Source organism: Ensifer sp. YR511 (genome assembly GCF_900103045.1).
In the GTDB taxonomy this organism is placed as follows: domain Bacteria; phylum Pseudomonadota; class Alphaproteobacteria; order Rhizobiales; family Rhizobiaceae; genus Ensifer; species Ensifer adhaerens.
This window is the reverse complement of sequence record NZ_FNGR01000019.1, coordinates 57,672-138,456: the sequence shown is the minus strand read 5'-3', so window position 1 is coordinate 138,456 and position 80,785 is coordinate 57,672. Positions and strand designations below refer to the sequence as shown.

General features: G+C 61.5%; 74 protein-coding genes and 4 pseudogenes (1 of these 78 running past the window's edge). 43 read left to right on the top strand and 35 right to left on the bottom strand.

Annotated features, from left to right (window positions below; all coding sequences use genetic code 11):
* A pseudogene (locus tag BLU15_RS26300) lies at positions 1 to 341 on the top strand (YecA family protein); the annotation flags it as partial.
* Positions 342 to 459: 118 nt separating this feature from the next.
* On the opposite strand, the gene BLU15_RS39615 reads toward BLU15_RS26300, so the two are convergent.
* Complete coding sequence (locus BLU15_RS39615; protein WP_090299457.1) at positions 460 to 621, bottom strand: Thivi_2564 family membrane protein; 162 nt, start codon at positions 619 to 621, stop codon at positions 460 to 462.
* A 384-nt stretch (positions 622 to 1,005) separates the two neighbouring features.
* On the opposite strand from BLU15_RS39615, the gene BLU15_RS26290 reads away from it, so the two are divergent.
* Positions 1,006 to 1,407 carry a pyridoxamine 5'-phosphate oxidase family protein gene (locus tag BLU15_RS26290; protein WP_162741228.1) on the top strand — a complete coding sequence of 134 codons (402 nt, stop codon included), beginning with the start codon at positions 1,006 to 1,008 and terminating at the stop codon, positions 1,405 to 1,407.
* A gap of 121 nt (positions 1,408 to 1,528) precedes the next feature.
* On the top strand, positions 1,529 to 2,413 hold the full coding sequence (locus tag BLU15_RS40135) for an ABC transporter family protein (RefSeq protein WP_244546816.1): 885 nt from the start codon (positions 1,529 to 1,531) through the stop codon (positions 2,411 to 2,413).
* Here the strand turns inward: BLU15_RS40135 and BLU15_RS40775 are convergent, their stop codons facing one another.
* Positions 2,414 to 2,791, bottom strand: a complete 378-nt coding sequence (locus BLU15_RS40775) for a hypothetical protein (protein ID WP_305765356.1) — start codon at positions 2,789 to 2,791, stop codon at positions 2,414 to 2,416.
* 62 nt (positions 2,792 to 2,853) lie between these two features.
* On the opposite strand from BLU15_RS40775, the gene BLU15_RS40125 reads away from it, so the two are divergent.
* Entirely contained in the window at positions 2,854 to 3,432 is a 579-nt protein-coding gene (locus BLU15_RS40125; protein ID WP_305765355.1) for an ATP-binding cassette domain-containing protein, read from the top strand.
* A gap of 148 nt (positions 3,433 to 3,580) precedes the next feature.
* Positions 3,581 to 3,952, top strand: coding sequence for a COG4315 family predicted lipoprotein (locus tag BLU15_RS26280; protein WP_090299452.1), 372 nt, complete (start codon positions 3,581 to 3,583; stop codon positions 3,950 to 3,952).
* Between the two features lie 161 nt (positions 3,953 to 4,113).
* On the opposite strand, the gene BLU15_RS26275 is transcribed toward BLU15_RS26280, so the two are convergent.
* The 3 genes from BLU15_RS26275 to BLU15_RS26265 form a co-directional block, all read right to left on the bottom strand.
* Entirely contained in the window at positions 4,114 to 5,157 is a 1,044-nt protein-coding gene (locus BLU15_RS26275) for a sensor histidine kinase (RefSeq protein WP_090299449.1), read from the bottom strand.
* Positions 5,158 to 5,584: 427 nt separating this feature from the next.
* The gene (locus BLU15_RS26270) at positions 5,585 to 6,466 is read right to left on the bottom strand and encodes an amino acid ABC transporter substrate-binding protein (protein WP_090299446.1); all 882 of its coding nucleotides are present in this window, start codon (positions 6,464 to 6,466) and stop codon (positions 5,585 to 5,587) included.
* Positions 6,467 to 6,773: 307 nt separating this feature from the next.
* Positions 6,774 to 7,460 (bottom strand): carboxylesterase family protein, encoded by a 687-nt coding sequence (locus tag BLU15_RS26265; RefSeq protein WP_244546818.1) that lies wholly within the window; start codon positions 7,458 to 7,460, stop codon positions 6,774 to 6,776.
* A gap of 378 nt (positions 7,461 to 7,838) precedes the next feature.
* On the opposite strand from BLU15_RS26265, the gene BLU15_RS26260 reads away from it, so the two are divergent.
* From BLU15_RS26260 to BLU15_RS26225, 8 genes and pseudogenes are all read left to right on the top strand, one after another.
* Positions 7,839 to 8,810 (top strand): Bug family tripartite tricarboxylate transporter substrate binding protein, encoded by a 972-nt coding sequence (locus BLU15_RS26260; RefSeq protein ID WP_090299441.1) that lies wholly within the window; start codon positions 7,839 to 7,841, stop codon positions 8,808 to 8,810.
* Positions 8,811 to 8,865: 55 nt separating this feature from the next.
* The gene (locus BLU15_RS26255; protein WP_090299438.1) at positions 8,866 to 9,339 is read left to right on the top strand and encodes a tripartite tricarboxylate transporter TctB family protein; all 474 of its coding nucleotides are present in this window, start codon (positions 8,866 to 8,868) and stop codon (positions 9,337 to 9,339) included.
* A gap of 10 nt (positions 9,340 to 9,349) precedes the next feature.
* Positions 9,350 to 10,850: pseudogene (locus tag BLU15_RS26250) on the top strand (tripartite tricarboxylate transporter permease).
* A gap of 83 nt (positions 10,851 to 10,933) precedes the next feature.
* On the top strand, positions 10,934 to 11,818 hold the full coding sequence (locus tag BLU15_RS26245; RefSeq protein ID WP_090299436.1) for a GntR family transcriptional regulator: 885 nt from the start codon (positions 10,934 to 10,936) through the stop codon (positions 11,816 to 11,818).
* A gap of 144 nt (positions 11,819 to 11,962) precedes the next feature.
* Positions 11,963 to 14,581, top strand: coding sequence for an aconitate hydratase AcnA (acnA, locus tag BLU15_RS26240; RefSeq protein ID WP_090299434.1), 2,619 nt, complete (start codon positions 11,963 to 11,965; stop codon positions 14,579 to 14,581).
* A 62-nt stretch (positions 14,582 to 14,643) separates the two neighbouring features.
* The gene (locus tag BLU15_RS26235) at positions 14,644 to 15,030 is read left to right on the top strand and encodes a calcium-binding protein (RefSeq protein ID WP_090299431.1); all 387 of its coding nucleotides are present in this window, start codon (positions 14,644 to 14,646) and stop codon (positions 15,028 to 15,030) included.
* A 115-nt stretch (positions 15,031 to 15,145) separates the two neighbouring features.
* A complete protein-coding gene (locus BLU15_RS26230) occupies positions 15,146 to 15,418 on the top strand; it encodes a helix-turn-helix domain-containing protein (protein ID WP_090299428.1) in 273 nt (90 codons plus the stop codon).
* Positions 15,415 to 16,647 (top strand): type II toxin-antitoxin system HipA family toxin, encoded by a 1,233-nt coding sequence (locus BLU15_RS26225; protein WP_090299424.1) that lies wholly within the window; start codon positions 15,415 to 15,417, stop codon positions 16,645 to 16,647. Before BLU15_RS26230 ends, BLU15_RS26225 begins: the two co-directional genes overlap by 4 nt.
* A gap of 710 nt (positions 16,648 to 17,357) precedes the next feature.
* Here BLU15_RS26225 and BLU15_RS26210 read toward each other — a convergent pair.
* From BLU15_RS26210 to BLU15_RS26170, 8 genes are read right to left on the bottom strand one after another with little or no spacing between them, the layout of a single operon-like run.
* Positions 17,358 to 18,155 carry an ABC transporter ATP-binding protein gene (locus BLU15_RS26210; RefSeq protein WP_090299417.1) on the bottom strand — a complete coding sequence of 266 codons (798 nt, stop codon included), beginning with the start codon at positions 18,153 to 18,155 and terminating at the stop codon, positions 17,358 to 17,360.
* Positions 18,152 to 19,105 carry an ABC transporter ATP-binding protein gene (locus tag BLU15_RS39065; RefSeq protein ID WP_176960360.1) on the bottom strand — a complete coding sequence of 318 codons (954 nt, stop codon included), beginning with the start codon at positions 19,103 to 19,105 and terminating at the stop codon, positions 18,152 to 18,154. The genes BLU15_RS26210 and BLU15_RS39065 overlap by 4 nt, the downstream gene beginning before the upstream one ends.
* A complete protein-coding gene (locus BLU15_RS26195; protein ID WP_060521268.1) occupies positions 19,092 to 19,931 on the bottom strand; it encodes an ABC transporter permease in 840 nt (279 codons plus the stop codon). The genes BLU15_RS39065 and BLU15_RS26195 overlap by 14 nt, the downstream gene beginning before the upstream one ends.
* Entirely contained in the window at positions 19,928 to 20,950 is a 1,023-nt protein-coding gene (locus BLU15_RS26190; protein WP_060604926.1) for an ABC transporter permease, read from the bottom strand. The genes BLU15_RS26195 and BLU15_RS26190 overlap by 4 nt, the downstream gene beginning before the upstream one ends.
* Before the next feature lie 17 nt (positions 20,951 to 20,967).
* Positions 20,968 to 22,533: an ABC transporter substrate-binding protein gene (locus tag BLU15_RS26185; protein WP_090299478.1), complete on the bottom strand. Its 1,566-nt coding sequence runs from the start codon at positions 22,531 to 22,533 to the stop codon at positions 20,968 to 20,970.
* 36 nt (positions 22,534 to 22,569) lie between these two features.
* Positions 22,570 to 23,691 (bottom strand): DUF917 domain-containing protein, encoded by a 1,122-nt coding sequence (locus tag BLU15_RS26180; RefSeq protein ID WP_060604921.1) that lies wholly within the window; start codon positions 23,689 to 23,691, stop codon positions 22,570 to 22,572.
* Complete coding sequence (locus tag BLU15_RS26175) at positions 23,688 to 25,232, bottom strand: hydantoinase/oxoprolinase N-terminal domain-containing protein (RefSeq protein WP_090299415.1); 1,545 nt, start codon at positions 25,230 to 25,232, stop codon at positions 23,688 to 23,690. The genes BLU15_RS26180 and BLU15_RS26175 overlap by 4 nt, the downstream gene beginning before the upstream one ends.
* A gap of 3 nt (positions 25,233 to 25,235) precedes the next feature.
* A complete protein-coding gene (locus tag BLU15_RS26170; RefSeq protein ID WP_162251910.1) occupies positions 25,236 to 25,739 on the bottom strand; it encodes an Lrp/AsnC family transcriptional regulator in 504 nt (167 codons plus the stop codon).
* On the opposite strand from BLU15_RS26170, the gene BLU15_RS39610 reads away from it, so the two are divergent.
* Entirely contained in the window at positions 25,731 to 26,078 is a 348-nt protein-coding gene (locus BLU15_RS39610; RefSeq protein ID WP_176960359.1) for a hypothetical protein, read from the top strand. The genes BLU15_RS26170 and BLU15_RS39610 overlap by 9 nt on opposite strands.
* On the opposite strand, the pseudogene BLU15_RS40120 reads toward BLU15_RS39610, so the two are convergent.
* The 8 genes and pseudogenes from BLU15_RS40120 to BLU15_RS26135 all read right to left on the bottom strand — a co-directional run.
* Positions 26,075 to 26,203 (bottom strand): annotated as a pseudogene (locus BLU15_RS40120) (integrase); the annotation flags it as partial. The gene BLU15_RS39610 and the pseudogene BLU15_RS40120 sit on opposite strands and share 4 nt — an antisense overlap.
* Before the next feature lie 29 nt (positions 26,204 to 26,232).
* Positions 26,233 to 27,531, bottom strand: a complete 1,299-nt coding sequence (locus BLU15_RS26165; protein ID WP_090299412.1) for an NtaA/DmoA family FMN-dependent monooxygenase — start codon at positions 27,529 to 27,531, stop codon at positions 26,233 to 26,235.
* 15 nt (positions 27,532 to 27,546) lie between these two features.
* The gene (locus tag BLU15_RS26160) at positions 27,547 to 28,197 is read right to left on the bottom strand and encodes an NAD(P)-dependent oxidoreductase (protein WP_034791565.1); all 651 of its coding nucleotides are present in this window, start codon (positions 28,195 to 28,197) and stop codon (positions 27,547 to 27,549) included.
* A 19-nt stretch (positions 28,198 to 28,216) separates the two neighbouring features.
* A complete protein-coding gene (locus BLU15_RS26155) occupies positions 28,217 to 29,467 on the bottom strand; it encodes an FAD-dependent oxidoreductase (protein ID WP_090299409.1) in 1,251 nt (416 codons plus the stop codon).
* Positions 29,464 to 30,342, bottom strand: a complete 879-nt coding sequence (locus tag BLU15_RS26150) for an NAD(P)H-binding protein (RefSeq protein ID WP_090299407.1) — start codon at positions 30,340 to 30,342, stop codon at positions 29,464 to 29,466. Before BLU15_RS26150 ends, BLU15_RS26155 begins: the two co-directional genes overlap by 4 nt.
* Positions 30,339 to 31,373, bottom strand: coding sequence for an ABC transporter substrate-binding protein (locus tag BLU15_RS26145; protein WP_090299404.1), 1,035 nt, complete (start codon positions 31,371 to 31,373; stop codon positions 30,339 to 30,341). The genes BLU15_RS26150 and BLU15_RS26145 overlap by 4 nt, the downstream gene beginning before the upstream one ends.
* 10 nt (positions 31,374 to 31,383) lie before the next feature.
* Entirely contained in the window at positions 31,384 to 32,616 is a 1,233-nt protein-coding gene (locus BLU15_RS26140) for an acyl-CoA dehydrogenase family protein (protein ID WP_090299402.1), read from the bottom strand.
* 13 nt (positions 32,617 to 32,629) lie between these two features.
* Positions 32,630 to 33,667 (bottom strand): ABC transporter substrate-binding protein, encoded by a 1,038-nt coding sequence (locus BLU15_RS26135; RefSeq protein WP_090299400.1) that lies wholly within the window; start codon positions 33,665 to 33,667, stop codon positions 32,630 to 32,632.
* A 300-nt stretch (positions 33,668 to 33,967) separates the two neighbouring features.
* Here BLU15_RS26135 and BLU15_RS26130 point away from each other — a divergent pair, with 300 nt between their 5' ends.
* The 5 genes from BLU15_RS26130 to BLU15_RS26110 are packed head-to-tail and all read left to right on the top strand — an operon-like array spanning position 33,968 to position 38,951.
* Complete coding sequence (locus tag BLU15_RS26130; RefSeq protein ID WP_090299397.1) at positions 33,968 to 34,954, top strand: ABC transporter permease; 987 nt, start codon at positions 33,968 to 33,970, stop codon at positions 34,952 to 34,954.
* Positions 34,954 to 35,952, top strand: coding sequence for an ABC transporter permease (locus BLU15_RS26125; protein ID WP_089045360.1), 999 nt, complete (start codon positions 34,954 to 34,956; stop codon positions 35,950 to 35,952). The genes BLU15_RS26130 and BLU15_RS26125 overlap by 1 nt, the downstream gene beginning before the upstream one ends.
* Positions 35,953 to 35,954: 2 nt before the next feature.
* A complete protein-coding gene (locus BLU15_RS26120; protein ID WP_060521254.1) occupies positions 35,955 to 36,953 on the top strand; it encodes an ABC transporter ATP-binding protein in 999 nt (332 codons plus the stop codon).
* Positions 36,931 to 37,875 (top strand): ABC transporter ATP-binding protein, encoded by a 945-nt coding sequence (locus BLU15_RS26115; RefSeq protein ID WP_090299394.1) that lies wholly within the window; start codon positions 36,931 to 36,933, stop codon positions 37,873 to 37,875. Before BLU15_RS26120 ends, BLU15_RS26115 begins: the two co-directional genes overlap by 23 nt.
* A 14-nt stretch (positions 37,876 to 37,889) precedes the next feature.
* On the top strand, positions 37,890 to 38,951 hold the full coding sequence (locus BLU15_RS26110) for an aldo/keto reductase (RefSeq protein ID WP_090299391.1): 1,062 nt from the start codon (positions 37,890 to 37,892) through the stop codon (positions 38,949 to 38,951).
* Between the two features lie 88 nt (positions 38,952 to 39,039).
* On the opposite strand, the gene BLU15_RS26105 is transcribed toward BLU15_RS26110, so the two are convergent.
* Both BLU15_RS26105 and BLU15_RS26100 read right to left on the bottom strand, forming a co-directional pair.
* Entirely contained in the window at positions 39,040 to 39,993 is a 954-nt protein-coding gene (locus BLU15_RS26105; protein ID WP_090299387.1) for an amidohydrolase family protein, read from the bottom strand.
* Complete coding sequence (locus tag BLU15_RS26100; protein WP_090299384.1) at positions 39,990 to 41,090, bottom strand: LLM class flavin-dependent oxidoreductase; 1,101 nt, start codon at positions 41,088 to 41,090, stop codon at positions 39,990 to 39,992. The genes BLU15_RS26105 and BLU15_RS26100 overlap by 4 nt, the downstream gene beginning before the upstream one ends.
* 349 nt (positions 41,091 to 41,439) lie before the next feature.
* Between BLU15_RS26100 and BLU15_RS26095 the strand changes: the two genes are divergently transcribed.
* From BLU15_RS26095 to BLU15_RS26055, 9 genes are all read left to right on the top strand, one after another.
* A complete protein-coding gene (locus tag BLU15_RS26095) occupies positions 41,440 to 43,071 on the top strand; it encodes an ABC transporter substrate-binding protein (protein WP_090299381.1) in 1,632 nt (543 codons plus the stop codon).
* Between the two features lie 91 nt (positions 43,072 to 43,162).
* Positions 43,163 to 44,386: an acyl-CoA dehydrogenase family protein gene (locus BLU15_RS26090; protein ID WP_090299378.1), complete on the top strand. Its 1,224-nt coding sequence runs from the start codon at positions 43,163 to 43,165 to the stop codon at positions 44,384 to 44,386.
* A gap of 219 nt (positions 44,387 to 44,605) precedes the next feature.
* Positions 44,606 to 45,559 carry a sulfonate ABC transporter substrate-binding protein gene (locus BLU15_RS26085; protein ID WP_060521249.1) on the top strand — a complete coding sequence of 318 codons (954 nt, stop codon included), beginning with the start codon at positions 44,606 to 44,608 and terminating at the stop codon, positions 45,557 to 45,559.
* Positions 45,559 to 46,395 carry an ABC transporter permease subunit gene (locus BLU15_RS26080; RefSeq protein ID WP_051659223.1) on the top strand — a complete coding sequence of 279 codons (837 nt, stop codon included), beginning with the start codon at positions 45,559 to 45,561 and terminating at the stop codon, positions 46,393 to 46,395. Before BLU15_RS26085 ends, BLU15_RS26080 begins: the two co-directional genes overlap by 1 nt.
* On the top strand, positions 46,392 to 47,135 hold the full coding sequence (locus tag BLU15_RS26075) for an ABC transporter ATP-binding protein (protein WP_034791872.1): 744 nt from the start codon (positions 46,392 to 46,394) through the stop codon (positions 47,133 to 47,135). Before BLU15_RS26080 ends, BLU15_RS26075 begins: the two co-directional genes overlap by 4 nt.
* A 217-nt stretch (positions 47,136 to 47,352) precedes the next feature.
* Positions 47,353 to 47,640 carry a DUF971 domain-containing protein gene (locus BLU15_RS26070; RefSeq protein WP_034791608.1) on the top strand — a complete coding sequence of 96 codons (288 nt, stop codon included), beginning with the start codon at positions 47,353 to 47,355 and terminating at the stop codon, positions 47,638 to 47,640.
* Positions 47,641 to 47,649: 9 nt separating this feature from the next.
* Complete coding sequence (locus BLU15_RS26065; RefSeq protein WP_090299373.1) at positions 47,650 to 49,386, top strand: fumarate reductase/succinate dehydrogenase flavoprotein subunit; 1,737 nt, start codon at positions 47,650 to 47,652, stop codon at positions 49,384 to 49,386.
* Between the two features lie 12 nt (positions 49,387 to 49,398).
* Positions 49,399 to 49,632, top strand: coding sequence for a 4Fe-4S dicluster domain-containing protein (locus BLU15_RS26060; protein WP_090299370.1), 234 nt, complete (start codon positions 49,399 to 49,401; stop codon positions 49,630 to 49,632).
* A gap of 1 nt (position 49,633) precedes the next feature.
* A complete protein-coding gene (locus tag BLU15_RS26055) occupies positions 49,634 to 50,581 on the top strand; it encodes a HEAT repeat domain-containing protein (protein WP_090299360.1) in 948 nt (315 codons plus the stop codon).
* A gap of 19 nt (positions 50,582 to 50,600) precedes the next feature.
* Here BLU15_RS26055 and BLU15_RS26050 read toward each other — a convergent pair whose 3' ends face one another.
* On the bottom strand, positions 50,601 to 51,404 hold the full coding sequence (locus tag BLU15_RS26050) for a Crp/Fnr family transcriptional regulator (protein ID WP_090299357.1): 804 nt from the start codon (positions 51,402 to 51,404) through the stop codon (positions 50,601 to 50,603).
* Positions 51,405 to 51,848: 444 nt separating this feature from the next.
* Here BLU15_RS26050 and BLU15_RS26045 point away from each other — a divergent pair, with 444 nt between their 5' ends.
* The 8 genes from BLU15_RS26045 to BLU15_RS26010 all read left to right on the top strand — a co-directional run bounded on the left by BLU15_RS26045 (position 51,849) and on the right by BLU15_RS26010 (position 60,462).
* Positions 51,849 to 52,436, top strand: a complete 588-nt coding sequence (locus BLU15_RS26045; RefSeq protein WP_034791617.1) for a thioredoxin family protein — start codon at positions 51,849 to 51,851, stop codon at positions 52,434 to 52,436.
* 64 nt (positions 52,437 to 52,500) lie between these two features.
* Positions 52,501 to 54,129, top strand: coding sequence for an FAD-binding protein (locus BLU15_RS26040; RefSeq protein WP_090299354.1), 1,629 nt, complete (start codon positions 52,501 to 52,503; stop codon positions 54,127 to 54,129).
* Positions 54,130 to 54,132: 3 nt separating this feature from the next.
* Positions 54,133 to 54,462 (top strand): 4Fe-4S dicluster domain-containing protein, encoded by a 330-nt coding sequence (locus BLU15_RS26035; RefSeq protein WP_060582850.1) that lies wholly within the window; start codon positions 54,133 to 54,135, stop codon positions 54,460 to 54,462.
* 13 nt (positions 54,463 to 54,475) lie between these two features.
* Positions 54,476 to 55,312, top strand: a complete 837-nt coding sequence (locus BLU15_RS26030) for an ABC transporter ATP-binding protein (RefSeq protein ID WP_060604870.1) — start codon at positions 54,476 to 54,478, stop codon at positions 55,310 to 55,312.
* A gap of 11 nt (positions 55,313 to 55,323) precedes the next feature.
* On the top strand, positions 55,324 to 56,187 hold the full coding sequence (locus tag BLU15_RS26025; RefSeq protein ID WP_089045352.1) for an ABC transporter permease: 864 nt from the start codon (positions 55,324 to 55,326) through the stop codon (positions 56,185 to 56,187).
* A gap of 48 nt (positions 56,188 to 56,235) precedes the next feature.
* The gene (locus tag BLU15_RS26020) at positions 56,236 to 57,261 is read left to right on the top strand and encodes an aliphatic sulfonate ABC transporter substrate-binding protein (RefSeq protein ID WP_089045351.1); all 1,026 of its coding nucleotides are present in this window, start codon (positions 56,236 to 56,238) and stop codon (positions 57,259 to 57,261) included.
* Between the two features lie 54 nt (positions 57,262 to 57,315).
* On the top strand, positions 57,316 to 58,755 hold the full coding sequence (locus BLU15_RS26015; protein ID WP_090299351.1) for an MFS transporter: 1,440 nt from the start codon (positions 57,316 to 57,318) through the stop codon (positions 58,753 to 58,755).
* A 573-nt stretch (positions 58,756 to 59,328) separates the two neighbouring features.
* On the top strand, positions 59,329 to 60,462 hold the full coding sequence (locus BLU15_RS26010; RefSeq protein WP_244546815.1) for a septal ring lytic transglycosylase RlpA family protein: 1,134 nt from the start codon (positions 59,329 to 59,331) through the stop codon (positions 60,460 to 60,462).
* A 193-nt stretch (positions 60,463 to 60,655) separates the two neighbouring features.
* Here BLU15_RS26010 and BLU15_RS26005 read toward each other — a convergent pair whose 3' ends face one another.
* Positions 60,656 to 60,859, bottom strand: a complete 204-nt coding sequence (locus BLU15_RS26005; protein WP_034791723.1) for a cold-shock protein — start codon at positions 60,857 to 60,859, stop codon at positions 60,656 to 60,658.
* A gap of 235 nt (positions 60,860 to 61,094) precedes the next feature.
* Positions 61,095 to 62,105: a substrate-binding domain-containing protein gene (locus BLU15_RS26000; RefSeq protein WP_034791724.1), complete on the bottom strand. Its 1,011-nt coding sequence runs from the start codon at positions 62,103 to 62,105 to the stop codon at positions 61,095 to 61,097.
* A gap of 136 nt (positions 62,106 to 62,241) precedes the next feature.
* On the opposite strand from BLU15_RS26000, the gene BLU15_RS25995 reads away from it, so the two are divergent.
* From BLU15_RS25995 to BLU15_RS25985, 3 genes are read left to right on the top strand one after another with little or no spacing between them, the layout of a single operon-like run.
* On the top strand, positions 62,242 to 63,609 hold the full coding sequence (locus BLU15_RS25995; RefSeq protein WP_060521238.1) for a uracil-xanthine permease family protein: 1,368 nt from the start codon (positions 62,242 to 62,244) through the stop codon (positions 63,607 to 63,609).
* Complete coding sequence (locus tag BLU15_RS25990; protein ID WP_162728687.1) at positions 63,606 to 65,006, top strand: amidohydrolase; 1,401 nt, start codon at positions 63,606 to 63,608, stop codon at positions 65,004 to 65,006. The genes BLU15_RS25995 and BLU15_RS25990 overlap by 4 nt, the downstream gene beginning before the upstream one ends.
* A complete protein-coding gene (locus BLU15_RS25985; protein ID WP_060521236.1) occupies positions 65,003 to 65,710 on the top strand; it encodes a sulfite exporter TauE/SafE family protein in 708 nt (235 codons plus the stop codon). Before BLU15_RS25990 ends, BLU15_RS25985 begins: the two co-directional genes overlap by 4 nt.
* 42 nt (positions 65,711 to 65,752) lie before the next feature.
* Here the strand turns inward: BLU15_RS25985 and BLU15_RS25980 are convergent, their stop codons facing one another.
* From BLU15_RS25980 to BLU15_RS25940, 9 genes and pseudogenes are all read right to left on the bottom strand, one after another.
* Positions 65,753 to 66,997 (bottom strand): DUF2325 domain-containing protein, encoded by a 1,245-nt coding sequence (locus tag BLU15_RS25980; protein WP_176960358.1) that lies wholly within the window; start codon positions 66,995 to 66,997, stop codon positions 65,753 to 65,755.
* A gap of 333 nt (positions 66,998 to 67,330) precedes the next feature.
* Positions 67,331 to 68,227: a LysR family transcriptional regulator gene (locus BLU15_RS25975; RefSeq protein WP_034791732.1), complete on the bottom strand. Its 897-nt coding sequence runs from the start codon at positions 68,225 to 68,227 to the stop codon at positions 67,331 to 67,333.
* Between the two features lie 57 nt (positions 68,228 to 68,284).
* Positions 68,285 to 69,817 carry an ABC transporter ATP-binding protein gene (locus BLU15_RS25970; protein ID WP_090299474.1) on the bottom strand — a complete coding sequence of 511 codons (1,533 nt, stop codon included), beginning with the start codon at positions 69,815 to 69,817 and terminating at the stop codon, positions 68,285 to 68,287.
* A gap of 5 nt (positions 69,818 to 69,822) precedes the next feature.
* Entirely contained in the window at positions 69,823 to 70,755 is a 933-nt protein-coding gene (locus BLU15_RS25965) for an ABC transporter permease (RefSeq protein WP_090299349.1), read from the bottom strand.
* Between the two features lie 79 nt (positions 70,756 to 70,834).
* A complete protein-coding gene (locus BLU15_RS25960) occupies positions 70,835 to 71,929 on the bottom strand; it encodes an ABC transporter permease (protein ID WP_090299347.1) in 1,095 nt (364 codons plus the stop codon).
* A gap of 67 nt (positions 71,930 to 71,996) precedes the next feature.
* The gene (locus tag BLU15_RS25955) at positions 71,997 to 72,986 is read right to left on the bottom strand and encodes a BMP family protein (RefSeq protein WP_162741232.1); all 990 of its coding nucleotides are present in this window, start codon (positions 72,984 to 72,986) and stop codon (positions 71,997 to 71,999) included.
* 54 nt (positions 72,987 to 73,040) lie between these two features.
* Positions 73,041 to 74,336 carry an amidohydrolase family protein gene (locus tag BLU15_RS25950; protein WP_090299344.1) on the bottom strand — a complete coding sequence of 432 codons (1,296 nt, stop codon included), beginning with the start codon at positions 74,334 to 74,336 and terminating at the stop codon, positions 73,041 to 73,043.
* 223 nt (positions 74,337 to 74,559) lie between these two features.
* A pseudogene (locus BLU15_RS25945) lies at positions 74,560 to 75,352 on the bottom strand (aldolase).
* Positions 75,353 to 75,537: 185 nt separating this feature from the next.
* On the bottom strand, positions 75,538 to 76,434 hold the full coding sequence (locus BLU15_RS25940; RefSeq protein WP_034791737.1) for a LysR family transcriptional regulator: 897 nt from the start codon (positions 76,432 to 76,434) through the stop codon (positions 75,538 to 75,540).
* 164 nt (positions 76,435 to 76,598) lie between these two features.
* Between BLU15_RS25940 and BLU15_RS25935 the strand changes: the two genes are divergently transcribed.
* The 4 genes from BLU15_RS25935 to BLU15_RS25920 form a co-directional block, all read left to right on the top strand.
* Positions 76,599 to 77,990 carry a nucleobase:cation symporter-2 family protein gene (locus BLU15_RS25935; RefSeq protein ID WP_060521231.1) on the top strand — a complete coding sequence of 464 codons (1,392 nt, stop codon included), beginning with the start codon at positions 76,599 to 76,601 and terminating at the stop codon, positions 77,988 to 77,990.
* 61 nt (positions 77,991 to 78,051) lie between these two features.
* Positions 78,052 to 78,915, top strand: coding sequence for an FAD binding domain-containing protein (locus BLU15_RS25930; RefSeq protein WP_034791741.1), 864 nt, complete (start codon positions 78,052 to 78,054; stop codon positions 78,913 to 78,915).
* Positions 78,912 to 79,394: a (2Fe-2S)-binding protein gene (locus tag BLU15_RS25925; protein WP_089045346.1), complete on the top strand. Its 483-nt coding sequence runs from the start codon at positions 78,912 to 78,914 to the stop codon at positions 79,392 to 79,394. Before BLU15_RS25930 ends, BLU15_RS25925 begins: the two co-directional genes overlap by 4 nt.
* Positions 79,391 to 80,785, top strand: partial view of a xanthine dehydrogenase family protein molybdopterin-binding subunit gene (locus tag BLU15_RS25920; RefSeq protein WP_060529470.1) — the 5' portion only. It continues 912 nt past the right edge of the window; the window shows 1,395 of its 2,307 coding nt (coding positions 1-1,395); it begins with the start codon at positions 79,391 to 79,393; its stop codon lies beyond the right edge, outside the window. Before BLU15_RS25925 ends, BLU15_RS25920 begins: the two co-directional genes overlap by 4 nt.

Below are 80,785 nucleotides of genomic sequence, written 5' to 3'. Positions count from 1 at the left end.
AGCATCGGGCCGTGCAAACCATCGTTGCGGAATACAACCGGATATCGGCAAGCCTCGCCGAAACGCCGAAAGACCACCGGCCCAGGTTCACCAGGATCGATGATCAGACCTTTGATCCATTCGATTGGGACCTCTGCTTTCTGCTAGGAACAAGGTACGCGCCCAAGCTTTGGCAGCCCGTCCTTCGAGGTCATGCCGTCACTGGCGATATCGTCGCGCCCATTCGCAAGCTCGGCGAGACAAAACGGAAAGCGACCCGCCAGGATGCTGCTGAGGTCGCCGAAGCACTCGCCAATATACGAACCTATTTTATGCCGAAGCGAGCAAAGCAGAAGTTCTGAGAAAAATCGCTATTGCCGTTCCGTCAACGCCGAAAGCAGTGGGCTGTTCGTCGCGCTCACGATAGGGTCCGCTTCACGTGGATGGCGGCCTCCGCTGCGCCGAGTAGTGGCACTTGCTTCAGATTAGATCCAGATAGTGGAGCAACGCGATAACGCCGACGACGACAACAACGATGTGTGCCATCTGCTTCATTGTCACGTCGATTGGAAGTTTTTGAACGAACCACAGCATCAGGGTAATGACAAGGCCCGTGACTAGGATGCTGATTGCGATGAACATGCCCAGCGTACTTCAAGGAGCGGCTTTTTCGACTGTAAGTATGTCAGAGTCGGATATCGCCTGTGGAAACTTGCTAGTTGTTGCTCGTGGCAAGTCAACGCGAGGGACGAAACGCGAACAGGCCGCTGTCGGGATCTTTATGTCCAGGGATCGCTGTAGATCCAATATCTGCGGCGATCTGATTGGATGTAATTCCGTTGCCACCATATCCCATGGCGGCATGCGCCAATGCGACGTGGTACCCGCGCTTATCGTCCGCTTTCATGTTATCATGAAAACCAGATTGCAAGCATCCACACAAGCGTCGAGTTCGTCTAGCGACACTGAGAATTACAGGGAGCAACGCCAGTGAGATTGCGCGAGATGCTATCCAGCGAATGCAGCATGCTCATCGCCGAGCAGCGCGTCGCCCGGCTTGGGTGTTGTCGCGACAATCAGCCTTATGTTGTGCCAATTTATTATGTCCGCGCAGAGGGCCAAGTTTTCGGGTTTTCGATGCCGGGACGGAAGATTGAATTCATGCGCAGCAATCCGCTCGTGTGCGTTGAGATTGAGCATTGCACTGATCAGCACTGCTGGAAGTGCGTCATCATTGAGGGCAGGTACCACGAATTCCACAAAGAGACGGACAAGAAACACGCTTGGAACATACTGAAGGTTTACAATGATTGGTGGGATCCAGGTGCCCTCAACTGGGGCTCGGATGCCAAGCCACCGGGGTACCTTCCTGTTTTTTTCGCAATCAGTATGGACAATGTGACGGGCCGCGAAGCGACTCTAGTTTAGGTTGATGCAGGCTATCAGTCAGCGACTGCTGCCCCAGCTTTCGCCTGAGCTGAGTTGAGTTGACAACGCCGACACGTGCTCCAAACTCTGCTTTCATGGGTTATGGAGACATGTAGCCGCCATGCGAAGTCACGCTTGGCAGTTTGTCAAACGGTTGCTCGGCCGCGAGGCAGGCAGCCATACCAGTCCTGTTTCGTCGATGCGCAGCTTCTGGGGCCTTATGCGCGCCTATTGGCTTTCCGAACGCTGGCGCGAGGCTTGGGGACTAACATTTGCCATTCTTGTGCTGACGGCATTGACCGCGCAGGCCAGCGTCTGGTTTGCGGTCACCTCGGGCGAGTTGATAAATCGGATCGCCTACTTTCACCATCCAGCCACACCCACCACGCCCATGGCATTGTTGACTACAGCGGCAACGCTTGCCGCAATCGCGATCATGAGGGACGTGTGTTTCACCGCTGTCCGCCACTTCTTCTCGACTACGCTCCACCGCAAATGGCGCGCGTGGCTCGATCGACGCTTCAACGAAGCATTGCTTGACAGCAACCATACGCATTTCCATCTTCTACAAATGGGCTCAGACGCGTCCGGATCCGCTGTCCCAGCCCCGGACAATATCGATCAGCGCGTCCAAGAATCGATCAAAGGCATGACCGGCGGTGCCATCGGGCTGGGGATGGGCATTGCAGGAGTCGTGCTGTCCCTTGGCTTCGTCGGAAGCAAGCTTATTGAGATGTCGAGCGACGTGAGAGGGTTTGAGTTCCTGGGCAGCTATGGAAGCGCCTGCTTGGCGTTCGTGGCGGTCGCGATTTATGTTGCCGCTCAACACCGTCATTGCCGCCAAGCTTGGTGGGGTTCTCCAGCACCTGTCGGTACGCATGCAATGGGCGGAGGGAAGCTACCGCACCGAATTGAACGGACTCCTCCACCGCAGCTTCCATGTCGCCGTCCTCCATGGAGAGAGGGCCCAGAATGTCCTCAACGAGCGCCGGTATCTCGACATTGATCATACTGGGCCAGCCTGAACCGGGTCACTGCCGGCTATATGGGGTTCGAACTTGTCCATAATTTCATTGGCTCGCGGATTGTCGCCTATGTACCCGGCCTGCTCCCCTACATGGACAACAAGGTCAGTCTGCAGCAGTACGTTACGGGCGCTGAACTGGCGACAGCATTGATCAACGAATGCTCGTGGTTCATACACGTCATGCCCGACATTGCGACGCTGAGGGCGAATGCCCGGCGCATGACCGATCTCGCGAAGGCGATCGAAGCCGTTCAGCGGCCTGAGGAGTTTTATGCGCAAACAGGCCTTTACGAATTCCAGTATACGAAGCAGGACCCGGCGCTCGGCCTGACTGTTGAGCAGATCGGCCTCCTGCACGCGGGGACCGAGCTTCCATTTCTGACGGCTGACAGACTTCAGTTCCTGCCCGCGAGTGGACCTTGGTCGTTGGTGATTCAGGGAGCGGTAAGACCTCGCTCATCAAGGCAATTAGTGGTCTTTGGGCGCACGGACGCGGCACTGTCACAACGCCAAGACACGTCAGAACTCTCTATGCCGCCCAAGACGTCAAGCTTCAGGTGGTGTCCTTGAAGGAACTGTTTTGCCTTCCGGACTCTTCGGGCGACTACCCGGATACGCGTGTCGCGTTGGCATTGCACGAGGCGGGTCTGGGCGAATTCATCGACGAACTCCCCAAGGATGGCCGCAACGGCCAGAGCTGGGACCTGCTTCTATCGGGAGGCCAAAAGCAGAAGCTCGTCCTTGCCAAGATCCTTTTGTTACAGCCGGGCCTCCTCTTTCTCGACGAGACCACGAGCGCGCTTGACATTCAGGCAGTTCACGTATTCCACCAGGCGATCCTGGATCATTGCCCGGAGGCGACTGTGATCGCCGTCATGCATGACGTTTCGCCTATCCGATCAGCAAGCGGCGTCGATTTCTTCGACAGTGTGCTAATGATTGAGAGGGGCGTAGCAACGAAAATGCCCATCGCTGCTTGGCGTCAGACGACGACGTGACGGCGGCTAGGGAGATCACCCCATGCCGCTTGGTTTCGGTCGCCCCCATTATGCGTAAAAACCGGGAACCTCTTCTGCGTCCGCTGGTTTTTCCATTGGATCGGGCGCTACCGGCATTCCGCCGGCACCCCCGAACCTGGAGACTGTCATGAGAACGTTGTTAATCGCGATCGGGTTGGCGTCTGTTTTGGGTGGGTCTGCGTTCGCAGCCGAACCCGCCAAGATGGTCGACACCAAGATGGGCAAGGTTTTGGCTGACGCAAAGGGGATGACCCTCTATACTTTCGACAAGGTTGCCAAAGACAAATCGAACTGCGACAAGGATTGCTTGAAGAAATGGCCGGCTTTCCACGCCGCCGCGAACACTAAAGCGGAAGGGAAATGGTCACTGGTCAAGGCAGCAGACGGCAAGGGAATGTGGGCCTATGAAGGCAAGCCGCTGTACACATATGCCGAGGACAAAAAGGCCGGGGACACCAACGGCGATGGCGTTGGAGGTGTTTGGCACCTGGCCAAATAGCGAAATCCTTTGAACGGGCGGTCTTCCGATCGCCCGCTTAAGGCCATGCCCCTAGTGTGATAGCAACAAAGCAGATATGTTCCGCTCTTGGCGTTGAACATCTGAACCTTTTAAAACGGAACCTGCGCCCCCGACACAGCGTCCCAACGGGAGATCTGTGTCTACGCGGCCGCTGGCGGGTTCTTTTCGCGAGCGACGTCTCCCCGATGCCTGATGGTCACGGCAGTGCCGGGATTTGCACCGCTCAACTGGATTTCGCTCTCCAGGGTCCTGGAAAGTGCGTCGACGATGCCGGTACCCAACCCGGGGACAAGTTTGCCGCTCGGCATACCGATGCCGTCGTCGGTGACACGAAGCGTCCACTCGTCGCCTGTCGAACTATAGTCGATGGCAATTGTGCCGCATTCCTGCCCCGGGAAGGCGTGCTTGAGTGCGTTGATCACCAATTCGGTCACAATAAGCCCGAGTCTGACAGAAACATCGGCTTCAACAGCACTCTCATCAACTGTCACCGATATCGAAACCCGCTCGTCGGCGAGCATGGACGCGCCAAGGCTTTCGCAAAGCTGGGTGAAGTAGGTGCGCAGTTCGACGCTGCCGGCGCCGGACGTACAAAGCTGCCGTTGCACGGCCGCAATCGACATGACCCGGTGATGGGCGTTGTGAAGGTGGCCGCGCGCTTCGTCCGACTGAACCCGGCGTGCGCTCTGCATGAGAACGCTGGCAATGATCTGAAGGCTGTTTGCGACCCGGTGCTGGACCTCCTGCACCAGGATGGCCTTCTCGCGGATAAGGTCATCTTTCAGTTTCGCTTCAGCGCGCGCATCCGTCACATCAGTGATGGCCAGCAGCAGCCGGATATGCGCCTTGTCGCCATCGTCGAGGATCTGCGCATTGACGATCAACTGTCGTGTGCTCCGGTTGGGGCGCTGGAGGTCGATTTCGTAGGCCTCGATCCGGGCGCTTCCGGAAGCGGTAGCGTTTAGGAGCGAGGCGCGCTTGGGCATTGCCCATTCGCCATTTCCAAGCGAACCGAGCGGTCGGCCGGGAACGGTCGCCGGATCGATTTCGAAAGTCCGGCAGAACGATGTGCTCGCTGCAATAACCTTCTGGTCTCTAGACAGGAAAAGCAGCGGCTCGTTCGATGAAACCACCACGGCAAGGGTACTCGCCGCTTCGAAATGGACTATCGGTTCGTTCGACATGAAATGGCCCTCAGGGGCCGAAAACTCGCGGGGCACGATCCATCACTCGGCAGGAACGCCGCGACACGGGACTTCGTGCTGACGTTCGAGTATAAGGTATCATGTCGGGTGCGCGGAGACATCACACTTAATTGGCATCGTCGCTGATATGGCGAGCGGAGTGGCGGGCCGCCAGTCCGTTTCCGCTCAAGGCGAGGGATAGCCGGCGTGCTGCCGACTTCCGGTCGTCGAGTGGAGAGTTTGACTTCCAATGATCTGAACGCCCGAGGAGCTCAGGAGCGGACCTTGGCCAGCGTGACCGAGCGTCTCAATTGGGGCCGGAAGCTCACCGTCCGCTGCTATTGCAAAAAGCAGACATCCGAGGCGTCAGAATCAGCCCATGCCCAACGCTCTCGGAATGCTGTGGTGACCGCCCGCCGCACACGACCTATGGCACGTGTTGCATTATGATTTGCGTGTGCAGCATCGGCGCCTCGCTGCCGAAATAGGTCTCCAGCAGCGGCAGGAAATCCTCCGAAAGGTAGAAGTCTGTCAGCGCGCGGTCTGCCAGCAGGCGGAAGTCGGCGTCGTTGCGACGCAACGCGATCGCATAGGGTTCATGCGTGATCAGGCGATCGCCGACCTCGAGCGAGGATGGATCGCGCGCCCGCTTGGCCAGGTTGATGAGCAGCACCTGATCGGCGATGTAGGCATCGATCCTGTGGTCCTCCAGCGCCTTGAGCCCGTCCTCATGCGTGTTGAAATCGGCAAGCTTTGTCTTCGATTCTTGGATTGCGAGTGCCTCGCGAAGCGTCCCTGCCGTCGTCGTGTTTGCGCGCATACCGATGACGTTTGTGGCAACGCGCTCGCTGACGGCGTGAACGGCCGGCCCGTTGAGAAAGAGCGCCTGCAGGTAGCTGGGCGAATCCTTGCGCAGCAGCGCGCTCGCCCCGGTGAGGAAGATCGGTTGTGAGAAATCGACGATTTCCCGCCTCTTCAAATTCACAGTGATGGAACCGCAAAGCAAGTCGATATCTTCATTCTCTACTGCATCGAAGCCGCCGGCGAGCGTCACCTCAACAAATTCTCGTTTTAGTTGCGGAATTTGATCTTCGATCTCGTCGGCAATCTTGCGGCACAGGTCGATGGCATATCCCACCGGTTCGGCCCCTGGCTGGCGGGTGGAAAATGGTGCTTGATCGAAGATGTAACCGATACGCACGGTTCCGCTCTCCATAATGGAGTTTAGCGTTGCGGCGGCGGACGCCAAAGCCGAAAAGCAAAGGGGGGCGAGGCTCACGAACAGAAACCGCCTCATGCGCTTGGCCATACTTGTCTGAGGGGCACCTGCATGATCCCTATCTCCGGAAAACGGTGTCGAACTCAAAGGCGTTGACCCAGCTTATGGGCTGCCCCTCATATGTCAACCAACGACGCATGGCTTCGCTCGGCCGCATTGGCACAATGGCAAGGTCGACCGGCCTCACGTCGGTCTTTTTTGCGCAAACATGCCGCCACGCCCGATCCACCACATATCTGTTATCGGAGATCGGCTAGCGATGCCCAACGGCCGGGATTAAGGCGCCAAGCAGACCCTTATCGTTTCCATTTCGCGGTAGGCGGAAGGGTAGGCATGCCTATTTAGGCGCGACCTCGAGGCGCTGTTTGAGGAGCCAATTCCAAAGCTCCGGATCATTTAAGGCCGCCCACTCAACGCCCGAATGGTCAACGCCTTCCAAGACACTTAAACGAGCATTTCGCTTTAGACCGATAAGTCGTTCGTAAAGCACGACCGAATCCGACAAAGGAATGGTGTCGTCGCTGGTGCCGTGGAACACCCAAAAGGCTGCCTTTTCATTTGTCCTACTCAGGTAGTGACGATTCCCGCCGCCAGCGATTGGAACGAAAGCCGCAAATTTATCGGGAAACTGTTCTGCCATGGCCCAAGTGCCGAAACCGCCGCGGCTGAAGCCCACGACATAGACCCGCGTGCGATCGACACGATACTTCAACATGACCTCCTCAAGAGCTGCCTCCACTTTCTCGATCGGGTAAAGGAGTTCGTCACTTGGATTCTGAGGCGAAAATACCAGGAACGGGAATGTCTTGCCCTCCTCGATCAACTTCGGAATTCCGCTCGATCTAACTTTCTCAATATCAGTCCCACCCTGATCGCCGCCGTGAAGCCACACGACGAGTGGGTACGTTTTGTCGGAAGACGCATAGTCGTCTGGCGTGTACATCAGATAGTTGAGATCATTTTTTATGTTGCTACGCGATGTCGCGGCCAACTGTTCGGCGTGGGTCACTCCCGCGCTGCACATTCCCCATACGGCCGCAAATACCAGCGCTATGTTGTATCGCGTCATTCGATCACCTCCTCCATGATGTTCAACGTGTAGCCAAATCAACATGGAACCGAGGTAGCGAAACTCAAGCTTTGGCTGCCAAAATGTGTTCGCTAAGAGGTTTTACCTCAATGCGATGAAGACGCCTTCCAACGCCCTTGACCAGCGCGACGCATGGCAATCCGTTCGAATGGCACCATTGCTAAAATCCACCCGCACCATCGTCGAGCGGCTCGGCGATGTGGTCTTATCAGTTGAAAAACTTTAGCGCACTCATATTTACTTTTATGATTATATAATGCAAATACTGCGCACGGCTCAGGAGGTGAGCCTTACCAGCAGGAGGAAATCGCTGTGCGCAATTTTTTTAAACTCGGGCTTCTCGCAGCCGTCGTCGGCAGCACATTGGGATTTGGAACGCTGCAGGCTTCTTCGCAGGATCTGGAGCTAACCATCATGGCGCCAGCCGGTGCTGGCGGCGGATGGGATTCGGCGTCCCGCTCGATGCAGGAAGCCATGATGGCCAGCGGCAACGCGAAGAGCGTGCAGGTCATCAACGTCCCCGGCGCAGGTGGCACAGTCGGTCTTGCCCAGTTCATCGGCTCCGCGAAGGGCAATCCCAGCCAGCTTCTCGTCGCAGGCATCACGCTCGTCGGCGCCAGCATCTCCAACCAGTCTTCGGTCGATTTAACCCAGGTCACTCCGATCGCTCGTCTGACCGGCGATCCGCTGGTGATCGTCGTTCCGAAGGATTCGCCGATTCAATCCATGGACGATCTGCTTGCGACAATTAAGAAGGACGTCGCGACGACGATCTGGGTTGGCGGATCGGCTGGCGGTGCCGATCATATCCTCGCAGCGCTCGTTACCAAGGCAGCGGGTGCCGATTCCAGCAAGATCAACTACGTCGCGTATTCCGGCGGCGGCGAGTCGCTTGCAGCCATGCTCGGTGGTCAGGCGACCGCGGGCGTGTCGGGTTACGGCGAATGGGAAGGCCAGATCAAATCCGGCGACCTCAGAGCACTGGCGATCTCCTATCCGGAGCCGATCCAAGGCATCGAAGCAAAGCCGTTGAAAGCGCAGGGTCTTGATATCGAATTGGTAAACTGGCGCGGTATCTTTGCCGGTCCTGGCGTAGAAGGCGCTGATCTCGATGCGCTTAAGTCTGCAGTCGAGAAGACGGTTAAGTCTGCCGAGTGGCAGGCAATCCTGAAGGCTCGCGGCTGGACCGACTACTATGCTCCTTCCGACGAGTTCAAGGCTTTCATCGGTTCGGAAACTGAACGCGTGAAGACCATCCTTACGTCCATCGGTCTCGCAAACTAACCTGACGAGCACGCGGAAGTCGGCAAGCGCCGCTTCCGCGTGCGACGAGGACACCATGACCCAGAAAACTCTTCGCATACCCAACCGTCCAACGGCGGTGATCGCTGTCGTCCTGTTTGCAATCGCCTTCATTACGTACTGGGATGCCAGTCACATGAAGGTGCGGGCAACCTATGGGATGAGCGCGAGCGCGGCATCGTATTTCGTGGCGATGCTATTCGTAGCCCTTGCCATCGGTCACCTTGTCAGCGCTTTCAAGCCATCGGACATCGAAGTCGAGAGCGCCGACTGGTTGGCCGTCGGCTGGATCGGTTTTGCTCTTGCCGGGTTGATCGGATCGATCTGGATGGGGGGTGGCTTTATCCTTGGGTCCACGCTTCTTTTCGCGCTGACTGCACGGGCGTTCGGTCGCAAGGCCATACTTGTCGATCTCTGTCTCGGGGCCGTTATCGGGGTTCTGGTTTTCCTTCTCTTCAATAAGCTCCTGACGCTCGCGCTGCCGCAAGGCCCGCTTGAGCGCCTCTTCTGAGGTCGCCTTGATGGATACTTTTTCCTTTTTGATCGATGGGTTCGCGCTGGCCATTCAGCCTGCGAACCTGATCTACGCCGCCATCGGCGTTCTGATTGGAACGGCCGTCGGTGTTCTGCCAGGTATCGGCCCGGCACTGACGGTGGCACTTCTGCTTCCCGTGACCTTTAAGCTGGATCCTGGCGGTTCGATCATCATGTTCGCCGGAATTTACTACGGCGGCATGTACGGTGGCTCAACAACCGCGATCCTGCTTAATACGCCTGGCGAAAGCGCATCGGTCGTCACCGCGCTCGAGGGCAACAGGATGGCACGGGCAGGACGCGGGGGACCGGCGCTCGCGACCGCGGCTATCGGTTCGTTCGTTGCCGCGCTGATCGCAACAGCCGGGTTGGCCGTCCTCGCACCCTATCTCGTGAAGATCGCCGTCAAGTTCGGTCCCTGGGATTACTTCGGCCTGATGCTGATTGCGTTCGTCACGGTATCGGCAACATTCGGGTCATCGCCGCTGAGGGGCCTGACAAGTCTGGCCTTTGGGCTCTGGCTCGGACTGATGGGCATCGACCAGTTGACGGGACAGGCCCGCCTGACGTTCGGTGTTCCCGAACTGCTGGATGGCGTCGAGGTGACAACGCTTGCCGTTGGTCTGTTTGCGATCGGTGAAGCCTTCTTTGTCGCGTCTCGTCATCTCTACAGGCCCGAAAAGCCTATCCCGGTTAAGGGGTCGATCTGGATGACCAGAGAAGACTGGAAGCGCTCCTGGAAGCCATGGCTTCGCGGAACGGTGACGGGCTTCCCGATCGGCGCACTTCCCGCCGGCGGCGCTGAAATTCCCACTTTCCTGAGCTATACAATCGAGCGCAAGCTGAGCAGGAAGCCGGAAGAATTCGGTCACGGAGCGATCGAAGGCGTTGCTGGTCCCGAGGCTGCAAACAATGCTTCGGCCGCCGGCACGCTGGTTCCGTTGCTGACGCTTGGACTACCGACTTCGGCCACCGCAGCCGTCATGCTTGCGGGCTTCCAGCAATACAACATCCAGCCGGGTCCCTTGCTGTTCACGCAGCACGCCGACCTCGTCTGGGGACTGGTCGCCAGCCTGTTTATCGCCAACGTCATGCTGCTCGTTCTCAACCTGCCTTTGGTCGGGGTTGTGGGTGAAGCTTCTCAAAATTCCCCTTCCGTGGCTCTACGCAGGCATTCTCGTGTTTGCATCGATGGGCACGATTGCGGCGAACCCCTCGGTGACGGAACTTCTGCTGCTGACGGGTTTCGGTGTCGTCGGATTTGCGATGCGCCGCTACGACTATCCCATCGCTCCGGCGGTTGTCGGTCTTATCCTTGGCCCGCTTGCAGACAGTGCCTTGCGTCGCTCTCTGCAGATGAGCCTTGGCGATCCGATGATCCTGCTCCAGCACCCGAGCTCAGCCATCATGATCGGCATTGCCCTTGTTGCCTTGGTCGCTCCGTTCATGTTCAGAGGTCTCTCGAAGTTCCGTCAGGACGAGGATTGATGGCGCAAATCTGTTTGACTGCGCCGGGCGGCGCACATCACTGTGGCAATTCGAACTGAAAGAACAGGACGCACGGAAAAGGTATGGCCAGGAACAGTCTCTCACCCCGGATCAGCACGGACATTATCGAGTTCGTGAAGTCCAACGCGATGCGAAAGGGAGATCATCTGCCTCTACAGATGCTGGCCGACAATTTTCGTGTGTCCCGTGCTCCGATCATGAGCGCTCTTCAAAAGCTGGAAGAGAGGGGCATCGTGCGAGCCGAGCCGAACCGCGGCTATTTTCTCGCGGTGAACGGCGAGGCAATCGACGATCTTGAGCCCGAAAATGGCCAAGCTACCGAAGGTGACGATGCGATCTATCTCAGGATCGCGGACGATCGTCTGTCCGAGAGGTTTGCCGAGCGCGTCAGTGAGAATGAATTGATGCGGATCTACGGGGTGCCAAGAACCAGACTTTTGAAGATCCTTCACCGGATCGCCGACGAAGGATGGATCGAGCGCCTTCCCGGCAACGGTTGGTCGTTCAAGCAGACCCTTATGTCGAGGAAGAGCTACGAGGAAGGATATGTGTTCCGTGCCGTGATAGAGCAGCAGGCGATGCTGCTGCCGACGTTCCAATCGGATGCGGACGGTTTTCGCAGGGCGCGAGAGACACAGACGGAACTTGGAAATGGCGGATACGAACATTGGTCGCGGGCCGAGATCTTCAAAGCCAATAATGACTTTCACGAAATGCTTGTCGCGTGCTCCGGAAACGAATTTTTCCTCGACGCGATAAAGCGCATCAACAGATTGCGACGCCTTCTGGAGTACCAGATCACCATTGATCGCAGCCGCCTGCCGAAACAGACGGCAGAGCATCTGCACATCCTTGATCTTCTCGAGAGTGATCGACGATCAGAAGCGGCCGCCTTCCTTTACACCCACATCATGGGCGCCAGCAGGATCAAGACACCGCAAGTGTAAAAAGAGGGAACTCCAGGCGAGAAACAATGCGGTCACAATGGAATTACATTTTATTATCATAAGATGGAATTTGCTGGATCGACCTCGCTCCATTGAGGCTGAAGTTTTTCGCTCCGAACACAGAAATGCGATGAGAGACTTAGGATGAGCACGATATCAAAACTCACGGTCAACGAAGTTGTATACGACATCATCGACCTGCCAGCAGAGGCTGGGCATCAGCTTCGGTCGCTTCCATACATCCATCGTATCCTATTGGAGAATGTTCTGCGTACAGCAGGCAAAGATGATGCGCGGGCCAAGGCTGCGATCATCAACTGGCTCGCAACGGGTTCGAGCGAGCTGGAGATCCCGTTTCTTCCCAATCGTGTCATGATGCACGATACCACTTGCGGTCCTGCACTCGTGGATATCGCGGGAATGCGTTCGGCTCTTGCGGAGGCGGGACATGATCCGGCGCTTCTCAATCCCGTTGTCCCGGTGGACGTCTCCACGGACCACTCCTTGGCTGTAGATGCCTTTGGTGGCTCTGCGTCGCTTGAACTCAACATGAAACGCGAGTTCGACCGCAATGCCGAACGGTATCGCTTCATGAAGTGGGCGACGAATACGCTGACCGGGTTCCGCGTTCATCCGCCCGGTACCGGCATTATGCACACGCTCAATCTCGAGCGCCTCGCGACGGTCGTCTCGACGATCGAGAAAGACGGTTGTCGCTGGGCCGCGCCCGACACGTTGATCGGTACGGACAGTCATACGCCGATGATCAACGGCATTGGCGTCCTTGCATGGGGTGTCGGCGGCCTGGAAGCAGAAAGCGTCTTCTTTGGGATGCCTGTCTCGCTCCGGGTACCGGATGTGGTTGGGGTCCGGCTGACCGGTCATCTTGGCGATGGGGTGCTTGCGACGGATTTGGCGTTGACGGTGACGCATATCCTTCGAAAGATCGATCTTCAGGACAAATACGTAGAATTCTTCGGCCCCGGCGTGGCGGCACTGACGGCCGGCGATCGGTCTGTGGTCGCCAACATGACACCGGAGTTTGGCGGTAATTCCGGATACTTTCCGATCGACGACCGTACGCTTGATTATCTTCGGACAACTGGTCGAACTTCTGAGCAAGTGGAGCTGGTAGAAGCATATACCAAGCGCGTCGGGCTTTGGTTCAATCCGGACGACAATCCCCGCTACACACACGTCGTCGAGATCGACCTTTCGGCGATCGAACCCAGCCTTGCCGGTCCCACGCGCCCTCAGGACAGGATATCGGTTGGAGAAACGGTTGCCGCGATTTCTTCGATGAAGCGCGGAGCGGTCGCAAGTGCCGACCCCTCAGAACCAAACGATGGGGCGGTTGCCATCGCGGCCATTACAAGCTGTACCAACACATCCGATCCGCGACTCGTGATCGCGGCAGGCTTGCTGGCACGAAAGGCGCGGTCGTTTGGTCTTCATCCGGCGCCTTGGGTGAAGACATCGCTCGCGCCGGGATCGCCTACGGCGGAACGATACCTCCGGCGGTCCGGGTTGTTAGAGGATCTCGAAGCGGTCGGTTTCGGAATCGTCGGTTACGGTTGCACGACCTGTATCGGCAATTCCGGACCATTGACCGAACCGATCGCCGTCGCGATGAAGGATCGAGGAATCCTTCCGGTCGCCATTCTCTCGGGCAATCGGAATTTCCCTGGTCGCGTACACCCGCAGCTTGAGGCAGGCTTCCTCGCGTCTCCTCCACTTGTCGTCGCATTTGCGCTGGCTGGAACCGTCGAGCTGAATATTTTGAGGGATCCGATCGGATACACGGCCGATGGGCGGGCCGTGACACTGTCGATGTTGTGGCCGACGAGCAAGGAGATTGACGAAGCAGTTGCGCTTGCCTCCGATGCGGTTGATTTCAAGCCAGCTTATGACGAAGCGGAGGCCAGCAAGGCTTGGCGCGAACTCGAGGCGCCGGCGACGACATTGTTTCCATGGGACGAGACGTCGACCTACATCCGCAGGCCGCCGTTCGCAGGCTTTGGAAAAGGCAGCTTACTCGGCACGTATGATGCGCATCCGCTGATCGTTGTCGGTGACGACATCACGACGGACCATATCTCGCCAGCCGGGGCGATCCGGGCTCAGAGTGAAACCGGCCGATATCTCATCGAGCGAGGGGAAGTCCCGACCGACCTTAATGTTCATGCTTCGCGGCGGGGCAACTGGGAAGCGATGGTTCGGGGCTTGTATACAAACCGGGCTGTTCAAAATCTTTTGGGCAGCGAGATCCCACCAGGATCGACGATCCATGCGCCCTCAGGTGAAGTCCTCCCGCTCTGGTGCGCCGCAAATCGCTATGCCGAGAGCAGGCAGTCCGTCGTGATTGTCGCTGGCGAGCGTTATGGAATGGGTTCCTCGCGAGATTGGGCAGCCAAGGGAGCATCCCTCCTCGGCGTCCGCGCGGTCTTGGCTGTAAGCTTCGAAAGGATTCACCGTTCCAATCTTATCGGGATGGGCATTCTGCCAATGAGACTGCCGGAGGGTTTGGGACCAGATGATCTCGCTCTAAAGTCAGGTGACCTCATCGAAATAAATGCCATCGCAGGCCTGATCTCGCCGCGTTGTCCGATCGACATTGCCATTAAACGGTACGGGGGCGAGGCTACCACATTCAAAGCGGTCGCGGCGATCGAGACGGCCGCTGAGGTCGATACGTTGAAGGTGGGTGGAATTCTGCCGCTGATGTTGAAGAACTTGGTCGAATCCCAACGCAGTACGATCTAGGGCGCTAGAATCGACATTTGCGTTGTGCGGGCAGGTGTGCGTTGTCGGTTCGGACGTGATTGATGAGCAGACCGACCGCTTTCATAGGCTCGCGGAGCTATCAGCTTTTTGGCGGCGAGGTCGACGATATCCTTTCATGCGGCGATTTCACCGACATCTTAAGTGGCGGAGCCGGCGCAAATACGTTCGTCTGTGCTGGCCAAGCAGCTAACACGCGAGGCGTCGATCGTATCGTCGACTTCGATGTGCAGGGCCGCGACGTCCTCGAATTCACCGGCCATTCTCCGATCGTCGAATACACCTGTTGTTCAACGAGGTTGACGATGCAGGATCAGGAAACCGTCGCTCAAAGAACTTTGCGTATCGGTGTGATCGTTGCGGTCGCGATCCTGCTTGCAGCTTCGCAAGGCCTCTACTCGGCCCTCTCAGAGAAAGGCGCGACTTCATGAAACTTCCCGATCGGGATGATTTTAAGTTTCAGAGGCCGATACTTCCCGATCGGTAAGGATGACGTTGAAATTCCGAAAATCTTCCTGTACGGTAAGCTAGAACTGGAGACACTGGATGTTCAGGTCCGCACGCGATTTCGGCGTTGCCGTCAGGGAAAAACGTAAAGGCCTCGGCTGGACCCAGACCGAACTTGCCAGCCGCTCCGGCACGGGCGAACGTTTCATAGTTGAACTCGAATCGGGCAAACCGAGCTGCCAGCTCGAGAAGGCGCTGATCGTCGCGCGCACGGTCGGCATCGAGATCGGCGATCTGAAGACAGGCCAATCGTCATCAGTCGCGGCCGAAGATGATCTCGGCTTCCTGCCGACGTTCGGTGATGGTCGATGACAACCATCTTCTATGAAGCTTTCCCCGTCGCATGGATGACTTTCGAAAGCGAATGGCGGCTCGACTACGACTCATCCTGGGAAGCGCGCCGCTCGGCCTTCCCAATCTCGCTGACGATGCCGTTGCGTTCAGGGGTGGTCGATGCGGACAGACTGCTGCCGTGGCTCGCCAACCTGCTTCCGGAAACACATCTCGCGGAAATCGGTCAGCGGCTGAAAGTCTCTCCCCAGGACATCGTTGGCCTACTCGGTCACATCGGCCGAGACACGGCCGGAGCCCTGTCGATCGGCGAACCGCGGAGGGCCGGTGTCAACTTAGAGCCCATCCCGGACGAGGGCGCACTGGAGCGCATTCTCAATGAGCTTCCGGCCAAACCATTCCTGGTCGGAGAACGCGGCGTCTCCATGTCGCTGGCAGGCGTACAGGAGAAGCTGCCTGTCTTCGTCGAGGAGAATGGCACTATTTCCATTCCGGTCGACGGCACGCCGTCGACCCATATCATAAAGCCGGATACCAGAAGGTTGGCGGGAAGCGTCGAAAACGAGGTCTTCTGCCTGACACTTGCCCGGGCATGCGGATTGGAGGCGGCCGAAGCTACGATCGGCATAGCCGGCAAACGACGCTATCTGCTGGTGAAGCGCTATGACCGTTTTACAGATGCGGCGGGTGCGATCCGCAGGCTTCACCAGGAAGACCTTTGCCAGCTAACGGGTCATTTTCCGTCACAGAAATACGAGCGGTCCTCGTCGGGCCGCGGCGTGTCACTGAAGATGATGTTTGACGCCATCAGCGATCTCGTTTCACCCGGCGAACGCCTGAAGCTTCTGGATGCGGTGATTTTCAACGTGCTGATCTGTAATGCCGACTCGCACGCCAAAAACTACTCCATCCTGATCGGCGCTGGCGGATCTGCGAAGATAGCACCGCTTTACGATTTGACGTGCGCGGCGGTGTATCGTCAGGTTGACCAGAGCCTGCCGCAGGGCATCGCCGGACGTTTCATCGCGCCTGATTTGAGGCGAGCCGATTGGCAAGCGTTCGCCGAGGAGGTCGGGTTGAGCGGCGCATCGACTGTCAGGCGCGTCCAGAAGCTTGCGGCGGTAGTTGGTGGCGCCTGCGAAGATGTCGCGAAGCAGATCGTCGACACTGCTGGCGATCCGACGAGGGTCCTGGAGCGCATCACCCATAATATTCAGAAGCGATGCAACCGAATAGATAGGCAGCTTTGAGCTCGGGAAATAGCACCATATCCAGAGAGCCGACTGGAGAAGGGGAACTTGATTGTTGTGCTGCAATCGGGTGCATACGGCCTGAGCGCGAGCCCGGTCGGTTTTGTCAGCCAGCCGGCGGCGCTTGAAATCCTGGTCGACTAGACAGCACTGAGCAAGGACAGAAGAAATTGGGCACGGTGTTGGATGGTTAGCAGAGTAGTTCGCGTCGAACGATGTTGAGCATACCCCTCCCTTTCGTCACGGCATTGCTATTGTCGATACTATTGGTCCGCCTGCGACAGACGGGACCTATCGGCAGATCCGCCTTGTTTTTTGTTGGCGCTTGCACTGCACTGGCGATTATTGTGGGGCTGCGCTGGACCTACGACATTCAAGGGATCCGGTTCGTCCTACCGATCGTCGCGTCGTTGCTGTCTGCCAGCGCCTGGCTGTCTTTCGAATAACTTACCGACGACAGGAGGCACCGTCGAAAATGGGCGCATGTGGTGCCGATCGCAACGGTTGCAATTCTCTCAGTCACCTGGACAAGTTGGCACCTGCTGATCGACCTCGTGCTGGCGATCCGTCTCGGCTTCACTCGTCCGTCCGACACATCGGGTCCTTGCGCGTCTTCTCGCTCGCGCATGGCGCTATCTGCGCGGTCGCAACAGAGCCCGCCCGCCGGCGCTCCGAAACAAGATCGACATCAAGGACATTGTTCGCCGCCGTCAGGAGGTCTCGACAAGTCTTTCGCAGCGCCCGAAGGAAAGCAGTTCGCGCGTATAGGGATCGGCCGGGGCCGCGATGACGTCCTTGGTTTTTCCGAACTCGATGACGTCGCCGCGCCGCATGACCAGAAGCGCGTCGGAGACATGTGCGACGACCTTCAGGTTATGGGTGACGAACAGCATCGACAGCCCGCGGCTTTCCTTGAGATCCGAAAGCAGATTGAGGATCTGTGCCTGTACCGAGACGTCGAGCGCCGATGTCGGTTCGTCAAGGATGAGGAGGCTCGGTTCCAGAGCCAGTGCGCGGGCGATCGCCACGCGCTGTGCCTGCCCACCGGAGAGTTCGCCTGCGCGGCGATCGAGAAAATCGGCCGGCAACCCGCAGTCTGACAAAAGGCCCGCGATCTTGTCGCGCATCGCGGCGTCCTGTCGGCCGCCTTGCGCCAGGATTGGCTCGGCCAGGATATCGGCGATCGCCAATCTCGGGCTCAGCGACAGGAACGGGTTCTGCAGCACGACCCCGATCTTCTGGCGTTCCCGGCGCAGAGCGCTGCCCTTCAGCGCCAGCCAGTCCTGTCCTTCAAGCCGGATCTGCCCGCTTTCCACCGGAAGAAGCCGAAGGATGGCGCGCAGGAGGCTTGTCTTGCCGGATCCGCTTTCGCCGACGATCCCGAGGGTCTCGCCTCTGGCCAAACGGAAGCTCGCACCGTTGACCGCGGGTTTTGGCCGTGTCGCGAAGAGGCCGGCGCTGTAGCGGATGACGAGGTTGTCGACGTCGAGTATCGGGGCCGTGGTCATGCAGCGTCCTCCGGCAAATGGCATAGCCAGCGATGTGCGGCCCGGTTGCGCCCCGGCGGTGGCGTGGCTGCGCACTGCTGGAGTGCCTGGGGACAGCGCGAGGCAAAGGCACAGCCGGCTATCGCCGAGCGCGGCGGCGGTATCGAGCCCTCGATGGCCGCCAGCCGTGCGCCAAGCGGCGCGGCGTCCGGAAGTGCGGCGAGCAAGGCACGGGTGTAGGGATGCCCGGGACTTTGCAGCACGGCGTCGACCGGGCCGGTCTCGACCGAGCGACCTGCATAGAGCACGGTGGCGCGATCGCAGGCCTCTGCAATGACGTCCATGTCGTGGGTGATCATCAACACGGTGAGCCCGCGCTCCGTTACCAGCTTGCGTAGCAATGCCAGGACTTGAGCACCGACCGAGACGTCGAGCGCAGTGGTCGGCTCGTCGGCAATGAGGAACTCGGCGCCGGTCGCCAGCGCCTGCGCGATGACCACACGCTGCTGCATGCCGCCCGAAAGCTGGTGTGGATAGCTACGGAGCACTCTCTCCGGGTCAGGCAGCCCGGTTGCGGCCAGAAGTTCGACCGCTTCCGCGTGCCGGCCCCGATGCGGCAGGTCCCGATGGGCGCGGATCACGTCGTCCATCTGCCTGGCGATGCTGAGCACAGGATTGAGGGCGGCAGCGGGATCCTGGGCGATCATGCCGATACGCCGACCACGCAGTTGCGCCGCCCGCTCGCGAAGATCCTCGCCGTCGAAATTGAACCGATCGGCAACGATGCGGGCACCCTTCGGCGCAAGGCCGAGTACGGCCATCCCGGTCATGGTCTTGCCGCAGCCGGACTCGCCGATAACGCCGTGGACCTCGCCGCGCTCGATCTCGAGGCTGACGGCGCGCACCGCGTGAACCTCACCTTCCGACGTCGGGATGCTGACCGAAAGATTGCGGATATCAAGCAGAGGCACGGCCAGTCCCTCCCTTGCGATCACGCAGCGCATCGCCGAGCACGCTGAAGGCGAGCGCGATAGCGAAGATGGTCAGGCCCGGCATCGCAGAATACCACCAGCGCGCGGGGAAGAACTTTCTTCCAGCGTCGACCATCTGGCCCCAGTCGGCAGTCGGCGGCAATACGCCAAGGCCGAGGAAGGAGAGAGCGGCGGCGGTCAGAAGCGCCGGTCCGACATCGAGGGCTGCCTGCACCGTCAGCGGCCTGCCGGTCGCCGGCAGGATGTGGCGCAGGATGATGCGCCAATGCGAGACGCCGGAGAGCTGTGCCGCCTCGACATAGGGCTGGCCACGCAACACCAACACCTCCGCACGGGCGAGTCGCGCATACCAGGGCCACCAGGTGACGGCGACGGCGATGACGCTGTTGAGAAAGCCTGGTCCGAGGGCTGCGGCCATCAGCACCGCCAGCAAGAGCGCCGGGAAGGCGAGAAAGACGTCGGTACCGCGCATCAGCGCTTCATCGATCCACCCGCCGAAGTAGCCGGCGGCAAGACCGATCGGCAGCCCGATCAGCAAGGAGAAGGCGACGATCAGCATGCCGTTCGTCAGGGATACCCGCGTCCCGTAGACGATGCGGCTCAGAATGTCCCGGCCGAGATGATCGGTCCCCAACCAGTAGTCGGCAGAGGGCGGTGAAAGCTTGGCGGCGACATTAGGCCCGCCGGCCCCCTGCAGGGGATAGGGCGCGATCCACGGTGCGAGGAGCGCAACGAGCACGAAGATGAGAATGACAGCCAGTGCGAAGGTGCCAGGCCAGCCGAGGCGTTTGACAAGCTTTTTCATGACAGCGCCACCCGCGGGTCGACAAGGGCCTGAGTGATGTCGATTAAAAGGTTCATCACGACGTAACAGATGGTCACGACCATGGTGACGGCGGCGATGACCGGAAAGTCCTTGGCAAGGATCGCTTCGGATACGTAACGGCCAAGACCCGGCCAGGCGAAGATAATCTCGATGAGCACCGCGCCGGTCAGGGCATAGGCGAAGGAAAGGCCGATCACCGTCAGTGCGGGGCCCATGGCATTCGGCAGCGCGTGACCGAAGAGGATGCGTGGTTCGGAAAGCCCAAGTGCGCGGGCAGCAACGATATGCCGGCGCTCGAGGATTTCGATCATGGCCGAGCGGGTCAATCGCATGGCGACGCCGGCAGGATAGGACGCGAGTGTCAATGCCGGCAGGATGAGGTGCGTCAGTGCGTCGCCGAATGCCTCAAGGCGCCCGGCGATGAGTGCGTCGATCAGGTTGAAGCCGGTCACCATCGGCAGCGGCGCCGAAATCGCGATCTCTCTGGAAAGTCGCCCGGAGAGTGGGAGGATGCCCAGCCATTGCGCAAAGATGAGCTGCAGGATCATCGCCAGGAAAAAGGTCGGCATTGCGACGGCGGCGATCGAGCCGAAACTGCAGAGCCGGTCTGCCCAGCCGCCTTGCCGCGCTGCAGCAATGACGCCGAACGGAATGCCAATCAGGAGCGCAAGGCCGGTCGAAAAGATGGCGAGCTCGAGAGTGGCCGGAAGATAGGCGCGGAGATCCTCCGCGATGAGACGCCTGGACTTGTAGGATATGCCGAAATCGGCGGACGCCATGGCGCCGGCGAACGTCGCGAAACGGGCAGGGAGAGGCGCGTCCAGATTGAGTTCCTGGCGCGCCTTTTCGATTTGCTCGGCCGTGGGACGCGGGCCCGCATAGAGCGATGCGGGGTCCGACGGAACGACCTGTGCCACCACGAAGACCAGGAAGGTCACGCCCACCAACACGAAGGCGGAGAGAAACGTGCGGCGCAGGATGTAGCGTAGAAGTTCCATCAGACCCCCCGCGTGCCCTACCGGCTCAGATCGTTGACGAAGGCGATGTGACCATAGGCCGGATTGTCGGCGTAGCCCTTGATGCCAGCGCGGATGATATGGACGTTCGGCTGGTCGAGCATGAAGATCGCTGCCGCATCCTCGATGATCTTGCGCTGCGCCTCGATAAACAGCGCCTCGGCGCGCGGGCGGTCCGTGCCCGAGAGCTTGGCCGCTTCATCGATCTTGGTGTCCACCTCGGCATTGGAATAGTAGCCGAGATTGAAGTTCGGCTTCTCTTCGCTGTGGAACAGGTTGAAGAGGTAGTCGTAGGGGGTGACGAAGGTCGGCCACCAGAACATGACGAAAATGTCCTGCGCCGCCTCGGGGTTCGATTTGCCGAGCTGCCATTGCGCTTCCCATGCCATCGGCTGGAGTTTCAGGGTGATGCCGAGCGTCTCCAGGTTGGCCTTCCAGAGCTCGCCTGCCACCGCCTCGATCGCCTGGGACGTGGAATAGGTCATGACCAGTTCCAGGCCCGGCTCGATGCCCTCTTCGGCAAGCAATGCCTTGGCTGCTTCCAGATCGGTCTTCGGGATCGGCGCGTTGGCATCGTGGCCCCAGATACCGGCCGGGACGACACCCTTGGCGCGGGTGCCGAAGCCGCTCGTACCCGCCGAGATCACGTCGTCATAGGGAAAGGCGAGCGACAGGGCCTGACGCACCTTGACCTTGTCGAGCGGCGCACGCTCGACGTTGTAGAGGCCGAACAGCGTTTCGAAAGAAGGGTTCACGACCACGTTCAGGTCGGGATTGGACTTCAACGCCTCCAGATTTTCGTAAGGGAGGCTGTAGGTCCAGTCGGCCTGGCCGCTCTCGATCATGTTCTGGGCGAGCGTCGCATCCTCGACGATTTCGAAGGAGATCGTCTGGAAAGCGCCGTCCGGCACCTTGCCCCAATAACCTTCGACGCGGTCGAGGACAGCGCGCTGGCCGGGCTCGTAGCGCGAAATCTTGAACGCCCCGGTCCCTGCATCGTTGCCGGTGTTGAACCAGGACGCTTCCTTGTCGTGCGAGGAAGGCGCGTAGATCCAGGCGGCAAAGCCGGCCGACGCGATGAGGTCGAGTGGCTGCGGCTCGGAGAGCAGGAACACCACCTTTAGTGGCTCCGGTGTTTCGATGGACGCAACCGGCCCCCAGATGAAGGACGCGCCACCACCGATCTTCTTGGTCCGCTCGATCGAGCCCTTGACCGCCTGCGACGTCAGCGGGCTGCCGTCGTGGAACTTCACGCCATCGCGCAGGGTGAACGTCCAGGTCTTGCCGTCTGCGCTCACGTCCCAGGAGGTTGCGAGCAGGGGCTCGATTTTGGCTTCGGCCTTGTCGGTCGCGGGAATGTAGCGCGTCAGCCCTTCGTAGACATTGGCAAGCACCGCGCCGTCGTTGGAAAACGAGGTAGCCGGGTCAAGGTCCGGAAAACTCGTCGGATAGGCGAGCGTGAAGATGCTGCTGGTACCCTCGGCCATCGCAAAATTCCAATGCGATGCGGCGGCTGTGGCGAGAGCGGTGAGGGCGGCGGTTTTCAAGAAATTGCGGCGGTTCATGTCGGGCTCCCAATCGAGTTCTGGAGGGGCGGACGCTTAGGCGTCTTCTTTGTAATGGGGTACGGCAGGCGCATCCGCAGACACGCCCATCGGCACAAAGTCGAAATCGTAACCAAAGGCACGCGGGCCGACGGAGGCGAGCGCGATCTCGCTGCGCAGCAGCACCGGTGCAGGCATGGACAACACGTCGATGCGCAGCCCGTAGCGCAGCTCTTCCGTGCCGATCGCCCGGCCGGTTTCCGAATCCACGATGCAGATCAGGTCCGGCACCATGGTGATGATCTCTTCGCCTTCGCGCGCGATCAGATATTCGTTCTGGATGTCGACGGTGAGTGTCCGGCCTGCGTCGGCATCCAGGCCCGCAACCGTGAGCTTGCCGCGGGTGAAGCCCGCCATGACGCGGCGGCTGATATCGGTCACCTTGCCGCGCATCAGCCGCACACCACCGGACTGCTTCAATATGGCCTCGACCGGGTCCTCCTTGGCCGCGCGCGCGTTCATGACGGCGTCTCCGAGACTCCACGCCTGGCTGGTGGTGTGGGGCACGCCGAAACGGCGGACGAATTCACCGGACATCGGCGCAGTCGTCATCAGCGCGGTGCATCCCATGGCAATGGTGCTGGCGCGTAACAGCTTCTCCAGCATCTTCGGCGTCGTCGCGTCGGTGACGACGAGCACGTTGCCGTCGGCGTCGGCAAGGGCCGCCGGCTGCACCGCCTGGCCGTGGATGAAGAAGGTCGTCATCTGCACTTCGGGGAAGGCCCGGCCCATGCCGTCGGCATCGACGACAGGCAGATCGACCATCGCTGCCGTCAGCATCGGCGCAATGCCGTTGCCGCCACCGACCTCGTCACCGAGCACCGCATCGACCTTGCGGCCGAGATGCCGTTCGAGCGCGTTCAATAGCCGGACGCCCTCGCTGCCTTCCGGGATCTTTTCGATGCCCACCGTCGGGGCGCCGATGCCGCCGATACCCAGGATCTGCGCATCCGGTGCCATGTCGGCGGGGCGCACCATGCGAATGCGCTTGCCTTCGCGCAGGAGCGCCTTGGCGCGCAGAAGGCCATGGTAGGTGCTGCCGCCACCGCCGGTTCCGAGAATCCCGCAGCCGATGGCGATGCGATCGATATCCGCTTCGCTGAGCGTCCAGTACTTCATGCCCGCAACTCCCCTATCACTTTCGCGGCGACGCGAACGGCGTTGCCGGGCAGGTACGCCAGCGGCGTTTCTTCAATTTCGGCAAGGGTGGTCGTCTCGGCGTCGGCGCCGGCCTCGACGGCGCGCGCCCGTGCCTCAGCGACGATGGATTCCAGTGCGCGTTCCCGGGTGGTGCCTTCCAGCGAAACCACGCTGTCCACCTCGCCGGAGACCTGGGCAATTGCCGCGCCGATGGCGTTGGCCGAGCCGAAATGATCCGGCTTCAGCGAAACGGAGGTTCCCTCCAGCAGGCCCTCGACCAGCACTGAGCCGCCGCCGACAAGAATGGCGGGGATCGGATCGGCGCTCGGCTTCATGCGGTCCAGCACCGTTTCGATCCTGGCTTTCATCTGCGCCAGCATCTGCTGGGCAAATTCCGGCGTGATGCGGCTGAGGCGGTCGCGCTCGCCAAGGTCGACAAGGCCGGCAGCAACGGCGACGTCGGTGGCCGTCAGCGTGTCCCCGCCGAAGCAGAGAGCCTTTTCCGGCAGGCGAAATCCGACCGAATCCGGGCCGATCGTCGAAGACGAACCGGGGCGTATGATGCTGCCGCCGCCGAGCCCGAAAGAGTAGACGTCCGGAACACGGAAATTAGTCGGCACGCCGCCGATCTCCGCGCCCTCGCTGCGGGTGCGCGGGAAACCGGCGACCAGCATGCCGATATCCGTGGTGGTGCCGCCGATGTCGATGACCGCTGCGTCGGATAGCCCGGTCAGGAAGGCCGCACCACGCATGGAGTTGGTCGGTCCGGACGCGATCGTGAAGACCGGATAGCGCTCGGCGAACTCGGCCGCCATCAGCGTGCCGTCGTTCTGCGTCAGGTAGAGCGGGCAGGTGAGGCCGAGCGCGGCAAATGCCGCGCGGAAGGCGCCGACCGTCTCGCGTCCGAGCGTATGGAGGCTCGCATTGAGGATGGTGGCATTTTCGCGGGGCAGGAGGCCGGTGCGACCGACGCGGTGCGACAGGCTGATTGCCACGCCGGGCATTTCCTCGGCAACGATTTCCGCCGCGTCGTTTTCCATTTTCGGATCGACCAGGGCAAAGACCGAGCAGATCGCGACGGCGGAGATGCCGCGCGCCCGCCAATCGCGGCATGCCGCGCGGATCGCCACGTCGTCGAGCGGGGCAATCTCGGAACCATCGTAATTGACGCCGCCGCCAACCAGAGCCGCACCCCCGTCAACGACGGGGCGAAGTGTATCCGGCCAGTCGATCATGGGTGGCAGGGAGCGCGTCGCCGCACCGCAAAGGCGCAGAATGCCCACCTTTTCAAGATGCCGACCCTCGACGATCGCATTGAGGAAGTGTGTGGTGCCGATCATTACCGCGTTGACCGCGCCGGCAGCAACGCCTGCTTCGGCCAGAACGGTGCGGATCGCCGCGCTGACGCCCGATGTCACGTCCGCGGTGGTAGAGGATTTCACCGTGGCCAGGACCTCGGCGCCGCGCAGCAGCGCCGCGTCCGTGTTGGTGCCGCCAACATCCACTCCGATACGAAGCATGGTCTATCCCTTTTTCTTGCCGCCGAGGTCCGTACCGCGGCTGATCGCGGTCGTCCTCGTGCCGAATACCTTGTAGAGGCGCAGCACGACCGAGCTCGTGACGCGCCTGATGCCAGGCAGTTTGCCCATTTCCTGATCGATGAATTCAAGCAATGCCGCGTGGTCGGCCACGAAGAGCGAAGCACTGAGGTTCGCCGTGCCGCTCGTGGCGGCGAGGTAGCCGATCTCGTCGTACTCTGCGAGCAGGATGGCGACGTCCTCCTGTTTGCCGGGCTCGACCTCGATCAGAAGTTCGACCTGGACATCGCGTCCGAGCGCGACCGGATCGGGAATAGCGCCGATGACGATCATCTTGGCCTGCAGCAGTCCGGCAATGCGGTTGCGGACTGTGCGCTCCGAGACGCTGCCGATCCGGCCGGCGATCTCGGCCGCCGAAAGGCGCCCGTCTTCGGAGAGATAACGGATAATCTCGCGGTCCAGATCATCGACGAGGTAGCGTTGGGTCATCACCGTTTCCATTTCGGCCTTGATAGGCAAAGTAAATTTCCGAAACGGAATTATGTCAAGAATATTTCAGTCGATACCGTCGAATCGTTTCAAAAATATCCCGATTTAGGCGGTATTCATGCAGATTGTTACCGAATCGGCATCTGCAGTGGATCGCGGGCTTTGTCGGCGGCGACAATTTCAGCCAGCCTTGGCATCGCCTTTTTCCTGGAACGGGCGAGGGATCTGTCGAACCGCAGCTTCGAGCGCCGGCCCGAGCGCGGCGTCCGGTCTATTGGGACAGGCGACTGTTTGGCGCTTGATTGTCTGGCCGACGGTGCTACGGCGGTGCGACACTAGACAAATACACGGGCCGCTCGCCCCTGCTTTCGCTCCGCATCGTTGTAGTAGCGCGCCGCCTGCGTCACCGATTTTTGCAACGACTGCTGCATAGCTTCAGGCAGCGGTATGCCGCGATTGGCCGCCGCCTGAGGCGCATCGGGGCCTGTCTGTACTAGTACGGAAATGGCAATGCATAGCGCTCGCGAATGGTTTGTTCCTCGTAACGGTTACGATAAACACCGCGGTCCTGGAGGATCGGGACGACCTTCTTCACGAATTCTTCGATGTCATCAGGTGCCCGGGGCGGCTGAAGCGTGTAGCCGTCGACGGTGCCGTCCGCCCAAAGGTCGATAAGCGCATCGGCGACCTGTTCCGGCGTCCCGAGCAGCAGGCGGTGGTGCCCTTCCGAGCGGCGCACAGCCTGCCTGGCCGTCAACTTCTCATGTGTCAGCAGATCGGAGAGACCAAGGCCCATTCCGACCGCCTGAAGACGGTTGGGATCCGGAACGAAACGCTCGGCATCCAGAATGGCATCCGGATCGAAATCGTTGGGATCAATACCGTTCTCCCTGACGAAGCGTGCGATCAGGCCGTCCTCCGAGCCCGCGCCGCTGAAGAGTTCGTGTTTTCGCAACGCCTCCTCTTTCGTCTCGCCAAGGATCACCACCACCCCGGGCACGATCTTAATGCCCTTCGGGTCGCGACCGATGGCTGCAGCGCGATCCCTGACCTTCTTGCCGAAGGCCTGGCCAGCAGGGCGGGAGAGGATGTTGCAATAAATGATCTCGCCATGGCGGGCGGCGAGCTCGATACCGCCTTCGGATGCGCCTGCCTGCGCGATCACCGGATGGCCTTGAGGGCCACGCGGCACGTTCAGCGGTCCCTTCACTGCGAAATGATCGCCTTCGTGGTCGATCGCATGCGCACTCGCCGCATCCCAGAACCGTTCGTCGGGCACATGGCCGTCGCGGGCGGGATCCCAGCTTGCCCAGAGTTTCTTGGCAACATCGAGAAATTCGGAAGCTTTAGCGTAGCGCTCGGCTCGTGGGGGCAGCGGCGCCGAGCCGAAGTTGGCTGCCACATTCGGATTGAAGGACGAGACGATGTTGATGATCAGCCGGCCACCGGCCACGATATCCGTCGACTGGGTGCGGCGGGCGAGATTATAGGGCGAATTGTATGTGGACGACATGGTTGCGACGAAGCCGATGTCGGGCACCTGTGCCGCAAGCGCCGTACAGAGGATGAGCGGGTCGATGGTATGGAATGGTCGGCTGTTCGGGTCGGTCATCAAGGCCGGATGATCGGAAAAGAACACGGCGTCGAACAGGCCTTTGCGGGCGAGTTCCGTCAGGCGTCTGTAGTATTGAGGGTCATAGATGTCGTGGCGGCACCCGCTGCGATATTTCCAGGCGGCCGGCAGATAGCCTGTCGTGTTGATGCCGACATTGAGGTTGAGCGTGCGGGGCATGCGAATTGAGGTCCTTCAATAGGCCGCGGTGAAGCGGCGGCGGATGAACTGTCCCTTGTCGAGTTCATCGAGAATGGCGACGGCGAAATCGGCTTCGGAAATCCGGCTTTCGCCCGTATCGTCTCGCAGAAGCGCATCCTCGCCGAGCCTGAAACGGCCGGTTCTTTCGCCGGCCTTGATCGAAAGAGGCGGGGATACATAGGTCCAGTCGAGATCGTGCTCGCCGCGTTTCAGACTGCGCAGGATCTCTCGGTTTCGCAGCGTGTGAGCCTTGTGGTCCGCCGGGTAGAAATCACTGTCGACCACGTCGACGCCGGGGCTTGCCTGGAGGCTTCCGACGCCGCCGACGATGATGATGCGGCGGACGCCGGCGCGCTTGACGCCTTCAAACAGGGAAGCATGTGCATTCTCGATGAGAACCGCGGCATCTTCCGCCGAATGGCGGCGCAGACCGGGACTATAGGCACTGATGACCGCATCGTGGCCGGCGGAGATCTTTGCCACTTCCTCCGGATCGGCAATGTCCGCCTTCAGTGCCGTGAGACGCTCGGCAGGTTCCAGGTTTGAAGAGCGCGTCACGGCTGTCACGCGGTGATTTCGCGAAAGAGCTTCCTTGCGGATGTTGCTGCCGATGTTTCCTGAGGCGCCGAAGACGACAATGGACATGATCGATTTTCCTTAAGGGCTAAAGGGCAGGTATCGCCTTGAGCGGTTGATTGGCGCCGACATTGCGCTGCATGGCGGAAAGCGACGACCGCACGGCCTCGTAGCCGTGTTCGCGCATGGCGTTTTCGTAGTCGTTTAAGGCCGCAAGCAGGGGCTTGCCGTGGCGCCTTGCGGCGACGAGTTCGCGTACGAGCAATCCGGAATCGTAGAGGGCGGTGTTGCCGCCAAGCGCGCGGAAATAGGTCATCGCGTGGATCGCGTCGCCGAGTAACGTCACCGGACCGCTTTGCCATATCGCGCCGGGTGTGGAGCTCTTGACCTTGAGGAAGGCGACCGTCGACGGGTCGCTGTGGCGAATGAGGTTCAGGATGCGCTCGTCCCAGTGACGGATACGGTGAAGCAGCGTTTCGATGAGGGCCGCGCCGTTGAGCCGTTCGAGCAGTTCGTCCGGCCCGAGTTCATCCGTGTCATAGGCCGTGTTCCACCAGGTGTAGCTGGTGGAGTTGTTGAAGTGGAAGCCAGGGATATCGGCATGGCCGGGATCTTCCCTGCCTATGAAATCGTGACGCGCATAGGCAGACGGATCCACCCGATGGCTGGTGATCATCAGACCACGACCGTCGCGCGGGCGGATGTTGGTATTGAACTCGGTCAGCAGCGGTGAAATGCCCTGTCGTTCCGCTTCATCGATCGTGATCTTGCCGGCCAACCGGCGCACCCCAGTGTCGATGCTCTTGAGGTCAGGCAGGAGTTGGCGACGCACCGCCGATCCCGCCCCGTCGGCCCCGACCAGAAGATTGGCGTGTACGGCCGAGCCGTCGGAAAAATGCGCAAGCACGGTTCCGTCGGCAAGCTGCTCATAGCGCTCGAACCGTTTGTCTGTGTGAAAAAGGCCGTCGAGCCCGGACAGGAGGATCTGGCGCAGCGTGATGCGGCTGACCGATTTCTCGATGTGCGTATCTTCGGGTTCGCCTGATCCCTGGCTCGTGTTCTCGAGCCTTTGGAATGTCTCATCGAGAACAAGGTTTTCCGTCGGCGCAAGCCCGAGCGTATCAAGGAAGGCTTGAAAGAGGTGCGCCGGAAGGTTCGCCTGAAGCGCGTCGATGCCCCGTTGCCGGATCCGCATGCGGAAACCCTGCACATAGTCCGACCGGACCTGGTCGCGCTCGAAGACGGCGGTGTCGATGCCGTTCTTCTTGAGGCCTTGCGCGAGGGCGAGCCCACCCGGTCCCCCACCGATGATGGCGACGTCGATGAAGGGTATGGTCATGGCTGGTACTCGGGGACTGCGGTTTCGGCGGTCACTTGTTCGAGGATGAAGTCGGCGGTGGTACGGGGCGAACGGCCAAGCAGTGTTGGAATGACGTCGGTCGTCGTCGCGGCGCGGCCGGAAGCGATCAATCTTACGAATTGCGCAACGGCGCGGTGTTCGAAGTCACCGTCTTTTGGAACCGTCTGGGGCGGCTTCTCGAGGGCAGCAATCGGCCGTTTCAATGCAGCCGTCAGCAGAGCGGCGACCTGTCGGAGCGACACTACGTCCGGGCCGGTGAGGTTGAGCGTGCGCCCCCGGATGCGATCGGCGAGAAGTTGGTGCACCGCGACATCGGCGATGTCGCGCGCGTCGATGTAGCCGATGCCGGCGTCGAGGTTGGCTGCGACGACCTGACTGTTCGTGATCGCGTTCCGGATGGTGTTGGCGAGCGAGACCTGCATCCAGGCATTGGGACGAAGCGAAACAGCCTCGGTCGGAAGGCCATTCAAGTGCCGTTCCACGGCAGCGTGCGCTTCACCGGAGATAGAATTCCCTGGCGGCTCGATCGTCCAGTCGGAGCCCGAGATCTTGACGATGCGGGAAACATTTGCGGCGACGGCAGCATCGGCGACGGCGACCTGGTCCGTGACGAGCCTCGTGCTGATGGGGGATAACAGAAGGAGGCGCCCGACGCCTCGAACGGCCGTGTCGAGCGCGGCGCGGTCGCCGAAATCACCTGCGGCAATCTGCAGAGTTTCACCGAACAGGGCACGTGCCGTCTCCGGCCGTCGGGTAAAGACGCGAACCGGTTGTCCGCGTGCGAGAAGTCGTTCGACGACGAGGCGCCCAAGCTTGCCGGTGGCGCCGGTAACGAGGATCGGCCTCTCACTCATGCGGCGGCCCGCTGCAAGGCGGCCTCTAGCGGTCGGCGATCAATCCAACTGAAGACGTCGAAATCGGCCGGAATGAACTGCCAATCGAGAAGGAAGCGCTTGAAGTGGTCGAACGCGGCGATCTGGTTTTCGTCCAACGCCAGACCGAGATGACGGTGGACGTCCGCGCCGTTCGCCGCCCAGACGGCGTCCTCGCCGACGCCGATCTCGTTGGCGATGAACCGAACTGCTGTGTCCGGGTTCGAGGCCGCCCAATCACCAACACTGGCGACGGTCGACACAAGATCGACGACGAGGTCGAAATGCTCGTCAAGAAAGCGGGCGTCGACTGTCAGCGGCCTTGGCGTGCCATTGTTGATGCGGATCTTTGGATCCGGATGGAAACCGAATTCCGCCACCACAACTGCACCGATCTGATTGGCGAGCACGATGCCTTCTGCACCTTTGACGAAGAAAGCGTCGATCTTGCCCGAGGCCAGGGCCAAGAGTTCCTCGCCATAGGGATATCGGCGCTTCAGGCCCAGGAAGGCGGCGTTGCCCCGTTCGATGAGGTTGCCCTCGTTGGTGTCGAGATAGACGAGTTCGACATCACCGTGATCAAGGCCGTCGAGCGAAAGCGCCGAGACGATGCCTTTCAAGGCGGTGGCCCGCTGAAAGTCGACGACGTCGGAACTGGGCTTGCGTGGTACGCCGATGCGGCGGCCTTTCAAGTCCTTCGCGACAGCGATCCCGGAACCTGGAAGCGCGATAATCGCCTGGAACTCGTCTGTCGTGGTGATGCCGACAACGCGTGTCTCGCGCCCACCGGACCGCGCCCAGATCGGCGGAATGTTGCCGCCCTGTCGGAACGAGTAATCGAGCGCATGGGTAAAGTGGCTCTGGCGGACCGACGGATCCTTGCTGTCGCGGATCGAGCGGACGGCAACGCCGGCGTTTTCAAACTGTCTGTCGACCCAGCCGAGCTGATGGGCGATCGACAATGGTGTCGGGGCGGGGCAGCGCGTGTACCAGACGGAAGAGAGGGAAGACATCAGGGAACTCCTAGCGGCCGCCGACGACGGCAAGACGGGGTTGCTGGGGAGGTCGAACGGGGACCGGCTCGAGCGCAACGGCAGGTGCAGCGGTGTGGCGGTTGATTGCGGCCTTGGCGAGCATCGTCCGGATCAGGTTGTTTTGCGGCGCGTGCGCCTTGCCGGAAAGCGCATCGCGATGATGGCGTTCCAACGGATTGTCGCGACTGATGCCGGGGTTACCGCCCAGTTCGAGCGCAAGGGTCGTCACGGTGATCGCGTTGGCGATGACCGTGTGTTTGACCGCGGCGGCATCGGCGCCGAAGGGGCGCCCCGCATCGAAATCCTCGGCGATCGAGCGCAGGAGCCGGCGGTTGACCGTTAGCAAGACCTCGATCTCGCCAAGGCCATCCTGGATGCGGGGAACGGTGGAAAGCGGTGCACCGAGGCTTGCCGGTGCGCGCGAGGTCGTAAAATCGATCAGCCAGTCGCGTGCGCCGCGGGCAGCACCGTCGTAGATCGCGGGGACGAGTGAGAAATACCAGGCGCCCATGCGCTCGTCACGTTTCAGTCCCTCGCTCGCCGGCGCGATGTCGAGAACATCGGCGAGCGGGATCGCGACGTCGTCGAGGATCAGGTCGTCGCTGTTGGTTGCTCGCATGCCCGTTGCGTTCCAGGTCTTTTCGACGCGAATGCCATCGGCTGATGTCGGAACGAGGAATGAGCCCAGCCTCGGCTCCGGCTCGTCGGTAACGGCAAGCACAGACACCCAGCGCAAGAGCGGGATGCCGGTGGCGTAAGTCTTGTGGCCCGTAATGCGCCACTGATCGCCAACGCGGCGGGCAACCGTTTCGGGCAAGGAACCATGCGATGGCGAACCGACGCGCGGCTCCACCTGTGCCGCGTTGATGAGCGCGACACCCTCGCGATTGGCCCGGGTGACACGCTCGACAAGGTGGGGCGGCCACTTGCCTGAGGTTCGCACCGAAAAGTGCTGATTGTAGTGCATCGAAAGAACGAGAGCAGTCGATGGCTCTCCACGCGCGATTGCCGAGACGGCCGCCAGCGCTTCCGTCAGTCCACCGCCGAGGCCCCCGTGTTCGAGCGCTGTGACCAGGCCAAGGAGCCCCGCCTCGTGCAGCGCGTCGAAATTGGCGAAGGGGAATTCGCCGGTTTCATCATAGTGGCGTGCTGTCAGGGCGAAGCGTTTTCCGAGTTCTTCGGCCTTGGCAATCACCGGTTCGAAACGTGTGGGATCGGTCATCGGCTTTACTCGTTCAGGCGACAGCGCGGGCGTCGAGTTCCGCCCAAGGGCGCTGGTCCACCCATTGGTCGATGTCGAAGTTGCTCTCGAGGAACCCCCATTCATGCAGGAAGTCCTTGTAGTGTCCGATTGCCGCGACGAGTTCCGGTTCGAGGCCGATGCCGAGATGTTTGTGGAGATCCGGACCGTTGGCCGCGGCCACGACCTCTTCTGAGGCGCCGACTTCGCGGGCAACAAAGCGACGCACCTCGTCGGGGTGCTCTTCGGCCCACGAGCCGGCCTGCTTCAAGGTCGAGATCAGCTTGGCGACGAGATCGGGCCGATCTTCAGCGAGCCTTTCGTCGACGGTCAAAACCCGAGGGGAGCCGGAATTGATGCGGATCTTCGGGTCCGGGTGGAAACCGAATTCCGCGACCGTGTGAGCCGCAAAGAGATTGGCGACGGCAATACCGGGCGTGCCTTTGACATAAATCGCGTCCACCTCACCGCGCAGCAGTGCGGCCGCTTCCGGCCCGTAGGCCTGCCGGTTTCTGAGGCCGTGGAGCTGCGGGCCCTCCCTGCCATCAAGAACGCTTTCGGAAAGCGGGATATCGACGATCTCGACATCGGAGGGCGTGAGCCCTTCGAGAGACAGAGCGGAAACCAGGCCCTTCAGCGCCGTTGCTGCCATGAAGTCGACGATACCGGGTGGTCGGCGCGCAATGCCGAAGCGCCGGCCGACAAGATCGCGCGTCGTTTTGATCCCGGTCTCGGGCAACGTGATGATGGCCTGGAATTCGTCGGTCCAGGTGATGCCGGCGAGCCGCGTCGGGTTGCCTTCCGAGCGGGCGCGGATCGGCGGGACGTTGCCGCCATGGCGAAACGAATAATCGAGATGGTGATCGAAGTGGCTGGATCGGACGGAGCGGTCCTTGCTGTCGATGATCGAGTTGAGCGCAATGCCCTCCGCGGCAAACGCCTTGTCGAGCAGGCCGAGCTGGGTGGCGAGCCCCACGGGTGTCGGGACAGGGCGGCGCGTGTACCAGATTTGCGAGATGGCATTTTTTGTCACGAGGTTCTCCGCTGTCTTCGATGGGGTGTGCCGGGAAGCGTTTTTCGTTGGAGTGGCTCTTCCTAGTCGGCCATTGCTATTAGCTGTACTGATTTCGGATTAGATTTCCCAGACTGGCGCCGTTCACGACATATTGTAGGAATGACGTTCCTGCTAATGGTCACTCTCAGGGCGAAATTACTAAAACAGATTTGACAAAGCCTATGTAATTAGTCAACTATAAAAATCATCTGCGGCGACAAGGTCAGGCCGAGGTGAAGGTTCGCTGTTGGCGGACAGCCAAACGGAGAGGCGACATCGATGCCGGTGCTGATCAGAATTGCGCGAACGCTTCGACGAACGCTTCTGCAGGCAGTTCCAACGATCCTTGGAATTGTGATCCTGAACTTTTTCCTTTTGCAGCTGGCTCCCGGCGACGCGGCCGATGTGCTTGCCGGCGAGGCGGGTTCGGCGACCGAAGAAAGCGTTGCGGCACTGAGAGCCCGCTTCGGCCTGGATAGTCCGCTGCTCGAGCAATTGGCCACCTATCTCGGCAACCTCGCGCAATTCAGCCTTGGATTTTCCCCGCGCTACGGCATGCCGGTCGCCGACCTGATTGCGCAGCGCCTGCCCGGAACATTGACGCTGATGGCGGTGGCACTCGTCATCGCGATCGTCCTCGGTGTCATCCTCGGATCGCTGATGGCGACGTTTGCGGGGCGGATCCCCGATCGGCTTTTGTCGATCTTCTCGCTGCTCTTCTATTCGATCCCGAGTTTCTGGATCGGCCTGATGCTGATCGTGCTCTTCTCGGTCAAGCTCGGCTGGTTGCCGACCGGGGGTGCAGGCACGATCGGATCCCAGCTGAAAGGGTTCCCGGCGCTCTTCGACAAGGCCCGCTACATGGTGCTCCCGGCAACGTCGCTCGCGCTTTTCTACGTCGCGATCTATGCGCGGCTGACGCGCGCCGCCATGCTCGAAGTCAAAAACCAGGACTTTGTCCGCACTGCCTATGCCAAGGGGCTGACGCCTTATGGCGTCACCGCGAGGCATATCTTGCGAAACGCGCTGATCCCGATCACGACCATGGCCGGCATGCACATCGGCGGCATGCTCGGCGGCGCCGTGGTGGTGGAAACCGTCTACAGCTGGCCGGGCCTTGGCAGGCTCGCCTTCGAGGCGGTCATGGGCCGGGATTTCACCGTGCTCCTCGGCATCCTGCTTCTGTCCTCACTTCTCGTCATCATTGCCAATGCCACGGTGGACCTTGTCCACGCCTGGCTCGACCCTCGAATTGGAGCGCGCTGATGTCCGCCACTGACTTCGGAGCTTTCCCAGCGGTTACGGGCGGCGCCTATGCCGCTCCTGCCACGAGCGAGCAGGCTACCGCGCCGGAGCGCCCGTCCTGGTCCAACGTAAAGGCGCCCGATGCGCGCTCCCAGCAGAGCACTGCGGTCGCCATTACCAATGGGCGAAGGGCCCTCAAGGTCTTTCTGGCCAACCCCAATGCCCTGTTCGGAACGGCCTTCCTTGCGCTTGTGATCGCCGTCGCGCTGCTGGCTCCAGTGCTTTATCCCGACGACCCGCTGTCGATGGTCGGAAAACCGTTCCTGTGGCCGGGCCAGGATCCGGCTTTCCCGCTCGGCACGGACGCGCTCGGCCGCGACGTGCTCGCTGGCATCCTGCATGGCTCGCGCATTTCCCTGTTCGTGGGGCTGATGGCAACAGCGCTCGGTCTCACCTTCGGCGTGATCGTCGGCGCGATCGCCGGTTACTTCGGCGGCTGGATCGACGATCTCCTGGTGCGGCTGATCGAGATCTTCCAGACCTTGCCGAGCTTCGTGCTGCTCGTCGTTCTGGTCGCGATCGTCCAACCCTCGGCAACAACGGTGACGCTAGCGATCGCGGTCATTTCCTGGCCGACGGTTGCAAGGCTGACCAGGGCCGAGTTTCGTGCGATCCGAGAGAAGGATTTCGTCATGGCCGCCCGCAGTCTCGGCTTTGGCCATGGACGGATCATCTTCCGCGAGATCCTGCCCAACGCGCTGCCCCCGATTATCGTGACGTCATCGGTCATGGTCGCCACCGCAATCCTGATGGAATCCGCACTTTCCTTCATGGGTCTCGGCGACCCCAATGTCGTGAGCTGGGGCTCGATGATCGGTACCGGTCGCGAATTGGTCCGGACCGCCTGGTACCTGACGGCCCTTCCGGGCCTCGCCATCGTCTTTACGGTGCTTGCGCTCAATCTCATCGGCGACGGGCTGAACGATGCCCTTAACCCCCGCTTCACTGGGGATCGTTGACGATGGCGCCGCTGCTCCAGGTCGAAGACCTCACCATCGGCTTTCCGCGTGCCGAGCCAGTCAGAAATCTCTCGTTCGAGGTGGGGGCGGGGGAGACGCTGGCGATCGTCGGCGAGTCCGGTTCGGGCAAATCGTTGACCGCGCTCGCGCTGATGCAGTTGCTGCCGCGCGCAGCACGGGTGACCAGCGGCCGCATCGTCTTTGACGACCGCGATCTTCTGGGGCTCGATGCGCGTGAGATGCGGCAGCTGCGCGGGCGCGACATCGCCATGATCTTTCAGGAGCCGATGACGAGCCTCAATCCGGTCATGTCGATCGGCCGGCAGATCGGCGAAGTGCTGAAGGTGCACGAGAAGCTTTCAGGTCGAGCGGCGCGGGAACGCGCGATCGAACTTTTGAAGCTCGTGCGTATTCCTGCCGCCGAAAAGCGGGTCGACGATTATCCGCATCAGCTGTCGGGCGGTATGCGCCAGCGGGTGATGATTGCAATGGCGGTTGCGTGCCGGCCAAAGTTGCTGATCGCCGACGAACCGACGACGGCGCTCGACGTGACGATCCAGGCGCAGGTGCTCGACCTGCTCGACACGCTCAGGCGCGAGCTTCAGATGGCTGTGGTGTTGATCACCCACGACCTCGGCGTCGTCGCGCAATGGGCCGACAAGGTCGTCGTCATGTATGCCGGCCGCAAGGTCGAGCAGGCCTTGCCCGGAGATCTCTTCAACGATCCGCTGCATCCCTATACGCGCGGGCTGCTTTCGGCCTCGCCACGGCTAAAGAACGACCTTCACTATCTGAGCGGCCGCTTGACCGAGATCCCCGGGTCGATCGTCTCGGCGGCCGGCGAGGCCGGCTGTCCCTTCAGGCCGCGCTGTCGCCAGGCGCGTGCGAGCTGCGGCCATCAGGTGCCGCCGCTGATTGCTCAGACGCCGGAGAGGCTCGTTGCCTGCCCGTTCACCTCGTCCCTCAAGGCCGTGCCCGATGCCGCTCATCTCAGCCTCTGATCTGAAGACACACTACAAGACGCGCGATGGCCTCTTGCGCTCCGTCGATGGCGTCGATCTCGTGGTCGAGCGCGGTGAAACCGTCGGGCTTGTCGGCGAAAGCGGCTGTGGCAAGTCGACGCTTGGCAAGACGCTTTTGCGCCTGGTCGATCCGACCGAGGGGCGGATCGAATTCAAGGGCGAAGACATCACGAGACTTGACCAGGGTCGGCTCAGGAACGTGCGCAAGTCGATCCAGATGATCTTTCAGGATCCCTTCGCGTCGCTCAATCCGCGCCACACGATCGGTGAAATCCTGGAGGCGCCTCTGATCGTGCACAGGGCCGGCAGCCGAGCGGAGCGGCGTGACACCGTTGCCGGCATAATCTCCAAGGTCGGGCTGCCCGCCGATGCCATCAATCGCTATCCGCACGAATTCTCGGGCGGCCAGCGGCAAAGGATCGGCATTGCCCGCGCGCTGCTGCTCAACCCGGACCTGATCGTTTGCGACGAGCCCGTATCGGCGCTCGACCTGTCGATCCAAGCGCAGATCCTGAACCTTTTGGTGGAGATGAAGAAGGAGTTCGGTCTTTCCTATCTTTTCATCAGCCATGACCTGTCTGTGGTGCGTTATTTCTGCGACCGGGTTTTGGTCATGTATCTCGGCCGGATCGTGGAAAGCGCCGACAATGAGACGCTCTGGTCGGACCCGCGCCATCCCTACACGCGCGCTTTGATGGCTGCGGTTCCCGATCCCTCGCGGCCGCGGCAGGCGGCTCCCCTTGGCGGCGATCTGCCGAGCCCGAGCGACATTCCGTCGGGCTGTCGGTTCCACACCCGCTGCCCGCTGGCGACGGACCTTTGCCGCGTCACCGAACCCGAATTCCGCGCCATCAAACCGGGCCATCAGGTGGCCTGTCATGTCGCGGACCAGATCAACTGAAATGGAGAACTTGAATGGTTGAGTATCGCTATCTTGGGCGCAGCGCCCTCAAAGTGTCGCCGCTGACGCTCGGATCCATGATGTTCGGCAACCAGACGCCTGACGACGTTGCCTTCCGCATCATCGACAAGGCGCGCGAGCAGGGCATCAACTTCATCGACACCGCCGACGTCTACCACGACGGCAAGTCGGAAGAGGTGGTCGGGCGCGGCATCAAGGCCAACCGCGACCATTGGGTGGTGGCAACGAAGTTCGTCAATTCGCGTGCGAAGGGGCCGAACCTCGGGGGCTATTCGCGCAAATGGGTCTATCAGACTGTCGAAAACTCGCTGCGCAATCTCGGCACCGACTACATCGACATCCTCTACTTTCATCGCGCCGTCTTCGATGCGCCGCTCGAAGAGCCGGTGCGGGCGATCGCCGACCTGATCAAGGCCGGCAAGCTGCGCTATTTCGGGGTCTCAAACTTCCGGGGATGGCGCATTGCGGAAGTCGCCCATCTCGCCGACCAGCTCGGCATCGACCGGCCGATCGCAAGCCAGCCACTCTATAACATCGTCAACCGCACCGCCGAGGCCGAGCAGCTGCCGGCGGCTGCAGCCTATGGACTGGGTGCTGTGTCCTACAGCCCGCTCGCCCGCGGCGTTCTGACGGGCAAGTACAATCCCGGCGAAGCGCCAGCTGCCGATACCCGCGCCGGACGCGGCGACAAGCGCATGCATGACGTGGAGTTTCGCGAAGAATCGGTGGCGATCGCCAAGGAGATTGCCGCACACGCGAAGGCCAAGGGAATTGCTGCCGCCGATTTCGCGCTCGCCTGGGTGCTGAACAACCGGCTGATCACCTCGACCATCGCAGGGCCCCGCACGGAAGAGCATTGGGATGGCTACATTCGCGCGCTGGACGTCAAGCTCGATGCGGAAGACGAGGCGCTGGTTGATCGCCTGGTCGCGCCCGGTCATCCGTCGACACCGGGCTTCACGGATCCGGGCCACCCGCTCGAAGGCCGTGAGCCGCGGTCCGGCGCGGGCGAAGCCGAGATCATCCCGCTCGCCCGCTCGCGGCGCGTCGCTTGAGAGGGTCCTGGCTGGGTAACTCCCGACCAGTGCCATCCTGTTGCAAAGAGCCCCGGATCATCGATCCGGGGCTTCGTTTTGCGCGTGACTATTCCGCAGCTACGGCCTGCTGGTGCCTGAGGCCGAGAAGGCGCCGCGCGTTGCCGCCAGCAACGAGACGTGCCTCCTGATCGCTTAGCCCCGCATGCTCCAAGCTCTGCCGCAACGCGTCCGCATCGAGCGCAGGAAGAATTGGCCAGTCCGTGCCGGCAAGCACGCGGTCCGCGCCGAAAAAGCCTGTCAGCGTGCGTACGATGTCCGGATCATGCCCCATCGTGTCGAAGTAGATATTGGGCCGTCGCCCCGCTTCCCTGGCAGAGCGAGCATAGATGCCGCCGCGTGCCGCCTGGACAATCGCGCCCAGACCGAGCGTTGCAAAGACCAGATGCAGGTCTGGCAGTTCGTCAAGAAGCGGAGACTGGATGACCGACAGGAAGGCGACGCCGTTCATCAATCCACGCCCGAGCGAGTTGCCGAGATTGCCGGCGCCGTCGATCAGAACGCCGGCGTCCGGGTGGGCAACGGGATGCACGAAAACCGGAACCCTGTGGCGCGCCGCAACTTCGAGCGTGGGGCGGACGGCGGGATCGGCGATGAACTTGCTGGCGCGTGAACTGTCAATCACCAGTCCTGAAAGACCGAGCTCGACGATTGCCCGCTCGGCTTCGCGGGCCGCTTCGTCGCCGGCAAAGGCATCGACGACGGCAAATCCGGTGAGGGTAGAATGCTCGCGCGAAAGCGTCGCAAGCCAGTCGTTGGCCTCCCGGACGGCTTCAAGCGGTATGCTTGCCTGCAATCCGAAGAGGCTTTCGATCGTCGCCGTGACCACAGCGAGCGATACGCCGCCTTGTTCAAGTTCGTCGACCAGCGCCTGAGGCGTCGTGATCTTTCGATGTATCTCCGGCGAAAATGCGCCAGCGGGCTTTTCGTATTTGCCTCCGGGACGCCAGGCTGGCGGCCAGAGATGGGCATGGATGTCGACGATATCGAGCGGAGCGGTCATTCGGCGGCAACCTTTCTCGCTTGGCGTTCAGCAATGCCAGCTTTGACCAGCGGCACGACATCACGCCCATAGGTGACGGTATCTTCTGTCGGGTAGAAGCCACGAACGAGGAAGTTGGAAACGCCCGCGTCGTAATAGTCGAGGATGGCGTCGGCGACCTGTTCGGGTGTCCCGACAAGAGCTGTCGAATTTCCGCCGGCGCCACTCGCTTCTGCGACTTCGGTCCAGAGCCGCTTGTCCAGCACCTTGCCGCGGCTGGCGGCCTGCCGCAGGCGAACAGAACCGACGTTAGATGGCAGCTTCTCGCCGTTGCCGCCGGCCGAGCGCGCGACCTGTGACTTGACCTTCTCGAGGATATCGGCCGCCTTTGCCCAGGCGGCGTCTTCGGTCTCAGCCACGACGGTGCGAAAGGCGAGGGTGAAGCGGATATCGTCTGCCGCGCGACCATTGGCAATCGCCGCTGTGCGTACCTTGCCGATGGTTTCCCGTGCGCCGTCGAGCGGTTCGCCCCAGAGCGCATAGATATCGGCGTGCTTACCGGCAACGGCGATCGCCGCATCGGACGAACCGCCGAAGGAAATCGGGATACGGGGCTTCTGGAACGGCTTTACCTGGCTATAGGCGCCCTTGAACCTGTAGAAGCGCCCCTCGTGATCGAAGGGCTGATCGCTCTCCCAGACTTTCCTCAGCACCTGCAGATACTCGTCGGTGCGGGCATAGCGGGTGTCGTGATCCTCGAAGTCGCCGTCGCGAGCCTGGTCCGTGTCGGATCCGCCGGTGATGATATGCACCCACAAGCGGCCCTCGGAGAACTGATCGAGGGTGGCAAGCTGGCGCGCGCCGAGTGTCGGGGCCATCAGGCCGGGCCGGTGGGCAAGCAGCGCCCCGATCCGGTCGGTCTGGCTGAAGACATAGGCAGCGATCTGGTTGTTGTCGGGCCATTGCGCGAACTGGCCGATCAGCAGACGATCGATGCCGGCGGCCTCCGCGGCCTGCACGTGATTGCGAATATAGGTCTTGTCGATGACCGGACCGGAGGCCGGCACGATGTCGGACCCTTTCCTGTTGGACGTATGGCCGATGAATTCGGGACGCATGGAGAACTCCTTCAGAATGCTGGGCGCGCAGATCGCAATAATCTATTTATCATATGTATTTTGTCGATTGCTTTTTGCCCACCGATCTTGGGATGGATTGTCGTGCGATGGGCCCTTCGGGAACTTTTCCTCCACCAAGGCGGCTTTTGCAGACACTCATCCTGTCTGCGTGCACATCGCCGGTCCGGCAAAGGCTTCGGCCTGAGTAGCTTTTTTCAGAAAAGCCCTGGACTTTAGAATTACACTATCTCGATAAATATAGTAGATTTTATAAAGTCTGGCTAACACCCTGACAGGGGTGCTGGAGAAATCGGCGTTGCCTGTGCTTCGCCTGGCAGGGGATACTCAGATGACAGCAAGACACAACGGGACTTTCAAGCCGACGCGGCGCGCGTTCCTCCTTTCCTCCGTTGCGCTGGCGAGCGCGATTGCCGTTCCATTGCTGCCGGTGCCTTCGCTTGCGGCAGACGAGCCGCCGCGCGGCGGCAGCGTATCGATCAACATCGGCACCGAACCGCCAGTTCTCGTCCTTATCGCCCATAGCGCCGGCGCTGCCTACTACATCAGCGGCAAGGCGACCGAGAGCCTGCTCACCTATGACAAGGACTTCAATCCTCAGCCGCTGCTCGCCACCGAGTGGACGGTCAGCGAAGACGGCCTGCGCTACTGGTTCAAGCTGCGCCAGGGTGTCCGTTGGCACGACGGCAAGGATTTCACGGCCGAAGACGTCGCCTTTTCGATCCTGGCGCTTAAGGAAAACCACCCACGTGGCCGGGCGACCTTTGCGCATGTGAAGGAGGCCAATGTCCTCAATTCGCATGAGGTCGAATTGATCCTTGCCAAGCCGGCTCCTTACCTTTTGACCGCCTTTGCAAGCTTCGAGGCGCCAATCGTCCCGAAGCACCTCTATGAAGGCACAAAGATTGCGGAAAACCCGCACAACGTCGCGCCTGTCGGCACCGGCCCCTACAAGTTCGTCGAATGGGTGCGCGGAAGCCATGCGCTTTTCGTGCGCAACGAGGACTATTGGGGTTCGCCCAAGCCCTACCTTGATCAGATCATCTTCCGCTTCATCATCGATCCGGCGGCAGCCGTCGCCGCGATCGAGACCGGCGAGGTGCAGGTCTCGACGGCCAACCTGCCGCTCACCGACATCGACCGGCTGAAGGCCAACCCGAACCTCGTCGTCGATACCGATCCGGCGCCCTATTCGCCGAGCATCGCCCGCGCCGAGTTCAATCTCGAAAACAAGTATCTTGCCGACATAAAGGTGCGCCATGCGATCGCGCACGCGGTCGACAAGGACTTCATCGTCAATACCGTCTACCTCGGCTATGCAACGCGGCTCGACGGGCCTGTCAGCCCGGATCTCGCGAAGTTCTACACTCCGGACCTTCCAAAATACGAGTTCGACCCGGCCAAGGCCGAAAAGCTCCTCGACGAGGCAGGTTATGCGCGGGGCGCCGACGGTTTCCGCTTCAAGCTGTTCATCGATCCGACCCAGCCTTCCGGTCCTCCCAAGCAGACCGCGGAATACATCGCCCAGGCCCTTGCCAAAGTGGGCATCAAGGTAGAGCTGCGAACCCAGGACTTTGCGACTTTCGTCAAACGCGTCTTCACCGATCGCGACTTCGATATCGCCATTGAAGGCATGAGTAACCTCTACGACCCGACCGTCGGTGTTCAGCGGCTCTACTGGTCGAAGAACTTCAAGCCGGGCGTGCCCTTCACCAACGGCTCCAAGTATTCGAACCCAGACGTCGATCGACTGCTCGAAACGGCCGCCGTCGAGATCGATCCGAAGAAGCGCCTGCAGCTCTTCAACGAGTTCCAGAAACTGGTGGTTCAGGATCTGCCGACGCTCGACATCGTCACCCCGGCTGTCATCACCGTCTACGACAAGCGGGTAAAGAACCTGAAGCTCGGCGTCGAGCATCTCTGGAGCAATGGGGCAGGCATCTATCTCGACGGGCAATCGTAAATGATCTCGACGACGTAGTCGTCGAAGGCGCGAGTGCAGCCGGAGCGGACCCTGGCTGCACTCTCTTTTTCTTCAGTGTCGGAGTTGACGTGTGACGATAACCAAGGTGCTGACCGTTTCCCGCCCAACACGCGCGCAGCTTCTCGCGCGCATTCCCGGCTTCGTGGCCGAAGTCGCCAAGGGCGCGTCCGAACGAGACCTCTCCCGTGAACTTCCCTTCGAAGCCTTCAAGCTTTTCCGCGAGCTGGAACTTGGAACCCTGCGCATCCCGGCGGTGCTCGGCGGGCCGGGCGGTTCTGTTGCCGATTACATCGAGATGATAGCGGCGATCGGTGCTGCCGATTCCAACGTCGCCCACGCGCTCCGGTCCCATTTCAACTATGTCGAAAACGTTATCCTCAGCGAGCCTCGTGAGCGGGATGCCGGTGCGGTCGAGCTTATTCTGAGCGGCAAGCTTTTTGGCGGCGCTCATACAGAGCAAGGCACGGCTCGCCCCGGCCAGGTGACGACGACGATCGTCAGAAAGGGCGACACCTACAGGCTCAACGGCCGCAAATGGTATGCCACGGGAACAGCCTTTGCCGACTTCGCTTCGTTCAGCGCGCTGGACGAGGAGGGGCAGGCCGTTGGTGTTCTCCTGCCGGTCGACCGGCAGGGCATTACCATTCTTGACGATTGGGATGGCATGGGGCAGCGCCTGACCGCCAGCGGCGGCGTCATCCTCGACAATGTCGAGGTGTTTCCGCACGAATTGGCCCGGCGCGCCCTCGACAATCTCGTCGGTCGCCACTGCTCGACGCTGCGCCAGTTGCATCTGGCGGCAAGTGCTGCCGGCGCGGTGCGCAACGTCCTTTCGGACGGCCTTGCCTATGTTCGCAGCCAAGCGCGATCTGCCGCCCACAGCAGCGCCGAAACGGCCAATCAGGATCCGTTCGTGCAGCAGGTGATCGGCGAAATCGCCGCCAATTCCTTCGCGATCGACACGGCGGTTGCCGCCGCCGCGGTTGCGCTCGACCGGACGGTTGCCGCCTTGGGCAGTAGCAACGATGCCGAGATCGAGGACGCCTTGATCGAGAGCGCGCTGACGACAGCGCGAGCGCAGCTTGTTCTTGGCCAGCTCGGATTGCGAAGCGCTGAGCGCATGTTCGAGCTCGGCGGTGGCTCGGCGACTTCGCGCGGCAACAACTTCGATCGGCACTGGCGCAACATCCGCACCGTTCTCAACCACAACCCGCTCCTGCATAAGTCGCGTGTGCTGGGCGACTACCTGCTGAACGGCACGACGACGCATCTGAGGGAAGGAAGGGTGTTTTGACTGCACACACCTGTCTGGCAGCGCCTACGGTCTGGTCGGCTTGCTGACGGTCGCTTCGGCGCTCAACTGAGCCGATGGTTGGAAGCTCTATCGTCGCAAAGTCCCAGGCGTGAGGAGAAAAAACTACGCGCGGCGGTAAGCTTGGAAAGGCGCTCTAGAATGAAGGTTAAATCTATCGATTATATGTGTTAATATACACCTTTCGCACAGGAGAACGTCATGATGATTTCCAGACGCCTTTTCTCGATAGCGCTTGCGGCCCTGTTTACGGTGCCGCTTCTTGAGGTCGCTCCCGCAGCAGCCTCCGACAAAGTGATCCGCATTGGCTACCAGAAATACGGCACGCTTGTACTGCTCAAGGGAAAGGGTCTTCTGGAGAAGAAGCTGGAGAAGATCGGTTACACGGTCACATGGGCAGAATTCCCGGCGGGCCCGCAACTTCTCGAAGCCTTGAATGTCGGCGCAGTCGATTTCGGTACGACGGGAGAAACGCCGCCGATCTTCGCGCAGGCGGCCGGCGCGCCGCTGGTCTATATCGCCCATGAACCGCCGGCGCCGCGCGGCGAGGCGATCCTCGTGCCGAAGGGTAGCCCCATCCAGAAGGTTTCGGATCTCAAGGGTAAGACCGTCGCCCTTAACAAGGGTTCGAACGTGCACTTCCTCCTGGTGAAGGCGCTGGAGGAGGCTGGTCTCAACTATAGCGACATCAAGACCTCCTTCCTTCCGCCCGCCGACGCCCGCGCTGCCTTTGAACAGGGCGCCGTCGATGCCTGGGTGATCTGGGACCCGTTCCAGGCTGCAGCCGAGCTCGCGATCGAGGCACGCGAACTTCGAAACGGCGAAGGGATCGTACCCAACCACCAGTTCTACCTGGGCGCAAAGCCATTCGTGGACGGCCATCCCGAGGCCGTCGATACGGTGATCGAGGCCGTTGCAGAGATCGACGAATGGGCGAAGGCCAATCCGGCCGCCGCGGCCGCCGAACTTTCGCCTTCCGTTGGCATTCCCGCGGACGTGCTGGCCGTCGCGCTGCAGCGACAATCGTACGGCGTGAAGGCTCTCGATGAGGGCATCGTCAAACAGCAACAGACGATCGCCGATACCTTCTTCGAACTCGGCCTGATCCCGAACAAGATCTCGATCGCGGACGTCGTGCGCAAAGGCGGTGCCTGATGGTGGACGTGTCGGTAGCCGGTATTGCTACCGGCGAAGCCCGCAGGCCCAATCTGAAGAACCTGTGGAGCGGGCTGGCTCCATGGGCTCTTCCGCTTGCGCTTCTCGTCGTTTGGGAAATTGCGGCGCGCACGGGTCTCGTCACCGCCCGCCTCATGCCGGCACCGACGACGATTGCTGCGGCCTTCTGGCGGTCGTTGCTTGATGGCTCGCTTCTTTTCCATACGCTCGCCTCCACCCGTCGGGCCTTCATAGGCCTTGCGATCGGCGGCGGGCTCGGCTTCGTCGCCGGCGTCGTTACCGGTCTGTGGAAACCGGCCGAAACCCTCCTCGACAGCACCGTCCAGATGGTGCGCAACATCCCGCATCTTGCCTTGATCCCGCTCGTGATCCTCTGGTTCGGTATCGATGAAACCGCCAAGATCTTTCTGGTTTCGATCGGCGTCTTTTTCCCGATCTACATCAATACCTTCTATGGCGTGCGAACCATCGACCCTCAGATCGTTGAAATGGCGTCCGTCTACGGGCTCGACCGCAGGGCGCTGATCCGCCGCATCATTCTTCCCGGCGCGCTGCCCTCCATCCTGGTCGGCCTGCGCTATGCTCTCGGTTTCATGTGGCTGACGCTGATCGTCGCTGAAACGATTTCATCGACAAACGGCATTGGATACATGACGATGAACGCGCGGGAGTTCCTGCAGACGGACGTCGTCCTGCTCGGCATTATCGTCTATGCGCTTCTCGGAAAATTCGCTGATGTCGTGACCCGTTCGATTGAGAAGCGCGTTCTCGTATGGCATCCGGCCTATCAGTTGAAGCAGGGGGGCCGACAATGAGTGCCCTGCAGGCCCATGTGAGGGAAAGCGACGGCGGTCTCCCGATTTCGCTGTCGCGGGTCGAAAAGTCTTTCGGCCAGCTCAACGTCCTCGACAGTTTCAACCTGGAAGTTCCCGCGGGCCAGTTTCTTGCCGTCGTCGGAAGGTCGGGTGGCGGCAAGTCAACCTTGTTGCGGCTGATCGCCGGTCTTGATGCGGCAACAGCGGGCCGCGTCAGTATCGCCGGACAAAAGGTTGACCGCACCCTTGCGTCCGTGCGCCTGCTTTTCCAGGAGGCGCGCCTTGTTCCCTGGCAGCGGGTCATCGAGAACGTCGGCATCGCCCGCGGCCAGAACTGGCAGGAAACTGCCCGTCGAGCGCTCGCGGACGTGGGGTTGGGGGGACGTGAAAACGATTGGCCGAGTGTACTTTCCGGCGGCCAGCGTCAGCGCGTGGCTCTCGCCCGCGCCCTCGTCAGTGCGCCGCAGATCCTGTTGCTCGACGAACCTTTCGGCGCGCTCGATGCGCTGACGCGCATTGAAATGCATCGCCTGCTCGAGGGGATCTGGACGGGTCGAGGTTTTACCACCGTGCTGATCACCCACGACGTCGCAGAGGCGGTGGCGCTTGCCGACCGTGTGGTGGTGCTGCGGGAAGGGGCAATCGCGCTCGATATCGACATCGATCTCGAGCGCCCGCGGCGGGAGCTGGCTGACCCCCGTGCGGTCGATTTGCAGCGTCAGATACTTGAGGCCGTGTAGCGTTCGATTTGACTGCCGGAGAGCGTTGGGGTTTGCGGCCACGATCGTGGGCGCCGGGTGCGGACGTGCGCTTCGTCGCCCGGCCTTACGGGCGTTGGCGCGCGTTCGTGGGTATCTCGTTCGGCTGCGACAGGATCCCTATCGAAATGCCAAGGCAATTTATTGCGTGTGCGGGGCCCCCACCTTCCTAAAATGGTCGAACCATCAAGGAGCGCCCATGATCGCTATCAGTCTCAAGGTCAATGCTGCACGCAGCAGTCTCGCTGTCACGTGGGACGATGGGGCGGTTTCTCATATCCCGGCGACCGTGCTGCGGGCGCGCAGCCGCGCTGCCAGCCAGGTGCGCGCGGATATCGAAGGGCGCGCTGGTTCCTATGATGCCGTCACCCTCAGCGGTGCAGAGCCAATCGGCACCTACGCGATCCGGCTGGTTTTTTCCGACGGCCATGATCGCGGCATCTACCCCTGGCCCTACCTGCGCGCGATCGCCGACTCTACGTTTTGAGGAAGAAGCATGGACGATTTTATTGACGGCCTGTCGGAAGTTGCCTGCGATGTCCTGGTGATCGGCGGCGGAACCGCCGGTCCGATGGCGGCCTTGAAGGCGAAGCAGAAGAACCCTGCGCTGAACGTCGTGTTGCTGGAAAAAGCCAACGTGAAACGATCCGGCGCAATCTCGATGGGCATGGACGGGCTGAACAACGCCGTCGTGCCGGGCTATGCGACACCGGAGCAGTACACGAAGGAAATCACGATCGCCAACGATGGCATCGTCGATCAGGCGCCGGTCTTCAACTACGCATCACGCTGCTACGACATCATCCAGGAACTGGATCGCTTCGGCATCCGCTTCCAGAGGAATGCCAACGGCGACTACGACCTGAAGAAGGTCCATCACCTCGGCACTTATGTGTTGCCGATGCCGAATGGCGAAACGGTCAAGAAGGCGCTCTATCGCCAGCTGAAACGCGAGCGCATCCTGATTTCCAACCGCTTCATGGCCACCCGGTTGCTGACGGCGAAGGATGGTCGCATCGCCGGTGCCGTCGCCGTCAACACCCGCACTGCGGAATTTCTCGTGCTTCGGGCCAAGGCGGTGATCCTGTGCATGGGAGCGGCCGGTAGGCTCGGCCTGCCGCATTCGGGCTATCTGTTCGGCACCTACGAGAATCCCACGAACTCCGGGGATGGCTATGCCATGGCCTATCATGCCGGGGCGGCGCTCGCGAACCTCGAATGCTACCAGATCAATCCGCTGATCAAGGACTATAACGGTCCCGCCTGCGCTTACGTCGCCGGTCCGTTCGGCGCCTACACCGCCAACAGCGAGGGCAAGCGGTTCATCGAAAGCGATTACTGGTCCGGACAGATGATGCGGGAGTTTTACAATGAGCTGCAATCGGGAAAAGGCCCTGTCTTCCTGAAGCTCAACCATCTCCATCCCGACACGGTCGGTGAGATCGAAGACATCCTGCATCGGGTCGAGCGCCCCTCCCGTGGGCGGTTTCATGCGGCGCGTGGCACCGACTATCGCGACAAGATGATCGAGATGCACATTTCCGAGATCGGTTTCTGCTCCGGCCACAGCGCATCAGGCGTCTTCGTCGACGAATATGCGCGCACGACCGTGCCTGGCCTTTATGCTGCCGGCGACATGGCAAGCGTGCCGCACAACTACATGCTCGGAGCCTTCACAAACGGGGCGGTGGCTGGAGAGCATGCGGCAGAGGTGGCATTGGAAACCGACCTTCCGGACTACGATCCCGACTTCGTGCGGCTCGAGCGCGAGCGCGTTCTGGCGCCGACGCGTCGTGACGACGGAATTCCCCCCAACCAGCTCGAATACAAGGTGCGGCGCCTCGTCAACGACTACCTGCAGCCGCCCAAGGTGACGGCTCGGATGCAGATCGGCCAGCAACGATTGGCCGAGGCCAGGGACGACCTGGAGACAGCCCTCGTCGCGCGCAACGCGCATGAGCTGATGCGGTCATTGGAGGTGTCGTCCATCCTCGATTGCGCGGACATGGCCGCCCATGCATCGCTCTATCGGACCGAAAGCCGCTGGGGCCTTTATCACAACCGGATCGATTATCCCGAAAAGGACGACGAGAACTGGTTCTGCCACACGCTGCTTCGCAAGGTGAATGGCCGCACGAGCTCCGAGAAGCGCGCCATTGAGCCCTACATCGTTCCTATCGAGACCGAAGAGCGGACGGCCTACGAGCGTCTGCGCGTTTCGAACCAAGCCTGATCGAGGAGAGCCATGCCGTTTGCACTTTCCCCCACCACAGTTCCCGTCGTCGTCGACGAAGCGAAATGCATCGCCGACAAGGGCTGCACCGTCTGCGTCGAGGTTTGCCCGCTCGATGTCTTGCGTATCAGCGACCTCACCGGCAAGGCCTACATGAAGTTCGACGAATGCTGGTATTGCATGCCGTGTGAGACGGATTGCCCGACGGGCGCCGTTACCGTCAACATCCCCTACCTGTTGCGCTGACATGGCGACGTTCGATCCATTCGAGGATTTCGGCAATGCCGATGAAATTGTCGGCCGTCTCGCTGATGCGGATCCCGCCGTTCGCCGCCTCGCCGTCATCGATCTTGCCGAGACGGCGATGCCGGACAGTCTCCTGCATCTGCTGGCGATGGTTGGAGACAACGATGCGACCGTGCGCCTTCAGGTGGCGATGGCACTCGGCGATTTCGACACGATCGATGCCGCCAGCGGGCTGGCGAAACTCCTGATTGATCTGGATAGATCGGTGGGTTCTGCTGCGGCGGACAGCCTTGCCGAGTTGAAGGATCCGTCTGCGGTTCCCGCGCTCCTTTCGTTGCCTACACATCCGGACCCTTTTGTGCGCGCGTCCGGTTTTCGCGGAATGAAGGGACTGCGCTCACGCGCAGCGCTTGGTCCCGCACTTAAAGCAATGTCGGACGAAAGTGCTCAGGTGCGGGCCGAGGCGCTGGGAGTGATCGCCTATCTCAAGCTCGAAGAAACGCTGCCATCATTGATCGCAGCCGCCGACGCTTCTGTCCGTGCGGAGGCGGTCAACGCCTTGTCGTTCACAAAACAGGTCGCAGCGGCCACCGCAGTTGCTGCGGCGCTACGGGACGATGTCTGGCAGGTGAGGGCGGCCGCGGCGCAATCGCTCGGGAGGATCGGCCAGGCATTTGCCGTCGGCGGTCTCGTTGCGGGATTGGCGGACGACTACTGGCAGGTCCGCCAGAAGTGTCTTAGCGCGCTCGGGAGCCTGAAGGCGCAATCGGCCGTGGCCGATATAGCGGCGCAGCTTGCGAGCGACCTGCCGTCGCTCCGCAAGGAGGCCGCGGCAGCGCTCGGCGAGATTGCCGATCCATCGGCGCGCGAGCCGCTGGTGGCCCATGCCTCCGACACGGATCCGGATGTGCGAAAAACGGTGCGCTGGGCGCTGACCCGGATTGGTTGATTGCGATCGAAGCGCAATCTCACGCGCCGCGCTTCGACACCATCTCCATCAAGGCATGCGGGCGCTCGATGCGAATGTGGCGCGGCGACACGGATAGAAGTCCGTCCTTCTGGAACCGCTTCATCATCATCGTCACCCATTGGCGGGTCGAACCGACCATGGCTGCGATCTGGTCATGGGTGACCTTCGCGTTGATGATGATGGCTCGCCCGTCCCGCACCCCGTGCAGATCGCCGAGATTGATCAGGAACTGGGCAAGGCGTTCGATGACGGAGCGGGTGCCCAGCATCTGCGCCATAGCCGAATAGCACCGTCCCTTGGCGGCCAGCCCCTGCAGGAGACAGAGCGCGAAATTTGGCATCTCGACGACCAGCTTCTTCAACGCTGGCGCGGGAAGGAAGAGGATACGACAGTCGCTAAGAGCTTCTCCCGACCAGATGTGCACCCCGCCGCCCGTCATTTCCGGGCCGCCGATAAAATGGCCCTTCGTCCAGTAGGCCAATGTGATCTCGCGCCCTGACGGTGCGGTGTAAAAGACCCTGACGTCGCCGGCTTCGATGATGAAAATACCGCCGTGCCCGTCGCCCTGGTTGAAGATTGCTTCACCCGTTCGAAACGAAAGCTGGCGGCCCTGCGCTCTCAGCCTCGTCCATTCGTCGGGGGCGAGGGCATCGAGAAAATGCGCTCCTTCGTCGAGCCCTCCGATACCTTCACTCAAGAAAAGGGCCTGATCGCCGGGAAGAATGGCCGGGGCCGGCAGATCAACCGAGGGGGGTTTCGGGCGTGCATCCTGATTGGCGGTCACGCGGACGTCGAGGCTCACATCGCTCTCCTTCCACAGCGTAGATCGCTTTTAAATTATAGAAAATCTACCAATTAAGAAGAAAAATAATCGCGGTTTCGGAACTGGACTTGGAAGATTTTCGTCGAATCGATGTTTGAAGCGCCAGAGTCAGGAGGCCCTCCTGGGGCGCCGCACGCTCCCCTCTGTGAAGTCGCCACGCGTCTGCTCGTTTTGCGAAATGAGCCTGGCCGGGGGCGTGGTTCGCGCCTGGACCGATTGTTGTCCGCTCATGCGCCGTAGAATTTCGCGAGATCGACCGAGGCGCGCGCTGCCAAAAGACCGCCACTCCGAAACGAGAATCCGAGCCTTGTGTCCTTGCGCAGCAAGATTATCTCCGCGGCCTGCAATCCGGAGAAAATTGATATCTATAAAATCTATGTGTTTTATGAGGTAATATTTCTATTGGCTTGCCAGGAGGATACCATGCCCAAAACCGAATCCAATCCCATTACACTTGGAACCCGCGCGGCGGACTTCACGTTGCCCGATGCCGATGGCAACCTGTTCACGTTGGCCGAGTTCAAGGACAGCCCGGCGCTGCTCGTCGCCTTCATCTCCAACCGCTGCCCCTTCGTGGTGTTGATCCGCGAGGAACTGGCGAAATTTGCGCGCGACTATGCCACGCAGGGGCTTGCCGTCGTCGCGATCAACAGCAACGACGCCAAGACGCATCCGGAAGAAACGCTGGAGCGGATTGGTGTAGAGGCAAAGACTCACGGCTATGGCTTCCCCTATCTGAAGGACGCGTCGCAAAGTGTCGCCAAGGCCTTTGGTGCGGCCTGCACTCCGGACTTCTTTCTCTATGACCGAGATCGCAAGCTTGCCTATCACGGCCAGTTCGACGAAGCCCGGCCCGGCAACGGCAAGGATGTGACGGGCGCGGATCTGCGCGCTGCGGTCGACGCGGTCCTGAAGGGCGAAGCTGTCGGCGCCGGCCAGGTGCCCTCGATCGGCTGCAACATCAAGTGGTCGGCTGGCAACGAACCGTCCTGGTTCTCCACCGCAGCCTGATCCGCAATCGTGAAACGGCCGGCCGTACAGCCGGCCAACGCTTCCTTTTCTACACCGGGACATCATGGCATCGCGTCGCAAGGAACAGCCCACCGAAGACGGGCGCCACATCGAAACGGACGTGCTGGTTGTCGGTGGGGGCCCCGCCGCCGCCTGGGCGGCGCTTTCCGCTGCCGAGACCGGCGCGCGCGTCGTCTTGGCTGACAAGGGTTATCACGGCACGAGCGGTGCCACGGCTCCGTCCAACACGGGAACGTGGTGTGTGCCGCCGGGAGAAGGGCGCGCAGCCTCGGTCGAGCAACGTTTCAAGCGCACTGCCGGCCTTGCCGATCGTCGCTGGATGTTGCGCGCGGCTGACCGCGCCTACGAAAACCTCCTGAAGCTCGTCGAATGGGGCTATCCCTTTCCGAGCGAAGAGGATGGCAACCTCTATATCGCCAACCTGCGCGGTCCTGACTACATGCGCTTCATGCGCCAGCGTGTGCACAAGGCCGGTGTCACGATCCTTGACCACCATCCTATCCTGGAACTGCTTGGCGACGATCATCATGTCGGGGGGGCTGCGGGGCTTTCTCGCCGCAATGGCGCAAGCTTCTCCGTATCGGCCGGTGCCGTCGTGCTTGCCACCGGCGGCTGCGCCTTCTTCGAACGCATCCTCGGTGGCACGGGGCTCACCGGTGATGGCTATCTCTTCGCCGCAGAGGCCGGCGCGTCCCTTTCCGGCATGGAATTCACCGGCAAATACACGCTCGCCCCGCACGGTTCCTCGCTGAACAAGGGTTTGCCTTTTCGCTGGGCGACCTTCTACCGAGAGAACGGCGAGGTGCTGCGCGACGCCCGCGGTGAGCCGGTGACGAACGGTATCGGCGGCGGCGAGCGGCAAGTGGCCGAGGCCCTGCTGTCCGGCCCGGTCTATGCCCGGCTCGATCTTGCCGAACCCGCGATGCAGGACTGGCTGCGTCGTGGCCAGCCGAACTGTTTTCAGCCTTACGACCGGATGGGGATCAATCCCTTCGAGCACCTGTTCCGGGTCGACCTCAAATACGAGGGCACCGTGCGCGGCACCGGCGGTATCCGCATCGTCTCGTCCGAGTGTGGCACCGGCATTACCGGGCTTTACGCCGCCGGCGACGCGGCGAGCCGTGAAAACGTGACGGGTGGGGTTTCCGGTGGCGGCGCCATCAATGCCTCCTGGGCGATTGCCAGCGGCTGGTGGGCCGGTCATGGCGCCGCCCGGCATGCGAGCAGCAGAAAGTCCCGTGATGCCGCGCGCTTGCGGCCGCTCGGCGCGACGGGTTTGCGCGGCGCCGGCGAACGTGAAGACGTCAATCTCGCGGCCGCCGCCCGCGCGGTGCACGAGGAGATCGTGCCGCTCGACAGGAGTTACTGGCGCAAGGCCAGCGCCCTGGAGACAAGTCACCGCATTCTGGAAGGCGTGTGGGCCGGCCTCAACCAGGCAAAGCCCGCGGTCGGCATCGACCGACTTCGCGCACGAGAGGTGGCGTCGGTTACGGCGAGCGCCCGCTGGACGGTCGCGGCTGCGCTCTTGCGCACGGAAAGCCGGGGCGTGCACCGCCGGAGTGACTTTCCGACCGAAGACGACGGGCAGGCGAGCCGCATCATCGTCTCCGGGCTCGATCAGGTGAGCGCCGTGCGTGAAGACCTCGCTTTTGAGACGGTTCGGGAGGGCTGAGCGATGATCGAGGTTATCTCCGCCGACCGCTGCATCCGCTGCGATATCTGCGAACGGATCTGTCCCGCCTTCGTCTTCGATCGCGACGAAACGGGTCTGCCGATCATTGCCCGGCAAGACGACTGCCAAACCTGTTTCCTCTGCGAAATCTATTGTCCGACGGATGCGCTCTATGTCGCCGAGGCGGCGCACGGACCAACAGGCATCGCGGAGGCCGAGGTGCTGGAACGCGACCTTTTTGGCGCCTACGCCCGCTCGCTCGGGTGGAACCGCGGCCGCGCCGGCGGCGCGCAAGATGATCCGACCCGTCACATCCGCGTGGCGCAGGTTTGAAGGGAGTTCGACCATGGAACGCATAGCTGTCAGCGCGCTGCGCAAGACCTTTACGCTCAAACAGGGCCAGACCGTAACGGTGGACGGCGTCGCCTCCAGCCGCATTGCGGTGCTGGATGGCGTCGACCTGACCATCAAACGCGGCGAATTCATCACGCTGGTCGGGCCGTCCGGCAGCGGCAAGTCGGTGCTGCTCGATGTCATTGCCGGATTGACCGAAGCGACCTCGGGCGTCGCCCGCATCGACGGCATCGAGGTCTCCAAACCGCATGCCCGCACCGCCTATGTCTTCCAGCAATATGCGCTTTTTCCCTGGCGAACGGCGCTGCAGAACATCGAATATGCCCTGGAGGTGCGTGGTGTGCCGGCGGCGGAGCGTCGCGAGAAGGCACGTCATTTCCTGCATCTCTTCGGCCTCAAGGGCTTCGAAGACCGCTTCCCCTCGCAGCTTTCCGGCGGCATGCAGCAGCGCGTGGCAATCGCCCGGGCGCTCTCCACCGATCCGCAGGTGCTGCTGATGGACGAGCCCTTCGCGGCTCTTGACGCCCAGACGCGCGACATCCTGCAAAGCGAACTGTTGCGCATTTGGGAACAGATCAAGACGACCGTCGTCTTTGTCACCCATTCGATCGACGAGGCGATCTACCTCGCCGACCGCGTGGTCGTGATGACCGCGCGCCCGGCGAGCGTCAAGGAAATCGTCGAGATTGACCTGCCGCGCCCGCGCGACCTCGATATCCGCAACAGCGCGGCCTTCAATGCCTATCGGGGCCGCGTCTGGGAAAGCTTGCGTGACGAGGTCGTCAAGGCCCAGCGCGATTGGGCGCTCGCATCCAACTATACCAACTAAGGGAGGATCCGATGAGTCTGATCGCCGACCGTAACCTGCCGCTCCGCCGGACATTTTCATCGCGCCGAAAGCGCGCCGCGGAGAAACCGCCGACGGTTCTCGGTGAAGCCTTCTCAACCATTACGCTGGGCCTGCCGGCGCTCGTCGCCTTCGCGCTTCTCTGGGAGATCGCGCCACGCGCCGGCTGGATCAACGCGCTGTTCTTCCCGCCACTCAGCCAGGTGCTCTCGGTCCTGTGGGAGATGATCGCCTCGGGTCAGCTTGCCGACCACATCGGCATCAGCCTGCAGCGCGCCGCGATCGGCTTTTCGCTTGCCGTTGTTGTCGCCGTACCGCTTGGTCTTTTGATGGGGCGCTATCCGCTCTTCGAAAAGGCCTCGGACTTTCTCGTCCAGACCCTGCGCAATACCTCGCAGTTCGCGCTGCTGCCGGTCTTCATCCTTTTGCTCGGCATCGGCGAGGCGTCAAAGATCGCCATCACATTCTACGCGGCCGTCTTCTTCCTGCTGATCAACACCATCGTCGGTGTGAAGTCGGTCGATCCACTGCTGGTGAAGGCAGCGCGTTCCATGGGAACGTCCGACTGGGATCTCTTCAAGAAGGTCATTCTGCCCTCGGCCGTCCCCTCGATTGTCGCGGGCGCTCGGCTTGGTGTGAAGACCTCGCTCTTTTCGGTCATCGCCGCGGAGATGCTCGCGGCCCAATCCGGCATCGGCTACCTCATCCAGAATTCGTCGCTGATGCTGGAAACAGACCGGATGTATGCCGGCATCCTGACGCTGACGATCATCGGCCTCCTGCTGAACTACTTGCTCGTCGCTGGGGAACGACGCGCCACCCGCTGGCGCGGCGACGGCGAAAGCGGCCCGAACTGAGCCCCAGCCTCTCTTCCAACGAACACGCGATTTCGAAAGGATCCATCCATGACATCGAATTCACTCCGCCGCACATTGTTGAAGCTCGCCTTGGCGCTATCGTTCCTGCCGGTGGCGGGTGGCGCGCCGGCCTTTGCCGACGACGCGAAGCCCGAGGTCATCCGCATCGGCTCGACCGCGCCGGGCCACCTGAAATTCATCCTTTATCGCAACAAGAAACTGCTGGAAGACGAGTTCGCCAAGGACGGCATCAAGATCGAGCTGACGACATTCGATGGCGGTTCCGCTGCCACGGTTGCGCTCGGTTCGGGAGCGATCGACTTCACCTATATCGGCAACAACCCGTCGCTTCGTCTGGCGGCGACCGGGGCCGACGTGAAGCTCATCGGCCTTTCGAGCTGGAACCGTTCGAACGAGACGCAGATCGTCGTCAAGCCGGAGTCTGCGATCCAGAAGATTGAGGACCTGAAGGGCAAGAAGGTCGCCTATCTCTCAGGCACGGTGCGTCATTCGACCTTCGCCAAGGCCCTGCAGGCCGCAGGTCTTTCCCTCGCGGACGTGGAAAGCCTGAACCTCGGTATCGACAGTTCCGGCCCGGCGCTGGCCCGTGGTGACGTCGATGCCATCGTGGAAAGCACCGGCCCGGTGCAGACGCTTGTTGAAAAGGGCGGAGCGCGGGTGATCTTCGACGCCGGCGTGTCGGGCAGCCCCGATTGGGCGGTTCCACATCTTCTCAGCGTCAACGGTGAATTCGCCCGCAAGTATCCTGAAATCGTGACACGTCTGCTGGCTGTCGATATCGCGACTGCCCGCTGGGCCGACGCCAACCCGGAAGAGACGACTACGATCTTTGTCAAGGAGACAGGCAGCAGTGACAAGGCAGTCCGCGCCACCTACCCGGATGGAAAGTTCTTCCAGGACCCGGAAATCACGGATGCGGCAGTGAAAGCGCTTCAGGGGGAGGAGGCCTTCATGGCCGAGGCCGGGCTGCTGAAGGGCAAAGTCAATTATGAGAGCTGGATTGACCGCTCCTTCTACGACGCAGCTCTAAAAAGAGTTGCTGCCAGCAATTGATCCTGTAGGTTCGGGCGGCGGCGCACCTGCGTCTCCGCCCTCTCTTCTTCTTGAATGATGTCCTCCATTTCCTCTTCTCCACTTCCGTTTCACCGCACCCGCATCGTCCCGGCCGTCGTGGCCGTGGCCTTTTTCATGCAGATGCTCGACAGCACGATCATCGCAACCTCGCTGCCGGCCATGTCCAAGGCCTTCGCGACGGATGTGGTGGCGCTCAACATTGGCTTCACCGCCTATCTTCTTGCGATGGCCGTGTTTATTCCGCCGGCCGGATGGCTCGTCGAGCGTTTTGGCGCGCGAGAGGTCTTTCTTGCCGCTATCGCGCTGTTCACGCTCGCCTCCGTTGCTTGCGGCTTCTCGGCGTCGCTTGGTCAATTCACCGTGGCTCGGCTCTTCCAAGGTGCGTCCGCAGCGCTGATGACGCCGGTTGGGCGTCAGCTCGTACTGCGCGATGCACCGAAGGCGGAATTGGTGCGGGCAATCGCCACCATCACCTGGCCGGCTCTGATTGCCCCCGTCATCGGGCCTCTGATCGGTGCCTGGATTACAACCCACGCCGGCTGGGAGTGGAACTTCTTCATCAATCTGCCTCTCGGCATATTCGGTGTCGTGCTCGTTGCCTTTTTCGTGCCGCGCGTGCCTGCGGAGGGAGCGCGGCCCTTTGATGTGACCGGCGTCTTGCTGACTGGAGGCGCGCTCGCACTCACCCTTGGCGGTCTGGAGCTTTCCAGTTCATCCTCGGGTGGGACCGCTTCACTTGGCCTTCTGGTGGCCGGTCTTTTCGCCGGCTTTTTTGCAGTCCGCCATCTGCGGCGCGCTGCGCATCCCCTGCTCGACATGACAGTGCTGAAGATCCCGACTTTCGCCTTCGCAACGCTTTCGGCGGGCACCGCCGGGCGGCTTGCCGTCAATGCGACGCCATTTCTGCTGCCGCTGCTCTTCCAGGTTGGTTTGGGTTTCAATGCGGTGGAGACGGGCTCGCTGGTCTTCGTCTACTTTCTCGGCAACCTTTTGATGAAGAGCGTCACCACACCGGCTCTGCGTCTTTTCGGCTTCCGCAGCCTTCTTGTCGTAAATGGCATGATCGCCGCCACGACGATCGGTGCCTTCGCATTCGTCGACGGAGAAACGCCGCGCATTGTCATGTGGGTGCTGCTGATTGCCTGCGGCCTTTCCCGCTCGATGCAGTTTACGGCGCTGACGACGATCGCCTTCGCGGATGTACCGCCTGCTCAGCGAAGCGCGGCGACGACGATTTCGGCGATGCTGCAGCAACTCTCCCAACTGCTTGGCATCGCCGTTGCCGCAGCCGTCATTCGCTTCGCATCCTATCTGGGCGGGGGAGGAGGCGATTATAATATGCTTCCGGATATTCGCGCCGCCTTCCTCTTTATCGCCGCCATAGGCTTCGTGTCGGCGCTTCGCTTTCTCGCACTGTCGTCCGACGCGGGTGCTGAGGTTTCCGGCCACCGTGGTCGCCCTGTCGTCGGATAAGGCGGCGTAACAGAAACCGCGGTTCGCGCAGCCTTTGGAAACGGCCAGCGATCAGACATATGGCGTATTCCTCAAGAGAGCAGACAGGTTTCGGTGCGACCTGCCGGCGGTAACGACCTTGGGCTTCGAAGACAGAGAAGAAGAGCCACTGGCGACTTTTGAGCGGAGATCGCCAAAGAGCCGGGGAAAGACCGGCGGAGGCGCCGGGCGAAAACTTCCTTCCCATTTTCAAGGCTAGAAGTTTCGCCTGACCTCCCGGTCTGCGGTTCGTAAGCAGGGTACGGCACAAATCGGCGGCCGGGGCGAAGCGCCGGCTTTGTTCGTCTGCGAGGGTAAGTTCGCCTTCGATGCGTTTCAGCCATCGTTTCGCTTCCGCCGGCTGACACCCAAATAGACGGTGCTCTTTCATCGGTGCGACACAGTCGACGAACTCGACTTTTTATTTCCGCCTCTGATCGCAACGGTCGGGCAGATATGCCCTGGGTCGGGAGGGCGGAACCATTCGCTCGTAGCCTCATTTTACCGAGGTATCATAGATGGAGCGGACCAACGGCACGCCCCAGATTGCGCCTGGTGTCGACCAGCCCCTCACTGCTGCGTCGCCTGTCTCGCGTCTCCACTGCGCATTGCGTCGCGTGTGTCGAGTTGCAGTCGATGGTGAACGGGATGGGAGATGGAATAGCAGCGACCGTTAAAGTCATGCGCTGGTTGGCAATTACGATGTTCTGTGCGTTCGGTGGAGCCTGCACCACGACATTTACGCCCGACATGACCAGCCTGAAGGCGCATTCTCCCGCCACGCTGCACCGTGTCTATGTCAAAATGCCAGATGCTTCCGGCAAAAGAACCTCGCAGCGTGCCGGCCATTATACTGTCGGCAAGCCTTACGTGGTCAAAGGCAAGCGTTACTATCCGAAGGAGGAACCGGGCTACGATCGAAGCGGCATTGCCTCCTGGTACGCTCGGGGGTTTCAAGGGCGGCGGACCGCAAATGGCGAGACTTACGATCCGGGCCGCCTCTCCGCCGCGCATCCGACACTTCCCTTGCCCAGCTACGTGCGGGTGACAAATCTCACAAACGGCTCGTCGGTCGTTGTGCGCGTCAATGATCGTGGCCCTTTCCACAAAGGACGTTTGATCGATATTTCCAGCAAGGCAGCAGAGATGCTGGATATGACGCGCCGCGGGACAGCGTACGTCCGGGTACAATATGTGGGGCGCGCCGCTCTAAACGGAGATGACATGGCGTTTCTCATGGCGTCACAAAGGAAGCGCCAGGGTCCCCTTGGCGTCAATCGGCCAATCGGCGCGCAGGTCGCCGGCAAACCGCTTACCAGCTACGGTGAGCGCAGCACCCTGTTCGTCGGCTCGAAATCTGCCGGTAACTTTCTGGCTGCCTCTCGTTTGGGGGGACGGGAGGCTGCGTATGCGCTCTGGGCTTCCCAGGCACACCACTTGGCACCCCTCGGCAAGGCAAGTATTGCAAGGGAAACCGCGATTTTTGCCGAATGCTGTTTGAACAAGGAGCGGGTGGGCGAGAAATCTGTGTTGCAGGCGTTTCTCCCGGCAGCTTTCGATCGCAAAAGCCACCGGACTGGAATGACTGGCCGACGATCGCCAGCAAGGCGACGACGGGGAGACCCGGAAACCGGCCATATCCGGTGGTGTGAACGTTGCCAGAGCGCGTGGCGTGCGTGTCGAGGGTGAGCCGGAAGCTTCAGAGAAGTTAGCCGGACCAGAATTATGCGCTCAGTTTCCGTTTTGTGCGTTGGGATCGCCTGCAAAAAAGGAGGACCCGACGGCCTCGCGAGACGACATCATAATATTTCCCGGCCGCTGGCGCGGCCGGGAAAGTGAGGGAATGCAATCAAGCGAATTCCCGAAGCTTGGTATCCGAAGTTCAGGCTGACCTGACGTTTTCGGCCTTCGATTTTCCGGTCTTGCGGTCCTGGCCAAGTTCATAGCTGACCTTTTGACCGTCGCGCAGTGACGTTGCGCCCTCAAGCGCCGACACATGGACAAAAACGTCCGGTCCGCCATTGTCAGGCGTGATGAAGCCAAAACCCTTGTCCTGGTTGAAAAACTTTACGGTACCGGTTGCCATAGTCATCCTCGTCAGCTGAGTGCTCTGCGTTTTGCCGGAGCACCATATCCAGCGCCTGCCTTAGCGGCAATCGCGCATGTTGGCAAAACTTAATTTGCTGAGCCGGACCTTCTTCCTTCATACCAGGGGCCGTTTAGACCCTGGATAAAGGCGGCAATGGCGACGGCGCGACAGTCACGACGTTAAACGCGGCCGCGCGGCTGTCCGGCCATCGCGCTCTCGGCTTGAGCGTTCCTCAGATGGTATCACACGAAATCATCGAAGAGGGTCGCAGGATCAGACCTGGTGGCGAGAGATCACTTGGTTCGACGTTCACCTGCTCCAATCGCGCCAAGAGCAGGTTGACTGCGGCTCCTGCCACCTCACCAAGGTGCAGATCAACTGCGGTCAGCGGAGGGGTGGCGAGTTTGGCGCGCATGCCGTCATAGCGGGTCGCGATCCGAAGGTCGTGGGGGATCTGGCGACCGGTGGCGCGGGCCGCGTTGAGAACGCCTGTCGCAAAGGCGTCGACCGGCACGCAAAGGGCCGAGATCGAGGGATTGGCGCGCAGCAAGCTTTCAGCAGCGATTGCTGCCGCTTCTTCGCCCCCCTGTTCGTCGATGCGGATGGCGCGTGGCGTAAAGCCGCTTCCGGCCATGCGCTGCGCATACACAGCCTCCATCTCGATATAGGAATTGCGCCTTTGTTCACCCGTTATCAAGCCGACCTGACCGTCGCCCGCAAGCAGGTGATCGAGCAGCAGATGCGCCGTTGCGGCGCTCTGCAAATCCACGAACGGAAGATCGTCTCGGCCGGGCGCACGCCCGATGCACACGACCTCGGTCCCGCGGGACGAAAAGAAATCCAGCACCGGGTCGTCTCGTTCCGGCTCCACGACGATGGCGCCGTCCACCTCAAGCGCGTCGAGGCGGTCGCGGGGCCCGAGTGGAGGAACGAGGCAAAGGGAAATACCCCTGGCAAAAGCCGTCACGGCGGCGGCAGCAGCAATTTCCATGAGGAAGCCCAGCCTCGACGGTCCGGCGGCCACCGCAAAGGGCATCGATGAAACCAGTGCGATAGATCCGGCTCTGCCGGTGCGCAAACGCTGCGCACGGTGATTGGGACGATAGCCCATTTCCTGCGCCAGCGTTTCGATGCGCTTGCGCGTTTCCGGCTCGACGTAACGTCGGCCGCTGAACGCGTGCGAAACAGTTGTGACCGAGACTCCAGCCGCCTTGGCAAGGTCGGCGATAGTAGGTTTTCCCATCAGCCCTCCGATGAACGTCTTCTATCACGCCGATCGCACCGAAGCAAAACGATTTGCAAAGGCGCGATTGTGTGTTAGTGGATGCGCATGCAAAACGATTTGCATAACGGCTTGAGGAGGCCGGGAGGAGGAAAACATGCAGAGTGAATTGAATGGAGTGGTCGAGCCGGTCGATGAGGGGCTGCCGCTTCGCAGCCTGTTCCTGTTTGGCCTTCAACACGTGCTGGTGATGGCCGCGTCTCCCATCACCGCCGTCTTTCTTGTCAGCAAGGCCCTTGGGTTTTCGGACGCGGTGACAGTCTCGCTCATCAGCGCAACCTTTTTCGTCTGTGGCCTTGGCTCGATGCTCCAGAGTTTCGGGCCAAAGGGGTTTGGTGCACGCCTGCCCTTCGTGATGGTGCCGGGAGGCGCGCCAATTGCCATCTTTCTGGCGATCGCCCAGCAGACGGACATCCAGACAGCCGTCGGTGCCGTCATCGTAACGGCTCTCTTTTACTTTCTGGCGCTGCCGGTCTTCCGCAGGCTGCTGCGTTACTTTCCGCCGATCGTCGTTGGAACGATGCTGTTGCTGGTCTCCGTCAATCTTGTGCGCATCTATGGCGTGACCATCACCGGAAAGCCTGGCAGCGAGGGCTTCGCAGCGCCCGTCGAGGTCGGACTGGCACTGATCACCATGATCCTTACAGTCGCTGCCGCGCGGGTCTTTTCTGGAACGCTCCAGCGGCTCGCCGTCATGCTCGGACTGGTCGGTGGTGCGCTCGTCGCGCTCGCCATCGGCCACATGGATCTGTCGGGTGTGTTCACCGGGCCGGTCATCGCCGTTCCGCAATTATTTCCCTTCGGCATGCCGAAGTTCGACCTCGTCGCAGCCATCCCGCTGATCGTGTTCTCGATCATTTCCATGGCGGAGGCGACCGGTCAGACGATCGCGACGGCTGAAATCGTCGGCCGCCGGGGAGATGCCCATGCGATCGTGCCTTCGACCATCCGCGGCGATGCACTGATGTCGCTCGTCGGTGGCCTGTTCGGCACATCGCTGATCATCACCAGCGGCGAGAACGTCGGTATCGTGCGCGCGACCGGCGTCAAGTCTCGCTATGTGACCGCGATGGCGGGCGCCATCCTCGTTCTCATCGCGCTCTTCGCCCCGATTGGCCGGATGGCCACGGCTTTGCCTGAGGCCGTCGTCGGCGGCACGGCAGTCATCGTCTTTTCGATTATTGGCGTCATCGGGATCGACCTCCTGCGTCGCGTCGATCTGCGCGAACATGGCCCCATGTTCACCCTCGCGGCCGCCCTCTCGATGGGTCTGCTGCCGATCCTGGTGCCCGGTGTCTACAGCCAGTTTCCGCAATGGACGCAGATGATCCTCGGCAACGGACTTGCCGCAGGCACGATCACCGCCGTCGTCGTCAACGCCATCTTTTCACATTGGGGCCAAGCCGGACGATCCGAAATTGCGGCGGCGCCCCTGCAATCCACCACTCAAGGAGCAAGCGAGTGAGCGCAATCCGCCAACAACTATCGACCGCCGGCGACCTCATGCTGCGCCCAGGACAAGTTCTTCTGCCGGATGGCCCGCGCACCGGAAAAGCCATCGTCGTGCGCGATGGCGTCTTTCAGCGGATCGATACCGTGGAAGCGATCGCCCGGGACTTCCCCGAGATTGTTCCGATCGACCTGCCCAACCATCTCCTGATGCCCGGTTTCGTCGATACCCATACGCACCTGACCCAGTCGCTTGGCAAGGCCCTCGTCTTTGGAGAACCGTCGGAAATCTTCCGGCGGATCTGGGTGCCGCTGGAAGGCAGTCTCAACGAGCGCATGGTCTATCTCTCGGCAAAGCTTGCCGCATTGGAAGCGCTGCGTGGGGGGTTCACGACCGCCGTCGATGCCGGCACCCGCTCAAAGGGTCATGTCGGCGCTCTGGTGCGGGCTGCAGGGGAGGTGGGGCTTCGCAGCGTCGTCGGCTTTATCTGCAACGATCTTTCGGGAAGTGCGCAGATCGCCGAACCCGGCGTCATCCTGCGCCAGGCGGAAGAGCACGTCTCCACCTACAGGCAGGACCCGCTGATCCATCCCTCGCTGGCGATTTCGATCCCGGAGGCCGCAACTGACGGAATGCTCAAAGCGGTTTCCGAATTGGCAGCCGCGTCCGGGGTGGTGTTCCAGACCCATGTCAACGAACACCTTGTTGCCGTCGAACGCTCGTTGGCAGCGAAAGGATTGCGACCGATCGAGCACCTGGCGCATCTGGGCGTTCTTGGCCCTCAGGTCCTCCTCGCGCACGCGACGCTCGTCACGCCGCATGAACTCAATCTTTTGCGCGAGACAGGAACGGCTGTCGCTTACAATCCCGTCGCCACCCTGTGGAAGGGGAATGCCGTCGCACCAGCCCTGCAAATGGCAGCGCTCGGCATGCGGTTCGGGCTCGGAACGGACGGAACCCGCGCCGACGCGTTCCGTCTGATGGACGCGGCCGAGGGCCTCCAGCGCGCGGGGTTTGGTCTTGCAACGGGGGATTCTTCCTGCGGCGGTGGCTGGCTGTGGCTCGACCGGGCAACATCCGGCGCCGCAGACGCCGCAGGCCTGTCTCATGTGACCGGCTCGATCACCGAAGGTCTTGCCGCCGACTTCCTGCTCGTCGACCTCGATCGGCCCGAGTTCACGCCCTCGCACGATCTGACGTGGGAGCTTGTCCGCTACGGCAATCGCGATCAGATCGACGCGGTCTTTACCAGCGGCCAGCTTCGGCTTTGGCAAGGCTGGCCGATTGATTGGGACGCCCGGGCACTGCTCGAAGAGGTGAGAGGCGAAACGACGACCGCCATTGCCGAGGCGCCGATCCAGCGCATTCATCCGCTCTCCGAAGCACATCGCCGCCTTGGACAATACCGATGAGTTTTGGTCTTCTTGCCGTTCTGGCTGCCGTGACATTCGTTTCGGCCTTCATTCAAGGGGCGCTCGGCATTGGCTTCGCCCTGATCGTCGCGCCGATCGTCGGTATGCTGAAGCCCGATCTTCTGCCGGTGACCCTGCTTTTGCTGATGCTGCCGCTCAATCTGCATGTGGCAGCGCGAGAGCGTGCCCATGTCGACTGGTCAGGCGCGACCTGGATCACGATCGGACGCTTCGCGGGAACGTTTGCTGGCCTTTGGCTGCTGGCAGCGCTTTCGATCGAACAACTGGATCTTGCCGTCGGTGTGTTCACGGTGGTCGCAGCCGTCACCGCGCTCATAGCCCCGCCGTTCACGCCGAACAGGCCGAGTGCGCTCGGGGTCGGATTGTTTACGGGCGTCACCGAAACTGCCACGGGTATCGGCGGCCCGCCGCTTGCGCTGCTCTACCAGCATGCCAAGGCGCCGGTGCTAAGGGCAACGGTGGCCCTTTGCTTCTTCGTCGGCGAGGTCATGTCCCTCGTCGTGCTGGCCATATCCGGGCGCGTTGGGTCAGAGCAACTGCTCGTCGCCCTCTACCTGACGCCGGCGGTTCTGCTCGGAAGTGCGGTCTCAAAGCACGTGCATGGCCGCATCGGCGGCCGCGGTCTTCGGATCGCCGTTCTGGGCTTTGCCATCGTCAGCGGGTTGTTCCTTATCGTCCGGTGAACGACGCTCTCTCGTTAACCGGCCGTCGGCAGACCACCGGAGCTAGAAACGTCCATAGGCGCCGCCGGCGCCGCTGATGGCCGTGAGGAAACTGGCAAGTCCGGCAGAGCGAAGCGGCAGGTATTGTTTTTGCTGCTCGCGGCAAAGGCGTTTGACCAGGCCCACCGCCGTGTGACTGATGTGATCGACCGGAAAGAGGATCGTCGCTGCCTGCCCGACGAGGGCGGGCAAGAGCGTCGTGCTGTCTTCCATGCCTCCGTCGTGGAGGAGGAGGTCGATGTTGCGCACTCTTGCGTAGGCTCGAAGATGATCAAACAGATTGCGTCGGCCGCCGACATAGAGCACGGGGCCGCTGAGCTGTGCGGGCGGCGCGCTGCCGTCGTCTCTGAGCTGAGCTGTGATTGCCGTCTCGAGGGCTTCGTTTTCGCGTAGGACCGCGTAACGCAGATCCTGCATCTGCTCCAGTTCCCGCTGAAGGGCATCGGATTTCTCCTCAGACGCGGCAAGGCGCTGGGCGAAGGCCTCGTTGCGCGTCACGTCCGCTTCGTTGCTTGCGGATAGACCCCTCGTGCTTTTTGCAATGCGCGCCAAGGGTGCGACCGACGCGGCGATTGCTTCGGCGTGGATCGCTCTCTCCTCCAATTGCCGGAGGCGCTGTTGCAGGGCGATCCGCTCATCGGCGGCCGCCTTCAGACGCGTCTCCTGCCGGGCGGTTCGTTCGCGTTCCTGTTCGAGTTCCCTTTCCAGCTCTGTCAGCCGTGCGATGTCGAGCCGACTTGCGCTGCCGACAAGGTGCGACAGCATATGCACTTCTCCGAAGATTTCGCGCATTAGTGCTGGCGATGTTCCCGGATGGCTCATCAGTGCCCAATACGGGCCGGCGATGTCGCCGCGCTCGAAGGAATTGCGCCAGATGTTTCGGAGTTCGTCTTGATCGGCCTGCCGGGGAATGCGCTTGATGCTGCTCTCGTGGCGCTTGTCGAGCGCCTTGTTGAGCAACTTTGCCGCCTGATCCCGTTGACCAGCAAGCCACACGCCTCGACCGTGCAGGGTATGGTCCGTCGCAGTGCGCACATCGTCTTGTCCGGTCCTGATCAGGACCTGGCGCAATTCTCCCGCCGTCAGGCAGGTGCCGATGATCGAGCAATGAAATGTCGAGGCAATGTCCCAGGTCCGCAAGCGATGGGCACTGATCTTGGGTGTGTGGCCATCCGGGGATGCAGCGAAGGACAAGGCTGCGGCAGGCAGGGGGACACCGTGGGATTTGAGACGGGGCAACGTGGGCATGGGCGTTCCGGAGCTAGGGCAGTTGCTGGCACTTCGCGACGCGGCCGTCCGCATTGCACATCCGCGAACGGGCCTTTCATCACAGGTAAACCCAATTATCGTTATATTTCAAGAAATATAATGCTGAGGGAAAACGCGCGCCCGAACGGGAACCACAGAATTCCCGCGCAGTTTTCGTCATTGCGTCGTTCAGCGAACAAACGTGCATGTCTGAAACGGAGCGCTGCCAAGGGGTTTCCCGCACAGCAATTGGTGTGAGTTCAAGCGTTTGCGCGTAGGAGAAAAGTGCCCGGACGGCGCTGGGCAGCGAGACGACCGGCCGTTTCCCAGGCCTCAGACCTGTTTCGCAACGCTGGCGATGAAGGCCGCTTTCAGATGCTCGGCGGCGGGCGAAAGGCTGTGGTGGCGCCGTTGAAGCAAAGAGACGTCACGCATGACGATGGGGTCAATGAGATCGACTGTCGTTACACCGACGGCCGAGGCGAGCTGTCCGGAGTTTTCCGGTAGCACCGAAACGCCCATTCCGGCGGCAATCATGCTGATCGCCGTTGTCGAAAAGCGTACCTCGTACTTTGGCCGGTAGTTCGGCACGACGCGAATGAGGTTGTGCTCGACGATGTTGCGCAAAGGGTTGGAGGCGGCAAGCGTGATTAGCGTTTCGTCCTTGAGCTCGGCCCAGCGCACGGATTTACGCTTGGCAAACCGGTGATCCTCGCGGCAGACGAGCATCAGTTTGTCGCGCAGCAGCGGGGTGGCGGCGATTTCGGGGTCTTCCTCCGAAAGGGTGCCGACGGCGATATCGACCTCGTGGCGCTTGAGCGCCGGGGTTATCTGCTCTTCCGGCATGTCGCGAATGTTGACGGAGATCTCCGGATACTTGTTCAGGAATCTGGCGATGATCGGCGGTACGACCGTTGCGGCAAGCACGATCGCCGCGGCGATCGTCACTTGCCCACGCTTCAGCGAAGCGTTGTCGCGCACGTCGCCAACGGCAAGCTCGAGGTCCTTCATGATCTTGCGCGCCTGGGGCAGGAATTCCTGGCCGACCAGGGTGAGGGAGACCATGCGCGTGTGCCGGTCGAACAGGCGCACGCCGATCTCCCGTTCCAGATCCCGGATGAGGATGCTGACCGCGGACTGGGTGAGATGGAGGTTGCGTGCGGCGATGTTGAACTGGCCGAGCTCGGCCACAGCAATGAAGGCCCTGAGTTGCCGCAGGGTTATGTTCATATACGCGCGGCCTCCCGTTACATCGCTCCCATCAAAGCCTGCCAGACCTCGGCTTGTCTACCCCGCAAGTGCGGCTTGCTCTTTGTTGCCGGCCATGAGCAGGCCGAGTTCGTCGAGACGGGCGCGGTCGGGCGGCAGTTCGCCAAGGATTTCGCCGTGGAACATGACGACGATGCGGTCGCAGATTGCAAACAGCTCCTCGAGTTCCGTGGAGATCAGCAGAATGGCGCGGCCGCTGTCGCGCTGGCGCAGCATCTCCTCCATCACGAACTCCATCGCGCCGATATCGATGCCGCGCGCGAGCTGATTGACGAGGATGAAATCGGGATCGCGCGCCAGCTCCCGCGCGACGACGAGCTTTTGCTGGTTGCCGCCTGAAAGTGCTGCGATCGGCTGGTTCTCGTCCCGGCTCTTCACGCGAAACCGCTTGATCAGGTCGCGGGTGTGCTCGCCGATGACCTTGCGGTTGAGCATGCCCCCCGTCGCGAACGGTTTTTGGTCGTAACGCTGCAGAATGGTGTTTTCGCTGAGCGACAGCGGCAAGACGATGCCGTGCTTGTGGCGGTCTTCCGGAATGTGGGAAAAACGCCTGGCATTGATTTCTGCCGGGTCGAGCCCGGTTATATCGTTTCCGTTGAGAACGACGCGCCCGGAATCGACCGGCAGCAGGCCGGAGAGCGCGAGCGATAGTTCCGTCTGGCCGTTGCCGGATACGCCGGCAATGCCGACGATTTCGCCGGCGCGTACATCGAGGCTCACGCCGCGCACGGCCGGAAGGCCGGTCTCGGCGCGGCAGGTGAGGTTTTCCACCGAAAGCACGATACGACCTGGCGGTTTGGGGCTGCGCGGGAGCTCCATGCGCACCTCACGACCGACCATCATGCGCGCAAGCTCACGCGCATTTGTCTCCCCGACCCTGACCGTATTGACGACGCGGCCGTCACGCATGACGCTGATGCGATTGCTGACCCGCATCACTTCGTCCAGCTTGTGCGAAATGAAGACGACGGTCTTCCCATCCTTCACCAGATCACCCATCAGCGAAAGGAGGCGGTCGGTCTCTTGCGGGGTGAGAACGGCGGTCGGTTCGTCAAGGATGAGCAGGTCGATACCGTGGAATAGCACCTTCAGGATTTCCACCCGCTGCTGCTCGCCGACCGAGAGGTCTTCGACGATTGCGTCGGGACGCACGTCGAGGGCGTAGCGCTCGGAAAGCGCGCGGATCTTTCGGTGGACCTTGTCGATATCGGATATGACGCTGAGCGCCGAACCCTGGCCGAGGATGTAGTTTTCTGCCACGGTCAGGTTCGGTACCAGCATGAAGTGCTGGTGCACCATGCCGATCCGCTGGCGGATCGCGTCGCGTGGGCTTGTAAGGCGCACCGATTGTCCCTTGTAGACGATCTCGCCTTCATCCGGCCGGACCATGCCGCAGATCATGCTCATCAGCACGCTCTTGCCGGCGCCGTTTTCGCCGAGCAGCGAATGGATCTCGCCTTCCTCGATTTCGAGCGAAACGCCGTCGCTGGCGATGATAGGGCCGAAACGTTTGCGGATATTGTCGATGCGCAGGAACGGTTTTGCCGACATGTCGATCACCTCATCTCGTAGGGCTGGCCAAGCTTGCTGGGTGCGGCACCCTTGCCGCGGAAGGCGACGAGCGTGACGATCGTCATGATGTAGGGAAGCGCCTGCAGCACTTGGTAGGGCACGACGATCGATGCCTGCGCCTGGAGCATGAGCTGCAGGGCGTAAAAGAGGCCGAAGAGCAGCGAGACGAAGAAGGCGCCGATCGGCGACCAGCGGGCAAAGACCACGACGGCAAGGGCGATGAAGCCGCGGCCGGAGGTGATGCCTTCGACGAACTGGTTGGCATGGCCAAGCGTGAGGAACGCGCCACCGAGCCCTGCAAGCCCTGTACCGACGAGAACGGCGGCATAGCGGTAGCCGACGACACTGCGACCGGCGACGTCGACGGCCTTCGGGTGCTCGCCGACGGCGCGAAGCGTCAGGCCGAAGGAGGTGCGGTAAAGCATCAGGGTGGCGAGTATGGCGACCAGCACGGTCGAATAGACGATCAGGTTCTGACGGAAGAACGCCTCCCCGAGAAAGGGCAGATCGCTCAGCCAGGGTATGTGGACCGGCTGGGCGATCTCGATGCCCTTGCCGGTCGAAACGTAATAGGTGCGAAAGAGGAAGGCCGTCAGGCCCATGCCGAGCAGGTTGAGGGCCGCCCCCACCACGATCTGGTCCGCCTTGATGGTGATCGTGAAGACGGCGAAGACGAGCCCGAACAGCATGCCGCCGGCAACGCCGGCCAATAGCCCGAGCGGAATGTTGCCGGTGGCTGCGGCCGCAGCGAAGCCGCAGAAGGCGCCGACGAGCATCGTGCCTTCGAGCCCGATGTTGAGCACGCCTGCGCGCTCGGAAAAGACCTCGCCGATCGAGGCGAAGATCAGGGGGGTGGCAAGCCTCCAGGCGGCGCCGACGAGCGCTGCGAGAAAGGTGAGAGAAATCATGTCGTCCATGGGTTCGACCCTCCAGGAATATCGCCAAAGTTTTGTTTTCCCGCGGGCGGTCTACGGCGACGCGGGAGTTTCCATGCTTTCAAGCCACAGTCCTGAGGATGTCGCGCAGCTTTGCGAAGGCGACGACCGAGAGGATGACGATGCCCTGAATGACCAACACCAGGACCTGCGGGACCTGTGAGGTGATCTGGAGGACTTCCGAGCCGGAGCGAAGCGTCGCAAAAAGCCCGCCCGACAGGATTGCCGCCAACGGATTGTTGCCGGCCAAGAGCGCCACCGCGATGCCCTCGAAACCATAACCCGGCGAAATGTTCTGGTAGAGCCGACGTGTGACGCCCGCCACCTCGAAGGCGCCGGCAAGGCCTGCCATCGCGCCGCTGATGCACATCGCGATCATGACGTTCCTGGCGACGTTCATGCCGGCATAGCGGGCGGCATGCGGGTTGAGACCGACGACGCGCAGCGCAAAGCCGCGGCTGCTTCTTCGCAGGAAGATGTACAGCGCAACCGCCAGAACCACCGCAACGAGGATGCCGATGTGAAGCCTAAGGTCGGTTACCAGGCGTGGCGTCCAGGCTTCGCGCACCAGCCTTGCCGATTGCGGATAGGCGGCACTCGCATCGCGCATCGGACCGGTGACGAGATAGCTCGTGAGGATGAGGGCGATGTAGTTGAGCATGATGGTGGTGACGATCTCGCTTGCCTGAAAGCGCACCTTCAGATAGCCGGCTATGCCAGCCCAGGCGGCGCCCGCAAGCGCCCCCGCCAACATCACAAGCGGCGCATGCACCCAGACGGATAGGCCGTCGATGCTGGTGCCGACAAGGGTTGCGGCGATTGCGCCGACATAGAGCTGGCCTTCGGCGCCGATGTTCCAGATCGAGCAGCGAAACGCGACGCACAGCCCTGCACCGATCAGGATCAGCGGCGTCGCCTTCAGGAGAATTTCTCCGACCGAGCGTATGTCCTGGAACGAGCCGAAGACCATGACGGTGACGACGTCGCTGCCGTTGAAGCCGTTGAGCCAGAGCAGCACGGCGCCGAAGGCGAGTGCGACGAGAACTGCCGCGATGGGTGTCAGGGCGCTGATCGCAGCCTGCGAGAGTGTCCTGTAGAAAGCTTGGGCTGCTTGAGAATTCACGGTCTCACGCACTCCCTGGTTTATCTCAGCCATGGGTGTGTCCATTGGTGTGATGCGGGAAGTGGCTGCGGCTGGATATCCCGCCGCAGCATGGAGGCAGCTATTCTGCGCCGGTCTTGATCTCGCCGGCGGCGATCTTGGCGCTGATTGCCTTGACCTCGGCGCGGATATCCTCCGGCACGGAGACCGGACCGTCGTCGCGGAAGGTAAACGAGATGACCTTCGGGTCCTTCAGGCCGAAAACCACGTTCTCCGTGGGCGGTTGGCCTTCCTTGATCGCGCGAACCACTTCGACCACGCCTTGAGCATAGTCGGCGACGTAGAGCCCGAGAATGTTGTTGGGCGCAACCTCGGTAAAGTCGCTGAAGATCGAGAAGGAGCGCACGTCCGGGCCGGATTCGGCAATCGCCTGGTAGCCGCCGACGGTGGCGCCGGAAGCGTTCGGTACGACGAAGTCAGCGCCTTGCGAGATCATGCTGAGCGCCGCTTCCTTGGCGGCGGTCGTATCGGTGAAGTTGCCGATATAGGCTTCGCTGATCGGGAAGTCCGGATTGATGCTTTTTGCGCCGTTCTTGAAGCCGGCGAATGCCTGCTGGATCGGCGGGATTTCCATGCCGCCGACAAGGCCGGCCTTACCGCCCATTTTCGCAGCGATCACACCCATCAGGTAAAAGGGCTGGCTGGTATCGGTATTGAGCCCGATAACGTTGCCTTCGTGGATCGCGCTCGACGAGATCAGGAAATAGGTGTCCGGATAATCGAGCGCGACATCGCGCGCGGCGTCCTGGAACTCAAAACCGTGGCCAAGGATGACCTTGTAGCCCTGGCTCGCATAATCTCGAAACGCCTTTTCGAAGGAGGCCGGGTTCTGCTGCAGCTCGACATAGCTGATCTTGGCGCCAAGCTGTTGCTCAACGCCCTTGAGCGCGTTGTAGCCGATCCGGTTCCATCCTTCTTCGGAAACGCTGCCGGGCACGAGAAGGCCCATCTTGAAGTCTTCGGCGTGCGCGAGGTCCTGCCAGAGTATTCCGGTCAGGGCCATTCCGAGAGTGGACGCAAGCAGCAAACGACGTGAAATTTCAGTTATCATTTCATTCCTCCCATTAGATTGCAGTCCCAATCCCCCCGGAGCAGCCGTTCCCCTTTATGCGTTCTCCTTCAGGCGGATGTTTTCAGTAGTGCTCTGCGAGACCAGGCGCCCGTTCGAAAAGACGGAAGCCCGATCCGGCCCGCCAGCAACCAACGTGTCGGTATCGATGCAGTCGGTAATGACGAAGTCGGCGCGCGCGCCGGGTCTGAAACCGTAGTCCTTGCCAAGCCCCATCAGTCGGGCAGGGGCCGTCGTGATCATGCTGTGCGCGGCTGAGAGCTCGTCCCCGCGCAGATGGCCTGCAAGCAGTGTCCAGCGGGCGATTTCCAGCATGTCGCCCGAGCCGGTCGGAACGAACGGATCCTGGATATTGTCCGAGGCGGTGGCGATGGTGATGCCGGCGCGATGGAGTTCGGCGACACGCGTCAACCCGCGTGGCGGCAGCATCTCGTAGTCGCGGCCCTGTAGATAGAGATTTGCGGCCGGCAGTGTCACCACGCCGACATTCAGTTTGTCCAGGCGCTCGGCTATCCGCTGGAACTCCCGGCGCGGCAAGGCGCTCAACACCGAGACGTGGCTGAAGACGGTGCGCCCCTGCATACCGAAGCGCTCGACGCGTTCGAGTGCGGCGTCGATGAGATGCACGCCGGCATTGAGGTGTTCGTCGAGGTGCAGGTCGATAGGCTTGCCGGATTTCACAGCGGCCGAAAACAGGATGTCGAGGTAGCGCGGCGGGTCCTCGGAAACGGCGGGCGTTCCGCCGACGGCATCGGCGAGCGCAACGGCGCCGTCGATGTTGTTGCCGAGCCACTCGAAGTCTTGGCCCGGATGCGGCGTCATGAAGGCGACGAGCTGAAGCGTGATGCGGTGCTTTTCGGCATCGCGAATGGCGGCCAGCGTCTCGATGCCATGGAAACCGGCATCCTTGTCGACGTTGATGTGGCTGCGGATCGCGGTCGTGCCGCGCGAAAGACATCGCCCGATTGTGCGCGTCGCGCGCTTGTGAATGTCGTCGGGGCCGGCGGTGCGGGCGTATTTCCCAAAGGCTTCGCGGGCGCCCTGGAGCGTGCCGGAGGGATTTGGCGTAAACCGCAGCACCCCCGTCTTGTCGAGATGCTGGTGCGCGTCGACGAAGCCCGGCGAAACGAGCATGCCGGAAATGTCTATGCAGGCGCCGCACGAACCGGTGTCGAGAAAGGGCTCGACGACCGTGATGCGCCCGTCGGCGCCGACGATAATGTCGCTTGCCGACTGCGAGCCGTCATCGTTTATGACGGTGCCGCCCGTGAGGGCGAAGGACTGACCGGGGATCAGTCTTGCGAGCAACGCAGCTGGATTTTCACGTACCATGTCGTCCCCACCTTGTTGTTATGGCGGGAAACTAAGCACGCGCTTTTAATTCAAACAAATTCATTATTTCAATTATTTGATAAATGGATCGTATTAATTGTCGATCGCCAGGCACCGATCGAGCATGGCCAACGTCATGGAAAGAGACGCCTGATCAACTGGTTGACCGGCAATCTGAAACGGGCCGATGCGATCGGCTTTTGGCCTCGGCCCTGGTTTGCATTCAGTGCCTGTATTGCGGTTCCTCGGCGTCGAGTTGCCGGCGGATGGCGGCAAGATGGGCCCGTGCCGACTCCGGGTCACCCTCGCGCATCTGCCGGTAAGCGGCCTCAGCGATCTGTGGGGCGACGGGCAGGACTTCCCGTCCGGTGGACATCGCAAGCACCTGCACTTCGGCCGCCCGTTCCAGATAGTAGAGATCGTCCCAGGCATCGGCGATTGTCGGCGCCAGGACCAGCACGCCGTGGTGTTTCAGGAAGACGATATCGGCGTCGCCCGCTGCAGCAGCAATGCGAGCGCCTTCCCGATGGTCGAGGGCAAGGCCGTTGTAGTTTTCGTCGACAGCGGTGCGTCCGTAGAATTTCAGCGCAGTCTGGCCGGCCCAGATCAAGGGGGCGCCCTCGGTCATGGATAAGGCGGTCGCATACGGCATGTGCGTGTGGAAGGCGACTTTTGCGCGCGGCAGCCGGCGGTGGATTTCGGCATGGATGTAAAAAGCGGTTGCCTCCGGCTCACCGTCACCGTCGATGACGGTGCCGTTGAAATCGCACACCAGCAGCTTTGATGCCGTCAGCTCGCGAAAGGCATAGCCGTAGGGATTGACGATGAAGAGATCGTCATGGCCGGGTACGACAGCCGAAAAATGGTTGCAGATGCCCTCTTCGAAGCCGTTGCGCGCCGCCATGCGGAAGCAGGCCGCCAGATCTTCCTTGGTGCTGCCTGCGGATGGCATCTGTGGAAAGGTTGGGCCGGTTCGACCGTGCCGCTTCGGTGCTGCTTTTCAGGGAATGCGCCATGAGTTGCTCCTGGTTTGGCTTGAGCTGGGAGCGGCGGCCGGCCGAAAGCCCTCCGCGCGCAGCGAAGGCTGCGCCCTGCCTGCCCGCCGTTCCGCGGTCCAGCAGCGCGCCCAGATAACGCCGGAAAATGCGCGTGGTCAAACGCAAGGTCGCGTCTGAATACAAGACGTCTTTCCATGGAAACGTCAGTGCACGGATTTCAGCAGGAAGTCGCGAAACCGCCGGGCGGCCGGAGAGAGGGAGCGCGTGCGTTTCTGGATCAGGCTGACTTCGCGCTTGATGTGCGGCTCGGTCGGCGTGCGCACGACGAGGCCCATGGAGGTCGCAAGCCGTGTGACCGCCGATGTCATGATCGCGACGCCGAGCCCGCCTTCGACCATGCCGATAATCGTCAGCGGCAAGGCCACCTCCTGCATGGCCTTGTCGAAGGGCAGCACGATACCGTTGCGTGCCAGCTCGTTTTCGAGGCGGTCCCTGATCGGATTGCCGCGGTGCGGACCGATCAGCTTGCGGTCAACCAGGTCGGTCCAACGAATTTCACGCAGCCTGACCAGCGGGTCGTCCGGATGAAGGACGATGAGGAATTCGTCGGTCGTCAGCCGGGTACCCATCAATTCGGTATCGTCCTCCGGCACGGTTCCGATCCCGAGGTCGACCGAGCTGTTGGTCACCTGTTCCAGGACGGCGATCTCCGCCACGTCATGAAGAGCGACAGTGATATCGGGGTAGAGCCGGGTGAAGGCGTTGACGAGCTGCGGCAGCATCAAAGCCGCCTGCACGGTGCCCGCTGCAATCGAAACCTTGCCACGTCTCAGCGCATTCAACTCGCGCGAGCTCTCCACCATGCCATCGATGTCGGCGACGGCACGTGCGGCAACCGGCAAGATGTCCATGCCCGCCTGCGTAAGCCGCAGAAGACGTGTATGCCTGTCGAAGAGACGCAGCTTCAAATTCTGCTCCAGCTGCCGAACCAGCGTGCTCACCGCCGACTGCGAGGAGCCGAGCCTGTCGGCGGCCAGGGTGAACTGCCCCAGATTGGCTACGGTGACGAAGGCTCGAAGCTGTTTCAGCGTGATGTCCATGCCGGTCCATTCATTCAATTACTATATGAATAAATATGATTGTGCCGATTGTTTGCTGATTTGGCCAGCCGCATGATCCGCTTTGTACGGCGTGCGGTGACCAGATCATGAGGCCGAAGTTGCCCTCCCACCGCGCCGGAAGCTGTTCGCTGGGAGGAAAGCGAATGCATAAATCCGATACGACTGATCCTGTCGAAAAAACCTACCCGATCCCAAGTTTGATGGCCCTTGGCCTACAGCATGTTCTCGTCATGTATGCCGGAGCGGTCGCCGTGCCGCTCATTGTCGGCAGCGCACTTCAATTGCCCAAGGAACAGATTGCGATGCTCGTCAGCGCGGATCTCTTCTGTTGTGGCATCGTCACCCTCATCCAGGCGCTCGGCATCTGGAACATCGGCATTCGCCTGCCGATCATGATGGGGATTTCGTTCACCGCCGTACCCTCGATTATCGCGACGGGCACCAATCCCGATCTCGGCATGCCGGGCGTCATCGGCGCGGTCATCGGCTCCGGGGTGTTCACGATCCTGGTCGCGCCGTTCTTCGGCCGCTGGGTACGGTTCTTCCCGCCTGTTGTCACCGGCACGGTGATGCTGGTGATCGGCCTTTCGCTGATGCGCGTCGGGGTAAACTGGGCGGCAGGTGGCCAGCCGATGATCAAGGGTCCGGACGGCATGATCCCGAACCCGGCCTACGGCGCGCCGTTCGCGCTCGCCGTGGCTGCCATCGTGCTCATGTCGATCCTGCTCCTCACCCGCGTTCTCAAGGGCTTCATGGCCAATCTTGCGGTCCTGATCGGGATCGGGATCGGCTTCGTGGTCGCGATCGCTGCCGGCAAGGTGGATTTCCACGGCGTTGCCGAGGCCGACTGGGTGCGCATCATTCACCCGCTCGCCTTCGGATGGCCGATCTTCGAGTTCTGGTCGATCCTGTCGCTCTGTGCGGTCATGACGGTCATGATGATCGAATCGACCGGCCAGTTCCTGGCTGTCGGCGACATGGCCGGACGCAAGATCACCGAGGCAGAACTGACCCGGGGTTTGAGAACCGACGGTGTCGGTAACATCATCGGCGGCCTGCTCAACACCTTCACCTATACGACCTATGCGCAGAACGTCGGACTGCTGCAGATCACCGGCGTGCTCAGCCGCTTCGTGGTGGCAGCGGGCGGCGCCATCCTGATCCTGCTCGGCTCGCTGCCGAAGGTTGCCTTCGTCAGCGCATCGATCCCGAGCTATGTCGTCGGCGGTGCGGCAATCGTGATGTTCGGCATGGTGTCGGCGACGGGGGTGAAGATCCTGTCGAAGGTGGATTTCGTGGCCAATCGCCGCAATCTCTACATCGTCGCCGTCAGCGTCGGCCTCGCCATGGTGCCGGTCGTTGCCGAAAACATCTTCGATCAGCTGCCGGCGGCGATCGAGAAGTTCCTGCACAGCGGCGTGCTCGTCGGCACCTTTGCGGCGGCACTGCTCAACATTCTCTTCAACGGCGTTCCGGCGAAAGAGCCGGAGGAGGCCGAACTCGCGGACGGAGCGCCGGCTGCCGACCCTGCCTAGAGAACAACACCATTAGTCCGGCGGCCGCGCGCCGCCGGAGCCCCAACCCCAAGAGGATTCCATGAGACGCTTCGACTATCATCGGGCGGAAACGCTGGAGCATGCCTCCCGTCTTCTCACCGAGCTCGGCGACGACACATTCCTGTTCAACGGAGGCACGGACCTTTTGGTCGAGATCCGCGAACGGCTGCGCCGCGTGCGCAACGTCGTCGACATCAAGCAGATCCCTGGTTTGTCCGACATCACCTATGACGAGACGCGCGGACTGACCTTCGGTGCGCTGGTGACCGTCGGACGGCTGGAGAACCTGTCGCTGGTGCGCCAGCGATATCCGAACCTGCGTTCAGCACTCGCCTCGCTCGGCTCCATCCAGGTGCGCAACCGCGCGACCGTCGTTGGCAATATCTGTCGCGCCTCGCCGTCGGCCGATACCATTCCGCCCTTGGTGGCGGACGGCGCCTTCGTGCACATCTACAGCCGCACCAACATGCGTGTGGTGCCGATCTGCGAGTTCTTCACCGGCCCCGGCAGGACCGTTCTCGCCAAGGGCGAAATCGTTACCGGCATCACCGTGCCGCCGGCGGGTGACAATACCGGCAAGGCCTATCTCAAGCACGGCCGTCGAAAGGCGATGGAGCTGTCCACCGTCGGCGTCGCCGTCAGCCTGGCGATGGACGATGGCGTCTGCAGCGACATCCGCATCGCGCTCGGTGCGGTCGGCGCCACCGTTCTGCGCGCGCCGCAAGCCGAAGCCATGCTGCGTGGCACGAGGCTCGATGCTGAGACGGTCAGGAGTGCTGCCGACAGGGCGATGGAGGAATGCACGCCGATCAGCAACGTGCGCGCCAGCGCAGACTACCGCCGCGACATGGTCGGCGTCCTGACCGGTCGCGCCATCAAACAGGCATTGGAGACTTTCGCATGAAACGGATGGTCGAATTCACCGTGAATGGCGAGGCGCGCGAGATGGCCGTCGATGGCTGCTGCTCCCTGCTCGATGCGCTGCGCGACGAGGTCGGCCTCACCGGCACCAAGAAGGGCTGCGATGTCGGCGACTGCGGCGCCTGCACCGTGCTCGTCGATGGCGAGCCGGTCAACGCCTGCCTGATGCTTGCCGTGGAAGCCGAATGCCGTGCGGTCGAGACGGTCGAAGGGCTCCAGCCGGGTGTCGATCGACTGCATCCGCTGCAGGATGCCTTCATGCGGCACGGCGCCTCGCAATGCGGCTTCTGCACGCCCGGCATCCTGATGATGGCGAAGAAGCTCATCGACGACAATCCGCACCCGACTGACGAAGACATCCGCTTCGGGCTCTCCGGCAACATCTGCCGCTGCACGGGATACACCAAGATATTCGACGCGATCAAATCGGCCGCGCGCGAGATGGAGGCTGCAAGACCATGAACATGACCACCCCCATTGAACAGCGCGAGTTCAAGATCGTCGGCAAGAGCGTCAAGCGCGACGACGTGCTCGAAAAGGTCACGGGCGAGGCGCAGTATACCGGCGATATCAAGCTGCCCGGAATGCTGCACGGCAAGATCAAGCGCGCGGCGATCGCCCATGCGCGCATCAAGTCGATCGACGTCAGCAAGGCGCTCGCCTATCCGGGCGTCAAGGCTGTGCTGACCCACGAGACCGTGCCACGCGTGCTGCACTATGGGTCGCCGCATCCACGCTCGGCCTCCTGCACCAAGGACCAGTACATTCTCGACGACAAGGTGCGTTTCTGGGGCGAGGGCGTCGCCGCCGTCGCCGCCATCAGCGAAGAGATCGCCGACGAGGCGCTCGACCTGATCGAGGTGGAATACGAACCTTTGCCGGCCGTCTTCGAGCCGGAGGACGCCGCGCAGCCAGGCGCACCACTGATCCACGACGTTGGGCCGGGCGGCAATCTTGTGCTCGACCCGGTGCGCGTCAACCGCGGTGACATCGATAAGGGTTTTGCCGAGGCGGACTTCGTTCTCGAGGGCACATTTGCCGGCGGGCGGCCACACCCGGCCTACATGGAGCCGAACGTCTGCATCGCCGACTGGGACGGTTCCAACAAGCTGACCTTCTGGACCTCGACCCAGACCTCTTTCATGGTGCGCGGCATCCTTGCAGAAGTGCTCGGCCTGCCGCTCACCAAGGTGCGCGTGCTCGTCGACCATATGGGCGGCGGCTTTGGGGCCAAGCAGGACCTGTTCCAGCACGAGTTTCTCTGTGCGCTTTTGGCGAAGGAAACCCGCCGGCCGGTGAAGATGGAGTTCACCCGCCATGAGACATTCGTGGCCGGTCGTTCCCGTCACCCTTGCCGGATCTGGCTGAAGCAGGGCTTCAAAAACGACGGCACGCTCGTCGCCCGCGACATGAAGCTGGTCTACGATTCCGGCGCCTACGGGTCCCATGGCCCGGGCGTGACCATCGTTGGAACCACCGCCGCTACCTCGCTCTATCGCTGCGAGAACGTGCGGCTGGAGGGGCGGTGCGTCTACACCAACACCCCGATCAACGGCGCCTTCCGCGGCTACGGCGTGGTGCAGAGCTACTATGCGCTCGACATCCAGATGGACGAAGCGGCCGAACGGCTCGGCATGGATCCGGCCGAACTGAAGCTGAAGAACGTGGTGCGCGCCGGCGACATCGCGCCATCAGGCCATCCGATCCTCGGTCACGGGCTTGAAATCTGCCTCAAGCACGGCATCGACGTGCTCGACTGGAAGGCGCTTTGGAACCGCGACCGGGCTCCAGATCCGAAGCGCCCGCACATCCGCAAAGGGTGGGGCATCGGCTGCGAGATGCACGGCTCGTCT

Coding starts and splice junctions, on each gene's coding strand:
- BLU15_RS26180 (WP_060604921.1), bottom strand. CDS start 23,691: ATGAAGTACTGGACGCTCAGCGAAGCGGATATCGATCGCATCGCCATC.
- BLU15_RS26060 (WP_090299370.1), top strand. CDS start 49,399: ATGCCGTTTGCACTTTCCCCCACCACAGTTCCCGTCGTCGTCGACGAA.
- BLU15_RS26045 (WP_034791617.1), top strand. CDS start 51,849: ATGCCCAAAACCGAATCCAATCCCATTACACTTGGAACCCGCGCGGCG.
- BLU15_RS25965 (WP_090299349.1), bottom strand. CDS start 70,755: ATGGACGACATGATTTCTCTCACCTTTCTCGCAGCGCTCGTCGGCGCC.
- BLU15_RS26105 (WP_090299387.1), bottom strand. CDS start 39,993: ATGACCGCTCCGCTCGATATCGTCGACATCCATGCCCATCTCTGGCCG.
- BLU15_RS26140 (WP_090299402.1), bottom strand. CDS start 32,616: ATGACCGATCCCACACGTTTCGAACCGGTGATTGCCAAGGCCGAAGAA.
- BLU15_RS26000 (WP_034791724.1), bottom strand. CDS start 62,105: ATGGGAAAACCTACTATCGCCGACCTTGCCAAGGCGGCTGGAGTCTCG.
- BLU15_RS26175 (WP_090299415.1), bottom strand. CDS start 25,232: ATGCTTCGTATCGGAGTGGATGTTGGCGGCACCAACACGGACGCGGCG.
- BLU15_RS26025 (WP_089045352.1), top strand. CDS start 55,324: ATGAGTCTGATCGCCGACCGTAACCTGCCGCTCCGCCGGACATTTTCA.
- BLU15_RS26005 (WP_034791723.1), bottom strand. CDS start 60,859: ATGGCAACCGGTACCGTAAAGTTTTTCAACCAGGACAAGGGTTTTGGC.
- BLU15_RS26225 (WP_090299424.1), top strand. CDS start 15,415: ATGACAACCATCTTCTATGAAGCTTTCCCCGTCGCATGGATGACTTTC.
- BLU15_RS26195 (WP_060521268.1), bottom strand. CDS start 19,931: ATGAAAAAGCTTGTCAAACGCCTCGGCTGGCCTGGCACCTTCGCACTG.
- BLU15_RS26255 (WP_090299438.1), top strand. CDS start 8,866: ATGACCCAGAAAACTCTTCGCATACCCAACCGTCCAACGGCGGTGATC.
- BLU15_RS26145 (WP_090299404.1), bottom strand. CDS start 31,373: ATGTCTTCCCTCTCTTCCGTCTGGTACACGCGCTGCCCCGCCCCGACA.
- BLU15_RS25970 (WP_090299474.1), bottom strand. CDS start 69,817: ATGTCGGCAAAACCGTTCCTGCGCATCGACAATATCCGCAAACGTTTC.
- BLU15_RS26185 (WP_090299478.1), bottom strand. CDS start 22,533: ATGAACCGCCGCAATTTCTTGAAAACCGCCGCCCTCACCGCTCTCGCC.
- BLU15_RS26115 (WP_090299394.1), top strand. CDS start 36,931: ATGCCGCTCATCTCAGCCTCTGATCTGAAGACACACTACAAGACGCGC.
- BLU15_RS26230 (WP_090299428.1), top strand. CDS start 15,146: ATGTTCAGGTCCGCACGCGATTTCGGCGTTGCCGTCAGGGAAAAACGT.
- BLU15_RS25940 (WP_034791737.1), bottom strand. CDS start 76,434: ATGGACATCACGCTGAAACAGCTTCGAGCCTTCGTCACCGTAGCCAAT.
- BLU15_RS26125 (WP_089045360.1), top strand. CDS start 34,954: ATGTCCGCCACTGACTTCGGAGCTTTCCCAGCGGTTACGGGCGGCGCC.
- BLU15_RS39615 (WP_090299457.1), bottom strand. CDS start 621: ATGTTCATCGCAATCAGCATCCTAGTCACGGGCCTTGTCATTACCCTG.
- BLU15_RS26155 (WP_090299409.1), bottom strand. CDS start 29,467: ATGACCATACCCTTCATCGACGTCGCCATCATCGGTGGGGGACCGGGT.
- BLU15_RS26065 (WP_090299373.1), top strand. CDS start 47,650: ATGGACGATTTTATTGACGGCCTGTCGGAAGTTGCCTGCGATGTCCTG.
- BLU15_RS40135 (WP_244546816.1), top strand. CDS start 1,529: ATGCGAAGTCACGCTTGGCAGTTTGTCAAACGGTTGCTCGGCCGCGAG.
- BLU15_RS26150 (WP_090299407.1), bottom strand. CDS start 30,342: ATGAGTGAGAGGCCGATCCTCGTTACCGGCGCCACCGGCAAGCTTGGG.
- BLU15_RS26160 (WP_034791565.1), bottom strand. CDS start 28,197: ATGTCCATTGTCGTCTTCGGCGCCTCAGGAAACATCGGCAGCAACATC.
- BLU15_RS26290 (WP_162741228.1), top strand. CDS start 1,006: ATGCTCATCGCCGAGCAGCGCGTCGCCCGGCTTGGGTGTTGTCGCGAC.
- BLU15_RS25995 (WP_060521238.1), top strand. CDS start 62,242: ATGCAGAGTGAATTGAATGGAGTGGTCGAGCCGGTCGATGAGGGGCTG.
- BLU15_RS26100 (WP_090299384.1), bottom strand. CDS start 41,090: ATGCGTCCCGAATTCATCGGCCATACGTCCAACAGGAAAGGGTCCGAC.
- BLU15_RS26080 (WP_051659223.1), top strand. CDS start 45,559: ATGGTGGACGTGTCGGTAGCCGGTATTGCTACCGGCGAAGCCCGCAGG.
- BLU15_RS25950 (WP_090299344.1), bottom strand. CDS start 74,336: ATGGTACGTGAAAATCCAGCTGCGTTGCTCGCAAGACTGATCCCCGGT.
- BLU15_RS26110 (WP_090299391.1), top strand. CDS start 37,890: ATGGTTGAGTATCGCTATCTTGGGCGCAGCGCCCTCAAAGTGTCGCCG.
- BLU15_RS26040 (WP_090299354.1), top strand. CDS start 52,501: ATGGCATCGCGTCGCAAGGAACAGCCCACCGAAGACGGGCGCCACATC.
- acnA (WP_090299434.1), top strand. CDS start 11,963: ATGAGCACGATATCAAAACTCACGGTCAACGAAGTTGTATACGACATC.
- BLU15_RS26275 (WP_090299449.1), bottom strand. CDS start 5,157: ATGTCGAACGAACCGATAGTCCATTTCGAAGCGGCGAGTACCCTTGCC.
- BLU15_RS25960 (WP_090299347.1), bottom strand. CDS start 71,929: ATGGCTGAGATAAACCAGGGAGTGCGTGAGACCGTGAATTCTCAAGCA.
- BLU15_RS26070 (WP_034791608.1), top strand. CDS start 47,353: ATGATCGCTATCAGTCTCAAGGTCAATGCTGCACGCAGCAGTCTCGCT.
- BLU15_RS25980 (WP_176960358.1), bottom strand. CDS start 66,997: ATGCCCACGTTGCCCCGTCTCAAATCCCACGGTGTCCCCCTGCCTGCC.
- BLU15_RS25935 (WP_060521231.1), top strand. CDS start 76,599: ATGCATAAATCCGATACGACTGATCCTGTCGAAAAAACCTACCCGATC.
- BLU15_RS25925 (WP_089045346.1), top strand. CDS start 78,912: ATGAAACGGATGGTCGAATTCACCGTGAATGGCGAGGCGCGCGAGATG.
- BLU15_RS26055 (WP_090299360.1), top strand. CDS start 49,634: ATGGCGACGTTCGATCCATTCGAGGATTTCGGCAATGCCGATGAAATT.
- BLU15_RS26085 (WP_060521249.1), top strand. CDS start 44,606: ATGATGATTTCCAGACGCCTTTTCTCGATAGCGCTTGCGGCCCTGTTT.
- BLU15_RS26030 (WP_060604870.1), top strand. CDS start 54,476: ATGGAACGCATAGCTGTCAGCGCGCTGCGCAAGACCTTTACGCTCAAA.
- BLU15_RS26280 (WP_090299452.1), top strand. CDS start 3,581: ATGAGAACGTTGTTAATCGCGATCGGGTTGGCGTCTGTTTTGGGTGGG.
- BLU15_RS26075 (WP_034791872.1), top strand. CDS start 46,392: ATGAGTGCCCTGCAGGCCCATGTGAGGGAAAGCGACGGCGGTCTCCCG.
- BLU15_RS25985 (WP_060521236.1), top strand. CDS start 65,003: ATGAGTTTTGGTCTTCTTGCCGTTCTGGCTGCCGTGACATTCGTTTCG.
- BLU15_RS26035 (WP_060582850.1), top strand. CDS start 54,133: ATGATCGAGGTTATCTCCGCCGACCGCTGCATCCGCTGCGATATCTGC.
- BLU15_RS26210 (WP_090299417.1), bottom strand. CDS start 18,155: ATGACCACGGCCCCGATACTCGACGTCGACAACCTCGTCATCCGCTAC.
- BLU15_RS26235 (WP_090299431.1), top strand. CDS start 14,644: ATGAGCAGACCGACCGCTTTCATAGGCTCGCGGAGCTATCAGCTTTTT.
- BLU15_RS26265 (WP_244546818.1), bottom strand. CDS start 7,460: ATGTGCAGCGCGGGAGTGACCCACGCCGAACAGTTGGCCGCGACATCG.
- BLU15_RS26245 (WP_090299436.1), top strand. CDS start 10,934: ATGGCCAGGAACAGTCTCTCACCCCGGATCAGCACGGACATTATCGAG.
- BLU15_RS26165 (WP_090299412.1), bottom strand. CDS start 27,531: ATGCCCCGCACGCTCAACCTCAATGTCGGCATCAACACGACAGGCTAT.
- BLU15_RS25975 (WP_034791732.1), bottom strand. CDS start 68,227: ATGAACATAACCCTGCGGCAACTCAGGGCCTTCATTGCTGTGGCCGAG.
- BLU15_RS26170 (WP_162251910.1), bottom strand. CDS start 25,739: ATGACCCAACGCTACCTCGTCGATGATCTGGACCGCGAGATTATCCGT.
- BLU15_RS26190 (WP_060604926.1), bottom strand. CDS start 20,950: ATGGAACTTCTACGCTACATCCTGCGCCGCACGTTTCTCTCCGCCTTC.
- BLU15_RS26130 (WP_090299397.1), top strand. CDS start 33,968: ATGCCGGTGCTGATCAGAATTGCGCGAACGCTTCGACGAACGCTTCTG.
- BLU15_RS25955 (WP_162741232.1), bottom strand. CDS start 72,986: ATGATAACTGAAATTTCACGTCGTTTGCTGCTTGCGTCCACTCTCGGA.
- BLU15_RS26270 (WP_090299446.1), bottom strand. CDS start 6,466: ATGGCCAAGCGCATGAGGCGGTTTCTGTTCGTGAGCCTCGCCCCCCTT.
- BLU15_RS25930 (WP_034791741.1), top strand. CDS start 78,052: ATGAGACGCTTCGACTATCATCGGGCGGAAACGCTGGAGCATGCCTCC.
- BLU15_RS26120 (WP_060521254.1), top strand. CDS start 35,955: ATGGCGCCGCTGCTCCAGGTCGAAGACCTCACCATCGGCTTTCCGCGT.
- BLU15_RS26020 (WP_089045351.1), top strand. CDS start 56,236: ATGACATCGAATTCACTCCGCCGCACATTGTTGAAGCTCGCCTTGGCG.
- BLU15_RS26015 (WP_090299351.1), top strand. CDS start 57,316: ATGATGTCCTCCATTTCCTCTTCTCCACTTCCGTTTCACCGCACCCGC.
- BLU15_RS26095 (WP_090299381.1), top strand. CDS start 41,440: ATGACAGCAAGACACAACGGGACTTTCAAGCCGACGCGGCGCGCGTTC.